This is a genomic window from Methylophaga sulfidovorans (assembly GCF_900114205.1).
In the GTDB taxonomy this organism is placed as follows: Bacteria; Pseudomonadota; Gammaproteobacteria; order Nitrosococcales; family Methylophagaceae; genus Methylophaga; species Methylophaga sulfidovorans.
On record NZ_FOSH01000005.1, the window covers coordinates 1 to 115,343 of the forward strand.

Consider the following 115,343-nt stretch of genomic DNA (forward strand, 5'->3'; position numbering starts at 1 on the left):
GACCTGAGATTGAGAATACGTCTTCAATCGGCATCAGGAAAGCACCGTCAATTGCACGTTCTGGTTGTGGGAAGTAGGTGTCCATCGCTTCTGCTAAACGGATGATTGATGGTGCACCAATTTCACTTGTGTCGCCTTCTAAGGCTTTCAGTGCTGAGCCAACAATGATTGGGGTGTCATCACCTGGGAAGTCATAGCTGTCTAACAACTCACGTACTTCCATTTCGACTAATTCAATCAGTTCTTCGTCATCAACCATATCAGCTTTGTTCAGGTAAACGATGATGTAAGGTACACCTACCTGACGTGATAACAGAATGTGTTCACGTGTTTGTGGCATAGGACCGTCAGCTGCGTTTACAACCAGAATCGCGCCGTCCATTTGCGCTGCACCTGTGATCATGTTTTTAACATAGTCAGCATGGCCTGGGCAGTCTACGTGAGCGTAGTGACGGTTAGCTGTTTCGTATTCGACGTGAGCGGTTGAGATTGTGATACCACGTTCTCTTTCTTCTGGTGCGTTATCAATATCCGCGTAATCTTTGAATTCACCACCACTTAATTCACCCAATACTTTGGTGATCGCCGCTGTCAGCGTAGTTTTACCATGGTCAACGTGACCAATAGTGCCCACGTTGACGTGGGGTTTAGAACGTTCAAATTTTGCTTTAGACATGAGTAGTATCCCCGGCACTAAATTTTATTGAGCCAAAAAATCAAAACAGGCAGGAACACCCTGCCTAAGACAAATTGTGGAGCCCGCAATCAGAATCGAACTGATGACCTCATCCTTACCATGGATGCGCTCTACCGACTGAGCTATGCGGGCCTAAATTCTTCCAATCAAAAATGGAGCGGGTGATGGGAATCGAACCCACGTGATCAGCTTGGAAGGCTGGAGTTCTACCATTGAACTACACCCGCAATTCAGTCATCTTGTATATTTAAATGGTGGAGGGGGAAGGATTCGAACCTTCGAAGGTAGAACCGTCAGATTTACAGTCTGATCCCTTTGGCCGCTCGGGAACCCCTCCACTAAAGACGTGGCATTGTCCGGAAATCTCACACTAATGTCAACACTTAAATCAGTAATTCTCGATTAGCTGATGTCTTCATGATTAGCTTAGCTAAATCTGTCGCGTGATTAACTGAAGTATGAAAGCCGTAATAGTATATTATTAGCATATAAAAATCTGTATCAATTTCTAGAAAACAGGAGATATTTATGGAGCAGTACCGCGGTACGACCATCCTTTCGTATCGCCGTGACGGTCAAGTCGTCATTGGTGGTGATGGGCAAGTCAGTCTTGGCAACACAATAATGAAAGGCAATGCGCGCAAAGTCCGACGCTTATATCACGGTAAAGTTATTGCTGGTTTTGCCGGTGGCACCGCAGATGCTTTCACGTTATTTGAACGTTTTGAAGCAAAACTAGAAAAGCACCAGGGTAACCTGACTCGAAGCGCACTTGAACTTGCTAAAGATTGGCGCACGGACAGAATGATGCGCCGACTGGAAGCCTTACTCGCCGTAGCGGACCAAGAAGCCTCCCTTATTATTTCTGGAAATGGTGACGTGATTGAACCAGAACATGGTCTGATTGCTATTGGATCTGGTGGCCCTTTTGCTCAAGCCGCAGCAACCGCCTTATTGCAAAACACCTCTCTTAGCGCCAAAGAAATTGTAGAAAAAGGCTTGAATATTGCCGCAGACATCTGCATCTATACAAATCACAACCTTACAATCGAAACTCTGGACTCAAACTGATACCTATCATGCAATCATTAACTCCGAAACAAATTGTTAACGAACTCGATAAACGCATCATTGGACAACAGGCAGCTAAAAAAGCCGTAGCCATTGCGCTCCGTAACCGCTGGCGTCGTAAGCAACTTGATGCTGCACTTCAGCATGAAGTGACTCCTAAAAATATTCTTATGATTGGCCCAACCGGCGTTGGTAAAACAGAAATTGCCCGACGACTCGCAGCATTATCCAATGCGCCATTCATTAAAGTTGAAGCAACCAAATTCACTGAAGTGGGTTATGTGGGCCGTGATGTCGAATCAATTATTCGTGATCTTGCGGAAACAGCCATGAAAATGTTGCGTGAAGAAGCGATATCATCGGTAAAAAACAAAGCTGAAGATGCGGCAGAAGAACGTATTCTGAATGCGCTGCTTCGCCCAGCGCGCGATGTTGAAACAGAAGATGAATCAACCACCCGTCAGCGTTTTCGTAAAATGCTACGCGAGGGCAAACTCGATGATCGTGAAATAGAACTGGAACTGAATGCCCCCAACGTCGGTGTTGAAATCATGTCACCGCCAGGTATGGAAGAAATGACCAACCAGTTACAAGAAATGTTTCAAAATATGGGCTCACAGCGTAAGAGTATGCGCAAAATTACGGTGGCTCATGCCATGAGACTGCTGTCTGAAGAGGAAGCACTGAAACTTATCAACGAAGAAGAGTTGAAAGCCAAAGTGTTAGACAGTGTCGAGCAAAATGGCATCGTTTTTCTGGATGAAATCGATAAAATTACTGGTCGCGGTGAAAGCGGTAATAATGCGGATGTATCCCGTGCAGGTGTACAACGAGACCTTTTACCATTGGTAGAAGGAAGTACTGTTTCAACGAAATACGGCATGATCAAAACCGATCATATTTTATTTATCGCTTCGGGCGCATTTCACTTAAGCAAACCATCCGACTTGATACCTGAGCTACAAGGTCGTTTACCCATTCGCGTTGAATTAGATGCCCTCTCTGCTGCAGATTTTGTCCGTATTCTGACTGAGCCCGACGCTTCTCTGACTGAGCAATATATTGCGCTTCTGGCGACAGAAGGTGTTGTGTTGCACTTCACCGATGACGGCATTGAACGCATTGCTGAGCTTGCATGGGAAGTCAATGAAAAGACGGAAAACATTGGTGCCCGTCGTTTACACACTATGCTGGAGAAATTGTTAGAACAGATTTCATATGAGGCTGGTAGCGAGGAACATTTGTCTGTCACCATCGATAAAGACTATGTCAATGAGCAACTTTCCGTTGTTGCTGAAGACGAAGATTTATCACGTTATATCCTATAAGGCATTACTGATGGCAGAAACACCACTACCAACTGAGATCACCTTACATAAACAGTCAAAGTGTTTGTCTCTGAGCTATGGCGACAAGAACTATCGTTTGCCAGCAGAATATCTCCGTGTCCACTCACCTTCAGCAGAGGTTCGCGGGCATGGTCCTGGACAAGAAGTGTTGCAGACACATAAAGAAAACGTTGGTCTCGAAAAAATAGAGCCTGTCGGTCATTATGCACTCAAGTTATTTTTTGATGACGGACATGACAGCGGTCTGTTCACATGGGACTATTTGTACGAACTTGCCATACACCAGGATTCTCTATGGCAAGACTACCTTAACCGACTTCAGAAAGCCGGTTATCAGCGTCAAAATTAATAGGTCAAGTTATGGAAGCCAAAGACACCACCCATTTCGGTTATAAAGAAGTACCCACGGCCGAAAAAGCCAAACATGTCGCCGAGGTTTTTCACTCGGTTGCGGGTAAATATGATTTGATGAACGACTTAATGTCGCTCGGCATTCATCGCTTCTGGAAACGTTTTACCATTATGAATAGTGGCGTACGGCGTGGAGCAACCGTATTAGACATTGCTGGCGGTACAGGGGATCTAACCCGTAAGTTTTCAAAGCTGGTTGGTGACACAGGTAAAGTTGTACTAGCTGATATTAATGCATCTATGCTGAATGTTGGCCGTGATCGTCTGACTGATGATGGGATTGTTGGCAATATTGAATACGTTCAAGCCAATGCGGAATCCCTGCCGTTTCCTGACAATAGCTTTAACTGTATTACCATCGCCTTTGGTTTGCGTAATGTCACAGATAAAGATAAAGCTCTCGCTTCAATGTACCGCGTACTGAAACCAGGTGGTCAACTGATGGTCTTGGAGTTTTCTAAACCTGCTGAGTGGATGGCGCCCGTTTATGATGCTTATTCCTTTAAAATTCTGCCACAACTCGGGAAGATTTTTACTGGCGATGAAGAAAGTTACCGCTATCTGGCTGAATCAATCCGTATGCACCCGGATCAGGAAACCTTAAAACAAATGATGATTGATGTGGGCTTTGAACGTTGTGAATATCACAATATGACGGCCGGCATCGTTTCACTTCATCGCGGTTATAAATTCTAAACTTATGGCCATATTATTACGCCCTATCGAATTGGCTGTTAATCAGGCATTAAAACAGGATCCTGAAACTCGCGAACGCCTTAAGGCTTTTGAAAATCATGTCATCGTGATTCATATTCAGAACTGGCAGCAATATATACATGTATCTTTTCATCAGTCAGTGATCAAGCTGACCCATAATGATGAAGAAAACGCAGATTTATTAATCACCGCCAATGCGATGAGTTTGCTAAAACTTGCCAAACATCCAGAACATTTGTTCTCCAATGAGATTCATATCCACGGAAATGTGCAATTTGCCAAACAACTGCAAGATGTTTTGGATGGTTTTGACTTTGACTGGGAACAACAAATTGCCAATGTTACAGGGGATGTGATTGCTCAACCGCTGAACTATGCCATCAAACAAGGTTTTTCATGGCTGAATGCAACCCAACATTCCTTGTCTATGTCATTTTCTGAATACCTTCGTGAAGAAGCCCATATTTTGCCGGATAAGATTCAAATCGATGATTTCATGAATGATGTCGATAAGATTAAGGCTGATATTGATCGGCTTGAGGCACGTATCAATCGGCTGGAAAAACATCCTTGATTCACTTGAGCACTGACCACAGCTATATCCATGTAAGGAGCCATTAATGAAGGCTAATCAGTTATCCAGACTGATTCAAATCAATCATGTCCTGGCAAAACATCGCCTGGACGAAGTGATCAAAGCGATTCATCTGTTACGTCCACTTCGTTATTTTAGTTTTTTATCACCCCATCGCTGGCGTAATAAACAATCAACACTTCCAAGAGGCGAAAGGTTAAGACTGGCACTACAGGACTTAGGCCCGATTTTTGTCAAATTTGGTCAGGTATTATCAACGCGTCGGGATCTATTACCACCGGATATAGCGAATTCATTAGCAAAATTACAGGATCAGGTCGCTCCCTTCCCCGCCGAACAAGCAAAGCAGCTCATCGATAAAGCGTATGAAGCAGAATCTCTGAATGAATTATTTACCCATATCGAACCAGAGCCCCTAGCTTCAGCTTCTATTGCGCAAGTCCATGCCGCGACTTTAAAAAGCGGTGAACAGGTTGTCATAAAGCTGGTCCGTCCAGGCATAGAACCTATTATTAAACGTGATATTGCCCTGCTGTATACCTTGGCCTCCTTCGCGGAACGTTATTGGTCTGAAGGCAAACGCCTGCGTCCGAGGGAAATCGTTGCTGAGCTTGAAAAGAACCTGTTTGATGAACTCGACATGTTACGCGAAGCATCCTCGGCCTCACAGCTACAACGTAACTTTGAAGGCACCACCTTACTTTACGTTCCGAAAATATACTGGAAACTGACCAAGCCCAATATCCTGGTTCAGGAACGTATCTATGGCACGCCTATTAGCGATACCGAAGGTTTGATAGCAAAAGGCGTGGATATGGCAAAACTAGCTGAAATGGGTGTTGAAATATTTTTCACCCAAGTATTCAAACATAGTTTTTTCCATGCCGATATGCACCCTGGCAATATCATGGTGGATAGTACCGATCCTAAAAATCCCCGTTATGTGGCTGTAGACTTTGGCATTATGGGAACCTTATCACCCGATGATCAACGCTATCTTGCTGAGAACTTTCTTGCCTTTTTTAATCATGATTACCGTCGCGTTGCAGAGTTACACGTGCAATCTGGTTGGGTGCCTGCTGACACTCGGCTGGATGAGTTTGAAGCGGCTATAAGAAGTGTTTGTGAGCCTATTTTCGCCAGACCACTAAAAGAAATTTCATTCGGACAGCTGTTGTTAAGGCTGTTTCAAACAGCACGTCGTTTTAATATGGAAGTTCAGCCACAACTGGTTCTATTGCAAAAAACCTTACTCAATATTGAAGGCCTCGGACGTGATCTCTATCCGGACCTGGACCTCTGGAAAACAGCCAAGCCGATTTTAGAATCATGGATGAAAGAAAAAATGGGCTGGCAGGCAGCTTTAAGAACGTTACAACAAGAAGCGCCTCATTGGGCTGAAACATTACCGGAAATGCCACGTCTCTTATATGACTTGAGTAAACGTGCTCAGGAAGGCCAATTTAACGTAAATTTAGCTTCAGCTGATATCCAGCAGCTACGTAAAGAAATCAAACAAGCCAGCTACCGTAGTGCTGCTGCAACAGCCGGTGCTGCTTTCCTGGTGGGGGCTGCAGTGATTACCGGGCTTGATGGTTATGCGACGACGATGTTTGCCGGCCTCCCTATTCTAAGCTGGGTGTTTGGTTTATGGGGGCTTGGCCTCATTTATTTTAGTATTTCAAAGAAAAGTTAATTGTTATGTTTAAGTGGATAGGCCTGATTTTAGGCTTTTTATTGTTAAGTACTATGAGTGTTGGTTTACTGATTCTCGGCATTTTTGGCGCGTTGATTGGCCTTTTCTTTGGTGGTTTTGCTGATCGTGTACGCGCTTATGGGCTTGGTGGTGCCAACCCTTTTACTAACCAGAATCGTCAAGCCGTTTTCCTGGAAACCGTGTTTGTATTAATGGGCACATTAGCGAAAGCGGATGGTCGTATCAGTCAGGTTGAAATCGATCATGTTGAAGCCTTTATCAAAAAAATGGGCATGTCTGGCGAGCATAGACAAGAAGCGATTCGTCAGTTCAAGCGTGGCGCTGAACCCGACTTTGATATCAACGAAACAGTGACTAAATTTAAACAGCACTGTGGTAACACCTTTAATTTAAAACAAGTCTTACTGGTCTATCTGACGGTGATGGCTCTGGCTGATGGCAAACTCGATCCGCAAGAAAGACAGATTCTGGAGCAGGTTTCAGCACAGCTGGGTTATAGTCGAGCTGAGTTTAATCGTATCCTTGATATGGTGCTAAGCCAGGCTAATTTCTCGAGCGGCTATCAACAACAGTATTCAACAGGCCAACAACGTTCATCAGTCAATGATCTTGCGGAAGCCTATAAAGCACTGGGCGTAACAGAGCAAAGCTCCAATCAGGAAATTAAACGCGCTTATCGTAAATTAATGAGTCAGTATCATCCTGACAAATTAATGGGCCAAGGTGTACCTGAAGATATGATTGCCGTTGCTACTGAGCAAGCTAAAGAAATTCAATTGGCTTATGATTTAATCAAAAAATCTCGCGGATTGAACTGATTTTCTAAGGCAGTGTTTGCCTTTAATTTTATATTATTTTTAAAGTCACACGCGGCAGCGTGTGACTTTAAATCAAGAAACTATCTATTGGGTTCTCCCTTCCCCCAGCCTCGAACCCAATTAGAATAACCCTACTATTGAACCGTTCTCATCAATATCAATCCGCTCTGCTGCAGGATGTTTTGGCAATCCAGGCATTGTCATCACATCACCACAAAGAACAACCAGGAAGCCAGCGCCATGTGAAAGTCGTACATCACGAATTGTCAGTGTGTGGTTCTCTGCTGTTCCACGTAAGCTGGGATCACTGCTAAAGGAATAAGGTGTTTTTGCCATACAAACGGGTATATCACCATGCTGCTGATTGAGCATTGCGATTTTATCCATCACTTTTTTATCAGCAACGACCTGGCCGGTACCGTATAAACGTTTAGCGACTTCATTGATTTTATCCCATAGAGGGAGACTATCCGGGTATAACAACTGGCAAGGTTCGGCATGAGTATCCAGCATCTCAACTACACGTTTTGCCAGAGTTTCAGCGCCCGCACCACCTTCGGCCCAATGGCGAGCAAGGATAGCCTCTGCCCCCATCTCTTTTACCGCCGACTTGATAAGTTCAATCTCGGCATCGCTGTCGTTAATAAAATGATTGATAGCGACAATACAACGCAAACCAAACTCATTTTGTAGATTATTTAAGTGACGTTTCAAATTAGCAAGCCCGTTATTTAAGGCATCCAGATTTTCTTCGCCAAGTTGTTTGAGTTCCAGTCCACCATGATATTTCAAGGCTTTTACTGTGGCGACAACCACTGCCATATCGGGCTTGATTCCGGCTTTACGGCACTTAATATTAATAAACTTCTCAGCACCTAAGTCCGCACCAAACCCGGCTTCAGTGACAACGTAATCACCTAGTTTTAGCGCCATCTTGGTAGAGATGACGGAATTACAGCCATGAGCGATATTGGCAAAAGGCCCACCGTGTACAAAGGCAGGATTATTTTCCAAAGTCTGAACCAGATTTGGCTTAATGGCTTCTTTCAATAATGCAGCCATAGCGCCATGAGCCATAATCTCACGGGCATAACGTGGCGTCCCATCTACCGAATAAGCAATTAAAATATCACCAAGGCGTTGTTTTAATTCTTGTAGTGAGTTCGATAAACAAAAGATCGCCATCACTTCAGAGGCCACCACAATATCAAAACGTTCTTCACGTAAATAACCGTTAGCAGTGCCCCCCATTCCAACCACGATATCCCGTAGCGCGCGATCATTCATGTCCATAACCCGCTGCCAGACGATACGCCTTGCATCTAACTGCAGTGCATTTCCATGATGAATATGGTTATCGATCATCGCTGATAATAAATTATGTGCTGACGCAATAGCGTGTAGATCGCCGGTAAAGTGAAGATTAATATCTTCCATAGGAACAACCTGCGCGTACCCTCCGCCGGCCGCTCCACCTTTCATTCCAAAACATGGGCCCATTGATGGCTCACGTACACAAACAATCGATTTTTTGCCAATTCGGTTCAGTGCATCACTCAAACCAATCGTCGTCGTGGTTTTGCCCTCACCAGCCGGCGTCGGGCTGATAGCCGTCACTAAAATCAACTTGCCATCTGCTTTCGATGCCATCTCATTCATCACATCCAAAGAGACTTTGGCTTTGAAACGTCCATATGGGTCAATATGATGTGAGGCAAGGCCAAGCTTTTTTTCAGCTAGACTAGTGACGTCCTGCATTGAGGCCTGTTGGGCAATTTCAATATCTGACATGGTTTTCCTGAACGGCGTTAAATTTAAACCACATTATACGTGAGTTACGAGGGAATCCCGAATACCATATTAGTCACCCCAGCGTGGCATCAGATCATGTTCTATTTTGGCTTGGTCCAGTATGCGTGCAACAACAAAGTCGACTAATTCATTTAATGATGTGGGATTAAAATAAAAGCCAGGGTTGGGAGGTAAGATACAGACACCGAGTTTAGCAAGCTTCAGCATATTTTCCAGATGAATAACCGAAAAAGGTGCTTCTCTCGGTACTACGATTAACTTACGATCTTCTTTGAGCATCACATCGGCAGCACGGTTTATCAAATTATCACTCTGGCCACAGGCGATAGCCGATAAGGTGCCCATGGTACATGGACAGACAATCATAGTTGGCACACGATGAGATCCGCTTGCCAATGGCGATGACCACTGTTGTTCACCATAAACCAGTAACTGTTCAGGCTGGCAGTTAAATTCTTGAGCTAATTTCGTTTGCACATCACTAGCCCTTGCGGGTAATTTCCAATTAAGCTCATCAGCAAGCACTATTCTGCCTGCAGTGGAAATCATTAAGTGAACAGTTAACCCCTGTTGTAAAAGCACTTCAAGTAAACGCTTTGCATAAGGTGCGCCGGAAGCGCCTGTAATGGCCAGTGCGATCTGCTGCTGATCTAACATAATTAAGCAATCGCCTCTAATATCCGTTGGTGAATACCACCAAAGCCACCATTACTCATCACTAAAATTTCATCACCAGACTGTGCTTCATTGCTGATTGTTTTAACAATAGCATCAACTGAATCAAATACACTGACATGATCGCCTAATGTTTCTGTCACTTGTTTTAATGACCATTTCAAATCAGCATCCTGAAGCAATAATACTCTGTCCGCCTGAATTAAAGACTGAGCTAATGTTTCCTGATGCACACCCATTTTCATGGTATTCGAGCGAGGCTCGAGTACAGCAATCAGTCGACGATTCCCCACTTTTGCTCTCAAACCGGCAATAGTGGTGGCTATAGCAGTTGGATGATGAGCAAAGTCATCATACACACGAATATTATTAATTTCGCCTTTCAGTTCCAGCCGGCGTTTAACACCTGCAAACACCGACAGCGCTTCACAAGCGTGTTCAATCGTAACACCAACATGGTGTGCTGCCGCTATTGCCGCAAGCGCATTACTCACATTATGCTGACCGAGCATATCCCACACGACATGACCGCTAGAGTCACCATAGCTTACTTCAAACTCGCTACCATCATTCTTCAATAATGTTGCTTGCCAATCACCATCAGCTCCCAGGGTTTGCCGTGGTGTCCAACACCCCATATTAAAAACATGCTCAATGGCTTTGTCTTGTGGCGAAAGAATCAAACCTTGCTCAGGCACAGTCCGTACTAAATGATGAAACTGTTTTTGAATAGCTGCCAAATCATCAAAAATATCAGCGTGGTCAAATTCAAGATTATTAATAATCAATGTTCTGGGCATGTAATGGACAAATTTAGAACGCTTATCAAAAAACGCCGTATCGTACTCATCTGCCTCAATCACGAAAAAGGGTGTTTTGCCCAAACGCGCTGTTTCGCCAAAATTATCAGGTACGCCACCAATAAGAAAACCAGGAGCCATATCGGCATGCTCGAGTATCCACGCTAATAAACTGCTTGTGGTGGTTTTTCCGTGTGTTCCTGAAACAGCTAAAACCCACTTGCCTTGCAGTACATGTTCATTCAGCCATTGTGGTCCAGAAACATAAGGAAGCCCTTTGTTTAACACATACTCTACAGCTGGGTTACCACGTGACATGGCATTACCCATCACTACCAAGTCAGGCGCCGGTTCTAAATGTTCAGGTTTATATCCTTCCCTGACATCGATCCCTGCAGCAGCAAGTTGATCACTCATCGGTGGATAAACATTGGCATCTGAACCACTCACCGTCATACCAAGCTCTCTGGCTAAAATGGCAAGTCCACCCATAAATGTGCCACAAATCCCCAGTATATGAATATGCATTACGCAACTCCTGAAATAGTGAGTCCAACCACAATCAGCGTAGCAATGGTGTAAACCGTCGTTATCACCGCTGCCAAACCGGGTCGGATATCAAGTGCATACCTGAAGATATGTGCAACAACAAATAAACTCCAGAAAATAACAATAAGTACCAGCAATAAGATAATACTGGTTATCTGACTATGAGGCTCTACCTGTCGGAATAATAAAAAAACTGGCCAACTAATCATGCCAATTAATGCACCGGTACCTGCCATCGCAGTTACAGTTTGCTCGAAGCGATAAGGTAAACCACGAATCGATAATAAGATTTTTGTCGTGATAATTAGCATTAGCGAATCAGCCAGACTCGCGACTAAACTAATTGTCCAATTGTGATCAATATGGCTAACCAGTACGCCAACGACAAAATAGCTGACAATACTAAAGTTCACTAATATTGAAGATGCCGGAATATCGGCGGGACTTGCTTTAAATAAACAAACCTGGAAAAGTCGCTGAATCACTTTAATCATCACGGCATAATAACGTGTCAACTAAAGGGAACAAAGTATTTAATGACTTTTTTCACAGAGAAATAAAAAACCCGGCAAAAAAGCCGGGTTTTTGTAGTCGATATCAATATTTAGTCATCAACAACAACCCCCCATGGGAATTTGCCCACTTCGATCGTTTTAATTGTTTTGTTTGTTGCTGTATCCACAACTGACACAGTACTACTTACACCATCTGCTGTGTATAAACGTGAACCATCACGCGTCATACCTAAGCCCCATACACGTTTGCCAACTGGCACATTTGCTTTCATTTCCAGTGTTTTTGCATCTAAAACAACGACGGAATTACCACGACCGGTTGTGACATAGATAGTTTTATCATCTGGACTAACGGCAATATCCATCGGCTTGGAGTTAGGTAAATCAATAGAAGCCTGTTTAATAATGGACAACGATTTTGTATCAATAATTGTCACTTCATTACCGACTTCACTGGTTGAGTAAGCCAGCGAGCCGTCACTATTAAATGCGAGACCACGGGGACGGGCAGCCACTAAAATATTTTTTACCACTTTATGTTTAGCCGTATCGATCACATGAACCATATTGGTGGACTCACTAGTCACAAGCGCTAAACTGCCATCAGGTGAAACAGCAACACCTTCGGGTTCTAGGCCAACAGGAATCACTTCAATAATTTTGCCTGTTTTTGGATCGATAACGCTAGCTTGCGCATCATCTTCGTTTGAAATGTATATATTGCCGTTTGGCGCCACATCAAATGTTTCTGGATCCTCTCCAGCATCCAGCTTTTTAACCACTTTCAGGGTATCTAAGTCGACAACTGCGATTGCACCTTCTTCACTAATAGCTACATAAAGTAGCTTTTGATCAGGTGATAAGCCAATCCCTCTTGGACGCTCCCCGATATTAATAGTGTTTGTCACTTCATTGGTTTTTGTATCAATAACACTCACCGTATTATCTTTTTCATTAGTGACAAAAACACGGTGTGATGGCTCAGCCCACACTGCTGTACTGGCCATAATCAATGTTGTTAATAAGATATTTTTTAATTTCATCATGCTTCCTTCTCTCTGATTATTTTTTACAGGTAACCATTCCAAGACTATCTAAACCACCTTTTACACCTCTCAACGGCGCTTCAGCGACAATGTTATCGTCCTTATCTATCAATAATACGATCTGACGCAACTGCCCTGTTTCTCTGAATGTCGCGGTATCCCCTTTTTGCCCGTCAAATGACAAATCATTTTTAAGGTAGTTCAACATATCTGCAGCATCAGTCTTTTGGGTTCTGGCAACAGTATCTGACAACATTTTTACCGCGGCCCAACCAGCCCAGGCATCATCGTCCATTTGTGTCTTATGATTTTTAGTGAATCGATTATTCAATTGCGATGCAGCAAACTTAACAAAGTCATGATGCCATGCATGAGCTGTGACCAACGTATCAGGATTCTTTGCCTGCCATTGTGCTAAAGCATCTGTTTTCATTTGTTTACTCAAAGGTATATTCAATAAGTTAGACAAACATGCCTGACGTAATCCATCCGCATCCGAGCTTAAGTTAAAAACCGGGACATAAGCTAACTTCTTCATTTTTGCAATTTCCAGAATATGTTTAGCATCTGTGCCTACTAAAACGGCTGTTATTTCAGATTGAGGTAATGCGGCAAGCTCTTCTTCTGTAATATTTTTGACTTGATAGTTTTGTCCTAAAAACTGTCCCTGTAAGTTCGCTTCAGACAGCCCTTGCTGTACTCCGGCCCAAACCTGCCCATCTGTTGGGCCAATATAATGAAGAGTGACATTAATCGGGTTGGCAAAAATAATTTGCGGCCAGATAAATAAAACAATTAAACCCAGCTTTTTTAACTTACTCATAATCTCTCCATTTTTATTTTACTTGTTATTTCTAACCATACAGAATCGGGTAGCTGCTGAAATCAGCAAATTCCTCAATCTTGTAGAGCACATCTCATTTAGAAAGTTCGCTTATAGGGGCTATTGTGTCAGTAAAACTGGCCGTTAGACCTTAGGAGTTTTTCCTGTTTTATTGATGACAGCCATTATTGGTTTAAAACAACCACTATATGAAGAAAGCTTTATATTCAAGAAATCCAAAAGAGGGTCGATATCTTGATTATCACAACAGGTTAGTTTTTATGAATAAGCAATATCGTCTTCAGGTTCAACAAACGCAGGAAAGTCTTGAAGAGTTTGTCACCTTCATGAGTTTCCGTAGTGATTGTAGTGGTGTGCGGATATTGTCTATTGAAACCAAAGAGCAAGCCGCAATAAGAGATGAAGCAGAACGGTCAGGAAAAGTGGTGTCTATTCAATCAAGACGGCGTTCTAAACCAGCCACAATAACGATTAGTAAAGAATTACGCTTTAACGACCAAAACATTCACTCATAAAAAAAGCCCGATTTCTCGGGCTTTTTTGTTAGACCTGACTTCCGTCTTCGCCAATTTCCTGGTCACTTTCTTTCACCGGCGGTAGTAAATCCTCTTTACTCACACCCATAAATAGTACCGCGGAACTCGCCACATAGATTGATGAGTAGGTACCAATCATAATGCCTAGCAGTAAAGCTTCAGCAAATGAATGAATAACCTCACCACCCAGAATAAACAGGGCAAATACAACCAATAGCGTTGTGAATGATGTCATCAAGGTTCTGCTCAATGTCTCATTCAGAGAGGTATCAAGTACTTCTTCTGCAGTCGCTTTTCGAATCTTCAAAAAGCCTTCACGCACCCTGTCAAAAACAACAATCGTATCATTCAATGAATAACCAATAATGGCCAAAACGGCAGCCAGTACGGTCAAATCAAATTCGACATGAGTAATCGAGAAAAAGCCCAAGGTAATAATAACGTCATGTACCAGTGCCGCTACTGAAGCAATCGCAAAGCGATATTCAAAACGGAAAGCCACATAAATCAGAATACCAATTAAGGCGTATAAAACAGCTAAGCCGCCTTGTTCAGTCAGATCATCCCCAACCTGAGGCCCAACGAATTCCACACGACGCACATCAATCGGACTACCGGAATCAACTTGTAATAAGGAAACCACATTATTACTAATTTCTGCCATGTTCTTGGTTTCAACGATAGGTAGACGAACAAGAACATCATGAATTGATCCAAAATTCTGCACGACCGCTTCTGGGTAACCACCATTTTGCAGACTTGAACGAATCTTCTCTAGGTTAGCGGGCTCCTGATAACCCAGCTCGATCATCGTGCCACCGGTAAAATCAATACCAAAGGTTAAACCTTGTGTTATCAATGACCCAATAGACACGATCAGTAATGTGCTCGAAAACGCTATGGCAAGCCAGCGTTTGGACATAAATTTGATATGCGTTTGTTTATTAAAAAACTGCATGAAGATGATTCCTAAATTGATAGCTTAGGTTTATTTTTACGGCCATAGAACAAGTTCACTAAAGCGCGTGTTCCCATAATGGCAGTAAACATAGAAGTGATAATACCGAGTGATAATGTCACAGCAAAACCTTTAATCGCCCCTGTGCCAAAGCCAAATAAAACAATGGCGGCAATCAGGGTGGTGATATTGGCATCAGCGATCGTAGAGAACGCTTTATCATAACCAGCACTGATACTGGCTTGAGGGCTATTACCATTTCGCAGCTCTTCACGAATACGTTCGTAAATAAGCACGTTGGCGTCAACGGCCATACCGACAGTAAGTACGATACCGGCAATACCCGGCAAAGTCAGAGTTGCCTGTAATAAGGATAGTAACGCCACGATAAAAATAAGATTCGCGGCTAAAGCGACATTGGCAAATAAACCAAATACACGATACCAGACAAGCATAAATACCAGCACCAGAACAAAGCCGATAATGACTGATTCAAACCCTTGTTCAATATTCTGTTGTCCCATGCTTGGTCCAACAGTACGTTCTTCCACAATTTCAATTGGAGCAGCTAAAGCACCAGCCCGTAAAAGCAGTGACAAATCACGCGCTTCTGTTGTGCTATCCAAACCAGTAATCTGGAATTTTTTACTAAGTTGATCACGAATGGTAGCAACGTTAATGATCTCAGGAACCTGGCGTCTGACAGAAACCAGTTCACCATCAATCTCTTTTGTTTCCATTTTTGACTCAATGAAAACCACAGCCATTGGGTTACCGATATTGTCGCGAGTCACATTGCTGAATGCTCTCGCACCTTTACCATCTAAAGTGACTGAAACTGCTGGCGTACCAGATTGAGGATCTAAAGTTGATGCGGCATTAATGACATGCTCACCAGTCAACATGACGCGTTTATCTAACAGATAAGGTCGTCCATCACGGCTGTAATAAAGTTCTGAGTTGGGAGGAATTCGTCCATTCACCGCATCTTTAACATCATGTTCCGTATCGACCAGTCTGAACTCAAGCGTTGCTGTAGCACCCAGGATTTTCTTCGCCTGTGCGGTATCCTGCACACCAGGAAGCTGAACAACGATTCGGTCATCCCCTTGCTGCTGTACAGTTGGCTCGGCAACACCCAGCTCATTAATACGATTTCTTAATGTTGTGATGTTTTGTTGTAAGGCTAATTGTTTAGTTTCACGAATGCTCTTTTCAGACATACTCATGACCAGCTCAGGATTAGCATCATCACCTGAGACTGATACCTGAAGGTCATTGAAGTTTTTCAGAATCAGCGACTCTGCCTTATCCCTGTCTTCAGTGTTACGTAACACCAAAATCAGTTTCTGACCTTCAACTTTGATTTGTTTATAACGAATTTTTTCATCACGTAGCGATAAACGGATATCACTGCCATAAGTATCAAGGCTTTGCTTCACCGCAGCATCCATATCCACTTGCATAAGGAAATGAACACCACCTCGCAAGTCTAAGCCGAGATTCATCGGCTCAGCGCCTAAAGATGCTAACCAATGCGGTGTAGTAGAAGCCAGGTTCAATGCAATGATGTAGTCGCCGACTAATGCTTTGCTCAAGACATCCTTGGCCTTTAATTGGTTATCTGCTGAGGTCAATCTGATAAGTAATTTATCATCTTCCAGCTGAGCGCCTTTGTAATCAATCCCCGCCGCTTTAAGTGCTTTTTCCGCTTTATCGGCTAAAGCCAAATCCACCGTGGCAGTTCTACCAGCAGAAATCTGCACTGCCGGGTCATCCCCGTATAGATTAGGGAGTGCATATAGTCCAGCGACTAGCAGCACAATAAGAACAAGTAAGTTTTTCCACAGTGGATATCGGTTCATAATTCATTCCTGACTTTTACTTCAAGCCATCTTTAAATAGACGGCAAGACCTTATAGCTTTTTCAATGTACCTTTAGGTAAAACAGCATTGACTGATTCACGACGTACTTTTACTTCAACATTTTCAGCAATTTGAACAGTGATCGCATTATCGGTAATTTCAATAACTTTCCCCATCAAACCACCATCTGTTACAACTTCATCCCCTTTTGATAGGGCAGATTGCATTGCTTTATGTTCTTTTGCACGTTTTTGCTGAGGTCTGATCAGCATGAAATAAAACAGCACTAACAGGATAATTGGAAAAGCAAAATCCATCAGGCCTGGAGAACCAGCTGTTGTAGTTGCTGCATCAGCAGCAGCGGCTGGAGAGATAAAAAAGTCCATCGTTAATCCTCAAAATCAACAAGAAAAAAGAAACCGATTATGCCACAGCTGACAGGGTGTTCGATAGCATTGAACCGTTTTAAACAATTTCAGTTTCTCTGAGAGCGTAAAACTCCTGACGAAATTGCGTAAGTGTATTATTTTCGATTGCCTGTCTCAGGCCATTCATCAATGTCTGGTAGTAATGAAGGTTGTGAATAGTATTCAGTCTTGGCCCCAACATTTCTCCAGTTTTATCTAAATGATGTAAATATGCCCGGCTATAGTTCTGACATGTATAACAATCACAATAGGGATCTAACGGTTTAGTATCCGTCTTAAAGCGACTATTTCGAATCTTAATGACACCCTGATGTACAAACAAGTGACCATTGCGAGCATTACGGGTAGGCATCACACAGTCGAACATATCCACACCGCGCATCACACCTTCCACTAAGTCTTCAGGACGTCCTACACCCATAAGATAGTGTGGTTTATCCTGTGGCATCACCGGCGCCAGAAAATCCAGTATCCGCAGCATATCCTCTTTTGGCTCGCCTACAGATAAACCACCGATGGCATAGCCATCAAACCCAATATCCATTAGTCCGTCTAAGGATATCTGACGCAGTTGTTCATGCATTCCGCCCTGCACAATACCAAATAACGCTGAAGGGTTATCGCCATGGGCTTCTTTACTGCGTTTTGCCCAACGAAGTGATAACTCCATTGAATTTGCGGCAGTATCTACATCAGCAGGGTACGGCGTACATTCATCAAAGATCATGACGATGTCACTACCCAGGGCTCGTTGAACAGCCATTGACTCTTCGGGCCCAAGGAAAACTTTGCTGCCATTCACTGGTGAACTGAAATGCACACCTTGTTCGGTGATTTTGCGGAGCTCGCCCAGGCTGAAAACCTGAAAACCGCCAGAATCCGTCAGGATAGGCCCCTGCCATTGCATAAAGTCATGTAGGTCGCCGTGAGCTGAGATAATCTCCGTCCCTGGGCGCAGCATTAAATGAAATGTATTTCCTAATATTATTTCAGCACCTGTCGCTTTTACCTCTTCGGGTGTCATCGACTTTACCGAACCATAGGTACCAACAGGCATAAACGCAGGGGTTTCGATTGTTCCCCGTTCAAACGTTAATCGTCCGCGACGGGCAAAACCGTCCTGCGCAAGTAAATCAAATTTCATTCATTTAATCTCAGCAAAAAACGCCGGACAGAATAACATTTTCTTGATATTAACGGCGAAACTGACGCAATTGAGGTAGGATCGCGCTCATTATAAGTTATGGAGAAATCAATGTCTGACCCCAGAATTATTGTCGCCCTTGACTACGCTACAGCTAGTGATGCCCTGCAAATGGCCGATAAAATCGATCCAAAGCGTGCACGCGTAAAAGTGGGAAAAGAGTTATTCACCCGCTCTGGTCCAAGCGTGGTCACTAACTTAGTCAGCCGCGGTTTTGATGTATTTCTCGATCTGAAATATCACGACATTCCTCATACTGTTGCCAAAGCCTGTGCAGCTGCTGCGGATCTGGGTGTTTGGATGTTGAATGTTCACACGTTGGGTGGTGCAGCTATGATGGAAGCCGCCAGAGAAGCCGTTGATAACTCATCCACTCAACCAATTCTGATTGGCGTTACCTTGCTTACCAGTATGGATCAAACCACGTTTGAGCAGATTGGCCTCAACGGCAATATGTCTGATACCGTGATTCGTCTGGCAAAAATGGCTAAAAGCAGCGGCTTAGATGGCGTCGTTTGTTCTGCGCAAGAAGCCAGCGCGCTTCGTGAAAATCTAGGCGAATCCTTCCAATTAATCACACCTGGTATCCGTCCTGCTGGCAGTGATGTTGGCGATCAACATCGCATCATGACGCCAAAACAAGCGATAGAAGCCGGCAGCCACTACCTGGTAATTGGCAGACCAATTACTGCGGCAAAAGATCCGATGCAGGCACTGACCGATATTGAAAAAAGTCTTCTCTAATAAAAAAGCCCGGTAAAACCGGGCTTTTTAATCTGTAATATTCGAAAAGCCGTTTATACTTTAAATTTACTGGCTGCTTCTTGTAATTGTGTTGCCAGATTGCTCAATGTTTCTACCGCAACAGAAGACTCTCTCGCCCCCTCTGCTGTATGCTCAGCAACCTGACTGATATTCACAATACCGCGGTTGATATCTTCAGCCACTGAAGACTGCTCATTCGCTGCACTGGAAATTTGTGCACTCATTTCATCCATGGTGGAAATCATCGCAGTGATAGAGTCTAAAGCCGCACCAGCGCTGGATGCTTTTTCAACACTATGTTTTGCTCGCTCGCGACCTTCGTTCATCACTTTCACAGCCACTTGAGCGCCTTGTTGCAGACGTTCAACCATCTCTTCTATTTCATGGGTAGATGATTGTGTTCTGGCAGCCAGTGTGCGAACTTCATCGGCAACCACAGCAAAGCCACGACCATGTTCCCCGGCACGAGCGGCTTCAATAGCAGCATTCAAAGCAAGTAAATTGGTTTGCTCAGTAATGCCGCGAATAACATCAACAATAGCACCAATATTACCAATATCTGATTCCAGGTTACTTAGCTGCTCAGCGGCTTTTTCAACTTCTGTCGCCAATGAGTCAATCGCCTGCATGGTTTCCATTACAACTTGTTTGCCAGCTTTAGCTTCTGTATCAGCATTACGCGCCGCTTCAGCCGCGCTTGAAGCGGTTCTGGCCACTTCTTGTACTGATGCGGTCATTTCATTCATCGCCGTTGCCACCTGTGTGGTTTCTGACTGTTGACGTAATACGCCATCGACGGTTTCTTTGCTAATAGCTTGCATATTTTGACTGGCCGATGTCAGTTGAGTCACCCCACCCACCAGAGTATGAACTAAATTGGCGACATTTTTTCTTGCACTATCTAACTCAAACGCCATCCAACTAAAGTCACTTTTACCGGAAATAGCCACTTTATGTGTCAGATCGCCTTTCTTGATATTTTGAATAGCGCCAACAAGCGTTGTTGCACGTTTATCACCAAACCGACCAATGTGATGAGCTATAGCCACCATTAAAATACTTGCTACCACCACATAAATCGCTGCAATGTACAGCGCCTGAATTTCTTTGATACCAGAGTGATACATATAGCCTTCAAGAAGAAGTAGCCCTAATAAGGCAACTACACCAAGACCACCAATGATATACATGCGTTTTCTCAAAGAGAAATTTTCAAGTTTGAACACGTCCGTCTCTCCCGGATTGAACTTAATTATTATTTTTGCCTCAGACGTATAAACTAAGACCACTATCCTCTATAGCTGAACCTAGTGTTTCCTCGGCCTCACTCATTATATCGTCACTTTGACCATTCGCTTGAGTAAAATTCTGAGAATTCTGCATTTGCTGTGGCTGATCATCTCTTTGCTGCTGATGCTGTTGCTGACCGACCTCAGCATGCGTTAGCTGAATCCCATTTTCTGCAAAACTATCTCGTAATTTTGGTAAAGCCTGCTCCAAGGCCTCCCTTGTTGTCGAGTGCTGAGCTAGAAAAGTTACACTGGCCTGATCGTTTTGTACATGGAGTTTTACCTCAACCGGACCTAAATTAGCCGGATTCATTTTCATCTCTGCCTGCTGGATACCTTCTTTAGCCATCCATACGACACGACTATTCATCACTTGCGACCATGCTGAACTTTGTATATTCGGCTGAACGGGCAGACTTACTGTGGATGCAGCTGCTGTTGATGCCGATGCTGTCTGTGGTGAAGTTGCGCCACTGCTTACAGAGGTCGTAGTAGTCGGTGTGCTGCTTACCAATCGCTCTTGAATCGTTTTATCTGCACGGATACCAAGCAGGTCAACATCTGTTTTATCTTTGTTTTCAGCTTGTGCAGCCATCATATTCCGAACAGAGGTGACCTGTTCACCATCACCTCTTTGGCGTTGTCGTTGAATGGCATCCATGATATCAGCACGAATTTCCGTTGTTTTGCCGTCAGCTTCATTCATTGATTGTAAGGCCTTGGCAAAATTTGGCACTTTTTCACTTGTTGTATTTTGAGTTTGTTTTATAACTGCTTTTTCTGTCTCGGTTACCGTCACTAAACTGGCATCTGCTTGCTTTTTATTAGCCGCATTAACACCAGAGTTGGCATCGGTAGATGAAGTTGATTGAGTTTTTGATTCTGAAGTTTCTGTAACAGCAGGGGCTATGACTGTTTTTTTTGCGGCAGTATGAGCCTTCGCTACAGTCACTTTATCGTTGTTGGTCTTGGCCACTTTTGTGTCTGGTGTTTGAGAAACGACAAAAGTTGTTTGCGGGACTACATTATCAGCAAGCTTTTCAGATTCTGAGGAATCTGATTCCGAATCATCATCGACTTGAGTATCTTTATCACTAACTTTTTCATCAGACGGCAATTTCTTGCCGTCATCGCCGTCGCTTTTTTCCGTCTTAGCATCCGCTTCCGCTGTAACAGATTCATCCTTTTCGGTTTTATCAGTGGCCTTATTATTCTGGTCTTCAACTGATTTGGTTTGCGCCTTATTTGATTCGACGGGCTTCTGCTCTGTATTGATATGCTTATCTAGCGTCTCAGAAAAAGAGTTATCCCTAGATACCTCTTTGGTATGTGTTGGCTTAGTGCTGACAACACTATCAGTTTGTATGGAAACACTTTGTGGCATATCGCCTCTCCCTACTTAAATAGTCTTAAAGACCTGTTCATGTAGTTAAGAGCAAGCAATGTGCCAAACATTATTTAGAATAATTCGATGTCTCCAGCATCAACGCTTTTTTGAGTCACAGATTTGTGACTTGTTTCATTAATTTTTTTATGGAGTTGAGCAATGGTTTCTTTGACTTGCAGAAACTTCTGCTGGTATTCACCTAGATCAGCAGCATCGTCTGCAGAGGATGGAATTTCATTAATCACGTCTATCAAATCAGATACCGTATTTAAGCGTTTATCCATATGTTCATTTAATTGATGACACATATCTTCGAACTGCAGTGACGTAAGAGCCTGATTCACTAAGCTGGATATTTGTTGGCTAATATCACTCGAACCTGTAATCACCGATTCTGTTTTATTATTAATCAACGACATGGTAGAGGTTATTTGAGCCACTTTTGACTTACTGTTCATAACCAGATCAGTATCAGCAGAAACCAACTCTGAAATAATCCCACCCGTTTCATCGATCGTTGCCTTCACTTTCATCGTAATTTTGTTTATCTCATCGCTAAAATCATCAGATTTTTGGGATAGTTTTCTGACTTCATCGGCGACAACAGCAAATCCACGACCAGCGTCGCCAGCTCTTGCTGCTTCTATAGCTGCATTCAATGCTAATAAGTTTGTTTGAGATGCAATATCTTTAACATCATCCAGTAAGGAAATCACACCATCAACACGTTGCTTGATTTCACCTAACTTGCTCATGACCAAGTTACTACCTTCGCTATTTTTGAGCAGGGTTTGAACAAGATAGTTCATCACAGATTCTGTTTCCTGAATGAATTCCGAAAGCCCTTGTTCATCATCTCGCTGATCGACAAGACTAAGCAGCATTTTCGTTTCTTGATCACTTTGTTCACTCAAGCCCTGAAAACTATCGGTTAACGATTGCACAGCATTTGTCAGGATGGTAGAAACTTGTTGATTTTCTGCACGAATATTTTCGATTTGCTGAGAAACATCATGTAAAACATCGCTTTTTAACTTATCAATCTCGGTAGATGAGAGTGACTTATTTCCGTCAGACTTATCAACAACCACTGAGGGTATAGTTCGACACAAAACAAACATTAAAGCAGAGGCAAGAAACACAAAAAATGCCGCTAATACATTTACCAGCCAAAAAGCGATTGCAACAAAACAGATGGACGATAGCCAAGCCAGAATGTGTTTTTTATCAAACTGTTTTTTCATTACATCGTCCTAATTTAAGTCAACAATCTAATAAGGGTTATCGACTCAACTTCATAATCTCTTGAGCAATTTTATCCAATGGCAAGACAAGTTCCGCAGCACCAAGCTTATAAGCGGCGCCGGGCATACCCCAAACTACACTGCTTTTTTCATCCTGAACGATATTCATTGCCCCACTTTCTTTCATTTCCAACATGCCCTTGGCACCATCATCCCCCATCCCCGTCAACATAATCCCAATCGCATTAGCGCCAACATTTTGAGCGACTGAACGGAATAACACATCAACGGAAGGTTTGTGGCGTGAAACCGCCGAGCCATCATTCAAGCGGCAATAATATCTCGCACCGCTTCGTTCCACTAAAAGATGTTTATCGCCTGGTGCAATATAAACATGCCCAGGTAATATTTGTTCGCCATCCATCGCTTGACTCACATGCATAGCTGCCGTTGAGTTTACTCGGGCGGCAAAAGCAGCGCTAAATGTCACCGGGATGTGTTGTGTAATGACAATGCTTGGTGCATTAGCCGGTAATTTACATATGATTTCTTTTATCGCCTCGGTGCCTCCAGTTGAAGAACCTATCGCGACCACTTTTTCCGTTGTTTTCAGAGAAGAACTCGAGTTGGTTTTAGCCAACACGGCATCTGCTGACAATTTTTCTTCTACCTGAAAAGATGCCGATTTAACTAAGGTTTGCGGGTTGGCTGTTGAGGCGGCTTTTATTTTTCCAATAAGTTCATCCGAATAAGCACCCAGCGTATGTGATACGTCAATTTTGGGTTTTTCAACAAAATCAAACGCTCCAAGAGATAAAGCTTCAAGAGTCGTTTCAGCCCCTTTTTCAGTTAAGGTTGAAACCATTACAACAGGCATCGGGCGCAAACGCATTAAATTACGAAGAAATGTAATGCCGTCCATCTTCGGCATTTCTACATCAAGTGTTAATACATCGGGATTAAATTGCTTAATTTTTTCTCTGGCCTGAAAGGGGTCAGCTGCTGTAGCGACCACTTCCAGTTCAGGATCGGCATTAATTATTTCAGTAAGCAGTTTTCTGACTAACGCTGAATCATCTACCACAATAACGGGTATTTTATTCATTGTTGTTTTGTCCTATTCAAAATAGCTCAGCAGTACTAACTTGATATTCAAACTGGAGTCTTTCTTTATACTCAGTTTCCCGTGTAAGAATCGTATCGTTATGTAAGTGTTTGATACGTTTGACAAACAGTTTACCTGTGTATGGGAAGAAGATAACTTTTCGGGGATAAATATCACCTAAATCATAGGATTTGACAGAAATACCTTCAATTTCGGCGAACTTGAGGACAAACTCACTATTTTTTTTACCCACATCATTGCTTATGCCAGAAAGAATTCGGCCACCACCGCAGACTTTCATTTCAAGATCTTTTCTCTCTCCACCCGCTTTGAGTATTTCGTTAATCAGACATTCCATAGCAAAACATCCATATCTTGCAGCCCCTCCCATCCAATAATTATTGGCACTCGGACTAGTGACAGTATTCTCCGGCAACATGAAATGATTCATTCCGCCAATACCTTTTTTTTTATCTCGAATACATGCAGAGATACATGAGCCAAGTGTGGTCGCTATTGCTTCCTCTGCATTCTGACTAATATAAATCTCGCCCGGCAAGATTTTAGCCACCCAAATTTTAGCGTGTTTATCCCAATATCGATTTATATGTCCATACTCTCCTAAAAGAGGAGGTAGTGGCGGAGGCAGTATGGTCATGATGGAAGCTGGTAAATGGTCTTACCTAGTGGCGTGAATTGATCATTCACATTAAAAAGGGTCTCGGAATGGCCAATAAATAGGTATCCCCCTGGCCTCATAATCTCGGCAAACCGTTTAAATAAAACGGCCTGAGTTTCTTTATCAAAATAAATGATCACATTTCTACAAAAAACCACATCAAACGGACCATTCATAGGCCATTGGTGTAATAAATTTAGCCGTTTAAACGCGACTTTTGTTTGAATATCAGTTTTGACTTTTATTAAATTCTGCCTGTCACCTGTACCACGCTTAAACCACATTTTTTTTTCTTTGAGTTCAAGTTGATTTAGGCGTTCAATATCATAAACACCTGATTTTGCAGCTTGCAAAACATTCGCATCCAGATCAGTTGCCAGAACCCGTACATCCCAATCTGGCTTGTCTTTGAAAAACTCATACAAACAAATCGCCAAACTGTAGGCCTCTTCACCAGTTGAGCATCCAGCCGACCATATTCGTATTCGTTTTGTTAGATGATTTTTTTTGTATAGCTCAGGTAAAACAGTGTTACTTAAGAAATCAAAATGATGCCTTTCCCGAAAAAAAGCTGTCAGGTTAGTAGTGATAGCATTAACTAAAATATCCTGGACTTCACTATCACCATTTTCTACTGCATCACAGAAGTCATCAAAATTACCGTTGAACTGTTTACGAATATGCTTTGACAATCTGCCATAGACCATATTTTTCTTAATATCAGGTAAAACAATGCCTGTATGGACTGTGACGAAACGCCTTATCCGAGCAAAATGTTCATCGGAAAAAATAAATTCCCTGTCGCTTGAAGTGAGCTCAGTCATCATAACCACTCTTCAATTAGTCAGAATAATTACACTGCTCAACCTGCCTGACATTAGAATTCTTCCCATTCTTCGCTCGCACCATAGTTTGCTGTTGTCTTAGGTACATTTGCGGATTGTGATGGCTCTGTACTTTTTGCTTTTGCAACAGGGCGACGAGCAGGTGCCTGTTTCGGAGCTTCATCTCTATGAGATGGTTTTGGTGCAGCTGATTGTGTTACCTCAACACCCGTCTTAAAAAAAGCCATCATTTGTTCCAGACTTTTCACCTGCTCATCAAGAGACTGACTCGCCGCAGCCGTTTGCTCTACTAAGGCAGCATTTTGTTGGGTCATTTCATCCATCTGTGTCACGGCTTGATTGACCTGCTCTATGCCAGACGCTTGCTCAGCACCAGCAGCGGCAATTTCAGAAATAATATCGCCAACCTTCTTAGCGCCTTCGACAATTTCTTCCAGGGTTCGGCCTGATTCATTTACCAGCGTCGATCCTTCGCGAACTTTTTCACCACTATCGTTAATAAGCTCTTTGATTTCTTTCGCTGCTGCGGCAGAACGCTGTGCCAGATTACGCACTTCTGAGGCAACCACGGCAAAACCACGGCCTTGCTCACCTGCTCGGGCAGCTTCAACCGCCGCATTTAAAGCCAGTAAGTTGGTTTGAAAAGCAATTTCATCGATAACACCAATGATGTCGGCCACTTTTTTACTGGATGCACTGATAGCAGACATGGCGACGATAGCTTCTTGAATAACCGTGCCGCCTTTCTCAGCTTTCTCACGAGCACCTAAAGCTAACTGGTTTGCCTGGCGGGCATTATCAGAGTTTTGTTTTACTGTACTGGTTAACTCTTCCATGCTGGCAGCGGTTTCCTGCAATGATGAAGCTTGTTCTTCAGTACGCTGACTCAGATCTAAAGTCCCTTCTGAGATTTCACTTGCTGCTGTAGAAATGGTTATCGTCGCGTTTTCTACTTCAAACTGTAATTGTTTTTGTTTGGTAATATCAGCAGCGTACTTAACAACCTTATAGGGCTTACCATTTAAATCAAGAATCGGGTTATAACTGGCCTGTAACCAGACATCATCCCCACTTTTACTGATCCGCTGATACTGATCAGAGTCAAACTCACCTCTGTTTAGCTTGGCCCAGAACTCGTTATAAGCCGCACTTTGAGCCATTTGAGGTGGGACGAATATCCGGTGATGCTTTCCTATGACTTCATCTTTTGAATAGCCGACAACAGACAAGAAATTATCATTGACGTCAATGATAGTGCCATCCATATCGAAGCTGATAACACCCATCGATTTATCAATTGCATTGAGCTGGCCTTCGGAATCAGCTTTTTCTAACTTACTTGTCGTGATATCTGTTGCATATTTAATCACTTTGATGACTTTGCCGCTGTCATCAAAAATTGGGTTATAGCTTGCTTGCAACCATATTTCTCGTCCTGATTTGCCTACACGCTTATATTCACCACTATCAAACTCACCACGATTAAGTTTTGCCCAGAAATCGGCATATGCTTGACTCTGCGAATCTTGCGGCGACACAAACATACGATGATGTTTGCCTACGACTTCATCATAAGCGTATCCGACCACCTGTAGAAAATTATCGTTTACATCAATAATTATTCCAGAAGGTTCGAGAGTAATAACACCCATAACCCGGTTAATGGCATTTAATTCATTTTGAACATCAACCGCGTTATTGTTTTTAAGATCAGCCATTTCTCTTTCCTCCACAGGAGAAGCTCCTGTCGTCATTTTTGTAATAACGTTATCAAGTGTCTCGTTCCACGCTGTGGCAACAGGTTCTGACCACATTGATTCAGCATATTTTTCTAATACGTTTAATAAGCACCTTTTAACAACGTAGTAATCTGCTTCTTTTACTCCATAGTTAATGTGGCGTTTTCCTAACTCTGTTAAATAACTATCCAGTAATGCGGGGTGACGCAGGTTTTGTACCAATAAAACCAGTGCCGCCAAGAATTTTTTCTGCTGCCCTTGTTCTGATACACCTTCAAATAGCTTTTTAAGTTGTGGTTGTTGCTGAAAAAGTCCGGTATAAAAGTCAGCGACAAGGTATTCCCCTCGGGCTGCAATGGGAGTGAAACTTTCTTCCACCAACTCGATTGATGTTTTAGGGGCTAGCTTTGTTTCTACTGTCTGTTCAGGTTCTTCCTGATGCTGTTCTGTTGAGTCGATAACACGGGCTGCTGGTTGATCGTTTGTGGTCAACCACGCTAAGGGATCATTTCCCAGCACGTTTTTACTCTTGGCCATCAGCCGCTCTCCTGTTTAATACATCACTAGCCAAGGAGAAATAATCCTCTGCACCCGAACTCTTTTTTCGATAGTCAAAAATTGTTTTACCAAAACTCGGGCATTCCGCTAACGCCACATTTTCACGTATAGGTGTAAACAAGACTCTGCCAGGAAAATATTTAAGCACGCGTTTTCGTACTTCGGCTGTCAGTTTTCGGCGTAACTGCATTCGCGTTGATACCAGCCAGAGCTTAATACGGTGGCCTGATATTTCTTCTGAACGCTTAAGAATTTGCATCATTCGAGATAAGCCCTGTAAAGACAGATAATCTCCGGAAACAGGCACAATCAACTCGCTGGAAGCAAACATGGCATTCACCCCCAGTAAGCCAGACGATGGTGGGCAATCTATCAAAATAAAATCATAGTCAGACAGTGAGGATGCCTCGATCGCTTTTCGTAAGCGATGTCCACGTTCAACGCCTCCTTCATTAATGTGTTCGAACTCATTTAAACGTGGACCTGCGGGCACTAAATCTAAACGATCGCGGGCGTGTAGCTTTACAGTGTCAATCGCATCACCCTCTAATAAAACAACATCAATACCCATCTGCTGATTGTCAATCCCCAAACTCGTTGCAACTTGTCCTTGAGGATCCATATCAATCACCGCGACCTGCTTACCTTGTAAAGCAAGTGCATGACCAAGATTCACCGTGGTGGTGGTTTTTCCAACTCCACCTTTCTGATTCATAATGGCAATAATCCGTACTTGGCCAGAGGTCATTATTAACCTACCTGTTCTACACTGAGTAACTTGTCGACATCCAGCAGCATCAACATACAATCATCGATATTAGCGATACCTTTGATGAAGCTGGTATCAACCACACTTCCCAGGTCTGGCGCTACGGATATCATTTCCGGCCGGACATTTTGTGCATCTGACACGGCATCAACCACGATGCCGACAATACGATCGGTTATCCCTTCCACTTTTAAAACAACCACTACCGTTGTTTTTGTGTAAGGATTGAAAGGCATATCGAAGAGCAACCTTAAATCAACAATCGGGACAATCAAGCCACGAAGATTTAATACACCACACACATGCTCAGGCGTATTAGGGATCGGGGTCACATTGTCCCAACCTTTAATTTCCTGGACACGAAGGATTTCTACACCGTAATGTTCATCTTCTAATTCGAATGTCAGATATTGCTGAGCGCCATCATCAACACCATCAGTAATATTAATGATATCGAGTATTTCATTTTCTGCATTCATGTCAGACATACCCTTAAGCCACTCTCGCTGTCGAGATCTTTTTCACCAAAGTGGGTTCTTTATGCATGGTCATTAAACCGGGGATATCCAGAATTAATGCCACCGTGCCATCGCCAAGAATTGTTGCTCCAGCAACACCTTTCACTTTACGGAAATTCGTTTCCAGGCTTTTGATAACGACTTGCTGTTGTGCTAATAACTCATCAACAAATAAACCGACTTTATAATCTTCACAATCAACGATAACGAGCAAACCATCTTCTAAATTATCAATCCCACCCTCAAGATTGAATACTTTTGTAAGCCGAATCAGCGGAACATATTCATCACGGATTTTGTACAGTTCACCTTTACCCGTCACTTTATTGACTTTACTTAAATCGACCTCAACAGATTCAATAATTGAAATCAAAGGAATGATGTAACGCTGATTAGCAACCTGAATAATCTGGCCGTCCATAATCGCAAGAGTTAGCGGTAGACGAATAGTGAAAGTAGAGCCAATACCAGGGGAAGACTTGACCTCAACAACACCGCCAAGACTGTTAATATTTTTTCTGACCACATCCATGCCCACACCACGGCCTGATAAGTCACTGACCTGATCGGCAGTAGAAAAACCGGGCAAGAAAATGAGTTCATGAATTTTGTCAGGGGATAACGATTCATTTGGATCCACTAAGCCTTTTTCAATGGCCTTACGTAGAATTTTCTCTTCGTTTAACCCCGCACCATCATCGCTGATTTCAATAACAATATTGCCGCCCTGATGATAAGCATTGAGCTTTAACATTCCCGTTTCGGGTTTATTCGCCGCCAGGCGTTTTTCAGGCGTTTCTAAACCATGATCCAGTGAATTACGAACAAGATGAACAAGAGGATCACCTATTTTTTCCATCACTGTTTTATCAAGTTCAGTTTGCTCACCAGTGAGTACTAACTCAACTTGTTTGCCTAATTTGCTGGTCATGTCATGCACCAGCCGCGGGAAACGGTTAAAGACGAAACTGATTGGCAACATACGAATTCGCATAATGCTTTCTTGTAGCTCACGCGTATTACGCTCTAATTGCTCAAGTCCATCAATCAATTGCGGCAACATACTCACATCGAAATTATCACCAATCTGTCCGAGCATTGACTGAGTAATGACCAACTCACCAACCAGATTAACCAGCGAGTCGACTTTATCGGTACCAACACGAATAGAAGCATCCGGAGTAACCGCTTTCTTTTTAGGCGCAGCTTCAGTTTTTGCCTGTGTGGGAGGAGTAACCTCAGTTGAAGTAGCTGCTGGAGCTTCAGTTGCGGTTGGGACTTCGGTTGTAGTTGGTGCTTCAATTGCGTCAGGTACTTCTTCAGTTACGTTAGGAGCTTCGGCTGTTTCAGCCTCCATCAATGAACTGTCAGGAACCACAGGTTCATCAATATCTGCCTGTTCTGTTTCTGGCTCTGGTTCAGCTGTCGTAATAGCTTGTTCGTCATCAGCCTCATATTGTTCAAGCCGCTCAATACTTAACTCGCAGTCGCCATCGACCCATTCAAACACTTCATTTATCGCTGCTTCATCAACATCACCCGATAAAGTCAGCTCCCAGCTCAGGTAACAACTTTCCGGATCAAGATCGGTAAATGGAGGTAATTCCTCCTCATTCACCTCAACAGATAAATCACCCAGCTCGGCTAATTCATGAAACATCCGAATAGGCTCATTCCCTGTCTGGAGCAAATGAGGTAACGGTTTGAACTTAATTAACCAGGTTTGAGCTTGGGTTTGAGTTTCAGGTTGTACTCCACTGTCAGCTGTTTCAACCTCAATACTTTCAGCAGCAGGCGGCAGCTCCTCTTCTGTTGTGGCTGACTCTGCTGCAGAACCGTGTAATATCTGCTCAAGTGCATTAGAGACTTGTTCAGCTTTTTCCGTATCAATGTCTGAACCATCCTGAACAGCCGTCAGCATTTCACGTAATGTATCTACGGCTGAGAGTAAGGTCTCGATCACATCGTGACTTGCTTCCCGTTGACCATTACGGATTTGATCAAGCAGTGTTTCTAAGCCATGTGTGAACTCGGAAATATTATTGAAGCCAAAGGTACCAGCCCCACCTTTAATCGAGTGTGCTGCACGAAAAATACCATTGACTGTGTCATCATCGGTTTCGCCCTGTGACATGCTAAGCAAGCCACTTTCCATAATATCGAGACCTTCGAAGCTTTCTTCGAAAAACACACTATGAAATTGTGAGACATCGATACTCATCTGACTAACCCAAGACTTTTTTCACCGTCGCTAACAACTGCTCCGGATTAAAGGGTTTAATCAACCAACCTGTTGCCCCTGCAGCACGACCTTCTTGTTTCTTTTCAGGTCCCGCTTCGGTAGTAAGGACAAGAATAGGGGTAAATTTAAAACTAGCTAACTGGCGTAATTGTCGGGTGAGTGTTAACCCATCCATTACCGGCATATTGACATCGGTTATCACTAAATCAAAAGATTGTCTTTGAGCAATATCCAGCGCTTGCTTTCCATCATCTGCGACTGTGACTTTGTGCCCGGCACCTTGAAGAGTAAAGGTAACCATCTGTCGCATTGAAGCAGAGTCATCGACTGCAAGAATATTCGCCATAACAAAAAGCTCCTTGTCTCAAAATGAATTTTTATTGTGCATAAAATGCTTTGATACCTAAATTATCGACAGCATCAGAAAAAAGTTGACTGGGACTTGACCAAATAACAACTAGTCCTTGAACTTGAGCATCTCGATGGAATGCATAAAAAAGCTGGATAACAGCCGTATCAATACGTTCAATTTGACTTAGATTAATTTGAATAGCCTGACCTTCAGCCATCGCCATTAACAATTGCGCGTATAAATCTGCCGCTTGTGCAATGGTGACGGATTCCGCACAGTCGACTTCGATAATTGTCTCAGCCATATTTCTGCCTCTGTTAATAAAAACGGGGATGAATACGCATCGTTAGCAACCCTAACGCCTACGTCAAACCGTTGTTATTCATATCTTTCAAATGATATCGGCCGGCTTCTCAAAAAAATTATCCTAATTTTGTCTGATTTTCTAAATCGAGTGCTTTTATTTCTTTCGGTTTCTCAGCCATACACCATTTGTATGCTCATCCGTTTCAGCTTGTTCTCTTTTTAATTGTTTCTTGAGTTCTGTTGCTTCATATCTCGCCATCAAAGCATCGATCGCTTGTTCTTTATTTCGGGCCTGCAACCAAAGCTGTTGTTGCTGTACCACTTTTTGATTGGCTGATTTGACCTGGGATTCCTGGCTGAGAATAGCTTGATCTAGTTTGGCTAAAAAGCTTCTCAGATCAAGGGCTTTTTTGGCAGTCATGACCATCGGGTCATCTTGTCGAAATCGGGCTAAATACTCGGCCCGATATTGAAGGAGATCATCCAGCTGGAATTGCTCCTGCTGGAGTAAGGCATTTTGTTGGCCAAGTTTTTGTAACTCGGACTCTGTCGCTTTCCGAGCCATTTCGATAACAGGATCAAGTTTTCGACTACGACTCATTTATCAACTCCACCTTGAGCAATAATATTAAAAACGTCGGGTATTACTATCCATCAACATCGGTGTCTGTGCCACATTCTGCTGTTGGTTTTGTAATTGATTTCTTAACTCAAGCACTTGCTTCAAACGCTGATCACTTTGTTGCCAGTTGACCGCTTCATTCATGCCTTGTCTCAATAATTGTCGCAGGGCAGGAAACATAGCTATGGATTCATCAATAGCAGGGTCACTCCCCTTACTATAAGCCCCTACACTAATAAGATCTTGGTTTTGTCTATAAGTAGAGTAAATCTGCTTGAATTGCTGCGCTTGTTTTAAGTGTTCTTCATCTACAATATGAGGCATAACACGACTTATTGAGGCTTCTACATCAATCGCCGGATAGTGTCCCGACTCGGCCAGTTGTCTTGATAAAACAATATGCCCATCCAATATTGCCCGAGCCGCATCTGCCACTGGATCCTGCTGATCATCACCTTCAGTTAATACAGTATAAATAGCCGTAATAGCACCACCATCAACAGCCCCATTACCAGCTCGTTCAACCAATTGCGGTAATAAGGAGAAAACTGAAGGCGGATAACCCTTCGTTGCCGGTGGTTCACCAATCGCCAAAGCAATTTCACGCTGTGCCTGAGCAAAGCGTGTCAAGGAATCCATTAATAATAGAACCTGCTGGCCTTTATCCCGAAAATATTCGGCAATGCTGGTTGCCAGCATAGCACCATGCAATCGCATTAATGGTGAATGATCGGCAGGAGACGCTACCACCACGGATCGTGCCATGCCTTCTTCACCCAGAATATCTTCAATAAACTCTTTTACTTCTCGACCACGCTCACCAATCAAACCTACCACGATGACATCGGCTTCAGTAAATCGCGTCATCATGCCTAACAACACACTTTTACCAACACCACTACCGGCAAACAGACCCATACGCTGACCGCGACCAATACTCAGCAAGGCATTAATACTCTGTACCCCAACATCAAGATGTTGACGAATAGGCGAGCGCGCCAGGGGATTCACAGGTTCGCCGTGCAAAGGCACTTTGTCATGGACTCTTAAAGGACCTTTACCATCCAGTGGTTTGCCTGCCCCATCCACCACCCGACCCAGCATGGCTTCACCTACAGGTACTTGAGAATCACTTCGTATCGGCCGGACTTTAGCATTTGGCACTAATCCACGCATATCGCCTGTGGGCATCAGGAATGTGGTTTCACCTGAGAAGCCCACCACTTCCGCTTCGATGGGCTTTTGGCCTTTGCCAATAATCTCACAGCGACTTCCCATGGGCACCTGAAAACCAACCGCTTCCAGTGTTAACCCGACCATCCTGGTCAATCGTCCTTCAATCAACACACTCTGCTCATCATCCGTATCCAATCGCTGCTGATATTGCATCAGCTTATTTTGTAATTTGGATTGGCGTTCAATATTACTCATCGTTAGCGTCTCTTTCATCACCAAGCACTTTATTGATGATGCTATTCAATCTGGACTCGACTGTAGCATCGACGCTGGTATCAGACGTTTCTAATCGCAGGCCACCACGAGTAAGTAAAGGATCTTCTATCCATTGGTACTTACCTGAATCGTGTTCTAAAGACAAACCTTTTTGGATAATGTGCAGGTCGTCAGGGTGAACATAAATTTTGAGTTGACGATCACTGATAGGCAAGGCTTCTAAAGCCGCCCGCATAGCGCCAATAACGTGTTCAGGTTGATGTTTTAGCTCTCGACGTACTAACTGGCGCGTCATGGTAATAGCCAGATTAACTAAATCTTTTTCCAGAATCTCATCTAGTTCTGTCAGCGGTTGCTGTAAAGTATTGAGCATCTGCTGAAGCTTTTCGACCTGCAACTGAATATCTTTCAGCCCTGCTTCCTGGCCATCGGCAAAACCAGCCTGGTGGCCTTCTTCATAGCCAACTTTGTAGCCTTCTTCCTGAGCTTGTTGTTGTAACGCTTCAATGGCTTTGACATCAAGAACTTGTGGAGCATCCTTATCATCCACATCCGTCACTGCGACCATTCTTGGCGCTTCCCAACGTTTTATGGCATCAGCAATTTCATCGGCAGATAAAACATCGGCTTGTTTGGTAACAAGCGTGTCATCAGACGAAGTCATCACCTGCACCTCCGCCTAGCATGATTTCGCCCTTATCAGACAAGCTTCGTGCTGTAGCAAGAATGGCTTTTTGCGCTGCCTCTACATCGCTCAAACGAACAGGTCCCATTGCTTCTAAATCATCACGCATCATTTCACCGGCACGTTGTGACATATTACGCAGGAATTTCTCTTTCAATGCGTCATCAGCACCTTTTAAAGCCAGCTGCAATTGATCTGTTTGAATTTCACGCATCAAGGTCTGCATGCCACGATCATCCACATCGATAAGGTTTTCAAAGACAAACATAAGATCTTCGATATTCTGTCCAAGATCGGGCTCGCTCTCTTTGATTTTTTCCATAATCGCCGCTTCAGAAGTACCATCAACAAAGTTGAGAATGTCAGCCGCTGTTTTCAGACCACCCACCATGGTTGACTGTGCACCCGCTGCTCCACTGAATTGTTTTTCCAGAATTTCGTTAAGTTCTGTCAAAGCAGAAGGTTGAACACCATCGAGTGTCGCAATCCGTAAGATAATATTTGCCTGATCCCTTGATGGGAATTGTGACAAAACACCTGCCGCCTGATCTGCATCCAGGAAGGAACAGACAATGGCAATGATCTGTGGATGCTCAAGACGAATAATTTCATAAATGCCTCTGGCATCCATCCATTTGAGCTGTTCCAGACCATTAGTATTACTGCCAGATAAAATACGATCTAATAAGCTACCAGCACGATCTTCACCTAATGCGCCCACCAGCATTTTACGAACATAATCGTGAGAGCCGATACCCAGTCCAGTTTCCTGTTCCACAGTAATCACAAAACTGTTTAATACTGATTGGACTTCTTCGCGCGTGACATTCTGTAAAGTCGCCATCGCCTGACCGACTTTCTGGACCTCTTTAGGTCCCATATGTTTTAAAATGGCTGCCGCTTCTTCCTCTCCGATTGAGCGTAAAAAAACAGCCGCCTTTTCAGTGCCTGTCAGTTTTCTGAGTTCTTCTGCCATTAGGCATCACCCGCCGTCCAATTCTTGACCACTTGCGCCACCAGCGCAGGGTCCTGTTGCACTAAACTTCGGACATTAGACAGTTGTTCTTCCATCTTTTCCGAACCAGTGGTCAGTTTAGCAATCTCTTCACCACTAGCGCTACTTCTGGCTAAAACTGCTTCAGGCGATAAATTTTCATCATCATTGTCAGAGACAGGCACTTTCGTCATATCTCTGAACGCTGGACGAATCACACCAAAGATAAGGAATAGAACCACAAGTGCACCGCCAACTTGTTTCGCTAAGTTCCAAACCCAAGGCTCTTCCCAGATGGGTTTTTCTGGCAAAGCTTCAACCGCTTCTGGCGCCATAAATGGGGCATTAACCACATTCAAACTGTCGCCACGTGCTTTGCTAAATCCAATCGCATCCATCACCAACGCATTTATCCGTGTCATTTCTGACTCTGATAGAGGTTGGGATGTGACATTCCCTTCCGCATCGACATTACGTTTTTCATCAACAAGTACAGCCACGCTTAACTTTCTAACATTGCCTGGCGCCATGCGGGTATGACTGATCGTACGGTCTAATTCAAAGTTACGAGTCGTACTTTTTCTGCTTGACTCCGGTGTTGTCGTTTTCGTTTCGGCGTCTGTTCCATCTGCAGCATTATCTGGAGCTGTTTGTTCAGGAGCAACACCACCACCAGGCGGTTGATTGCTCAGTGCGCCGGGCACACCAAATGGACCACCACTGCCGACACGCTCTTCTTCCTGAAGCTGTTCGCTTCTGACTGCCGTCATGTCTGGATTATAACTTTCATGTGTTTGTTCAGACATTGTAAAGTCGATATCTGCGACAACTTGAGCACGGACGCCATTCATACCGACAATCGGTGACAGGATATTCTCAATACGGTCGATATAGATCTGCTCAACTTTACGTGTGTATTCAAGTTGAGTATCACTCATCGCCACGCCGGCAGCACGTTCAGGCTGTGTTAACAAATTACCACGCTGATCAACAATCGTTACATCGGCATTTTTCATATCTGGCACACTGGATGCCACCATATGAGTGATGGCAGCAACCTGAGATTCATCCAATGTTCTGCCTGCATATAGATGTACAACAACCGAGGCGGTGGGGTCTTTACGATCACGTACAAAAACAGACTGTTTCGGAATAGCCAAATGCACACGAGCACTTCTGACATTATTAAGTTCGGCTATGGAACGCGATAATTCTTCTTCCATCGCACGTTGATAACGGGCCCGCTCAATAAACTGACTGGTTCCAAAACCTTGATCTTTATTCAGCATTTCCATGCCTAAAGCTGCACTTCTGGGCAAGCCCTCTGCAGCTAATTTCATACGCAATGTTTGCAAGTCACCTGCCGGAACCAACACGGCACCGGTAGTCGGATCTAATTTGTAATCCACATTCATTTGCTGCAAAACATCGACGACTTCAGAAGACTCCGCCGGTGCCATATTGCCAAAAAGTACCTGATAAGACGGCGTTTGTGACCACATCAGTACATAACCACCGACAGCGATACTGGCAGCAATAGCTAATAAAAATAGAACCTGCTTAACCACAGGTTGTCGTGAAATATTAGCTTGCATGGCGCCCAGGGCCGTCGTTGGCCGGGCTGCTGACATATTTGCTTGTGGGCCGGTAGTAGCAGGTGCGTTTTCCATATATTGTCTCTACTCAGAAATGTTCGTCGACTAAATCGACATACGCATAACTTCTTGATATGCCTCAATCAGCTTGTTTCTGACTTGTAAGGTGGCTTCAAAGGCAACACCGGCTTTTTCTGATGCAATCATGACGTCTGCCAGATTGACATTGGGATCGCCAAGTTCAAACGAGGTTTTTAAGTCACCTGATGTTTTTTGCAAATTATTGACTTCACCTATCGCTTGTTTCATCACGTTTCCAAAATCAACCCGACCGTTGTTTTCGGCATTATCGGCCGATAGTGGTTGTGTTGCAGGTGATGCTTGGGCTTGCAAAGCTCGCATTTGGGTAAGTAGTTGATTCGGATCGATAGCTTTGATCATGATTCTCTGAACTCCGCTTAAAAAATGACGCTGTTAGTTGCTCTATGCAGACTTCTTGCCAAGTTTTTCAGGGATCTCCACCCCCTGCTCACGGAATTTGGCGATCTTATAACGTAAGGTCCGCTCACTTATTCCCAACTCTTTAGCCGTAAGTCTCCGACTACCCTGATATTTTTCCAACATGTCGAGAATATGACGCTGCTCCTGTGAACGTAAATCATAACCTTCCACCATGGGTTTATTATCTTCCTGAACGGGCGAAATATCTGACTTGGCTTCAGCGATATCCAACTCCTGACCAGAGACTGCCTCAAAAATAATATCCTTAGCCGAAATTGAGTGACCGGATTGCAGTATCAAAGCTCGCTGTAACACATTATCCAGTTCACGCACATTGCCAGGCCATGAGTGAGACAGCAATCGAGACTGTGCTGCCTCGTCCAATAACGGCGCTACACGTCGACTGTGTCTTGCATGGCGGCTCAGTAATCGATTGGATAATGGCAAAATGTCGTCGCTACGTTTGCTAAGTGGTGAAATTTCAAGTGGAAACACGTTCAGACGATAAAATAAATCTTCACGAAAACGACCGGCTTTTACCTCGTCCCGTAATGTTCTGTTGGTCGTCGCTAGCACGCGAACATCAAGTGGGATGACTTTTCTACCACCAATCCGCTCAACTTCACGTTCTTGTAACACACGTAACAATTTCGCTTGCAGTGATAAATCCATTTCTGAGATTTCATCTAACAAAATCGTGCCATGATTGGCTTGCTCAAACTTACCGGCATAGGCTTGACTCGCACCGGTAAAGGCCCCTTTCTCATAACCAAATAAAGTGGCTTCCAGCATATTTTCAGGAATAGCAGCGCAGTTAATCGCTACAAACGGAGCAGAAGCTCTTGGTGAATGTATATGGAGATAACGAGCCAGGACTTCTTTACCCGTGCCACTTTCGCCATTAATTAACACAGTAGCATCACTGTCCGCGACGCGTTTGGCGATAGCTTGAAGCTCTTTAGATGCCTGAGCATGCGCCACCATATCACCTTCTTCTGTGCCGAGATCACTAACATAGAGTTGTACTCGCTGTAATAATTCATCGGCTTCGAATGGCTTTAATAAGTAGTCAGAAGCACCTTGATGCATAGCATCTACTGCACTTTGCACCGTACCATAGGCTGTCATCATGACCACGGGTAAATCCGGCATCATCGCTTTTGCCCGCTTTAATAAGGTATGGCCATCCATGGGTGACATTTGTAAATCACTCAATAATAAACCGACAGGTTCGCTGGCAATTTTATCCAATGCTGACTGCCCATGCTCCATTCCGGTCACACGGTATCCAGCTAACTCAAGTGTGTCGCATAAGGCTCTACGAAGATTCGCGTCGTCCTCAACCACTAAAATATTAGATGGGTTCATAAAGCGACCTCCTGCGTAACTTCTTCTGATGATGAACTTGATGATGTATAAAGAGGAAAGAACAAAGTGACGGAGCTGCCTTTTTTTGGCTCGCTTTCAATTGTTAAGTTACCTCTATGTGCTTTCACTATTGACTGAACAACTGCCAGCCCCAGACCTGTACCATTTGAACGAGTGGTATAAAAGGGAGTGAGCACTTTGTTCAACACTGAAGCAGACATACCTTCCCCATTATCATTAACGCTAATGCTGATACATTGCTCATTTTCTTCGTTGATGGTGTACTCTGCTTTTACTTCAACATGTCCCCTGTTCTCACACGCCTGACGTGCATTATTAAGAAGATTAGTAATTGCACTGATTAATGCAGACTGACTGCCATAGATATAGCCATCATTGACTTCATTTGTGACGGTCAATGTAACATTACTGTTGTCCACATCATTTTGTGCAGAAAATTGCTGCTCAAGCTGGCTTAATAGATCTTCCAGAGCAACTGGTGAGGGTGCAGCCATATTTCCGCGTGAGAAAGATAAGAGGTCACGGATCAATTGCTCCATATGAGAAAGACTTTCCTTTACCCGTGATGCAAAACGCTGCTTAACTTGTTCATCAGCCCCCTCTTTCAGTAAAGGTGAAAGATATAGCATGGCGGATGACAGGGGGGTTCTGATTTGATGAGCCAGTCTTGCTGTAACTTCACCGATGGTCGATAAACGTTGCAAATGGGAAACTTTGCTTTGCAGTGCTCGAGTATCCGTTACATCCTGTAATAAGATAATTTGTCCCGGTTCATGGCCAAGTGGATTCGTTGAGATGTGGACCAGGCGACCATCTTTTAAGGAAACATCATGACCATCACTGGGCTTGGGATCAAAAGCCCGTTCAATGACATTTACCCAACGCTCACCTGACAAAGGTTCACCCAATAGCGATATCGCTGCCTCATTGGCTTCCTGAATAAAGCCGGAACCATCAATCACCACCACGCCTGCGGGTAGCACAGCCAATAAACGACTATGACGATTGGCGAGTTGGTCCGCATCGGTATTAGTGGATTGTTGAATATGTTCAGCTGAGATATGGCTGACATTTGAAATAGTGCTGAGATCGATGTCTCGTGAAAAGGGTTGCGACTGATAATTCGATTGTTGAAAATCGTCACCCAGTGATAATTTCAGATTCATGTTTCTTGCTCCTACATGCACTATTGCATTGTATTAGAGCCTGAGCAATTACCATGCCCAAAACATAAACTATTATTTATCAAAAACTTAAATAGAAAACGTCAAAAGATCGACGTTGCTTCTTCGATTATTCAGTATCGCGTTGAATCCCGTATTTACGCATTTTCTCTACTAGCGTTGTTCTACGCATTTTCAGTTTATTCGCTGCATGAGCAACCACGCCCTCAGCATCATCTATCGCTTGTTTTATCAATAGATATTCAAGATTGGCAAGATGTTCTTTCAGATCAATACCCTCTTCTGGCAACACCATATCTTCTGGGCTAGAGGTTGAATTAACTGGATCAGAGGATGTTTCTGGCAAGGGTTTAATCTCTGGCGATGCCTCAGGTAGATTCCTTGAAGCTTCTTGCTGTGGGCCAGCGGCAATGATGCTGGTAATTTCTTCAGGTAATTCATCACCTTCTAGCTGATACTTTTCTGGAAGATCATCAAAATCGACCGTGCCGTATGGATAAAGAATCACTAATCGTTCGACCACATTCGCTAATTCACGTACATTTCCAGGCCATGGGTAACGGCATAATGAGGTAATCGCTGCTGGGGTGAGTCGAATAGTGCCTCTGTTTTCATGCTCAATACGTTTAATCAATTCATGAATCAGCAGCGGAATATCTTCTGGTCTGTCCCTTAATGCTGGCATTTCAATAGGAAAGACATTCAGTCGGTAAAATAAATCTTCACGGAACCGACCATCAGCAATATGTTCTTCAAGGTTACGATGCGTGGCGGCAATCACACGAACATTGGCTGTTTGTGTTTTATTACTGCCTACTTTTTCATAGGTTCTTTCTTGGAGTACACGTAACAGTTTGACCTGCATTGGCAGTGGCATATCGCCTATTTCATCCAGAAATAATGTGCCACCTTCAGCCATTTCAAAACGTCCTTTTCTGGCCGTTATCGCCCCGGTAAAAGCACCTTTTTCGTGACCAAATAACTCACTTTCCAGTAACTCTCCTGGAATGGCCCCACAATTGACTGGCACAAAGGGTTTATCTCTTCTGGATGAAAAGTGGTGTAAGTTACGAGCAACGACTTCTTTACCAGTTCCTGACTCGCCCAGAATGAGCACATTGGCTTCTGAGTCAGAGACCTGATCAATCATCCGCTGCACATTCTTAATGAGCCGACTATTTCCTACCAGTGACCGAAATAAGTTATTGGGTGTGCTGGGTTCAGCCGTCATCCCCCGATAGATGGTCGCCTGCTGTAATGCATTACTGAGTTGAGGGTACTTGATGGGGTAACGAATAGAACCAATGGTGCCTGGAAAGTCTAATGCTTCGCCAGATGGAGATTCAAGAACAAAGACGGGAACCCGTGAGTCGTGATTAACCAGTTCTCGAAGTAACTGCTTAGTTTGATTTTGTCCGCCGCAGTCACCCACAATGGCCATCACCACGTCATCAAGGTTTTCAACATGCTCAAACCAAAGGTCTGATTCTGAAATCACCACCGGCTGACAATTTATAAACTCAATGAGTGTGCTTAACATCTCGCATCGGTCAATATCACTTTCCACGACCAATACATTATTTACACTCATACTCACTCCATCTCTTCACTGGGTTTTGAACTGGCGATAAGCCTTGAATAACTGGAGTTAAGCATTTTCTGGCAGACATTGTCAAAATTATGACGGGTTAAATTTAAGCAAGATGTGACGTACTAGTTAGATTGGTAGGCTGCTGCCACTTTTTTGTTTTTATTAAACTGGCCTAACTCGGTTTGGATCGTTTGTCTTGCATCACGACAACGTTGTTCAACATTTTGATTTAACGTCACAATTTGTTCTATTAATGGACGCGCTTCTGACTGGTCAACATGACTATCAAGAGGAAAGATACTTTCCATTAAATCTGCTCGTAGCTTTGTCAAAGTGGAGACATCACTCCATTTGCCAGCATTGACTGCAGAACTCATGTCCTCAGTTAATCTTAATACCTGTTTTAAACGTGTTATCTCAGACACAACTAGTGAAACTCAGGGGGAATCCCATCCCACCCAGCTTTTATTTCTTCAAGAAGTTTAGTGACTTCGTCTAATATAGCGACATCGTTACTCACATTCGCTTCGAGTAAGCGGCGAGTAATATAGTCATATAATGAATCCAGGTTCTCGGCAATTTCGCCACCTTTCTCAGCATCCAAACTGGTTTTTAAACCATCTATGATACGGATACACCAAGAAATTTGATGACCTTTTTCAGCAATTTCATTACGGGCAATACAGCCTTTTGCAGTGGCGACGCGAGCAAGCGCACCTTCCATCAGCATCTGAATAATTCGATAGGGAGAGGCATAATTGACTTCTGACTCTATGGCACCACGGCCATACCCTTCCATCGCTTTTTTATTCACCATTACCTGCATACTCCAATCCTTAATATAGGGATCATTCTACTTAATTTGAGTTCATCGCGGATAGTTGCGAAATCAAATAATTGCCCTGTGATTGTAAACTGCTCACCAAGGTATCCATGGCTGCATACTGAGCTCGTAAACGTGTTTCCGTCATTTCAAGACGTGATTCCATTTGCTCTTTTTGCGAATCCATTCTTTTTAAACGCGAATTGAGCCCTTCTTCTCTTGAGTCAATCAGTCCATCTGTTTGTAACCAAGTATCAGCTAGAGACTCTAAACGGTTAGCGAAGCCTTCACCTTCAGCTGAAAACAGATTCGCAAATGAGTTAAAGTCAGAACTTAACACCTCATTGACTTTATCTTCATTAACCGTCATCACGCCATTTTTATCAAAAGAAATGCCTGCTTCAACTAAATAACTAAAACTCGAGCCGGTGATACTGGCTCCCGAGTTGAAGACATCTCTGACTTGGCGTTCAATAGTGAGCAGCGTGCTATCCGCTTCTAACTGGCCTTTACGCTGAGAGTTAATTTCTGTCATCAGCGCATTATAGGCTGATGCAAACTCATTAACAGACTCTAAGATAGCCTCATCGTTACGAGTAATTTCTAACGTCGAACTGCCCACATCTTTTACGTTTAATGTCACCCCATCGATAGCGTTAGCTATGGAGTTTGAACTACTGGTAGTCGTGAAGCCATCAATATTAACAATCGCATCTTTTGCGGTAGAGATGGACGATAAGTTTTGTGTACCACCAGAGCTATAAACAAAGGATGATAAACCTGATGTATCGGTATTATTACCATCACTATCACCACTCACAGACACACTGATGGCGTTTTCAGTGCCAGTTTCGTTTGATGTGAGAACCAATCTGGCACCACTATCATCTGTAATGATTGATGCCGTTACGCCAGTGTTATCAGAAGCATTATTGATGGCGGTACGAATTCCTGCGAGGGAGCTATTACTGGAGTCTATCGCGACATCAAAGCTCTCGCTTCCCACACTGATACTCAGTGTGCCTTCACCAACTACTGAGTTGTAATCGGTAAATGCAGATGACGCTAACTTATCTCGACTGGCAACTTGGGTGACATCAATATTGTAGGAACCAGCCGATGCTGAACTGGTCGATGTCGCCGTGAATAAGTCTTCATCTTGTGAATTAGCTTGGAACACCTTAAAACTGGATGCACTCGCTAAGGACGCCATGGCCGTTTGAAAAGAATCAAGTTTGCTTTTGAACGAACCATAAGCACTGATCTGTGCATTGATGAGGCTTTCTTTGCTTTTGAGCCTATTTAACGGTTGACGTTCTATATCCATCAAGCCTGTAACAATGCCCTCTAGATCGAGTCCCGTTCCTACGCCTAATGATGAAATTGTCGCCATGTCAATTCTCCGCCTAAACTTAATTGCAAAATTGCAGCAAGTTTTGAGCCAATCAAGCCTTTGTTTCTAGCAATATACCGCGATACTTTTCAGCAGCATGTCTTGCTTCAAGTATCTCTTCTGAAGGGATCTGCCTGACCACTTCTTCAGTTTCTGCGTCAATTACTTTAATCACCGTATCCCCACTGGTATCATCGACACTAAATTGCAGGTTACGGTTCATATTCTGCATATAATCGTTAAGTTGAGCCACCTTATCACGCAAATCGTCTGCACGTTGTTGCTGCTGGCTATTCTGTTTCTCAGCTTCTTTCTGAAGAGCTTGAGATTGAACAGATAATTCAGTAACAGTCTCAGTCTGAACAGATTGAGTAACCGGTTTAGACTGACTAGTAACATTGTTTTGCACTGATTGAAGGGCAGATTGCACTAACAGATCATTATTAGCCATTGTCTTCCTCCTAATCTTATATAAACGGCATAAAGCCTGGAGAGTAGTTTACCCACCAGGCCCATGCGTTTCATCCTTTTGTTATTATCCCAACAGTGATAATGCTGACTGAGGAATAACGTTCGCTTGCGATACGATGGATACACCAGCCTGTTGCAGAATTTGCGCTTTGGTTAAAGCAGCAGTTTCAGCAGCGAAGTCAGCATCAATGATACGGCTACGAGCAGCTGTAGTATTTTCACTGAAGCTTGCTAGGTTTGAAATAACCGCTTCGAAACGGTTTTGGATCGCACCGAATGTGGCACGTAAAGTACTCACTGTATTGATATCAGTGTCTAATGATGTCAACGCAGAGTTTGCACCAGTTGAAGTACTTACCACCGCTGTTGTGATAGACAGTGCGCTCGCACTTACAGCTACTGTATCACCGTTATCTTGTCCCACTTGAATAGTAGTAGACAAACCACTCAGTACAGCAGTGCCGTTAAATTTTGTGCTCGAAATGATACGAGTATTCTCTGCTTCAAGCTGTGTAACCTCAGCTTGCAGACCAGTACGGTCAGTTACAGTACCGTTAGCAGACTGTACTGCGATTTCACGAATACGTTGCAAGTTGTTACTGATTTCAGCTAATGCACCCTCTGCTACCTGCGCAAGTGAAATACCATCCGCAGCGTTACGTTGTGCTTGGTTTGCACCACGAATGTCTGCTGTCATTTGCTGTGCAGTGTAAAGACCCGCCGCATCATCTTTTGCGCTGTTTACACGAAGACCTGAAGATAAACGCTGTAACGAAGTATTCAACATACTTTGTGATTTGTTTAAGTTACGTTGTGCGTTTAATGATGCAATGTTTGTGTTGACTACTAATGCCATGAGATTTACTCCCTCATAGGGTCGAGCTATGCTCGCTTTATACATGGCGGACAAACTATGAATTGTCTAGTTTTTACCGCCTCCGAAAACATTAGCGGCAGGGAGTGAGATTTTCTTTAAGACAATTTACAAAAAAAAAGGCCAGACTTTGCAAAAGTCTGACCCAGTTCACATTTTACTTTTTTCAGCTTAGCCCTGAAGAAGCGATAAAGCGTTCTGTGGCAAGGTGTTAGCCTGAGCAAGAATAGATGTACCAGCTTGCTGTAAAATCTGAGCGCGTGTTAATTTCGCCGTTTCTTCAGCAAAATCCGCATCCATAATTCGGCTACGTGCAGCACTGGTGTTTTCAGCTAAACTTTGCAGGTTAGAAATTACTGCTTCAAAACGGTTTTGAATAGAACCGAAGGTCGCACGCAGTTGGCTTAGGTTATTGATATCAGTATCTAATGTTCCCAGTGCCGTTGAAGCGCCTGTAGAGGTGGAAACGTTAGCGGTGGTTGTGGTAGCAGCAGTAGCAGCCACTGTGACAGTATCCCCAGCATCAGCCCCAACCTGGAATGTCAAAGAGACGCCACCCAAGACCTGAGTACCGTTAAACTGGGTACTTGCAATAATACGGGCATTTTCTGATTCAAGCTGCGTTACCTCGGCTTGCAGACCATTTCTATCTGTGACTGTGCCGTTAGCTGACTGTACCGCTATTTCACGAATACGTTGAAGGTTGTTAGTGATTTCAGCCAAGGCCCCTTCTGCGACCTGAGCAAATGAGATGCCGTCAGCAGCATTTCTTGCCGCTTGATTAGCACCACGAATATCCGCAGTCATTTGCTCAGCTGTATATAAACCAGCAGCATCATCTTTAGCGCTATTGACACGAAGACCAGAAGATAAACGTTGTAATGCAGTGTTCAAATCACCTTGCGATTTTGTTAAGTTCCGCTGCGCATTAAGCGACGCAAGGTTAGTATTTACGATTAATGGCATTTGAATTCTCCCATTTCAAATATTATTTGCCTGTAGCCACAAAGGGTTACCAGACTCGATGGGAGTTAAGCAGTTTGCGTACCAGTTTTTTTGCCGGCCACCGCAAAAACCATTAACTATTTGTTTTTATTAGACTTAAACACTTTCAACCACTCCTGCAAGTGATCTTCAAGGATAAATTTTTGACGTACCCAGTTTTGAAGCTGCCGACCTTGAGCGGCAATTTTCTCCGGTTCGGCTAAAGCGGCAAGGATCGTTTCTATCCACACAGCCTTATCATTTGGAATTAATGTCACAGGAGCGCTATCTTGCTGGTATGGATAGATGTCACTGGCAATCACAGGCCAGCCCATGACGCCATATTCAAGTAGACGTAAATTACTTTTTGCTTCGTTAAAAGGGTGTTCCTCTAGAGGTGCGAGAGCCAAATCTAAATCAAGCCCGGCTAAAGCCTGGGGATATTGATTAAACGACACAAATTGATGGAACTCTTTGACATAAGGCCTGAGTTCAAGCGGACACATCCCCATAAAAACCCAATCTACTCTATCTGCCAATGATTCAACAACATGAGCCATTAAAGCCAGATCGCCCGCATGCTGATTTGCCCCCGCCCAACCCACTCGCGGTTTTGGGTGTGCTTTTTTCTGTGGTGAGGATAGATTTAACCACCGTTGTGACTCCAACCTATTAGGAATAACCGTCACATTATCAGTATATTGACGACATAACTCGGCTAATGGCTCGGTAGAGACGATTGTATGGTCACATAAGACGAGTGTTTTTCTGAGCCTTGAACGCATATCCCGGAAAACCAGTTTTTTTCTCTCGCTCATCTTTGGTAGGTTGGTGACCAAGTCGTCTAAGGAAAAGACAATTTTGATTTGTGTTTGCTGCTTGACCTGTTTTAAAAATTCATAGGTCACGTCACTCAACATTTGTTGCACATAAAGCACATCTGGCTCTAGCCGCATTAGTTCGTGTAATGTCGGTAATAATGGTTGCTCTTTAAACTCATGAAATGGCATCCATGTTAATTCAACATTACCTTGCTCAGCTAAAGCCTTCATTGGTGCAATCATTCGGTAGATACCCGAACCTGAACCATTGATAGGAAATACAACTACACGTGTTTTATCATGAAATCGTGGGTCCCACTGCCGTTGAATATCTACCTCAGGTGCAAAAAAACGGGAACGTAAACTCAGGTTGTCATTATAGAAAGGATCGTGTGTAAACAAATCAGACCACTTTTCGACGAGGTATTCTTCTCTGGGAAGATTGTAATTGGCCACACCATTTGACTGCTCCGCCAGCTTTTTGTCCTGAAACAAGGTGACATAGGGTGACCATATAACGTTTTTACCTTGCTGCTGGATATTGAGACATAAATCCATCACGGCATAACGCGTATCTGAAAATGTGTTTTCACACAAACCACCAACCTTGATGAATGTCTGTTTTTCAACCCCGAAACAAGCTGATGACACTGAGGAATATGGCTGAATACAGTGCGCTCGCTCCATATAGCCCGGTTCAGTAATATCGAGCCCTTGGAATAGACCACTGACATCATCCGTGATACCGAAAACGCCTCCAGCATGAATAATCTTGTTGTCATCATCGAGGATACGGGCCCCCACAATCTCCACATCCTCTCTGGCCAACAATGGCATCATCTCATTTAGCCAATTGCCGTTCACAGCCATAGCAAAACAGGACATAACAACAATATAATCACCACTAGCGATGTTCACACCATGGTTAATAGCTGCGGAGTAGTTTTTCTGTTCAAAACGTGTTGAAACGAAACGTTCCGCCCACATTTCTGACGCCTCAGCATACACATCCTCGAGATCTTCAACATCACTCATGACATCTACAACGACCACTTCGTAGTTAATATAGGTCGTGTTGAGCTCTAATTCTTCCAAACATCGGGCAAGGTAGGAAACATAGTTATGATGAGCAACGATAATAGAGACTTTGGGCTGATTTTTCGTACTGTAGACCGTCTGGAATCGCGGCTTGTTTTTGGGGTTCGATATTGTGGCAGAAATACCGGACCTGTTTAGATGCGCATGGCGGGTCAACCATTCATTTTCGGCCAATAGCTCTTTATTGATGTCTAATGGAGTTGAGGTGAGCAAGACATCAGGGATATGAGAAAAAGCTGATTGCTGATACTGCTCATACACCTTAAATGCCATATCTGTGGCATGAACGTAAGCAAGATTCGAATACCCACCAACCTGTTCAAAGGCTTCTCTAATGACAATAAATGAACGCCCTAAATATGAATAAGCCCTTAAATAATCAAGGCTAAACTCCGGTTTGAACCAGATATCAGCTTTTGACTCATCGACTAATTCATCACTATAGATAAACTGTGCATTTGTCTCTAAGTTAATCGTATCAGCAAAGCTCAATAAGGCATGTGGGGCTAATTTATCTCCAGGGATTAATTGCATAATCCAGTCAAGCTGAGCGGCTGTGACAACTTGCTCAATGTCTTGATTGATATTTTCCCCTGATATCTGAACCCATTCAATATTCTCTGGCACAGCGGAAAAAGCATCAGGGGCCGGGATATTACTCAGGATAGTCAAACCCCAAGCTTGATAAAGCTGTTGCTCAAGTGACTCAATCGTGTTGGAAAGGGCTTCCAATTCTGAAGCGTTAACCAAGATAAGCAAATGGAAGCTAGGATTGACTGTCCAAGTAGATACCATCCTTGTCGCTATTCGCGAAACAGTATCTTCGTTAACGGCGTTGTTGACTAACCATCGATTGTTAAAGCTTATTTGAGTCTGAGGTGGCGAGATGTTCATCGTGCTTCGCAAAGATGAACGGTAAAGAAAACTCAAAACCTGCTCTACCCACTGACGACTGCCATTATCTTGTTCTCGTTCCTGAAAGAGTTCGTGTGTATGGTTAATGAAGGTGTCAATAAACTGCCAACAAGATTCAGTGTACTCAGTATATTCATCAGCAAAAGCCGTTAATTCAGCTTTTGCCGCCTTAACTTCGGTTGCTGAAGCTTTTGACGAAACAATACCCAGTCCCTGCACTGATGCATCATATTTTTCTGTAAGAAAATCAGATTCAATCATCACGACAGTGCAACCGCATAAACGAGCTTCAGTAATGATCGCGGAGGGTTCGTAACAGTAGAGTATTTCTGATTGCCTTAATGTCTCAGCAATTTGCTCAGGTGTTAAAGAAACATCCTGACACAAGCTGACGGCATCTTTAGGGTGTTGATTGGCTTGACCACCACTTAATAGATATTTGTTGGCGTAATAACAACTCTGATTTCGTTTTTTATCAACAGGATTATTCCTGTTATTGAATATTGCTTGATTGACTGAGGGAATATGCAATATGTAAAGAGTCAAACCTTCGGGAATAAAATCCGAAGAATAGGCAAACATGACCTCTCCCGGATTAAAGGACTCATCACCACCAACAGCACCAGGCTTATTAAGCAGCCATCTGGCGACAAATGGCATATTCATAGGGTTTCCATGAACCACTTCTGGATAAACCATAATCGGGGTTAATCCCAATTGCTGATGCCTTAATACATCCTTTGGTGTGAGAAGAGGTGTTCTTAACGCATCTGTCTGAAGCCACTCCTCCATCACATAGGCCTCCATGCCTGATACATTTAAAGCATGGCATAAGGAGCGCAAAGCCCTGATCCCGGCAGACTTGGTCGAAGTTTTACCCGTGTAGATATAAAAAGGGCGAGAAGTGCTCGAAAAGAAACTGCGCTCAGTCATAAATCACCTATTACGCAAACTGAGGAATTTGAATAAGCCTAGCATTGGTTTGCTCTGATATTGATGAGTTCGAGTAAAGCTTGAGGTGTTTCAGCTTTATCATATTCAGCATTGGGGTCAGAGTCATATCCCCACATTACCATTAAAAAGTCGATAGCGTTTGTAGTAGCAGCTCTCATGTCTGCCTCAGTATCACCGATGTAGATGGTATTGCGTTTATCCATGTCATGATGAGAAATTACATAGTTGATTAGTTGGGCTTTATTTTTCATGCCAGACACGCCATCTAATGCATACACAGCACGGAAATAACGTTCCCAATTGAGATAGTCAATAATTTTCTCAGTTGGCTTTAAACGCTTGTTCGTCAAGATATATAGGCTATGCCCTGCAGACATTAACGTCGACAACATATCGTCTATTTGCTCAAAAACACGGCTTTCTTTGTAGCCATAGGTGTCATATTTCTGTTTGAAAGCTTCAGTTATGTCTGAGATCTTTGCTTGCTCACTTTCCGGTATGAGAATTTTTAACAACTCATTGAGTGGTGGTCCAATTAATTGAGTGGTTAGGGGCTGATTGAGTTTTATAGCGTACTCCTCAAGCGCCATAGATAAGGCAGATAAGATACTTTCTGAGGAGTCGATGAGAGTGCCATCCAGGTCAAAAATAATATTCATAATGTTGCGTACAATACTGTCTCAGTACAAAAGGAAGTGTAGTTTCTCAAATAAAAGCGATACCCTAAATCCAAGCTAACAAGATAAAGAGGAATTTGCCAAACATGTTCCGGAGAATGATATACACAAATCGCTAAATCAGGGCTGTGGGTTGCAATCAATCGTTCAGCACCTTTCAATGCTTCCGGCTCAGCTCCTTCTATGTCCATGCTGATCATTGTTGGAGCAAGGTTTGGTAGTACATGATCCAAAGAAATGGCTTGTACTTTTAAGCTTCCATGTTCTGATATTCTTGAACCAAGACCTGTTGCAGAGGTGTAATTAACGACTCGTTCATTACTATAAGCCGCACAAGGTAATGCAACAACATTGCGTGCCAGAAGACCAGAAGCAGATTCAAGGTAAGTGTGAAGTCTCTTGAAGATATCAGGATCGGCTTCTAAACAAACAATCTCATCGACTTTACCTTTGTTAGCATGCAATGAACGGACAACATCACCGTCATATGATCCAATATTAACGAATGATCGATATCCCTTATTTAGCACAATATCACTTGGAAAATACTGTTCATGCTCTGGTCTGGAAGGGACAATTTCAGGCTTCCTGAGCATATGTGTCGATAGATAAGCTAAAAAAACCTCTTGGCTCATTGGGTCTTCCATGAGTTCAAATGCCAATAAAATGTCTCGTTTTCTCTTTAGAAAAAAATCAATTCCCTCATCAAAGGCATAATCAGGTTGAGAAAACGGGTTATGTATTGGATAGATATCTCTTAGATGGATAATGTCTGTGTATCCCAGCTTGGTAGCAACATGCGTCATTTCACCAGCAACCACAGGATTACCATGACATATCACAACCACACTTTGTTTGGCTTCAGTGTCATCTACGTTAAACTCATCAGGGCTTCTAGCCGGAACATCGTGAAACAATGACGGTGTCTCAAAGCGCTTATCTAAGACAAGTGAAGGCGCATAGCCGAATATATCTTTTATAATTTCAAAAAACCAAATACTGCTTACGCCCGCTCCATACAGAACAATGTTCTTCCCGTAAAATGTGTCCTGAAGATTAAAGCTGTCAGGTGGATACTGCTTGTATTCAAAAAGCGCTTCTAGCTCAGCCCGATAGTCGCGTTTGTTTTTTTCCGGCATAAGTTAAGGAGTCGATACGATAGCAATTTTATCCAATAAGTGGGCAAAGCGATCATCTTTTGCCTGTACTCCCGATTTAGCAACAGGCGCGCCACCATCGCTACATCGAGCACAACTCTCATAGTAGAGTCTATTGTGCAGTGCTGTTATTTCATGTCGTAAATTTGGGCTATCTAACGAAATATAGTCACTTGGATAATCATCAGCATGGAGCTCATGCACGGCAAGGCTGGTACTGCAAGGATAAAGTCGACCATTCAATAATGCTTGGCAGGTCTTTGTCGAATTACAAGACGCTTTCATAGATGCCAATTGCTCTGTCGGGATAGTTTTTTCCATCAATGATGGTGTAGTGGCCCAGACAGGCTCACCTGTTGTGTAATGAATACCATTAGTTTTTATTTTTTCAACATTCTGCTGAAATAATTGTTTTTGCTTAGAAGTTAATGACCGTGTGTAATCGGAAAAGATAACGCGAGTCCTATTATTTTTTAGTACTTGAATCGCTTCATCAGATATTTTGCAAATACCACTTGTTGTGATGCCGAGTACACCAAAATTCGTTTTTTCCAATATGTCAGCAATTATCTGGGGAAAATCAGGATGAAGAAAAGGCTCACCACCAATTACAGAAACGAAAGCGACGGTATCAATCACATCAAAAAAAGCATCAATATCGTGTTTAATTTGTTGGTAAGGCACATGCGTATCTAAACCTTTATCCGCATAAACATTCATGTATGCACCACAATCTTTACATCCGAGAGTGCACTTGAAACTTAAAAATACGTCCATTACCTGAAAAGACAGTTTTTGCGATGATTGCTGTAGCTTAGGATTGCCTCGATCTCTTTCAGAAAACGCCAATAAACGTTCACAGTTTGTCCAGTTGCATGCTGTGGTATTCAAGCAATTTTTAGGGTCAAACCCCACCTCAGCTCTCATGTCACAAAAAGCCGACTCGAATAAGGCCATGCCATCAATAACATTTGTGTACCCTTTATCATGAAGCTCTCTCATGATGGTGGTACCAGACAAACTACCATTAGGAATGCAGTGAATAATTAAAACATCATCACACTGTAATTCTTCAGAAAATGGATATGACACTCTAATGCCATTCAATGATTTTAAATCATCCGCTCTTACATCCCAGTAGAGAATGTTATCCGTTGCAAAGCCTCGTTCAATCAGGGCTTGTCCAATTTCTTTTCCAAATCCTCCTGCGCCTCTTAAAACAATTTGCTTGAAAGACCGCAACATTTGAAAGAAAGAGCTATCGACAGTGTCTGTATATCGAACGCTTTCCAGAGCTTGATTAATTGATTGAACATTCATAAGTTTATTTCCACTTAATATTGTTACGCCCTACCTGCTTTTCGACAACGTTTAAAAGCATACTTACAAGCGTCATCAAGAGTCATGCCAACATAGTCTTCGGCAGAAAACCATTGACCTTGAACATAATCATCCAGTAAAAGCGGCATCAATGCACCAGGCATTATTGAATCCAAACCATTAGGCGCAGCTTCTCCACCCATATCCGTTCTCACCCAGCCCGGATCAAAACAAGACATCAATACCCCACTATTTTGCAGCTCATGAGCCATGTCAAATACATATTTATCGAGAGCGGCTTTACTGCATGCATAAGCCATTTCAGCCGGACGATGACGTATATTTGAACTGATATTAATGACTCGTCCAAATCCTCGCTTCATCATATTAGGAATGATATGAGAAGATAAAAGGACAGGAGCGATGGTATTAACCTGATAGGCCGATAAATAGTCAGCTTGTTGCTGATTCCAGATATTCGATAATCCCTTAGGGGCTACCCCAGCGCTGTTCACCAAAATATCAATCTCCACGTCGGCAACCTCTTCCTCAAGAAAGACCTTTAAAGCCTGACTATCCATGAGATCTACACCGTATGGCTGGATATCCACTGGGTAGGAAGAACAGACCTCAATCAGCTTTTCACAATGCTGTTTAGCGCGAGCAATAGCAATTATATTTACACCATAAAAGGCTAGTGTTTTAGCGATAGTAAAACCAATACCTCTGGATGCCCCAGTGATAAGTGCATACTTTCCCTTTAACCTATTTGTTGAGGCGGATTTCTCATATGCGACATTTTCAGAAAAACTAATATCAACTGATTTAATTTGGCTGATCACATCGTATGCTCTATCAAAAAAGAGCGTATAGATCGATTGAGGCTTGATGCCTAAATGTAAAAGCTGTTCAACAATGTGAGAATATCGTTTCACCATAATTACAACACTAGGATTCTTCATTGTTGTAATAAATTCAGGGGAACGACATTCAATTCCCAAGAAATGTTTACCCCATTTTGTTTCGTCATTGTCTATGACATAAACAGGTAAGCGACCAAAAACTAACAAAATCTGGTTTAGGCAACTTTCAAACATAGCCCCCGTCCCAAAGATGACCAGCTCGCTGTTTACCGAAACCGTCGCCATGTTTCTTAACCGATCATGACCAGACCACTAGACCAATATTCAGCCACCTGCCCCAAATGCACACGACGATTGAAAGTCAGATCATAACCATAGGCTTCAAAGTGATAAGCTACATTCTGTTCTGTAGAAACCAACCCCGATAACCACAACAATGGCGGGTAACCTTCTTTTCTGAAAAGTAAGTCGGGCATGCTGACAAATGCTGCAGAGGTATCAAAACCACCAGCAAGGGAAAACTGTTCAGGTAACGTCGCCATCCTCTCAATGGCAGCTGGCACTGAGTACTCTGATAAACATGGGAAATACACCCCCACTACGACTTCATTAGCCATCTGGTCCAGTACCTGCTGATGCCGAGAGCCTGGAGCCACTGATAACTGACCATTTAAAGATCTAGGAGAATGATTTTTAAAATCATAGTCAGGAAAAAAAGAATTAAACGCCGATTGAACAGCGGGTAAAAAAGTCGACTCCATTGCCTGCCCTATATCATCATATACCGCTTTAGGCAGGATGAATGGCGCCATGGCTCCATTCAGAATTGGCTTCATCAACTTATTGTCAGCAATTTCAGCCAATATTGATGTTACTCGAGATTCATACTGTTCTTGAGAGATTGCATCACTGATTGAAAAAGCCTGATTTAAACGCTCATAACTCGCTGAATAATTTATATCCGGTTTATCAATCAGGAAGTAACGGCGTGTTTTCTGATGGGCTGGGGCATTGATTCCGGTTGGTAAACAACGGCCAAACTCATCAAATAATGGGCTTGTCTCGGGCATTTCATTTTCCTGTGATTTTATTTTTACTTCTAGGCTCATCAGTTATTCTTTTATTGCATTAATCAGTGAGAGAGTCATTGTCAGAGAACCCCTCACCCCATGGTAGAGGAAGATGAGTGGCACCAGCTGTTTTCTCAGTATGGATTTTGATGAATTTAGGATCTTCACCAATCAGGCAATCGGGGCGATGAGGACCAAGCCATGGATTACGCATACCGCGATCAAGCACTTCTTTAAGTGATGTTTCAAACAGATTGCCAATAGAAAAGTCGATATATGGACATGGTGTGACTTCACCCGTAGATGTCACCGTGATAATGCCTTTTACTGTGATACACCCTTTATGAGAACCATATGAAGGCGTCATATGCGTAAACACGTTGTAGTCTTTTTCTAACTGACGCAGTACATCCGCATCTTCTTTTTCAATAACAAACTCCGGGTGTTCAGTACATGAACCGGTTGGTTTCGCATAAGAAACATACAATCCGACGTTTTTATCGGTGCAGTACTGACACATTTCTAGAAACTCTTCGGTTTTGGCCCGACCTTTGACAAGGACTGTAGATAAAATCAGATTTAATCCTGCATCTAGGGCTGCATCAATAGCACGCATAACACGTTTGTACGAGCCTTTTTTATTACGGAAATTATCATGGTCTTCTTCTATAAAGCTATCAAGGGATAACTGTATCTTTTCAACGCCAATCTCTTTCAGATGTTTAGCTTTTTCATCATCGAGAAACCAGCCATTGGTATCCAAAATAACGTAATGCTTTTCCGGATCAATTGCTGCCACAACCTCATCTAGGTCACGCATCACTAACGGTTCACCGCCAGTGATAACAAATCGGGCTAACCCAAGCTCGTCTGCTTCTTTTGATAACTTACGAATGTCATCCAAATCAATTTTTTTACGCTCATCTTTCACATGCAGTACTTTTTCCATGTGACGATCCATGTAGTATTCAGCAGAGCAATGAGTACATTGAAAGTTACATAAATAACTTTTTTCCAAGCGAATAATTGGACTGATTTCACCACGCCCTTCCATAGCATGAATATTGGCAAGCTTCTCAGCCACATAAGGCTTTCTGGCCCTGAGTCCCTCACGTTTTGCCAGTTCATCGGCTGAGAGCACACTATCACTTTGTTCTACAGCTAGATTTAACATAGCTTTATCCTCTTCGTTTGTTCGCTTATTCAGTTCACACTAAAAGTGGAGCTGCTTTGCATCTAAAATATCTTTATTCTTCTGATACCACATCAACATATTCCTTAAGGAATCGTCTAAAGATGTGAAATGACAGTCAGGTAACTCTTGAAGTAATCGAGCGTTATTACCGCTATAACGTTTATTGATATCTGAATGGTTAACGACCAAATCCACGTTAACATTAGCCATCGCCTGTACTCGCTCAGCTAAATCAATAAACTCATAAGCTCTGCCACGACAGACGTTATAGACCTGATGTGCAGGCTGATTATCAATAAACCAGCTGACAATTTGGGCTAAATCATCTGCATAGAGAAAATCCATAAGACTATTTTGATGTACATGTATCGGTAAGCCTAACACGGCGTGAGCACAGATATTTGAGATAAAACGATAACGCCAATTATCGAACTCGCCAAAAACACCAAATAAGCGAAGATTAAAAACGTTATCGGTGTGCATTGCATACTGGGTCATCAGGTATTTTGAATAGCCATATTGATCGGTCGGGACAGAGCGGTCATACCATGACTCATCCATATTTTCTGACCAATTCTCTCTTCCAAACTCAGCCCCTGAGCCAAAATAGAGCATTTTGCCAAAGCAGTGTCGACAACGGGCCAGGTTAAAAAACATGCGCAGGTTATTTTCTAGCACCTTTTCTGGATTATTAAGCGTATCTCTCGGGGCTGCATCATATGTAGCAGTATGAATGATGACATCGTAAGAATCTTGCTTTAAAAAAGTCTCAACATCGTGGGTATTTAGCAGGTTGAGTTGAGATTTATTACAGATTGTTAGCCGATAAACAGTTTTGGGCTGAAGAAACTTAGCAAAGCTTTTTGCTAAAAAACTATCTCCCCCTGTTATCAATATACGCTTAGACTCAACACTCATTTTGGTATAGCAAACACATCAGTTTCACCCATGCTCCAGGACAAGTGCCGAAGATAGATGTTGTATTTATCAGGGAATAGACTATCTATCTGGTTTGCCATCATGTAAATGGCTTCAAAATTATGGTAAGCGGGAAAAATTAAGACCGGTCTATGCTTGTTGATGGTATTTTGTGCGCCAACCAACACTTTTGAAGCTACTTCTTTTCCTGACGGATCTGCTTTTATAATCGTAACATTTTCTAAGTTGAGGTCATCGATGCTAATCGCTTTTACTTGTATATCACCGTCCTGATTTATCAAGGAAGAGCTTTTTAATGGTGAAAAGTCAGAAGATCTGAAGTTAAGTGTTCTACTGTCTGACCAAACAGCGAGTTGATTGACTTCAACATGCTCAACAGTCCTGAATCGCTCAGAAAGTAAAATGAAATTATTAGGGTCAGGCTCAAAAGCCACTGATTTAAACCTGCTAAGCCCCATCGACTCAGCTTTATCAATAAATGCGGCACTAGAACAACCATCAAATGCGCCAATGTCCAACAACACATCACCCTCTTTTAATGAGTACAAATCATTATCAAAATAGCAATGAGACTCAGGGTAGCTAAATAATGCAATATTTCCCCATTTAGACACAGGCTCACTATAGTCTCTTAGAAAACCGGCCAAAAGCTTAATATTTTCATAATCGACCATACTCACAATCAATGAAATATAAAGATCTCGTGATTTTTGATCTGCTAATCTTTTATAAACTGACTCAACAATATCAGCATCATGGGTTAGCTGTTTTAAGAGCCCATGACTACCTATTTGTTTGAAACCAGATAACATTAGTAAGGTAGGGTTAGCGATATTTGCTGAAATATCAAGATCTAGATTAAGTCTCTTTATATGATTATTTTTTTTTAAATTTTTTTCAGTAAGCAGTGTTTCAATTTCATCGTACTTACCATGAACAGCAATGATGATGTATGCATCACAGATAGGCTGAGATTGATCTATATGCTTTACCTCAATTCCACAATGAATTGTATTATGTTTTTTTAGATCTGAGTCTATAAATCCCTGAGGAGTTATATTCTCTAGACGTAAACGTTCAGCGAGCTCCCCACCCAAAATACCTGCACCATATATAAATACTTTTTTAGCTCTATCAAACGACTCACCAAACAACCTTTGGATAATCGTCAATTGATTCTTTTTCGCTTCCACGCGTTTTTTCGCAATCAAGCCCATTGCTGTTGTCATTTATTACCCCTCAGAAGATCCGGCGTTGCCTTCCACATAGTTAGATTGCTGAAGCCTTTACTTTCAATGTCCGGTAACCTTCAGGTGGATCATAAGAGACTGTTCTGGAGACTAAGTTATCTGTCTCAGTTAATGCTTTCAGAATACGAGGCTTTTCGTCACCTGTTGCTGTCCAGTATGAATTAATTTGCTTGAATAGTTCTGAATTAGTGGTGTCAGGCGATAAGGCTGCAGATAGATAAAAATATCTTTTTGCTAATAATTCATCATCCGCTAACAAGTATCGCGTGCAATATCTGAGCGCCAATGAAGACAACTTATCAATGGATGGCAGAAGTCGTTGGTAAACTTTATCCATGCCACGCTCTTTACCCACTTCCGCAAACTCAATGTTCATCACATAAGGCCCGAGCACTTCCAGCAGGTGCTTTTCTGTAAACGTGGAATCATTCTTGCCATGTATCCGATGAGAAAGTAACGGTTCATCAATATATGCCATAGGATATTTTGAACAAAGATGAAAATCCTGGATTCGCGGGTAGTACCACTTGCTGGCCGTAGAGCCAATACTGACCTGTGTCGTGTAGAGTCGCTCTTTATGATACATAACCTGGGAGACACTGGGATTGACAGCAGCCATCATATAAACAGCGGCCTGCTCTTCTCCTGGAATAATGCAGGATTGATTGTAAAAGGGCACTTCAGTACTTGAGTGACTATTTTCGTCAATAATATCTCTATGAACCATGACAAAACCAAGCATCGTCTCCTGTCGAAAGGCGTCAATGCACTTCTCAATATAAGTCGGTTTTAATACATCATCTGAGCAGAGTATCAAAACATACTCGCCTCTGGCATTGAACATACAGTTCTCGAGATTTGCACCAGGACCAAAGTTAGTCCTATTTCGCGTCATGGTCATCAAGCCAGGATATTTTTTAGAAAAGTCTGAAGCAATTTGCCAAGAGTCGTCAGTAGATGAATTATCTGAAAAAATAATTTCAATATTGCCATAAGTTTGCGAGACAACACTCTCCAGGCATTCTTCTAGATATTGGCCATAGTTATAGTTGTATAAGGCGATACTCACAAGTGGATTCGAGATATCCCCTACGACAGGAGAAAATGGCCTACCGACTTGACTTTCCAGATGATTTTCCACAGACCTCACTGTTTTCCCTCAAACATTTTTTTGACACAAAGCCCTAAAGACCAATATCTCAGCAAAATATAAGCCATGATTATTTACTTTTTTAAATACTCAGTTATATACACAATATAAAACCAATCCATGTTATCTGCTAATCGGCCTTGCTCCTTGTGGAGGAGGATAGGAGTAGTTTCGTTTAATATTGTCACTATAGAGAGAACGAATAATGTTGAGATATTCTTCACGCTCAGCTTCTGTTTTTAGAAGCCAATAACGACTAATTTGTATCACCATATCGTCATCATTCAATGAGGTATCAATTGCCAAGGCGAGATGATAATAACGGTTAGCTAAAGTGATATTTCCCATAAACAACTGCTTTAGACAATAACGTAAACTCAATTTCCCCAGTTTATTCAAGGCAGCGGGCAATCGTGCTTGTGCTTTTTCCATGCCTGGATAAATAGAAGCAATATCCGCCAATTGATGGACTAAGACGTACTCCCCCAAACACTGTAATAAATTCTCCTCAATACGCTGACTATCACTTTGCTGATGGATTCTCTGAACTAAAAAAGGTTCTTTAATATAAACGATGGGATAACTACAACAAATATGAAAGTCCATCAGTCTGTCACCGAACCATCTTTCATTAAGCGCTGCAGGTAACCTTTTATCCGACAACACCTCTGTCCGATAAAAAACTTGAGATACCGAAGGGTTAACAGATGACATCATATAAACAGCGGCTTGTTCATCACCTGAAATAAAGCATGAACTATCGTAGAAGGGGGCTTCCTGCTGATATATTCCTTCTTCATTGATTGTTGCCCTGTGAACCATTGCAAATGCGGCCTCAGGCTCAGACATTAACGCTTTTACACAGGCCTCTATATAGCCTGGTTTAATGACATCATCAGAGCACAACTTGAGAACAAACTGACCTTGCACATTGAGAAAACTACTCCATAGATTATGGTAAGCCCCAAAGTTTTCCCTGCTTCTGGTCAGATTAAAGGTTTGTGGATAGTTATCAGCATAATGATTGATGATATCCCAAGAGTCATCAGTGGAAGCATTGTCCGAGAAACAGATTTCTATATTTTCATATGTCTGAGCTAAAACACTGTCAAGACACTCTCTGAGGTATCGACCGTAGTTATAATTGTATATACAGATGCTAACCAAAGGACTCTCAGCTCCATGAACTGGACTCGTAATTGGGGAAAACTCCGTTGGTAAATAACTTATATTCTTTAGTCGACCGATATGGTTATGTTTGAGCGTCTCACCTGATTCTAATTGGTGAATATCGTGTTTAATGAGTGAGAGAACAAATGGAAATTCTGATGTCAGTTCAACAAAAAATGGCGCCTTTGCAATCTTCAGTGCCTTTTGCCTATTTTTTTCATACCCCATTGGATGATGGTTCCGACATAGAGTGACGACACCCTGATTCTGCTTTGCAATTCGTCTAGCCAAACCCCATCCACCATCATCCGAGGCATCATCACAAATGATCACCTCAAAATCTATTAACTCAGCCTGAGTAAAAATGGCTTCTAGTGATTGCTTTAAAGTCTGTTCCTTCATGCTATGAAGAATAAAGCTGATATAGGGTTTATCCACGACTGACTCGCTTGCAGTTGAATGTTATAAACAACGATAGAGGGTTAATCATTGAATAACCACTAGGTCATTACCTTCCAATACCGCTATGCAGAACTGCTCACCATATTGCTTCCTGATAACCTCAACAACTTCTTTAGAGTAACTCGCTGCCATCACGACGATAGCAGAGACTGACTCTGTTTCAAGAGCATCAGGAGAGACAATTGGAATATGTGTGGCTGGTGTGTACTTATTTTGCTTAAAAGGTGCTGAGTCAATGACGAACTTTATTTTATCTCCTAACCCAGACAGCGACATGACGGCTAATGCTTGGTGCCCAGCCCCCCAGATAGCAACTGACCTTTCAGGAAATTGACTAATATAACAATTCAATATATCGGTTAACGACGACTGGTACGCTGAAAAATCAGATAGGTCCGTTATTTTACGCTTCTTAACCACGGCAGATAAACTGTACTCGTGCCACGTTTCATCACACTCCAGAATATCAAAACCATTTCTGTTTAGCGCTGACATAAAGGTCTCTCGAGTAAAATAAAAAAGATGATCACTGATAAACTCGGAAAACATGTTTTCCCTCAGAATCATGTCAAAGTTCGGTACTTCTATTAATCCTATCGCCCCCTGTGCCAAGTTATTAGAAATACCATTTAAGAATGTATTCGGATCAGGTATGTGCTCAAGAAAATTCAACATCACAAAAGCATCAAACGGACTATTCTTTAGTACAGAATCAGCGTTCTCGATATAGTCTCTCTCTACGTTGAGTTTCTTTTGCTTACAAACGGCAACCGACTTTTCGCCGAACTCAATACCGTATGCATCAATATCCAGCTTATCTAATATTGCTAGATACTCGCCTTGTCCACAACCGACTTCTAAAACACGTTTGTGTCTCAAGTTATATCGATTTACCCAGTCTGAGAACTGCTTCTGTCGAAATGTTCTCATTTCATTTGAAATGCCAGCTGCTCGAACCACTTCACGATAATAATCGACAGGAGGATTACTAAGTTGAACCAAACCACAACCTTGACATTGGTTGACGATAAGGTCGCTACCCTTTTCTTTAGATAACTCATCTTTGATAGGAAAAAACTGTGCCGACTTCGGCATGTTCTCGTACACCAGTAATGGTGTCGGATAAAAGTCTTGATGACAAACGCGACAAGTTTCTCTTAACATAATTATTCGAACTCTTTCATTGTGGTAGCAGATGAACTTATTTGAGGCTATTTCTTTTCTCGATCAATCCGTCGAAAACCCTGAAACGGGACTTCCATTAGAAGTATTTCATCTCATCAGCCGACTCACGCCTCTCGTCAATGTAGATTTATTGATCAAAGATAACAACAATCGCACCCTGCTTGCATGGAGAGATGATCAATTCGCAGGACAGGGCTGGCATATCCCTGGAGGAATTGTTCGTTACAAAGAAACGCTGGAGCAGCGTATCGAACAAGTTGCTCTTACAGAAATTGGCCAAAAAGTTGATTTTTCTCCCGCCCCAGTCACGATGAATGAAATCATTCGGCCACATGCAACACGCGGTCATTTTATTTCTTTTCTTTATGCCTGCTCAGCTAAAAGTGACTTTGAACCTGACAACAAGCAATTACTGCCCAATGATGCTGGTTATCTGGCATGGCATTCCACCTGCCCGGACAATCTTATTCCTGTCCATGAAATGTATCGTCCGTTTATTGAAGAACATAAACTACTGACGAGCTTGTTTGGACGCCTCTGAAACACCAACCAGCATTTCTCTCTCTAGAATCTCCAAATCTAATAAAGGCGACATATCCTCCAATGGCATCGATATCATCGAACCATTCGCTTGAGGAATAGCTGACACTTTTGGCCATAACGCTTCGTCTTTAATGATAGTGACATCACAAAGAATTGGGCCTGGATGATTGAGAACATATTGGATTTTTTCATCCAACTCACTGGCGTCATTTATACGAACAGCATCAAGGCCAATCGCTTCTGCGAGTTTGACTAAATCCGGAATCAGTAAGCCGGCTTCTTGCCCTGTTGCCACATAGCGTTCATCAAAATAATTTCGTTGTGTGTTGCGAATGGAGGCATAGCCATTATTGTTCATAATGAACATGCGTATAGGTAAATTGAGGGATTTTAAGGTACTCAGTTCTTGTAAATTAAGTTGTAAGCTTCCATCACCCTCTACCGAAACGACGGGCTTTCTGCCTGAGGCCAGACAGCCACCAATCGCAGCTGGCAAACCATAGCCCATAGAACCTAAACCAGAGGTAAGAAAAACACGCTGTCCGGTTTTGTTCACAAAGGTGGAATAAAACACTTCCACAGCTAAGCCCGAACTGCCGGTGATAATCAGTTCATTCTCAGCTGTATGAGCTGATAGTCGATCAATAAAATGATAATGGCTGATTTCACCTTGCTCAGGAAACGTTTCACCATCACAACGTGGGTAACGCTGTTTCCAGTCTGTAATTTTATGTATCCAGTCAGCATAGTCAGCAGGTGCGTCATTCACCTCAGCCATAAGCTGTTCAATAAAGGTTTTGGCATTCGTCTGAATTAAACGGGCTTTGGGTAGCTGATGTTTTTTCAGTTCAGAGGCGTCAATATCGACAATCACTTTATCGGCATATTGAGCAAAGTTCTGTGGATTATGGGCGGTGACCACATTATCCAGACGTGCGCCAATACTGATCAATAAATCACAATTCTGGGCGGCAAAGTTTGCCGGTCTGAGTGCCACTGAACCTGGGCGACCTGCACATAATGGATGTTCATATGGAATCAGATCCAAAGAATTCCATGTTGTTAATACCGGAATACCCGTTTTTTCATAAAGTTGTTTGAATGTGTCAGCTGCACCTGATAGACGGATACCATGACCTGCCAAAATAATGGGACGCTCTGCCTGCTGAATTAATTGGATAACTTCATCCAGCTGAAGTGAGCAGTCTGATTCAGCACCCGAACAGGACTCTTCTCTCTCCAATTGTTCTGGTTCGATTAGGCTAGCCTGCACATCCAAAGGGACATCCAGCCATACGGGGCCTTTTCGTCCACTCATGGCCTCATGTAAAGCCTTATCAATATAACGTCCAATATTTTCTGGCTCATCAACCGTGACCGCGTATTTGGTAATAGGTTTAACCATCGATACGATATCGACTTCCTGTGGGCCCATTTGCCGTACACCAGTATCGGCTTTCATATCAGCCCGTTTCACCTGACCGGAAATAATCAGCAGTGGTACAGACTCAATCCAAGCGCCCGCTACCGCAGTTAAAGCATTGGTTGCACCTGGCCCTGTTGTGACCAGCGCCACACCGAGTGTTTCATTCACGCGAGAGTAGGCTTCAGCAGCAATCGCTGCAGCTTGTTCGTGATGAGTCGGTATGAAAGTGATATCAGGACTCTGCCCCAACGCATCCACCAGATGCATGGCCCCACCACCAGGAAGTAAGAAAACCTCTTTAACGCCTAATTCAGCCACTCGGGCAAAGATATAGTCAGCAACGCGTTGTTGGCTCATGCCCACTCCGATGTTAGCCAGTCAGCACGAAATATCAGATTTGTCTTGCGGCGGCTGTTTTGATTAATGGTTTTATCGTCGTAATATGAGTCATCGGTAAAGTGTGTCGTCGACAACTCTTCAAATATCGCCCCAGTTTCACTGCTGAAAGCATGTTTAACACCGCGCTCAACGGTCACCATTTCACCGGCTTTTATGGTTTTTAATTCATCACCCAATTGCAAGTGCATTTCACCCGCCAGCACATTAAAGGTTTCTTCTTTTTTATGATGAGCGTGCACCGGATGATTTTGTCCTGGCAATAACACCAGAATCTTTTTACAGTACTCACGATTGACCACATCAATAATGGTCGCGCCTGTTTCTTCGAACTTCTCAATGCCATAGTGATGCGATAACTGGCAGTTCACCCCATCGGCAATAGCAATGCCGGCTTCACGTAATAAAGCACAGACTTTGGATAATGAAGCGGAAACCATGTCACGGGTATCGGTAATTTCTAACTGCTCAAGTAATAAAGGTCCATTAGCCTTTACTGCCGCTTTTAACTCAAACTGTTTGTACTTGGATAAGTCGTTCGCTAATAGTTGACCTGGCTGACTTGGAATCGCCAAGTAAAAATCTTCTGTTTGCAGTGCTTTGCCTGCAGCGAGATCTTGTTTAGCAAACACCGCTCGGCGTAATGAATTCAGTGTGGTTAACTCTGTCTCGGTCACCGCCACACGCTCGCCCTCTAGGCCAAGCATGGCGTATGCTTCTTGTGCTGAGAGTAACCATTGTCTGACTTGCTCAGGATTCGCCGAGTATGCATTGAGCTCACCTACCCCAACATGCTTTTCAAACAGCTGCGCGCCCATGGCGACGGCCATCTTCACCGCTTCCGTCTCATTAGGATCCTCATGGGTTGAATAGCCCACCGTCACCTCAGGAAACCGTTGTTTTAATAGAGCAATTTGACCCAACTGTAGATTTTGTCTTGGCGTTGGATACTCACCAACACAGTGCATCACGGCTAATTGTTTGTGGCGATGTAAGAAAAACTGAACGACATTGTCAATCTCTTCCATCGTGGCACCGGCGGTAGACATCACCAGCGGCAAAGAGGATTGAGCGATACGTTCTAATAGTGGCCAATCGGTAAGTGAACAGGAGGCAATTTTTAAGATGTCAAAATCATGTTGTTCAATCCAGTCAACAGAGGCTTCATCAAACGGCGTACACATGGAAATAAAGCCTGCTTCATCAATGGCTTTTTTTAATTCCAGTAGTTGCGTTTCTTCCAGCTCTGTATCGCGAAACCGTTTAACGTATTTGATATCTTGTCTGTCGCGATAATCAGGGTGAATAAAGGTTTTCAGGTTCCGGTACTGCAGTTTAAAGGCAAACTGGAAAGGAAAGTCGTCACAAACCTGTTTCATCTGCTGAATAACCTGCTTGCCATGAGCAATATCACCTTGGTGATTATTGGCCATTTCCAGCACAAATAACTTTTGATACATCGATGTTTTGTCAGTCATCACTCACACTTTGAAATAAGATTGGATAGTATCGACCATATAATCAATCATCTCATCAGATAGCCCTGGAAAAACGCCGATCCACAACGAATCATTCATGACCTGATCGGTGACGGTTAATTCGCCAACACGACGATAGCTTTGCTGTTCAAAATAAGGCTGTTTGATGAGATTACCGCCAAAAACCAGTCGATTGGCTATCTTGTGTTGTTCAAGATACTGAATAAAGTCAGCTCGATTACCTTGTTTTAAGGTAATAGCAAAACCAAACCAGGACGGTTCAGCATTATTCTCTGCCTCCGGCAGTAACAAATAATCTTGTAGAGAAGCTAAGCCAGCATACAGACGTTGGAAGTTAGCTTTTCTCTTCTCAATAAAGCCCGTGACTTTATCCAATTGAGACAAGCCCACAGCAGCCTGCATATCAGAAATTTTCAGATTATAACCAAGATGAGAATAGGTATATTTATGGTCATAGCCGCAGGGCAGCTGTCCCAGCTGATAACTGAAGCGTTTATTACAGGTATTATCTTTACCTGGCTCACAGAAACAATCTCTGCCCCAGTCACGGAATGATTCCAGAATCAATTTCAGTTGGCCATTATTGGTATAAACTGCTCCACCTTCACCCATCGTAATATGATGAGCTGGATAAAAACTTAAGGTCGCGATATCACCAAATGTGCCAACATGCCGAGGCTGATTTAAGGCGATGGGCTGTCCACGATAATCGGTTAATTCAACAGAAGGAGAATAGCTGGTCCCCAGAGCATCACAACAATCTTCGATTAACCACAGATTATGTTGACGGGCAAAACTCACAACAGCATCAATATTGAATGTATTACCTAATGTATGCGCCATCATAATGGCTCGCGTTTTATCTGATAATGCGGCCTCAAGCTGACTGACGTCGATATTGTAGGATGGCAGGGTAATATCAACAAAAACCGGTACTAAACCGTTTTGTAAAATGGGGTTCACCGTAGTCGGAAAACCTGCTGCGACGGTGATGACTTCATCGCCTTTTTGAAGGGCACGCTCACCAAGCTTAGCTGAGGTCAGAGCTGTCAATGCTAATAGATTTGCCGACGAGCCAGAATTCACTGTCAGTACATGTTTAACACCAATAAATTCAGCAAGCGCCTGTTCAAACTGAGCATTAAACCGCCCCGTAGTCAGCCAGCCATCAAGTGATGCATCAACTAGATGCTGAATATCATTGCCATCCAAGACTTTCCCTGACACCGCGACATTATTCTGCCCTGGTTGGAAATCCATTGTCTGAAATTTATGCTGACTATAACGTTTTACCTGACGTTGAACCAAAGCCCGTAAAAGTCTTTCAAGGTTTAATGTTGAAATTTTTCCTTGCTGACTTGCCACATCAAGCGGGCCGGCAAAGACTGGAAAACGTAAGTCCAAATACAGATTAGTACCAATATTGTCATCATCAAAAACAAACAGTTCGAGTTCTGTTTCAGTATCCGTTAGTGCCAATATTTCATAACATTCAATTGTGGCAGATTCTATAGCTACGACAACACACAGTGTCGGTGACGTTGCCGCTTTATTAACCACACAGATACTGCCAACCGATAAAGAAATCGTTGAAGGTTCAGTGTGAGGTGTATGTAATGGATTCATGCTGTTATTGAATATCGTTTTGTCGCCTGAACAAATTGCTGAATCTGTTGCAAACTGAATTCACGCATATTGTTACCGGAATAAAAAGCATCATACCAATCAAACGTTTTTGATAAAGCCTCATCTATACGCCAGATGGGTTGCCACCCCAGTTTTTGTCTTGCTTTAGAACAATCCAGCATGAGTATATTGGCTTCATGATGTTCATTCTGTGATGGACTATACCATTCAAAGTTTGACCACTTTTTCTGTGCTTGTTCAACAAGATAATGTACAGGTTTTATATCGTCTTGCACTGGGCCAAAGTTCCAGGCTTCTGCCACCTCATCTCCTCGTTCAAACAACTTCTGGGCTAGTTGGAGGTATCCGGATAATGACTCTAAAACATGTTGCCAAGGTCGAATGGCAGCAGGATGGCGGATTTCTAATGCTTGTGTCGTTTGGGTTGCCCTTATTAAATCTGGTAGCAAGCGATAATCAGACCAGTCACCACCACCAATCACATTACCTGCTCTTGCAGTAGCAACGGCCGTTTCATTATCAGCAAAAAAGGATTTACGGTATGAGTCGGTGACAAGCTCTGCACAGCTTTTGCTATTGCTGTACGGGTCATGCCCTCCCAGTCGATCATTTTCACGATAAGGCCACGACCATTCATGATTTTCATAACATTTATCGGAGGTCACAACGACGACGGCTTTAACACTGGGACAATGTCTGACGGCCTCTAGAACATTCACCGTGCCCATCACATTAATTTGATAAGTGCCTACTGGATCAAGATAACTGGGTTTGACCAGTGATTGTGCAGCCAGATGAAATACGACTTCCGGCTGTGTTTGCTGCATGACTTCAGACAATCTGGCTAAATTACTGATATCTGCAGTCACCGAGTCAACAATCGTCTCTAACTCGATAGCCTGATACATTGAAGGCTGAGTATTTGGAGCAAGCGCATACCCACTTACTTTCGCTCCAAGTTCAGTCAGCCACAGACTAAGCCAGCTACCTTTAAAACCGGTATGACCGGTAATCAGAACAGATTTTTCTTGCCAAAAATGGGTATCAATCACCAGACTTTCCACGGCGCATTGCCTGACTGCCAGAGTTGCTCGAGATGTTGCTTATCACGGAGAGTATCCATGGGTTGCCAGAAGCCTTCATGCCGAAAGACTCGCAACTGCTGTTCAGTTACTAACTTCTGCAGTGGATAACCTTCCCAACTTGTCTTGTCATCGCTGATGTAATCAATGACTTTGGGAGATAAAACGAAAAAGCCGCCACTGACCATACCGTTATCACCTTTGGGCTTTTCCTGGAAGTTAACAACACGATCACCTTGAATATCTAAAGCACCGAATTTCGCTTGAGGATAAGCCGCTGTCACAGTAGCCAAACTTCCATGTTGCTGATGAAACTCAATACTAGTGCGAATATCGATATTGCCTACACCATCACCATAAGTCAGACAAAAGGCTTCATCATCTTTGACATAATCCCTAACACGACGGATACGACCACCGGTCATACTATCATCACCGGTATCGACCAGAGTTACTTTCCAAGGCTCTGCATGGGCTTCATGTACATGCATTTTATTATTTTGCATATCAAAGGTAACGTCCGACATATGCAAAAAATAATTCGCGAAATACTCTTTGATGAGATAGCCCTTGTAACCACAACAGATAATAAAATCATTCACACCATGATGTGAATAGATTTTCATAATGTGCCATAGGATTGGCTTGCCACCGATTTGAATAAGCGGTTTTGGCTTATTTATAGACTCTTCACTGATACGGGTGCCCAAGCCACCTGCCAGAATCACTGCTTTCATATTTTATAAATGACAACGGTTAGAAAGTTGTCAGTGTTTCATAAAAAGTTAAACAGGGACAGCCCCTGTACTTTGACATAGGCTTGTTGAGCCGCTTGTAAGCCTGTCGTTTGAGAATTCAGACGTGAAATGGCTTCAGCATAGTCCAAATCTTTTAGTTTAGTCAGACTGGTTTCAAGGCTGGTCAGGCTATCTTCATTAATACTGCGCTGTTGGTCAATAGAATTAATACGAGCACCGACTGTCGTTCTGGCAGTTGTTAATAAGTCAATGGCAGTCGACATATTATCGAGAAACTCACCATTGTTTGGCGCAGTACCAACTGTATTGGCTTTGAGCGCAGTAGAAAACTGATCAATTGTCTGAAAAATAGCTTGTGTCGACGTATCAGCATTGGTGATAACAAATACGTCATCTCCCGGAAAAGTCGCTTCCACTGAGTAATCACTACCGACGCGCATACTACGTTGGCCACCATCGCCACCATAAGCAAATGTAGTGGTATCAAACGCTTGAGTGAAAGACTGATAGCCTGAGAATAAAAATTCGCCGTTAGCATCCGTCGTGTTAGCCAGACTCACTAAAGATTTGTTCAACTCATCAATTTCTTCAGCAATACCAGTGCGAGCATTAGCGTCATTGGTTCCGTTCAAGGCCTGTACGGCGAGTTCGCGAATTCGTTGAACAAGATTTGTAGCACTTGTAAGTGCGTTTTCAGCCGAGTTGAGTTTATTATTCGCTACATCAGCATTGGCCAGATATTGTTCATTAATACTGACTTCACGCTCGTAATTAAGCGACTTAACCGCAGCCACCGGATCATCTGAAGGTCGTAAAATTCGCTGACCGGTAGAGACTTGTAATTGGGTATCAGCCAACTGTTTCTGCTGGGCCAGCATAGTATCAACACTTTGCTGTTGAATATAGGATGTAGATATTCTCATGATAATCTCCTAAACAGCATTAATCAGTGAATCAAAAATGGTATTGGAGACGATGATAATCTGAGATGCCGCCTGATAAGCCTGCTGAAACTTGATAAGCTGTGCCGCTTCCTCATCCAGATTAACGCCACCAACAGCATCAAACCGTTGTTCAGTTTGTTGTAATAAGGCAAGCTGTGTTTCCTGACTAGCTTCCGCTTGCTGTGTACGTGTAGCCACATCAGAAACCAGCACGGCATAACCTTCTGATAAGGAACGAGTCACCCCTGGTGCGATAGTCACTAATGTTTTGTCTGTTTCCAGGTTAGCCAGTGCTAATGCGTTTTCATTATTACCTGAACCAGAAACATTAACGAGGCCAGTTGCAGCATCAAATTTTGATGAAGCGGCAATGGCACGGGGATCGGTTATTGCCACCGAAATAGTGGCAGCGGTAATATTTGCCGGGTCAAAAAAGTCGCCGCCATCATTACCATCTAAATCAACTGAGCCTTGTCCACCATTGGCAATATTCGTTGTATTGTTATGGACAGCATTAAAACCTTCTACGACTGACTTTGCCAACACATCAAGCTCAGCTCTGACATCATCAATAATCGTGTCACGAAACTCCAAAGCCCCACCTAATGTGCCACCGGATAACTGACTAGTGATGTTGGTACTACTGTCACCATAACCAATACCTAATCTTGGTGGCGTGGTGGATGTGTCCGTCACTGTCGTTAAAGTCATACTTTTTGTGCCAGCGACTAAGGCTTGTCCATTGCCAATCAGAATATTTGTTGTGCCATTCGACTGCTCGATAACATTCACTGAAACAATCTCTGAAAGATCATTAATCAGTTTGTCACGCTTATCCATCAGATCATTTGGCGTGCCACCAGCACCACTAGCAGCCGTAATCGCGGCGTTTAGCTCAGCAATGCTTTTGGATAAATTATTGATGTCATCAACCGCCACGGTAATATCGTAGTCGATTTGTTCATCCAGTTGGGTCAGCTTAGAATCCATGGTATTAAAGCGGTTAGCTAACAACTCTCCCTGAGTCAGCATTAACTGTCTGGCAGCAATAGACGTTGGATCGTTTGCCAGCTCATTAACCGCATTAAAAAATTTGTTTAAACCACCGCTCAAACCTAAGTCTTCAGAGCCAAGCACATCATCAACTTGTTGAGAGTAACTAAGATAACTTCTCTGTGCCGCTTCTTGTGCAGTGTAGGTTCTGACCTGACTCGCCAAAAACGTATCATAAACACGTTCAACGGAGGTTATCTGTACACCTGTACCAAAATAGATATCACCTTTGTAATCAGGTGTTCGTGTCGCTTGGTCCGCACGCTGTCGTGTGTAGCCCTCAGTATTAACATTACTGATGTTATGACTGGTCGTCGATAAATTACCTTGGGCCGTTAATAATGCCGATGTCCCAATCCCTAGCAGACTCATGGCATGCTCCTTAACTCGTCAGCGTGATTATGCATGGTCTGACTCCAGCGAAATTCGTGCCAGAATGTCACTATTCATAATACGTTTAATTTTGTCGGAATAATTAGGGTCGGTTGCAAAGCCGGCTTTTTGCAATTGTTCAACAAAGGCATCGGCATTACCCGTGTGTTTTAATGCGTCACGGTAGCGAGGTTGCGTTTGCAGAAACTCAATATAGTCATTGAAACTATCCTGATATGAGTCATACGAACGGAACCGAGAAGCTTCGTTATAAGCCTGACCATCACGATATTCGAGTGCCACTTTACTGACGCTATCACCAGTCCAGCTTTTATCCGCCTTGATATTAAACAAGTTGAAACTCGTTTCTCCTGCCTCATCATTGAGAACAAACTTACCCCAGCCCGTTTCTAAAGCGGCTTGAGATAAAATCACTTCCGGTGCAACACCTATTTTATCTGCCGCTTGCTGAGCATAAGGCCAGAGTGTTTTTACAAAATCTTGAGGAGAATCAAACACAACTTGTCCGAGATTTTCTAATTCCGTGCTTGATTCATTTTTGATGTTTTCAGCATGAATATCACGTATCTGTTTTAACATCAGATCGTTTACTTTTTTAGCCAGTGCAGGCCTTATGGTAACCGTGTCATAACTATAGCTTTGATCGGTTTTGGCTGGCTGGGCTGACTGTAATTGATAACTACCCAACTGCTGAATAATCGCTTCCTGTAGTCCAAGCCCACCACGCGTAGATAGATCAGAAGCCAGTTGTTGGTCCGCCATATCCTGATACATTTTGCTTTGTGATGAGTCAAATATCCCGTCACCTAAACTTGCCTGACGCATCGATTTCAGCATCATATTGATAAACAATGACTCAAACTGACCAGCCACCTGCTTCAATGTTTGCTGACTATCAACATCCTTAACCGCTTGTTCACGTAATTGATTCAAACCATGAAAATCAACCGCTGATCGGGCAATATTCGACTCGTAAGCCATAACTAAATAACCACTAAGTCAGCCTTAAGTGCGCCGGCCTGCTTTAGTGCTTCAAGGATAGCAACTAAGTCACCAGGCGCCGCGCCGACTTGATTCACTGCACGTACAATTTCATCCAGCGATACACCCGGATTAAAGACAAACATCCGGCTATTTTCTTCAGTAATATTAATATTGTAGTTAGGTGTCACGACAGTCTGTCCTTGCGAAAAAGGTTCTGGCTGACTGACTTCAGGATTAGCCGAGATAGTGACCGATAAATTACCATGCGTCACGGCAGCAGGGCTCACCCGCACATGCTGTCCAATCACAATAGTGCCACTGCGTGAGTTAACCACGACTCTGGCAGGTGCTTCACCAGGATTAAGTTCTAGATTCTCAATTAAGGACATAAATGGAACACGCTGATTAGGATCGCGCGGCGCATTCACTTTGACTGAAGAAGCATCCATTGAGAATGCGGTATTCTTGCCTAAGGTATGGTTGATGGCATCGCTTAAGCGACTGGCGGTTGTGAAGTCCGGGCTATGTAGATTCAGAATAATAGAATCTCCCACATTTAAGGCATTTCTGACTGCTCGCTCAACCGTGGCACCGTTCGGCACTCGCCCGGCACTTGGAATATTAACTGTTAATCGTGAACCATCGGCAGCATCAGCACCAAAGCCACCAACAATCAGATTACCTTGTGCCATGGCATAGATTTGTCCATCCGCCCCTTTTAATGGAGTCATTAATAAACTACCACCGCGCAGGCTCTTGGCATCGCCAAGTGATGAGACGGTAATATCAATGGTTTGACCGGGCTTCACAAAAGGTGGTAAATCAGCATGAACTGAAACTGCCGCCACGTTTTTACTTTTAGGATCGGTTCCAGGTGGGATATTAATGCCCATCTCCACCAGCATATTCCGTAAACTTTGCCCGGTAAATTTCGTTTTATCGCCCGTACCATTAAGGCCTACGACCAAACCATAACCAATTAATTGGTTACTACGCACACCTGCAATAGACGCTAAATCTTTAACCCGTTCAGCACAGGCGAGGCCTGAACTCACTAATAATGCAAATATAATAAATACTCTGAACTTCATAACTTTTACCCTTTAAAAAGGCATCAATGCACTGACAAAGAATCGACTTAACCAGCCCATCACATTGGCATCATTAGTCGGGCCATCCCCCACATAAGAAATCTGAGCATCAGCAATCCGAATAGACGAAATAGAATTATCTGCCTCGATATCTCTTGGGCTTATCATCCCTGACAAACGTATGTATTCGTTTCCTTGGTTAATAGTGACCACCCGTTCTCCACGAATCACCATATTACCGTTCGGTAAAACCTCAACTACCGACACACTAATATTGCCGGTCAACTCATTTTTCTGATCACTATCGCCCTGTCCCTTGAAGTTAGAATTTGATCCCAGACCGAATGCCAGGTTATTGTCCTTTGTACTTGCCAAAGGAAGCTGACCAGGTAAGTTAAATTGAGGTGTTGTTCCAAACAGTGTTGGATTATCAATCGAGTTATTATTGGATTTATTAATTTTCGTCTCTGTTTCTTTTTTCGCGTCGGTCTGCTCTTCCAACTTCACTGTCAAAATGTCGCCTACACGTCTCGCACGATAATCCTCAAATAATGAAATATTATTGCGAGCGTCAAAAATAGCGCCATCATAATTATCCTGTGGCTCTATCGGCTCGGGGCGAACGGCAGCAAAAGCGGGATCGCGCTTAACCTCATTGCTATAGCAACCAGATAACATTGCCACAGCAAGAAATACTAAAAATGGGGCAACTGTTTTCATTTTGACACTCCGAAAAAATACGCACTTCACCTAAAAGTTGAAGCAGAGTTCGTGCCAAAATTATGAAAAAGGACAGGAAGGTAAAAAAGAAAAGGGCTACTTGGTGGGGGACAACAAGTAGCCCAAAGCTATGACTAAAGATTCTGACTAGCGTACTGCAGCATTTGATCGGACGTAGAGATCGCTTTTGAGTTCATCTCATAAGCACGTTGAGTTTCAATCATATTAATCAGCTCAGTCACCACATTAACATTCGATGTTTCCAGTGCTCCACCAACGGTCTGACCAAAACCATCTAAGCCAGGCGTGCCGGTAATTGGCGTACCACTTGCTCCTGTTTCCTGAAACAAGTTTTCACCAATAGGCTGCAAACCTGTCGGATTAACAAAGTCGGCTAATTCAATATTACCCACAATTGTTGGTGTCGCCGTACCTGGCTGAGTCACACTCACCGTGCCATCGGAGCCCACGGTGATACTTTGAACATCCGCAGGAATCGTTATCGATGGCTCTAATGGATTACCATTTGACATTACAATCTGTCCATCTGAATCAAGCTGAAACGTACCATCTCTGGTGTAAGACAATGTGCCATCCGGCATCAGAATTTGAAAAAAGCCACGACCGTTAACGGCAATATCGAGTGCCTGTTCAGTTTGGATAATATTACCTTGCGTGTGTAACTTTTCTGTCGCTACAGTCCTGACACCTGTACCTATCATCAACCCCGAAGGCAATTGTGTACTTGTAGAAGATTGCGCGCCTGGCTGTCTTATTGTCTGATATAACAAATCCTCAAACACCGCCCTATCTTGCTTAAATCCTGTTGTGTTGACGTTAGCCAAGTTATTGGAAATAACTGACATACGTGTTTGCTGGGCATCTAGGCCAGTTTTGGCAATCCACAAAGCCTGATTCATAATCGTCTCCTGAAGTCCTATGCAACCGTCGTATTAGCGTTAATTGCTTAAGTACTTATCTGCATTAAACGTGCCGATGCTGCACTATTTTCTTGTGTTGTATCCATCATTTTGACTTGCATTTCATATTGCCTCTGCAACTCGATCATATTGACCAGAGCACCTACCGCATTAACATTACTACCCTCTAAGGTACCGGAGGCAACTGTAACCGTCGCATCTAATGGTGCTTCTGAGCCATCCTGCATTCTCATGAGACCATCAGAGTCTTTGAATACTTGCTGTAAATCTGGTTTAACTAATTTAATCCGATCTAATACGGCAAGGGCATTTGCCGCTTCACCAATGGGGCGGATAGATATCGTCCCATCATTACCGATATCAATTGTTTGCGCTGGAGGAATAGCAATAGGACCACCCTCACCCATCACGGCAAGTCCGGTACCTGTCACCAACTGCCCAGCTTCAGTCACATGAAGATCACCAGCACGCGTGTAACCCTCACGGCCGTCTTTACCTTGCACAGCAATGAAACCTTCACCTTGAACAGAAATATCCAGATCACGGCCAGTAGATTGAATAGAACCTGTTTGGTAATCCGTTTGTGGTCGCTCCAGCATCGAGTAAACACGGCTGGGTAAACCTTCGCCAAATACCGGCATACTCCTGAATTGTTCAAAATCCGCACGAAAACCCGTGGTATTCACATTTGCCAAATTATTGGCGTTAGCGGCTTGGGCCAACATAGTCTGTTGAGCCCCGTTCATGGCGATATATAAACTACGGTCCATTATTTCTACCCTCAATACGCTGCCAGAGGCAGCGTACTTTTAAAGAAAAACGTTATCGCAGGTTAATAATGGTCTGAGTTATGGCGTTATTTGTCTCAATCGCTTTTGAGTTAGCCTGGAAGTTACGTTGTGCCGTAATCAATCCTACTAGCTCAGCCGTCAAATCGACATTGGATGTTTCTAATGCACCCGCCTGAATTTGACCAAAACTACCTGTTGCAGCTTCACCTGCAATGACCGGGCCAGAATCAGTGGTTTCTTTCCAGGCAGTACTACCAATTTTGTTCAGTGCCTGGGGATTAGCAAAGTTACCCATGGCAATTTTTCCGATAGGAATAGCTTGCCCATTACTATAGTTTGCTCTGATTAAGCCTTCTTCACTCACGTCTACCCCAGTTAAACGACCTGTCGGGAAACCATTTACAGTGAGAGCACCAACATTAAAACTACCAGAGTTCTGGGTTGAGCCGGTAAGTGCTAGTGTAATTGTTTGTGTTTCTGCACCACTCATCCACTCAGTTGCCCCGCCATCAGTAAAAGATAAGTTGATAGGATCGATACCTGCAGTACTTGGATCAGCATCAACCTGATTCAAAGTACCATCAGCATTAAAACTGATACGAGCATCTGTTTCTAAAGCGAAGGGGACCCCGGCAGTACCTCCTTTGACTTCACCACCATCAACGTAAGCAGCCATTTGCCATTGGTTATCACCCACAGGGACACCGCCATCTAATGCCGCCTCGTCAATATGTTGATAATAGGTAGTCACGATATGTTCATTACCCAAAGAATCATAAATTGTTGCTGAGGTTGTATAACTGTAGGTTGTATCGTCGGTTGGGTCGATGGCCAAAATACCCCCTGTACCACTATCAATAATGCCATCGGATGTAGAAGGTAAATTAGTGGCGATTTTCAACTCTGTTGTCGCTTCAGGTGCACCAACTGATGCAGGTAATTGAATGGGTGATGTCGCATTCATACTAGTTGCCGAAATGTTACCTTGCGCATCCACAGGGAAAGTTCTTAGGTACCAGCCTTCATTTGAAACAATGTATCCATCTTTATCAACACCGAATTCACCTGCTCGTGAGTATATGACTTCCCCGCTATCTAACTCTGGTGCTAAAGCAAAAAAGCCTTGTCCACTTATCGCCAAATCCAAGGAATTATCTGTGAACTCAAGATTACCCTGATTAAATTGCTGAGCCACATTTTGTAATACGGCACCACTACCGATAGCGGTTTGATTGGTTGAGCCGAAGGCTGAAACGGCAAAAACGTCACCAAATTCTGCACGAGACATCTTAAAGCCAGTCGTGTTGACGTTAGCAATATTGTTTGATTTGACGTTTAGATCGGCTGTTGCCGCATTCAAACCACTTAAAGCTGTGCTAAATGACATAAGATATTCTCCTAAAGAATTTCAACAACTTCACTAAATGACGCAGAACCAATTCCGGCCAAATTCACTATTAATCCATCGGTCGAACTGATTGAAACACTCGACACCTGAGCCAAAACGCCGGTAGCAAAAGCCGTATTAGAACCATCAACCGTACCTGAGGCTTTAAACTGATAAACACCTTCTGGTAAGGCTTCACCATTATCATCAAACCCATCCCAGGTGAAATCGGTATAACCTGAGGCTGCCCCCATGTCGATGGTGCGAACGACGACACCCGCCTCGTCATAAATTTTCACTTTTAAATCCGTGACTGGATCGGCAACATTTATCCGACCAGATAAACCATCTGTTGCCGTTAAGTTACCAATCGATGATGGGATTAACACTGTTCTTCCAACTAATGAGGATCCCTGCAATGCTTGGTTGGATTGCATAGAGTTGGCAAAAGTAGAAAAAGAATCCTGCAGGTCTGATAAACCTGTCACCTGAGCAAAAGACGCTATTTGTCCAAGAAAATCCCCATTCTCCATTGGGTTCATTGGATCCTGATACTTCAACTGTGTTGTCATCAGGGACATAAAATCTTCCATTCCCAATGTACCCGGGTCTTTTTTGCTATCTTCTTTTGAACGATTTGAGTTCAAGAATGCATATGGGTTGTTATCATTAATTCCGCTCACAGCCATCTCTCACCCCTCCTTATTGCCCTAACTGTAATGTTCTTAACAGCAATTGTTTTGAGGTATTCGCGATTTCAACGTTGTTTTGATAGGAACGTGACGCGGACATCATATTTGCCATTTCGGTAATCGGATCCACATTTGAGTGGAAAATATAGCCATCCTCATTTGCCATTGGATGGCTCGGGTTATATTCCTGTCTGACAGGTGCCTGACTTTCAACAATACCCTGAACTTGAACAGCACCCTGCTTATAACCTTCCTGAGCATTATCCAGCACGGTAGCAAACACGGGTTGTCTGGCTTTATAGGTCTGATTGATACTACTGCTAACACTATCCACATTAGCCAGATTACTTGCCGTTGTATTCAGACGCAGAGACTGAGCACTCATGCCGCTTCCGGCAATATCAAAAATATTAAATAACGACATTGTGCCTATTCTCCTTTCAGTGCTCGAGTCAGCGAGTTAAACTTACCACCCAAAAATTGCAGGCTGGCCTGATACTGAACAGCATTCTGCATAAACTGTGCCTGCTCTACTTCTTCATCAACACTATTGCCATCTAAAGAGTCTTGTGTGGCCACCCGGTATTGGATAGGTGCCATCAGTCCATTTGATTCCGGGTTTGTTGAATAATGTTTTTGGTTAGTTGTGTTTAATTGACTAGACGATGATCCTGTCATCGCATTATTCAAAGCTTCCCTGAAATCAATATCTTGAGCTTTATAATTGGGCGTATCGGCATTGGCCATATTGGTGGCAAGCAACTCTGCACGCTGTGAACGCACACGTAATGCGTCAGCATGAATTCCAATTGCACTATCAAAATTAATCGGCATCTATACGCCTCCATCCTCATTTACAATTGTCATTCAGCATTTAACGTGCCAACTAAACTAACTGTCTGAATTGCCGATAAGTAGCCATAAGTTCGGCAATATAGAGGTCAAACATAGCGGCAAAGATTTCCCCCTATTGCCGCCTTGTTGGTACACTAAAAACGACGATATGACTGATTTTCACAGTTATTTTTCAAATATGAGACAAGCCCCACAAAGTCCATTGATTGAAGCTTGACTGAGAAAATAAATAAGGCTAAAACCGACCACATGGAGAGGACTAGATGACGTGGTAAAAGACAAAATTAATCAAGGATTTACTTTAGTTGAATTGATGGTGACGCTTGCTGTAGCCGCCATCATATTAGCTATTGCCGCGCCGAGTTTTTCTCAGATGATTAGAGATCATCGACTTATCACAACAGCGAATGATTTTATGGGTACGATGCAATTGGCCAGGAGTGAAGCGATCAGGCGTGGTGTTCAAGTAACGATGCTGCCAGTCATCGATGGTGACTGGAGTCGTGGCTGGAATGTATTCACTGACTGGAATACAAATGAGTCGCTTGGAGATGTAGGCAATGTCTGTGAGGAAAATAAGGATTGCTTTCTTGCTCAACAAAATTCACTCAGCACTAACATTAGCTCAAATAGTAACGGTAGTCTTGGGAAAGGATTCCGTTTTATGCCAACAGGAGAGATATTGACTATTGATGGATTAGTCAACGGTACGATCACCTTTTGTTCAAGTCAGAGCTATAGTAGAACAATCACTATTAGCAGTTCAGGTAGTTCAAGAGTAGGCATTGGAGACACAAAATGCCCATGAAAAAACAACAACGTGGTTTTACACTCTTAGAAGTCATGGTGGCGGTATTTGTACTTGCACTTGGTTTACTCGGCATGGCGCACCTTCAAGTCACAACACTTAAAAGCAACCAAACCGCAGGATTAGAATCTCAAGCCAACATCTTAGCTTCCGATATATTGGACAGGATGCGTTCAAATAAAAAAGCCGCATACACAGGCGCATACAATTACACCTCAACAACCGATGTTTCTGGTACTAGTATCTCAGCAAAAGATTTGGCGAACTGGTCAGCTCTAATGAAAAATAACCTGCCTTCAGGATCAGGTGAAATAACATGTCCAGCATACGACTCGAGCAAAGTATTTATATGCAAAATAACAATCTCTTGGTCAGATAAGCAATTAGGCGATGAAAATACTAACTACGGTGATTATGATACATCAGCTCTGTTATTAGAGAGTGCAATATGAAAAAAAACAAAGGCTTTTCTTTAGTTGAGCTCATGGTAGCGCTAGTCATAGGTCTTTTATTAATAGCTGGGGTAATTGAATTATTTGTCAGCAGTCGACAAATGTATCGCGTGCAAGACATGAAAGCCCGAATGCAGGAAGATGGACGTTATGCCGTTTTCCGTATATCCAAATTACTCAGCAGAACTGGTTATTTAGGCTGTAATTCCCTACAGAATAGTGATGGCTCCGAGATTACTAATACACTGAATAATGCAGATTCTTATTTTTGGGACTTTGATGTCCCGCTGACAGGCCATAAGTCAAATGGCGATGGCTCATGGAGTCCAGCCTTAACTGATATACCCAGTGTTGACAAAAACAGTGACGTACTGACATTACGCACAGTAGATGAAGTATATATTCAAATAGATGAACATGATGTCGGTGGCACTGATGACGCTAATGTTGAAAATTATTCAGCACCACTGAAAATTCCTGCGACAAACGGGTTAACTCCGTGTTCAACAGACAAGGACAATCCTAAATACAAGGCAACCTGCTCAAATATTGTCATGGTAAGTGACTGTGAAAATACAGCTATTTTTCAAGTAACAAATGATCCATCAGCAGATGGGACATTGGAGCATACTGTAGGGGGAGATGCTAGCCCCGGTAACAGCACACCTAATCTTGGAGCCACATTCAGACGAGGCTGGCTAAATACCATCGCATCTCACTCTTTCTATGTTTCTGCACAAAGCGGCACACCTTCACTTTATGAAAAAGTTGGTAGCAATAGTGCTGAAGTCGTAGTAGATGGGGTAGAGACCATGAAAGTCGAATATGGCATTGATGATGATAATGATCTCAACGTTGATAAGTATGTTAATGCTTCAGGAGTAACTGATTGGTCTAAAATTATTAGTGTCAGAATTTCTCTGGTGATGATTAACATTGATGTTAATCAAAATACTAATGTCGCAGTCTCAAACAGTACTTATCTCCTAAATGGAGTTCAATATCCTTCAAATGATGGTCGTTTACGTCAAGTCTTTACCAAAACCATTGCCCTAAGGAATCGTGCCTTATGACTAAAAGAAATGAAGCTGGGGCAGCTCTAATTGTAAGCTTAGTTATGCTGCTATTAATGACAATGATAGGTATTTTTGCAATGCGAACTAGCATTATGGAAGAAAAAATGGCTGCAAATCAAATTGACCGTGATATTGCTTTTGAAGCTGCAGAAATAGCACTTAGAGAAGCTGAGTTGCAAATTCTATCATGGTCAGACTTTCCTCTAGCCACAGATGACGGTTCTTATAACGGTGTATGGACCCGTGATTCGATGGATCCAGTAACTAATAATGCTACCCCTTGGTGGATAGAGACTGATGAGGCATGGTGGAAAAATAATAATAACTCTATGGTTGCTAACAAACCTAGTGAAGCTATTGATGCACCAAGATATGTTATTGAAGAAGTCTATAAGGACCGTGGTGACCTTGAAAGCGAGCCCAATGAAGGAACGAAAAAGTTTTATCGAGTAACGGCTAGAGGTATAGGTGCCTCAGCTCAAGCAAGAGTTCTTTTGCAAAGCACTGTCGTATTGAGGTTTTAACTATGAAAATATCAGCTCGAATTATCTCGATTGTCAGCCTCTTTACATACTCAGCATTAGCAACGGCCGGAAGCTTGAATATAAGTAAAACCCCACTCTACATCGGTGGCTCCGTCGAAGCTAATATTATGTTTACCCTTGATGACTCAGGCTCAATGCAATTTGAACTCATGCCTGGTAACATAAATGACTATGCATACTATTTGTTCCCTAGACCAGACAATGTATATAACGGCGGTATGTATAAAAATCAAATTCCCAACTTTGATGATGATAACGTACATAATTTTTATTATCGTTCAGCAGCAAACAATGCCGTATTTTACAATCCAGATATTACTTATTTACCTTGGAAGGACTATAACGGAAATAGCATGGGCAATGCTGATCCATCAGCTACTTTATATAACCCGACCGCACCTAATAGAGGAAGTATAAATTTAAAAGCTAAGCAGACACAAAACGTATGCTGGTTTAAACATGCTAGTAGTCTGAGCAGTGCTTATGGAGCTCCGTGTTATGGTGACTATAGTTATTGGCCCATCACTTACTATAAATACAACGGAAGCGTCTCTGACTCCGATGCATTAAGATTAGATCGCTCACGCTATACAAGAGTCAGAATTACTAACTCAACCTCAGCTGGCGCAACTTTTACCAGTCCAAACGGTACGACTCGAACCCGTGATGAAGAAATTCAGAATTTTGCTAATTGGTTTCAATATTATCGCTCAAGAATATTAACTGCTCGAGCAGGGATAGGTCGTGCATTTTCTGCTCAACCTGATAATATTCGAGTTGGTTTTGGAGCCATCAATCAAGGACAAAAAACAATTGATGGCATAACAAGTCAAAGCTCACTGATTAAAGGCTTGAGAAAGTTTTCAGGAACGGAACGTGAAGACTTTTTTAATAAGCTTTACACACATACAATCGGTCCTAACGGCACACCTCTGAGATCCGCGGCAAAAAGTGTTGGCCAATATTTCGAGAGAAAAGACAACAAAGGCCCTTGGGGAGAAACCCCCGGCACTGAAGATTCTGCAGATCAACTAACCTGTCGCCAAAGCTACCATATTTTAATGACTGATGGATATTGGTCTAGTGAAGATAATCTAAACATTGGAAATGCCGATGGCACAAACGGTACAAAGATTACCGGGCCAGACAATGATGATTATCAATATATTGCCGAACTGCCATACTACGATGATAAGAACAATACATTAGCTGATATAGCAATGCATTATTGGAAACGAGACTTACGTACTGATCTGGAAAATAAAGTCCCCACAAATAGTGATGACAAGGCATTCTGGCAGCACTTGGTCACCTTTACAGTTGGCTTAGGTGTAACAGGAAGTATAGATCCTGACACTGATCCTAAGGATATAATAAGTTGGTCAGATCCTTATCAGAGTGACGTCGCAAAAATTGATGATATGTTGCATGCAGCCATTAATAGTAGAGGCCAGTTCTTTAGTGCATCCAATCCCGAAATCTTTGCTGAATCTCTGACGAATATACTGAACAATATTTCAGATAGAAATTCATCATCAGCATCAGTAGCGATTGATGCTGGCTCATTAAAGACAGATACTCAAACTTATCAAGCCACATACAACAGTGGTGATTGGAGTGGCAAGCTCCTTGCCTATGGTTTTGATGAAAATGGAAAAGTAATTGATATACCAATTTGGGATGCATCTAAAAAGGTTCCGAATGCACCTCAACGAATAATATTTACTTATGATGGCACTAGTGGTCAACCCTTCAGGCTAAATAACCTTTCAGAATCGCAACAGGCTATTCTAAACCAAGACAAAAGTGCTCCATCAGATTATAACGATAGGCTGCTCAACTATCTCCGTGGTGACAGATCATTTGAAAAAGCGAATGGTGGAACATACCGAGACAGGAAAGCTACACTAAACAATAACTCTTCAGCACCTCCAACATTAGGGGATATTGTTAATTCATCTCCAATTTTAGTTGCCAAACCCAATGCAGACTATTATGACGACTGGGGAGACAGAGGTAATGATCAACCTGAAGATGCCTATCCCTATTCTTCTTTTGTTCGAGCCAATCTTGAACGTACAAACATGCTATACGTTGGAGCAAATGATGGAATGCTACATGCGATACAAGCTAATGGTAGTAATGCTGGGGCTGAGCGCTTTGCATATGTACCCGCCGAAATTTATCCAAATCTTAGTGAGTTAGCTAACCCTAATTACTCTCATCAATTTTATGTTGATGCGACCCCAATTGCCTTCGATGCCTTTTATGATGATGCATGGCATACCATACTGATTTCAGGTCTAGGAGCTGGCGGTCAAGGCTTCTTTGCTATAGATGTAACAGATCCTGATAGTTTTTCCAGTGAAGTAAAAGCAGCGAAAAATGTTTTATGGGAATTTACAGATAAATATGACTCTGAAAAAAACATCGGTGATCCTAACCTAGGCTTCACGATGGGACAGGCTAGTATTATCAGACTAAATAATGGTAAGTGGGCTGCCCTTTTTGGAAATGGGTATAACAACACAGTTGACAATGGTAATGATAAATCTACAGCCAATGATAGTGTCAGCGGGAACGGATTTATTTATCTTGTTGATATAAAAACAGGATCAATTATTCGTAAATTTGATACAAAAGTAGGGATGGCTCAAGACCCAACAGGAAGTGGTAGGCCGAATGGTATTGCTACCCCATCAGCAGTTGATATTAATAAAGATGGAACAACTGATGCTATTTATGCAGGAGATTTATTTGGGAATGTATGGAGTATAGATCTAACTGGAAATGATACGAGCACGTGGGATTTTACATATAAGGTTGAAGATGTGCCAGTTCCAATATTCACTTCTTGTGCAGCGAATACTTGCACTAATATGAATATACAACCGATCACTACCAGGATCATACCTAAGAAACATCCGACTAAAGATGGCTACCTTCTTTTATTTGGTACAGGTAAATATTTCGAAGTAGGAGATCACAACAGAAATAGCGAAACCACACAGACATTTTATGGCATTTGGGATCCTCGTACCTCTGTACTCAACTCATTCAACAGATCGCAATTACTTCAACAGAATATTCTCTCAGAAATAATGAACGATGAGGGGGAGCGATATAGGATATCCTCAGATTACAATATAAACTGGGGACTAAATAGCAGTAATGGAGAAAAAAGAGGCTACTATATTGACCTTATTAATCTTGCATCTAATGGTAGTAATGATGGTGAGCGAATGGTCAGCCGCCCAATTCTTAGAGATGACAAAATTATTTTCACTACGTTAATACCATCTGATGATGCATGCTTAGGTGGCGGTACTAGTTGGATAATGGAATTCAATTATTTAACTGGTGGAAGGCTTGAATATTCTCCTTTTGATTATAATGGTGACGGAGTAATCGATGCAAATGACTTTATAGAAGTGCAGATTGGCACAGATGAAAATGGAGACCCTGTTAAAATAAAAGTACCTGCTTCTGGCAGAGGCTTTGATAGTATTGTCTCAACGCCGGCGATATCGAAACCTGCTGGTTCATCCAACATTGAAATTAAAATAATGAGCAATGCTGATGGTGGTCTAACGATTATAAAAGAAGCAGCTCCTTTAGATGCAGTCGGTAGAGCTTCATGGATACAACTCAACTATTAGTCTCAACCAGGATTGAAAGATGATACACAGATATTTATCGATTTTTTTTGCATTATTTTTTTCCTCTATTGTTGTTGCTGATACATATTCACAGTCTGGTGTAATCACTGAAAAAGCTAATCAAACAGGGACCTTAATCATATCCGGTAAAGTTTATAAAGTTGATAATCAAACATTTATTCATGGACTATTGCCCGTGGGCGAAGTGGGCCCCAGCATTCCTGTTGGATACGCAATTGGTTTTAACACATCCAGAGCTAAGACTGACGATAAAAACAATGATCTCCCTTATATAAGTGAGATATGGCCACTCTCAAAATAGTTGATTTTTATGTATAAGAATAATGGTTTTACACTGATTGAGTTGATGATTGTTGTAGTCATCATTGGTATTCTTGCTGCAATTGCCTATCCGTCATATCAGGAGCAAGTCAGGCAAACCAGACGGGCAAATGCTCAGGCAGATTTAATGGAACTGGCGAGCTATATGGGACGTTTTTACACAGAAAACTTTACATATGTTGGTACCAAAAATGCTCTGCCTTTTGCCCAATCACCAAAGACAGGGACAGCTTATTATACTATTGCAGTCGATCCAACTCCAACAGCCACAAGTTATCGATTGGTCGCTACAGCCCAAGGTTCACAGGCTGATGATACTAACTGCACATCTATGACTATCACTCAGACAGGAGCCACTACCCCTGCCGGTTGTTGGTAATAATTAATTCAATATTCAAATAAAAAAGCCGACGTTAGTCGGCTTTTTTATTCTTATCGAGTCTTTACTTAACTATGATCCACTTGGATCTGACCGCTATTTATCAGAGAGTTGATAATATCCGCATTAGACATACCTGAGGCATCACTACCAACTAGTTGGTCAATACTCGTATTTTGTAAGGTGATTGTTTGCGTCATATCTCCAGCATCACCATCAGGTGTTAGCGAAAGCACAGCATTATCACCCTGCTCGGCAACAGAAATATAGTCGGTAATATCATTGCTCTCTTCTCCTTGGAGAATATCAGAGAGATCTAATACATCACCTTCACTGCCATTAAAATCAGTGACGATATCATTAGCAGGTGTAGCTGCTGTTCCTTGGTCACCATTGTGCCAAACAAATAAATCAGCCCCCTCACCACCAGTTAAGATGTCATTTCCACCACCACCAACAAGGGTATCATTGCCTTCTCCGCCGAGAAGAATATGTTCACCATCGCCACCAACGAGGATATCATCACCGGCCCCGCCATTTAATGTTTCAGTGACAATAGGGTGGTCTTCAACAGTGGCAGAACTACCACCATTCGTAGTATCAGGCTGATATGTACTATCGAGACTTGTTCCATCACTGAAAGAGACTGTGAAAGGTACTTCCTGTTTGCCAAAATCCTCCCCAGTATTCATAGTACGACCATCAGTATCAATGCCAAAGCTGAGAGTATCACCATCTGTGAAAGTACCAGGTTCGAACCGGATAACTAATTCATTAGTATCGCCATCAGTAACCATTTGAATATCATCACTTGATATAGATGAACCATCACCTAAAGTGAATGTATAACTATCCGTACCAGCTTGATCAAAAAAGGCATTGTAATCAGCAAGAGAGATGCGAATTTCTGTCACATATAATGCTGCTGCCGCTGCTGCTAAAACAAACGAAAATTGATTATCGTTACCAGCAATACCAGTCTGTCCTGAAGCGACACTTGCTGTAACCTGTCTATAACCCGCATCAAAGGAACCGCCAACGCCACCAATCAGGACATCATTTCCAGCACCGCCGGAAATAAAATCAACATCATTGCCACCAATCAGAATTTCGTCCCTAAATGAACCTTCAAGAACACTGCCATTGACGTGTGTGACAGAGACATTAGCGGAATCTGTCTGGGTACCAGCTTGGTTCTGATAGTTAAAGCTACCGCCATTACTGTCTGTATCATCGAAATTAACACTACTTCCACTCACGGAGACAGTATCTGTAGTTGATGTAGCGTCTGTCAGGGTATACGTTTGACCATCAGCACCGCTGTCATTGGCGAATAATGCCCAGTCAGGGATGTCAACAGAGTCCTGATTAGTGATAACTAAATTATCACTCACCACCAATGTTGATAACTCAACATCAACATCGACTGTAAATGTATTACTAGCAGTATCACCATCACCATCTGTAACGGTATAGTTGATCTCTTCTGTGAAGGTACCACTAGCTGAATCACCAACATTATATGAATATTCACCACTGTCCATATCTACTGTTAAGATACCGCCATTAGCAGTGGCAATCGTCCAGACATGAGTTGTGGTATCAAAGCTTGCTAAAGCACTACCAGCTGAAGCTGTATTCGTTTGCTGATTGAATGTATAGTTCACACCATCAATAGAGATCTGACTTATCCAACCACCATCCGCTCCGGCACTTGCAGGAAAACCGCCATCAAGAAGGTCGCCCGAGACGCTATTGCCAGTTACAGTCTTCACCAATGTATCTGCAAGCTGAGAGAAATCGGTGACCGTAATGACAGGAATATCCGCTTCCTTAACACCATCGTAAGCAATGGGTGCGAGTTCATCAGCTACTGCATCAGCTCCCATACCTAAGGCATGGGCGGTTATGTCATTATCAGCTAAAAACTGTTCCCATGCTTGTTGCTCACTACCATCAATTCCAACACCGATATAATTACCATCGGCATCAGTTTGGTTGCTCTCATTGGGCGCACCATCAGACATAAAATAGGCGACATTCTGAGCACCATCTATCTTACCTGGGTCATTAAAAGCATCAACTGCTTCCGCTAAGGCCGCATCATAGTTGGTTTCTCCACTCGCAGAAAGTGAGTTAATGATATCTTTTGCCTTAGCTGTATCGACCCAGACATCTGTTGGGTTCTCAGAACCACTATTAAAAGTCACTAGGTTCACCATGACATCACCCAGCGCTTCATACTGTTCAATTAAGTTTAGGCTAGACTTGATCATGACTTCCAGTTTTGTCATACCCTGAAAATCAGTGGTCTCATTCATACTGTTTGAGACGTCAAGAACTAAAAGAAGGTTAGTATTAACAGCATCACCGACAGATATAGACTCCTGAGCTGGATTAGCAACAGGCGTATCATCCTGGATAGTTACATCAAAACTTGCAGAAGAGGACTCTCCGGCATTATTACTCACATCGACATTAACATTAATGTTTTCAGTAACACCGGCCACATCACGAACGGGTTGAAGTAGTTCTACCGTATATGAAGCTTGGCTATTTGAGATATCACCTAATGTCACTGTAAAAATCTGATTAGCAGCATTGGCAGAGTCTGTACCACTGATGTAACCAATCAATGTACCAGTAGAGCTATCCCATGCAGTATCAATGGATTGACCATCCAGAGTTAATAAAGATGTTGTATTTCCGTTTGTTGACAACGAAATACTACTTAAATCACTCCCCCCCAGATCCAGGCTGATCGTTTCAGTTGATGATGCGGAGCCACCAGATTGTCCTCCAAGCAAACCGCCCTCTGACACTAAGCTGGATGGCGCTTCTATAGCAATCTCACCAGGTGGAGGTGTGACAGGAGGTGGTATATCTGATGGTTCGGGATCGCCATTATCAACAAAAAGTAAATCTGACTCAGGGAAGTCAAAAGTATTACTTACCCCAGTAGTGTCAAAGCCAGCTTCCGGAATTAATTCCGGATTTAGATAATCCACAAACACTGCATCATGGCCTTCATTACCATTAGCAGTACCCGCACCGGCAGCAGTCTCCTGACCAGCTTGAGTAGGATCTTGTCCTTCTAAAATCGCTTGCTGTATAGCATCAACATCGTCAGTAACCGCTTGTTGATTATCTGCAATATCCGTATTTGTTGGATCGAATACTTCAGCATCTAACAGTGCTTGAGAGCTACGTCCCAGATCCATTACGCTACCATCAGCAAATTCAATCTCAATAGCACCTTCGGCGCCTGTTGAAATTAAATCATTGGCATAAACCACGTCACCCACTTGTAATGTTCTCACAGAACCATCCGTGGAGGTGACTGTTACAGCGCCAATAAGCGCTTTTACAACACCAATTTCTGTAGCCATATCTATTCCCCTAATCGCTGAACTGGAAACACCAGAACGCGTAAATTATTCATCATGGCGTAATATTGCCGTGAGAGCCTCATTTGATCTACTGTACTTTGGTACTAACACACACGTAAATGTGAATGAGTTCACATTTTTGTGATACTTATTTCCTCAGTGAGTTCCTTACAAAGCAAATTTAGTACCACGATCTAGGGAAAATGAAGAATCAGTTCTTCATCAGATTATGTTGTTTTTCTTCTTTAGCTAGTTTATCGAGCACATCTGTCACTAATTTCCTGGGAATCCAGGCTTCACCATCATGGACCACTCTTACTGCTCTGACGATCGCATGTCGTTGCTCGAATGCAACAAACCCACGGCATGTAAAGCCTGATAGCTTTAATTGCTCATAAGTGGCAGGTTTATCAGTAATAATAATGGTCTTTGTTTTCGTTGAACGTAAGCTGACGTAAAAACATAACTCATCGGCTGAAAGCTGATGAGTCTGATCAGAAATCACCAATACATCTGGCTTTAATTTCTCAATAGCATCGAGTAAGGCTTCAAAGGAAGCTTCGTAAAGTGCATTCGTAGTAATGTTATGCTGGCTCTGCAATAGAGCAAGTTCTTTCTTTATATCAGAACCAACCAGACAAACATTTATCATGCATAAACCTCGAGCATTTTTGTTAATAACTGCCACTTTTGTTCCCAGCCAATGAGAGGCGATTGTCTGTAGCTGCTTCTTACAAACTGTTGCATTTGACCTTCTACAACAGCAAGTAATAAATTCGCTGTTTCGTTGACAGGTCTCCCTCCAGCCTGTGTCAAAGTGAGTTCACGTTCTCTCAAAATTTGTCTGAATTGCGTTTCCAGACGGTCAAAAAATTGACTCACGCGTTGTCTTAAGCGTTCTGTCTCACCAGTTAAGGCCGCCCCCATCAGAACGCTGGTAATACCTGGATTTTTTGTAGAAAACCCAAGCATAAGCGTCATGATTTTTTCAATACGATTTAACGCATTTTGTTCATCTTGTAAAATTCGTTGAATCAGACCAAAAACCGTTTCCTCAGCAAAACCAATCAAGCCTTCAAACATTCTCGCCTTACTGGGGAAATGTCTGTACAAAGCGGCTTCTGATACGCCTAAGCTTGCAGCAAGTTTGGCGGTAGTGATCCGTTCTCCCGGTCTTTGTTCTAACTCTGAAGCCAGTGCTTCAAGAATATCCTGACGACGTGAACGTTTCGTTTCAGCTCTACTGCTTTGTATAACATCAGTCATCGGCCACCTCCACGAATCAACGTACCCACTCCTTCGTCAGTGAACATTTCCAGCAATACTGCATGTTGAACACGCCCATCAATAATATGAGCGGTTGTTACACCAGATTGAACAGCATCCAAAGCACAGCCTATTTTTGGCAACATACCACCATATATCACGCCATCATCGATTAACTCATTTACTTGCTTAGCATTTAAGCCAGTTAATAGCTGACCATCCGCATCCAACAGTCCAGCAGTATTGGTTAACAAAATCAGTTTCTCTGCTTGCAGCACTTCAGCAATTTTACCTGCTACTAAATCAGCATTGATGTTATATGATTCGCCATCTTTCCCAACACCAACCGGTGCAATCACAGGAATAAAATCACTGTGGATCAACATATCAATCACACTGGTATCAATGCTGGCCACTTTGCCGACATGACCTAAATCAATCAACTCTGATGGATTGATGTCAGCAGATCCTGACATCTGTAATTTTTCAGCAAAAATCAGGCTGCCATCCTTGCCAGTTAAGCCAACTGCTCTGCCACCGTGATTATTGATCAAATTAACAATACTTTTGTTTACTTGACCGCCTAACACCATTTCAACAATATCCATTGTTTCACGATCTGTGACACGCATACCGTTGACAAATTCACTTTGCTTGCCGACACGTTGTAGCAGTTCACCTATTTGTGGGCCACCACCATGAACAATAACAGGGTTAATCCCCACCGCCTTGAGTAAAACTACATCCCTGGCAAAACTATTTTTCAATGTCTCATCTACCATGGCATTACCACCATACTTGATGACCAATGTTTTGCCAGAAAAACGTTGAATATAGGGCAATGCTTCGGTTAATACCTGAGCAATGTGGGTAGCACGTTGTGTGTTTAAACTCATTCTATCCGTCTTAAATTATAGTTTTAATGTCAGGGTCGGTTTCACTTGCTGCATTTGTTCAATGAACAACTGCTTAATTCTTTCCAGTTCAATGTCATTGGTGGCTTCAAACCTTAAGGTTAAAGCAGGTAATGTATTTGAGATCCGCACTAATCCCCAACCATCAGCATAATCTACGCGGATACCATCCACAGTAGAAATTTCACCACCGTCTGCATTGAAATTACTGATAAGTGTGGTCATGAAGCGTTTCGCTTCAGGATATGGCATATTCACCATGATTTCTGGAGTAGAAACACGTTGACTAATCTCAGCAAACAGTTGAGTCGGCGTTCTAGACATAGGATCTGCCGATAATAACTCAACCAGTCTTGCAGCCGCATAGGTCGCATCATCAAAGCCATACCAGCGGTCATTGAAGAAGAAATGTCCACTCATCTCAGCAGCCAGCGCGGCATTATACTGCTGCATTTTGTTTTTGATAACAGAATGTCCGGATGGCACCATCATTGGTTCACCACCAGCAAAGCGTATCACGCCCTCAAGCAAACTCGTACTTTTTACATCATAAAGGACTGTGGCACCAGGTGATTTCTCCAGAACAGCTCGTGAAAACAATATCATTAACTGATCCGGCCAGATAATATTTCCTTCTGTATCCACCACGCCCAGACGATCACCATCTCCATCTACAGCAATACCAAGTTCGGCCCCTGTAGACTTCACTTCTGAGATCAAGGATTTAAGGTTTTCGGGCTCCCCCGGGTTTGGATGATGATTTGGGAAACGACCATCGACTTCACAAAACAACTCTATAACATTACAGCCAATTTCTTTTAATACTTTTGGTAATACTTTACCGGCGACACCATTACCGCAATCCACTACAACTTTGAGTTTACGTTCAAGTTTAATATCAGACTTGATCCTTTGAACATAGGCTTCCGTCACATCACTCGCACTAATATTACCGCGACCTGTCTCGAAAGCTCCCTGTTTGATACGGCGATATAATGCGTGGACCTCATCACCTTCCAATGTCTTACCTGCAATGACTAATTTAATGCCATTGTAATTGGCGGGGTTATGACTACCGGTAATCATCGCTCCCGAACGTGTTTTTAAATGCTCACAAGCAAAATAAACAACTGGAGTCGGAACCTGACCGAGGTCAATAACGTTACAGCCGGTATTAGTTACTCCTCGCATAAATGCTTTTGCCAGAGGCTGGCTACTTAGCCGACCATCATGGCCAACCACAAGCTCTGTGACACCTTGAGCGATCATTTGACTACCAACAGAACGGCCAATCAGTGTCATCACCGGTACTGTCAACTGCTCACCGACAATCCCTCTGATGTCATAAGCCCGGAAGATAGCTTCATCTGGCAGGTTTTGTGCAGATGGCGGATTCAATTCCAGTTTCTTTTCTGTGGCAGGGGGACTTTGCTGAGTATCTTCATGGAAGATTTCTTTTGTTTCATCCTCAGACGCAGAACTCAGATCGGCCTCAGCTTCAAGTGACAGTTTTTCTGTTTCAGAAAATTCAGGTTCGATAAAGACTGAAGACTCAGGCTCATCATTTTGCGTGTCCTCATCAGTCAGCTTAAGCTCAAGTAAATCTGAACTATTCGCTACGGTTTCATCCAGACTTAAACTCGAAGCGTACTGTTGGTCATGAACGACCTCCTCATCTGGCACCGAATCTTCAGTATCATCCATAACAGCTTGCTCATATGGGCGGTCATAATCAATCACATCGTCATTGTATGACTCGTTACCTGTCTGGGCTTCGTCTGTTGTTTCAACAGATGCGTCACTTTGTTCCTGCATTTCAGGTTCATCAATGACAAATGTATTAAGTGATTCTTCGACAGGTACGGCCCGTTTCCTCTCTGGTATAGCCAGTTGTTGTATCTGCTCTCTCACACCATATAACTCACTGAAAACTAATGGGTACTTTGTTTTCAACTTAACTTCTTGCAGGTCTCTTAGCTGCTCTTCTAATGTATTGGCATCCGAGTGTAATAATTTCCTTTGCCACCAATCTCTGAGCAGCCATATCAGCACAGTCAAAACCATAACAGGAGCGAAAACTAACCATAGCGATGTTCCGGCACTTGTGGATACAGACCATAGTTTCACTTGCCAATAGGTGTTTGGTATAGGCTGAGAGATGATTGGTTCAGCTTTTTTATATTGACTATTACCTATAGTAGTAAGAAGACCCGTTGGTAAATCTCCCTGGGTGATCTCAATATATGTGTCAGGCAACAGCCCTGGGTTAATCAACTGAATATCACTTGGTTTTAGCGCAATCGCAACAGCTGCATATTGTTGTTTATCATCAAGAGGCACTCTCGCTGCCAACAAAATATGATCGGCTTTCCCATCTTGCATAATCATCGCGACATCCGATTGTGTCTGCGCTGTCAGCTGTCTTAAACTTTTCAGTGATACATAAGTAATCGGCAAACAACCTTCATTTGTTGGTGCATCATATTGTCTGGTAATTAAACAAATCGCTTTAGCCGATGGGAAAAAGGTATTGGCAAGATTTTTCCAATTCTCTACATCATAAATATTCTTGGTGTTTGCAAGCTGCTTTGTCTCGTTTAATTCAGCCAAACTGACCGCTCTTTGCTGCCATTCCTTAATTTGTTGCTGATAACTAGCTATAACCGCATTGACTATTTGTTGGCTCTTTTCACGCTCATTATTTTGCTGGGTAGTATTTGACTGCGTATTGATAAAAATAACTGCAGCACTGAGTACTACAAGCATAACCAATAGCAAAAGAATACTAATAAACTTGCTTCCCAGCTTTTCCATCATGGCCATGCCAATCCCCTTTGACTACTACTGACGTCCAGTATGTCCAAACCCACCTGAACCACGCTCCGATGAGGTGAATTCATCGACCTTCTCAAAACCTACCTGAACCACGGGTACAAAAACCATTTGTGCAATCCGCTCTCCTACACTGATTTCAAAATTATCTGTACCGCGGTTCCAACATGAGACAAACACCTGACCTTGGTAGTCGCTGTCAATCAATCCGACTAGGTTACCCAACACGATTCCATGCTTATGGCCTAATCCTGATCGAGGTAGCAGCACAGCAGCCAGGCTGGCGTCATCAATGTGAATGGCAAGGCCAGTAGGAATTAAAACTGTTTCTCCAGGAGCGAGTGTGACGGGTTCATCAAGGCATGCTCGTAAATCTAAACCCGCTGAACCTGAGGTGGCATAATCCGGAAGAGCGATACTGTCACCCAGTCTGGGATCAAGAATTTTTAATTGAATTTTTTGCATAGAATCTTTTTATTATTAATGTCATTAGTTCTCTTGCCAGCTGCGTTTTAGGCATCAGTGGCAATGTTTGCTCGCCGTCAGTCCAGATAATATGCAGCGCATTATCATCAACAGCAAACCCCTGATTTTCTCCAACCAAATTAGCCGCGATCATATCGAGTTTCTTTCGCTCTAACTTGGATTTAGCATATTCCGTTAAATTGTGTGTTTCTGCTGCAAATCCTACGACAAACGACGGCCTATTGTGTCGATTTGTCACAGTAGACACAATGTCTGTCGTCGGTTCAAGCTCTATATTTATCGGCTGCTGTGACGTTTTTTTAATTTTTTCTTGTTCAAGCTGTGTAGGCCGATAGTCAGAAACAGCCGCACAACTGATAAAAATATCACACGCTTCAATACTATCTTCAACAGCTAACGCCATCTGTTCTGTAGTTTCTACATTGAGGCGTTTAACAGCTGAAGGCGTGGCCAATTGAACAGGCCCGGCGATAATGGTCACCTTCGCTCCAGCTTCTTTAGCCGCCTGTGCGATAGCAAAACCCATTTTCCCAGAACTACGATTACCAATAAATCTCACAGGATCAATCGGCTCATAAGTTGGCCCGGCAGTAATGACTACCTGTTTTCCTGCTAAAAGTCCTGGCACCATTAAACGGTCTAACTCATAGACAATGTCCAATGGTTCCAACAACCGACCTTCCCCTTGTTCACCACAAGCTTGATCGCCGCTGGCAGGGCCAATCACACTGACACCGCGTTGTTTTAATAATGCTAAATTGGACTGCGTTGCTACGTTTGACCACATTTTATTATTCATTGCCGGCGCGACAGCAATCGGTGCTTCCGTTGCCAGACAAACCGCTGCCAGAATGTCATCAGCACGACCTGAAACAAGTCTGGAGAGACAATCAGCCGTTGCCGGAGCAATCAGAATCCAATCTGCCCAGCGGGCCAGTGCAATATGTCCCATTGCCGACTCTTCATCAGCATCTAATAATGTCATTGCCACAGGGTGACCACTTAAGGTCTGTAATGTCAGCGGGGTGATAAATTCGGCAGCGCCAGTTGTCATCATGACACGAACCTCAGCACCATATTCTTTCAGGCGTCGAATTAAATCCGCTCCTTTATATGCAGCGATACTACCTGTTACACCAATAACAATCTTTTTACCATTTAATGCTGAGACGTCGCTCATTCGCCCTCTTTCCTTATAGCAAGCTCACGCAGAGTTAAATCACCTAAAACCTCAGTCTGAGCATCACCAATATCTTTCAATAACTTGTTTACATCTTTATCCAGCACACCTTTAACATGATATGCACTATTTTCTTCGGCTGTGCGTAAACAATGTAATAAAGCCGCTACTTTGATGGTAGCAACATCAGATGCAGGGACATAACGTGTTTCATCACCAGCCACTTCCACAAGAAAGCCTCCTTTTTCAAGACTGCTGAGTAAGTCCTGCACCGCATTATTGGTCAGTCCGGTTTGCTCTTCCAAATGCTGGATGCTGATCGGAGCCTCGTTTTGACAGAACCGTCTTGCAATCACTGTCATCAGCCACAAACCTTCACGCTCCCGCAATCGCGGGCTTAACGTTAATGGTTTACCTGCTAATCTCACTAACTTGGGATGTTGAAGGTAAAACGCGACCTGCGAACCGGTTAATAAAATAAACCAAGCCAGATACAACCAAATCATGAAGAAGAACAAAATAGCAAAGCTGGAATAGATGGCCGTGTAGTTGGATGAAGAAGCCACAAATTTTGCAAATACCGTACCCACGCCAATCCATAATGCACCAGCAACCGAGGCCCCAATTAATGCCGGGCTGAATTTTACCTTTGTATTTGGAATAAATTTATATAAAAACGTAAATGCCGTAATGATCATTAAGTAAGGTAATAACTTCGTTCCAATGACCAACAAAGTGCCAAATGGCTCGATACTGCTTAATTGTTTTACAAATTCATGATTAACAACGGTTGCTACCAGTCCAAGTGCAGAAAAAATCAGCACCGGACCTATCATCACTACGCTGAGATAGTCAGTAAACCGCCTGGCTAATGATCGTGAACGCTTTACGCGCCAGACAAAATTAAACGCATTCTCAATTTTCTGAACCAGTGCGATGATTGTATAGAACAACATGGCCACACCAATAGAGCCCAGCACACCGACTTTCACATTCTGGACAAAGCCAATAATATTTTCGGTGATTTCCGGACCACGATCTCCCAGTGGTTCCAGCAGACTTAACAACATAGGTTCCATTTGGTTATGGACACCAAAGGCTTTTAAAACAGAGAAGGCAACGGCAATTAAAGGCACCAAAGAAAGAATGGTCGTAAACACCAGACTCATCGCCCGCAAATTCAACTCACCTGTCGCTAATTCGCGAACCATAATATAAGTCACACGAATGGCATTCACCCAAAAACGCCATAAAGGTGAAGCATCGTCTGGAATGTCTTGCCATAAAGTAATATCAAAAAAGCGTTGAACTCGAATACGCTGTTTCTTATAAAAATTAAGTATGGACTTCAACATAAGAATCTAAACCGGGTTATCTATATCAATAAAATGATGAACGATATCAAACTGCTCCGCCATCATTTCCCCTAAGGCTTTCACACCATAACGTTCTGTCGCGTGATGGCCAGCAGCCATATAGTTAATACCTAATTCACGCGCTATATGCACAGTTGGTTCCGAAATCTCGCCGCTAATGTAGATGTCCAATCCCAGTTCAGCCGCATATTGTAGATATCCCTGAGCTGCGCCGGTACACCAGCCAACGGTAGTTATTGGTCGGTCATGTCCCTGTATCACTAAAGGATCACGTTTTAATTTTTGGCGGACATGACTACTAAAAGCGGATAACGATAAGGGTTCCGGCAAACTACCACATAAGCCTATGGCTGGTTCTCCCATGCCAGAAATTCGGCCATCAACTTCGATGCCTAGTAGCTCAGCGAGTTGCGCATTATTACCCAGTGTCGGATGAGCATCCAATGGCAGGTGATAGGCAATTAAATTAATGTCATTTTCCAGTAGTAATCTTAATCTGCGCTGCTTCATACCAATTATGCGAGCATCTTCTCCCCGCCAGAAATAACCATGATGAACTAAGATCGCATCAGCATTTAACTCAATAGCTTCTTCAAGCAAAGCTTCTGATGCTGTTACTCCGGTAACCAGCGTCGTAATATCTTCACTTCCTTCCACCTGAAGACCATTTGGGCAGTAATCATTAAAACGTTCAGGTTCTAAAACGTGGTTGATATAGGCGAGAAATTCAGTTCGGGTTATCATCAACTCAAATCCCTATGGCTTAAGTAAGTCATCACTATAACAAAATGGAGAGCAATCAATGGAAGCAGTCAATATTATTGCACTCAGTATGGGAGCAGCATGGGCTAGCGGTATCAATCTCTATGCGACCATTTTTATGCTTGGCTATATGGGCATGACAGGCAATATTGTATTACCTGATGAACTCCAAATCCTCACCGATCCTATGGTAATGGCGGCAGCAGGTTTTATGTACTGTGTTGAATTTTTCGCCGATAAAATCCCGGGCGTCGACTCCGGCTGGGATACCATGCATACCTTTATTAGAATTCCTGCCGGCGCGATGTTAGCTGCTGGCGCTGTTGGCGATGTCAGCCCGGCAGTGGAATTAACTGCGGCATTGTTAGGTGGCACACTAGCGGCGGGTAGCCATGCGACTAAGGCAGGCAGCCGCTTATTAATCAACACATCTCCAGAACCTGTCACAAACTGGGGAGCCTCTATCAGCGAAGACTTATTAGTAATTGCTGGTTTATGGACGGCGCTTCACCACCCGGTATTATTTTTGATTGCTCTTGGCGTATTTATTGTACTGATGATTTGGCTTTTACCAAGGTTATGGCGCCTACTGAAAGCAATCTTTCAGAAAGTCGGTGCATGGTTGGGGCTGATAAAACCGACAGAGACTAATCCTGCGACTTCAAGCCCGGCCGAACCAACACCGCCAGTGAAGAAAATTGAACACGATCCGCACTAATCTTTTTTGCGATAAACCGTGCTGTGAGGAGTGCGAACAAGATCAAAGGCATCGGTATAACCACTGATCGTTTCTGATGCACCCAGAAACAGATACCCGCCCTTGTTTAGTGATTGTGCCATTCTTTGCAGAATATCTTTTTTACGATCAGCGGAAAAATAAATCAGCACATTACGACAAAAAATAATATCGAACTTACCCAATGTGCCAAAGCTTTGCAGAAGATTCTGAGGTCTAAAACTGACACGTTGTCTAACCTCATCCATTACACGCCAACGGTCTCCCTGTTTAGTAAAAAACTGTTGGCGGCGCTGATCGGATAAACCACGACCAACAGCCACATCCTCATATTCTGCTTTTTTCGCCTGAACCAACATCGAACTTGAAATATCAGTAGCGACAATTTGACTGGAAGCAATTCTGTTTGAGGGAGACTTACGGCAATATTCACTCAGCATCATACTAATAGTGTAGGGTTCCTGACCTGAGGAGCAAGCAGCGGACCAGATTCTGAGAGAGCTCCCCCGAAGCTTGTCCAACTCTGGAAAAATGACCTGTCCGAGTGTCTCAAAAGGCTGTACATCGCGAAACCAGGAGGTTTCGTTTGTTGTCATCGCATCAATAACGGCATCACGCAAATGGTGAGGCTGACCACGCTCAACCGCAGTTATCAACTCTGACAGGCTCGCTATATTTTCATCGCGAAGCAGGCGCGTCAATCTACTCACAATAAGGTATTGCTTGCCATCCCCAAGCAGAATGCCACAGGCATCCTCTAAAAAACGCCTAAAGCGCTGGTAGTCGATATCCGTTATTTCTTGCGTCTGCATAGTGTCTCAGGGTTAAGTATCAATGGAACATATAGCATATCGGACAATATACTTAAACATTTACCGAAACATCAGATAAAGTGACAAATAGTTTAGAGGAAGATAAGAAATCGAATGAAAACATGTCTGATTACAGGTTGCTCAAGTGGTATTGGTTTATGTGCAGCAAAAACACTACACTCGCGTGGCTATAAAGTTGTTGCTACTGTCCGTAACCACAAAGATAAAGTAGAGCTGGAACAACATGGTATTCATACCATTATTCTGGACTTGGCTGACGAAAACAGTGTCAATACTGGTTTTCAACAAGCATTGAATTATCTTGATAATCAACTGGATGGCTTATTTAATAATGCCGCCTTTGGGCAACCTGGCGCAGTTGAAGACTTGTCACGTACCGCTCTGAAAGAGCAGTTTGACACAAATGTGTTTGGCACACAGCAACTGACAAATCTTGCCATAGCGCAGATGCGTAAGCAGGGTCATGGGCGAATTATTTACAACAGCTCTATTCTGGGACTTATTGCTTTGGCCTACCGGGGAGCTTACAACGCCAGTAAATATGCGATAGAAGGTCTGGCCGATACCTTACGCATCGAACTCTACGGTAGCAATATTCATATCAGTCTGATTGAACCGGGACCTATCACCAGTCGGTTTCGAGAGAATGCCTATAAAAAATACCTACAGCATATAGATAAAGCACATAGCCCTCATCGTGAAACATATGAGGCAATGGAAGTAAGACTTAAGAAACAAGGTCCTGCAACGCCGTTCACACTGCCAGCCGATGCAGTGGTGGAAAAATGTATTCATGCATTGGAAGCGAAAAAACCTAAAAGACGTTACTACGTCACTTTTCCTACCTATCTTTTTGCATATAGTAAAAAACTGCTACCTATGGGTATATTAGACTGGATGTGCAGAAAAGTATCAGATAGCTAACTGTATAGGGATATATATCATGGACAAGTGGTTATTATGAGTGATACCAGACGTTCAACTACCGTGACACAGACAACAAGCCGAATACTGACATACAGTTTACTGTCTGCGGTTATTGCCATTGGCGTATTTTTTTCAATACTCTACAGCTTCCAATCAGTCTCAAATATCGCCTGGATCGCAGCACTTTCCAGCATTGTCAGCTATGTACTTCTTACCTTATTTTTATCACGTTATATCACCCAGCCAATTCAATCGGTCATCGATGATTTAGGTCAGCTCACACTCTCTGTTCCTCTGGTCGCCAGTAAAAAATACACTGAGGCCCGAGAACAATGTGAATCCGTCAATGAAACTAATTCAGACCAAGCCGTCGTCAACCTGAAACAAGAGTTATGTGATCTGACAACGATGCAAGAACAGCTGGAAGATAAGATTTCACAACGCAATAAAGCAGTATTTAAGGCACATCAGGCATTAAAAACCGAACGGGATTTCATTACACAGCTAGTTGATACAGCTCAGATGATTGTGATGACTTCTGATAATAACCGTGCGATTCATTTATTCAATCATTACGGTGAAAAACTAACTGGCTTCAGCCGCGATGAAGTAGAGGGGTCAGATGTTGCCCGCTTTTTTCCTCCTGGTAACTGGTCTGAAACGGATAATATTCTCAAAGAACTGCTTATCGGTAATATTCAGATAGCTCAGCAAGAGGCTGAGCTTGTTGATAAAACAGGTAACTTAAAACAAATTTCCTGGTTCCATTCTCGCGTAGAAAAAAATGATGAAAATACCCTAATTCTATCGGTTGGATTGGATACCACAGAAACCCGAGCAGCAGAGAAACGTATCGTCTGGATGGCTGAACATGATCCGTTGACTAATTTGTGCAATAGAAGGAAGTTTACTGAAGAATTTGAAAAATCGCTGCAAACAGCCATTCGCTATAAACATAACAGCACACTTTTATTATTAGATTTAGATCGCTTTAAAGATATCAATGACACCAGTGGTCACAGAGCCGGTGATGAAGCCCTGAAACTGGTCGCTAAAACGTTACAAAGAGTCACACGTTTTACCGATTTTGTTGCCAGATTGAGTGGTGATGAATTTGCGGTGATCATGCCGGAAAGCGACGAAGCTGGTGCTATCACGGTTTCAGAAAAAATACTGGCTGAACTCTCAGCGATTCATCTTAATTACGAGATGGTCCGTCATACGATTTCAGCCAGTATTGGTATCGTCAATTATCCTTTACAAGACGCCACCACCAATGAACTTATTGGTTTTGCCGATCTAGCTATGTATCGAGCCAAGGCCAATGGGAAAGGTCGATATCATGTCTTTTCACTGGATGATCGTAGCCGTGAACAACTTCAAAAGCGGGTTTACTGGAAGTAAAAAATAGAAGAAGCATTGGAGAATCATCTATTTGTTTTATATTTTCAGCCCATCCTCAATCTAAGTAATCATGAAATTCAACATTATGAAGTGCTGATCATAATGCGTGATCCCAAGACCAATGAAGTCACCTTACCCGGCAAATTTATTGAAATTGCAGAGGAAGTGGGCTTAATTCAAAGCATTGATCATTATGTGCTGCACCATAGCATCAAAAAATTAGCTGAACTTCAGAAACAAGGCTCTAAAATTAAATTCGCCATCAACCTCTCCGGTGCGGTAGTTGATACGCCTGTTTTACTGCCCTATCTGAAAAAACTCATTAAACGTTTCGATGTTGATCCTACTGCCTTAATTTTTGAAGTGACTGAAACCGTTGCTGTCTCAAATCTGTATCAGGCAAAACTGATGATGACAGCGATAAAAGCGCTCGGCTGCCGTTTCTCACTGGACGACTTTGGGGTTGGTTTTGCTTCCTTCAATTATATGCGTGAATTACCCATCGATATCATCAAAATTGATGGCATTTTTATTAAAAACCTGGATATCAATGCTGATGATCAGCTTTTTGTTAAAGCATTGATAGATGTCGCCAAAGGCTTAGGACGTAAGACCATTGCTGAATTTGTTGAAAATGAAGCTATCCTCAATATTTTGCAAGAATATGGTGTCGATTTTGCCCAAGGATTTTATATAGGCAAACCTCAACAAAATTTACCTGTCGAGACTCATTAACCATCATTTATTATCTGCAGCAAGCAGAATCAAAACATTCAAGAAAAGTTTGGCGATGGCATCATCAGCGCCATTGATTTTAATATGACCGTAGAACGAGAACACGACCCCAAAGGTGATCGTGTGGTCGTGACAATGAATGGTAAGTTTTTGCCCTATAAAGCCTGGTAGGTTTCCCCATGATGAAGGGAGATAAACCACGGTTTTCTCCCTTCTTTTTTTACCTCTGTTTTAGTGAAGTTTCAGCTCTTTGAACACTAGCTTATCCGCTTCAACTTCAATATTGACCGTATCACCAGCTGAAAACTTACCTGACAATAAATCCTGCGCCAGAGGATTTTCAATCTCGTGTTGAATCACCCGTTTAAGTGGTCTTGCACCATACACAGGATCGAAACCTTCAGAAGCAATCAAATCCAAGGCTTCATCGGATAACATCAATTTCATATCACGCTCAGCCAATCTTGCACGTAGATGAGATAACTGAATCTCAGCAATTGCACGGATTTGCGCTTGTTGTAATGGATGGAACACCACCACATCATCAACACGATTGATAAATTCCGGGCGGAAATGTTGTGACACAATCTCCATCACTGCCGCTTTCATTGCGTCATAGTTTTCTTCACCCGCCATCTCCTGAATAACACTGGAGCCCAGATTAGACGTCATCACAATAACAGTATTGCGGAAATCCACTGTGCGTCCCTGCCCATCGGTCAAACGGCCATCATCCAGAACCTGAAGCAGAATATTAAAGACATCCGGATGGGCTTTTTCCACTTCATCCAACAAAATGACTGAATAAGGTTTGCGTCTGACCGCTTCCGTCAGATAGCCACCTTCTTCATAACCGACATAGCCAGGAGGTGCACCAACCAGACGAGCAACAGAGTGTTTTTCCATAAACTCAGACATATCTATTCGAACCATCGCATCCTGTGTATCAAACAGGAAGTTAGCCAACGATTTACATAACTCGGTTTTACCAACACCGGTTGGTCCTAAAAACAGGAAAGAACCATTCGGACGGTGGGGATCAGATAAGCCTGCCCGACTACGACGAATCGCATTAGCCACTGAACTCACTGCCTCATCCTGACCAATCACGGTTTCGTGTAAGGCATCATCCATTTTCAGCAGTTTGTCGCGTTCACCTTCCAGCATTTTTGACACAGGAATGCCCGTCCATTTGGACACAACTTCAGCAATTTCCTCTTCACCGACCTTGTTACGCAACAAGGTAAACTCCTGCATCTCAGCTTCTGTCGCCAGTTTCAGCTGTTTTTCCAGCTCTGGAATACGTCCATATTGTAGTTTCGCCATTTTTTCATAATCGGCATTACGATTAGCAGCATCCAGTTCCAGACGTGCTTTTTCCAACTCTTCTTTTACATGCTGACTACCATGTAGCGACGCTTTCTCAGACTTCCAGACTTCTTCCAGATCGGTATATTCTCTGGCCAGTTTTTTCATCTCCGTCTCAAGCGTTTCCAGACGTTTTTTAGAGGCATCATCACTTTGTTTTTTCAGCGCCATACGTTCAATTTTTAATTGAATCAAACGCCGTTCAAGACGATCCAGCACCTCTGGCTTAGAGTCAATTTCCATGCGAATACGGCTGGCTGCCTCATCAATAAGGTCAATCGCTTTATCCGGTAGCTTACGGTCGGTAATGTACCGGTTCGACAAAGTCGCTGCCGCCACAATCGCCGGATCAGTAATATCCACGCCATGATGCACTTCATAACGCTCTGCCAGACCACGTAAGATCGCAATGGTCGATTCAACGCTAGGTTCGCCGACAATCACTTTCTGGAAACGACGTTCCAACGCAGCATCTTTTTCTACATATTGACGATACTCATTTAACGTTGTGGCACCGATACAGTGAAGCTCACCGCGTGCCAGTGCAGGTTTGAGCATATTTCCCGCATCCATTGCGCCTTCAGCCTTACCAGCACCGACCATGGTATGAATTTCATCGATAAACAGAATGATCTGACCTTCTTGTTTCGATAGATCATTCAACACCGCTTTCAGGCGTTCTTCAAACTCACCACGGAATTTAGCTCCGGCAATCAAAGAGCCCATATCCAGAGCTAGAACCCGTTTGTTTTTCATACCATCAGGCACTTCACCATTGACGATACGTTGGGCCAAACCTTCAACAATCGCGGTTTTACCTACACCGGGTTCACCGATAAGCACAGGATTATTTTTGGTACGGCGCTGCAAGACCTGAATGGTGCGACGAATTTCATCGTCACGACCAATTACCGGATCTAATTTGCCGGCTTCCGCTCTTGCTGTCAGATCAATGGTGTATTTTTCCAAAGCCTGACGTTGTTCTTCTGCATTAGGATCAGTCACTCGCTCCCCTCCACGAATTTTATCGATAGCAGTATTAATCGCTGTTTTGTTACCACCATGCTTACGGAGTAATTCACCATGTTGGTTTTTATCTTCCACCAATGCCAGCACAAACAGTTCACTGGAAATATATTGATCCTGACGTTGTTGTGCCAGCTTATCCGTTTGATTCAGTAATCGACTTAAATCTTGTGATACATGGATATCACCATTACCACCTTCAACCTGAGCCAGTCGTGATAACTGCTGCTCTAAATCTGTTTGATAAGCGGCAACATTGACACCACTCTGAGCCAGAATCGGTTTTACACTGCCGTTTTGTTGCTGCAACAAGGCAAGCATTAAATGCACAGGTTCAATAAACTGATGATCCTGCCCTACGGCCATACTCTGGGCAGCCGCTAATGCTTCCTGAAATTTACTGGTTAATTTATCTATTTGCATACGAGGTATTTCCCCTGAAAAAGTAAGTTAATACAGAAATGGGGGAAGCCTCGATAAAAATCAAGAGAGCTAATGCGGATGTTTTTGCATCGTTTCGATATGGCTTGTTAATTCAGCTTTAAGCTCATCGATTTCCTGCAAAGGCTGTAAAGGTTTGCCAACACAGATCTGAACATGGCTGGGAACAAAAGGCGCCAGTAACACCTGTCCCTGTGCTGTCACCCCATCCAGGCGCACCGGATAAATCGGTGTTTTTGTCCATATTGCTAAACGAACAACACCTGCCTTTATCGGCCTCGGCGGATCGCTATCTAAATGAATTTTGCCGTGAGGAAATAAGGCGACTACCTCTCCCTGTTCGAGGGCGCGTCTTGCAGCTCGCAGTGCTTGTTCTGCTCGCCCTTGGCGGTCAACAGGAATACAACCGGCTGCTTTGAAAATCCAGTGCAAAACAGGGCGATTATATTCTTCAGATGCAATAAGAAAGCGTAATGGCCGACGGCTGGCTGCGATTAATAATAAGGGATCGAGCCCGGAAATATGATTGGCGGCAACTATCGCAGGGCCCTGTTCAGGCAAAGGTAATACCAGACCGGGATGACGATGTAACACTTTGCAGAGAATACGGGTTAGGCCATCCAGCCAGTTCACATGTATGCCACCCCAGTCTGCGCGTGACTGAGATAGACAGACAGCGAAAAAGACCAATAAGAGGATTAGCGTTATCCACATACGCTTAACTCTCGAATGGCGTAGTATCTCCCATGCCATGTCGGGTGACTTCAGGTAAGTCATCAACAAATTCAACTACCGTGGTGGGCTCTGCACCACAAGCGCCGCCATCGATGATTAAATCAACATGTTTGCCAATGGCATCGACAATATCATCGGCATCTGTCATTGGCATCTCATCGCCAGGCAAAATCAGCGTTGAACTCATTAACGGTTCATTAAGTTCTTCCAGCAATGCCAGTGCTATCGTATGTTCCGGGATACGTAAACCAATGGTTTTACGCTTAGGATGCTGTAATTTCCGTGGCACTTCTTTGGTCGCCGGTAAAACAAATGTGTACGGTCCCGGGGTATAGGCTTTTAATAAACGAAATACTGCATTATTAAATTTCGCATAGGTCGATAGTTCTGATAAATCACGGCACACCAGAGTGAAGTTATGGTCCGCATCTAACTGGCGGATTCGACGCAGGCGTTCCATCGCATCGTTATCACCGATTTGACACCCCAATGCATAGCCGGAATCGGTGGGATAAACAATCAAACCACCGCGGCGGATGATTTCGCATGCTTGCTTGATCAGTCTTACCTGAGGATTATCCGGATGTATTTGAAAAAACTGGCTCATATAAAATCACACTTATAAAAGTTAAGGGCTTAATTCGTCCATGTAGACCAAATGGGTGTTACGTTTGGTGGCAATGTCGTCATTTTACCTAATTCAGTATAGCTATTATCCGGACCATGAAAGTCTGAACCTGCTGAAGCTAATAATTCAAACTCGGTTGCCAGCCTTGCCATTGTTCTGACTTCTTCTGGATGCTGTGCACCAGAAGCGACCTCAATAGCGGAGCCACCCAGATCTTTAAACTCAGCGACTAATTTTCGCCGCTTTGTCGCGGTCATTTTATAACGTGCCGGATGAGCAATTACAGCCTGGCCACCTGCACCATTAATCCAGTTGACGGTATCTTCAAGGCTGGCCCAATGCCCTGTGACATAACCAGGTTTATTGCGAACCAGAAAACGCTTAAAGACGTCCTTCATATCTTTTGCATAGCCTTTTTCGACTAAAAAGCGGGCAAAATGCACTCGTCCCAGCATAGTTTCAGAGGCATATTGACTAGCACCGTCATACGCACCCGGAATACCCGCTTTATCTAAACGTGTTGCAATATCTAGCGCGCGTTGACGACGATAATCACGTAATTCTGATAGTCCTTGTTGTAACGTTGAATTATCGATATCTATCTGTAATCCCACGATATGGACCGTAGCACCATTCCAACTGACCGATATTTCCACCCCAGGGATCAAAACCACATCCTGCTTCTGAGCTTCTGCCATGGCCTGCCTGATACCTTCCGTGCCATCATGGTCAGTCAATGCAAGGTGAGTGACACCCTGTTGTTTGGCGCGAGCAACTAACGCTTCGGGCGACAGTGAGCCATCAGAGGCAGTGGAATGAGTATGTAAGTCAAACTGAGTCATAGGCACTATTTTACGATAGAATGCAGGCATCCTGCTTGAAGTGAAAAAATGAAATGAAATTATTCTTCGATTTCCTACCTATTGTATTGTTTTTTGTCGCTTATAAGCTTGGCGGCGGAGACTACACTTTTAATGGTGTTACCTATCATTTAGAAGGCATTTATGTCGCCACCGCAGTCATGATTGTGGTCAGTGTATTGCAGGTATCCATCACCTGGTTGCTGTATCGAAAAGTCGAACGTGCGCATTTAATTACCCTCGCTTTGGTTCTGGTGTTAGGCGGGTTGACACTCTGGTTACATAATCCGGACTTTATCAAGTGGAAACCAACTGCGGTGAACTGGTTATTCGCCATTGTGTTTATTGGGGCTTATATGTTTACCGATAAATCACTATTAGAACGAATGATGGCAGATCATATTCAACTCCCCGCTAAAATATGGGCTCGCCTCAATCTGGCTTGGGTGGCCTTTTTCGTATTATCCGGTTTGGTTAACCTGTATGTGGCTTTTAATTTTGATGAAGCTACCTGGGTCAACTTCAAATTATTCGGCATGTTGGGACTGACCGTTGTCTTTGTTATTGCACAGTCTATTTACCTGGCAAAACATGCTGTAGAAGTCAAAAAAGAGGAATAATAAAACGATGCTATACGCCATTATTAGCGAAGATCATCCCGACAGTCTGAGCAAACGTCTTGCCGCCAGACCGGCGCATTTAGAACGTCTTCATACACTACAGAATCAAGGGCGTTTAGTTCTGGCCGGTCCTCACCCTGCCGTGGATAGTGAAGCTCCAGGAGATGCTGGCTTTAGCGGCAGTCTGGTTGTCGCTGAGTTTGATAGCCTTGAACAAGCACAATCATGGGCTGCAGACGATCCTTATATGGACGCTGAAGTCTACGCTAAGGTCACCGTTAAACCCTTTAAAAAAGTTTTACCATGAGCACCATTGATGAAATAAAAACTGCATTACAATCCTTGTCACCAGAGTTGATCGATATTGAAGATGACAGCGATAAACATGCTGGACATGCTGGCAATACTGGCGGTGGCCACTACAACTTACTGATTGTCAGTGAAGCTTTCTCAGGCTTAACACTTATCAAACGTCACCGTCTGGTTTTTGAGCAGGTCGAACCGCTGATGAAGTCGAAAATTCATGCCTTAAGCATCCAGGCAAAAACCCCCTCCGAATACCAGCCTCAATAATATCGCCATGGCTGAAAGTGCTGATCTTAAGCAAAAAAACCAAGCCTTTTTGCAAGGATTAGAGAAACAACGCCTTAATAAAGATTGCCTGCGAATTATTGATTTGCGAGGTAAAGTCAGTGGTGAATGTCAGGCCTATGAGTTTGGCGGTCGCCGCCACTATCTTGATGACAGAGCATATTTACTTGTTAAACAACTGATGAATCGTACTCAGGGCCGCTACACCGTAGCAGTCTATGAGGCGGTGCTGAAAACCATCAAACAATTAGAGCAAACTAATACACTTGAAGAATCGTCAGAATCGGAACAGCCAGCCATTCAACGTTTGATACTGGATGAAAGTTTCTCCCGCACAGAACAACGACTGAATTATAGTACGCCGGTAAAACTACGAATCGCCGATGTGTTATACAGCGGCCATACCGTCAATATCTCCTTAACCGCCATACGAGTCACTATAAAACGCAGTTATACACTGCACACAGGTGACTCAGTGATGGTTGAGTTTAGCGAGCTGTCAGAAAAACACCGGCAGTCGTTCTTGTCAGTTCAGCGTTACCAGATATTAAAACTGGAACACGATGAGGCCTATTCAACACTGATTCTTACCCAAGAAAATACCGATGCGGAATTTGTTCAGTGGATGTCTGACTTTATTGAGCAACAAGCAAAGCAGCGTCATATTGATACCGAGTATGAGTTACTCAATTTACAAAAAGCTTTTTATCACCGCCTTTGGGTAAATCATCTTGCTTACCCGGTATTGTGGCAAGTGCAACACGCTGACTATCCGGATTATCAGGCTATTTTCTGTAGTGTAGAAGCGGAATGGCAGACGCAACACTGGCAAACCAGCCTGACCTCGCTGATTGAAAGCCTGCCGGTACCCGAGCAAAAACAACAAGAGAAATTATTAATACTGATAGGTAACAAGCAGGTTTGTTTTTCGCCATTAAAGTCAGATAAGCAAGTCAGCGCATTGCTCAACCATGCCGCAATGAACCACCAGCATTTGTTTCTGATGCTGAGAAGCCAGATTCAGATTGATGACAGCTTATCTGCGACCTCAATAAGTGCTCTAAAAGAATTGATGCCTGGCTATGGTCAACAGTTAGAAAACAATCTGAATTGTCCACAGTACGCCATTCGTCTGATTGATTTGCAACAATCCCTAACGCCTTCACTTTCTGATGCTAATAAGGGAATGCCGAATCAACCGGAATGCTATGACATCCCCCTCTGGGAGTTAAATGACCTGCCGACACCTTATGCCTTAAGTCATATCATTAAACGCCAGGTTCAGCGCTATCAAATTCACACACCCGTCATTGTTCATATCAATGAGCAACAATATGAAACTACCAGTGTGGATGTTTCAAGTCATGGTTTATCTGTTGGCTTGCCACTTAGTATTGAAGTGACTCTGGATAAAGTTGTTTATGTGGACTTCCCTCGCTGGCAAAGCCAGACTAAAAAAGTCAGCTTGCAACGCATCCCCTATCAACTAAAGAATAAAAAACGCTGGAAAAATCAGTATCAACTCGGTTTTGAACGTATTCATGAGCACTGCTCCTCAAGTCAGGATCAGTTTTTTAACCACGTTATTGCCAGCAATCAACAGCAATTAAAGCAAAATCAGGATGATGTCATTCAGCGTCATGAAAGTCGTTTGTTCCTCCCTGCTCTGCTCGACACAGCTGAATCGATTCCTTTATTTCTCGGTGTTGATGAATCGGGTCAAAGACGTATCTCAATTGTGGGCTGCACTGAACTCAATAATGCCAGTCAGAAGTCAGATAACTTTTGGTTATCAATAGAAGTTCATCTGGCGGAACTTCATGAACAAGTCAAAGGCTTTCAAGCAAAAGAAGGGGAATCACTCAATACCGCTTTATATGGGTTTGAAAGTAGCCAGGATCAGTGGCAATGGATGTTTGATCATCAATTTATCGCGCAGCGCGATAAAGATCGCTTTCTACAGCGCGCACTGGCAGCTAAACAATTTTATGCCTTTCAATGTTATATCAGCCCAATCAGTCGCCGGGAAGCCGATAAACAAACCGATCTATTACCGCAACTGAATCAGCAACGTAGCAAACAAGCTCACCGCATAAAACATATTCGTCGGCAGCTCAGTGAATTGTTCGCTATAGCAGAACTGACTGATATTACACAGTTAATTCAGCTGATGTATGCGAACTCATCAGTTGCGGAGCGCATCCCATAAATAGTCTGGGCTGAGCGCTGCAATAGAGTGACACCCCAGCTGCGCCATCGTCATTTCTAACTCGGCGCGATATAAATGTAATAGATGGGCCACACCCAGACTACCCGCGACAGCCAGCGCATATAGTTGTGGACGACCTAAAAATACCGCATCCGCCCCTAATGCCAGGGCTTTAGCAATATCATTCCCAGAGCGAATGCCACTGTCGACAATCAGTGGCAGAGCATCATCAGCTAATGCCTTTTTAATGTCTGGTAAAACACTCAGAGGTGAGACCGTATCTGACAATACACGACTACCATGGTTTGAAATCACCACCGCATCAGCGCCTTTTTGTTGAGCCGTTAAAACATCAAGCGGGGCTAAAAGTCCCTTAACGATCACTGGCAGTGAGGTCTGTTGTTTTATCCAGTCCAGTGTTGCCCAATCTGTTTCTTGTTGAGCCAGAGTGGATTGAAACACAATATCTTTATCCAGCACATGACTGGTGTATTTTTCCTGAGATTGTGCTGCTAAATTAACAGCCGTAACGCCCTCTGGTAATTCAAATTCTGAACGCTTGTATTGAGCGTCTACTGTCCAGACGATAGCTTGATAGCCAGCCTTAACAGCACGTTCGATCAATTGCTTATTTTGCTCAATATCGGCTTGCCAATACAGCTGAAACCATAACGGTGCGGCGGCAATTTGCATTTCTGCAGCAGTGGCATAAAACGTCTCAGCAATATCCTCTAATCGCCTACTGGCTAAAGAGCTAACCACCAAGCCTGTCTGTAAAGCGGCTGCGGCTTGTGCCATTGCCAACTCGCCCTGTGGATGAACTAAACCATGATAAGCAATGGGCGCAAGCAACATCGGGTAGGCATGCAACTGACCCAATAAATGACTTTTAGCACTGCCTTGATGAATACGCTGTAATCGGCGAGGTAACCAATGCCAGCGGTCAAATGCCTGTCGGTTTATTTGTTGCTGGCTGGGTTTATCAGCACCTTCCTGAATATAAGCCCAAATATCATCGGCAATAAACTCTCTTGCCAAAGTTTCATAATCAGCAGCACGTCTAATGCTTGTTGGAATAGCTGATAAAGCGGCTTGCAGAATATGCTTAGTTTGTTGATCCATGGGTGATTATTCCCTTCAACTTTATGTCTGTGACCAGTGACGTAACAGATTATGATAAAGGTGCGTTAACGACGCGATGGACTCACTTTCAGGATTCTCCATGATTAGCGTCTGAATACTTTGATCAAGTTCATACAGCATTTGTCTCTGTTCACTGCTTGCGACTAAACTTTGTGACCAGAAAAAAGCCGCCAGCCGCACGCCCTCTGTGACAGGTTCCACCCGGTGCAAACTATTTGCCGGATAGACAATAGCATCCCCTGCTGCCAGCTTAACGCGCTCCTCACCATAACTATGTTGAATAACCAGTTCTCCACCTTCGTATTCCTCGGCGTCAGATAAGAAGACGGTGGTAGAAACATCACTGCGTAATTTAATGCTTGAATTAGGTAGTGTTAATAATGCGTTATCAACATGGTTACCATAGGCGCCACCGCCTTCGTAGCGATTAAATAATGGCGGCAATACCTTTGATGGTAATACGGCAGACATAAATTGTGGGTGTGCACCCAAGCGGTCAAGAATCAAATCACCAATCTGTTGACCTACCTGACTCTCCCGACTTAACTGCAAATTAGTTTTCGCATTGATAGCAACATGCCCAGCGGTCTGTCGTCCATCCTTCCACGTCTCTTGCATCAGCGCCTGCCGACATTTTTCAGCTTCCTCTGAACTCAACAGACCCTTAATAGGAATAAGCATAATGAGTGACACCCTTATAGCAAAAAAGCTTTGCCATCATAATGATGGCAAAGCTAAACAGAGTATAACTAAATGTCACCTTTAGAAATCGAGTTTCAATGTGGCCACGGCGGAGCGACCTGCTGCCATCGTTGCATAATGTGACGTATATGAAGAAGAGTAATACTCTTTATCAAGCAGGTTATACACATTTAATTGTGCTTCCAGCTTGTCACTGATGGCATAGTTCACCATGCCGTCAAAACGTGTATAACCTGGCACCGCTCTGGTAATCAGCGCATCATCATTGAAAGTATAGCCACCAACCATTTCACTTTGACTGATCATGCCCACGCCTGACGTCAGCTTAGGTGTAACTTTATAACTCGTCCATAAAGTGAAACTGTGGCGTGGTGTGTTAGGAAAAGCTTTACCCGTTCCAGCAGCGGGCACGCCATCGCTCAAGCCCAGATCTTTTTGTTCACTTTCCATATAGGTATAACCAGCAAATACATCCCATTTACGTGTTAATTGACCTGTCGCTGACAGCTCCAGACCATTAACCACTT

108 protein-coding genes, 3 tRNA genes and 1 pseudogene (1 of these 112 running past the window's edge) are annotated in these 115,343 nt (G+C 43.0%); 26 read left to right on the top strand and 86 right to left on the bottom strand.

The window, feature by feature from the left end; translation table 11 throughout:
* The 4 genes from BM232_RS04985 to BM232_RS05000 all read right to left on the bottom strand — a co-directional run.
* Positions 1-676 (bottom strand): GTP-binding protein (locus BM232_RS04985; RefSeq protein ID WP_143092260.1); only part of this gene is annotated, 676 nt, incomplete at its 3' end.
* Between the two features lie 77 nt (positions 677-753).
* Positions 754-829 (bottom strand) — tRNA-Thr (locus BM232_RS04990).
* A gap of 21 nt (positions 830-850) precedes the next feature.
* Positions 851-924, bottom strand: a tRNA-Gly gene (locus BM232_RS04995).
* A gap of 25 nt (positions 925-949) precedes the next feature.
* Positions 950-1,034 (bottom strand) — tRNA-Tyr (locus tag BM232_RS05000).
* Positions 1,035-1,225: 191 nt separating this feature from the next.
* Here BM232_RS05000 and hslV point away from each other — a divergent pair.
* The 7 genes from hslV to djlA are packed head-to-tail and all read left to right on the top strand — an operon-like array spanning position 1,226 to position 7,375.
* Positions 1,226-1,768 (top strand): ATP-dependent protease subunit HslV, encoded by a 543-nt coding sequence (gene hslV, locus BM232_RS05005; protein WP_091712084.1) that lies wholly within the window; start codon positions 1,226-1,228, stop codon positions 1,766-1,768.
* Positions 1,769-1,776: 8 nt separating this feature from the next.
* Positions 1,777-3,096: an ATP-dependent protease ATPase subunit HslU gene (gene hslU, locus BM232_RS05010; RefSeq protein WP_091712085.1), complete on the top strand. Its 1,320-nt coding sequence runs from the start codon at positions 1,777-1,779 to the stop codon at positions 3,094-3,096.
* A 10-nt stretch (positions 3,097-3,106) separates the two neighbouring features.
* Complete coding sequence (locus BM232_RS05015) at positions 3,107-3,466, top strand: gamma-butyrobetaine hydroxylase family protein (protein ID WP_091712086.1); 360 nt, start codon at positions 3,107-3,109, stop codon at positions 3,464-3,466.
* Positions 3,467-3,477: 11 nt separating this feature from the next.
* Entirely contained in the window at positions 3,478-4,224 is a 747-nt protein-coding gene (gene ubiE / locus BM232_RS05020; RefSeq protein WP_091712087.1) for a bifunctional demethylmenaquinone methyltransferase/2-methoxy-6-polyprenyl-1,4-benzoquinol methylase UbiE, read from the top strand.
* Positions 4,225-4,228: 4 nt separating this feature from the next.
* Positions 4,229-4,819 (top strand): ubiquinone biosynthesis accessory factor UbiJ, encoded by a 591-nt coding sequence (locus BM232_RS05025; RefSeq protein ID WP_091712088.1) that lies wholly within the window; start codon positions 4,229-4,231, stop codon positions 4,817-4,819.
* Positions 4,820-4,865: 46 nt separating this feature from the next.
* Positions 4,866-6,536 (top strand): ubiquinone biosynthesis regulatory protein kinase UbiB, encoded by a 1,671-nt coding sequence (gene ubiB, locus BM232_RS05030; protein WP_091712089.1) that lies wholly within the window; start codon positions 4,866-4,868, stop codon positions 6,534-6,536.
* A gap of 5 nt (positions 6,537-6,541) precedes the next feature.
* On the top strand, positions 6,542-7,375 hold the full coding sequence (gene djlA / locus BM232_RS05035; RefSeq protein ID WP_091712090.1) for a co-chaperone DjlA: 834 nt from the start codon (positions 6,542-6,544) through the stop codon (positions 7,373-7,375).
* Between the two features lie 120 nt (positions 7,376-7,495).
* Here the strand turns inward: djlA and BM232_RS05040 are convergent, their stop codons facing one another.
* From BM232_RS05040 to BM232_RS05065, 6 genes are all read right to left on the bottom strand, one after another.
* A complete protein-coding gene (locus tag BM232_RS05040) occupies positions 7,496-9,166 on the bottom strand; it encodes a formate--tetrahydrofolate ligase (protein ID WP_091712091.1) in 1,671 nt (556 codons plus the stop codon).
* Positions 9,167-9,235: 69 nt separating this feature from the next.
* Positions 9,236-9,844 carry a UbiX family flavin prenyltransferase gene (locus tag BM232_RS05045; protein ID WP_091712092.1) on the bottom strand — a complete coding sequence of 203 codons (609 nt, stop codon included), beginning with the start codon at positions 9,842-9,844 and terminating at the stop codon, positions 9,236-9,238.
* A gap of 2 nt (positions 9,845-9,846) precedes the next feature.
* Positions 9,847-11,190, bottom strand: coding sequence for a UDP-N-acetylmuramate:L-alanyl-gamma-D-glutamyl-meso-diaminopimelate ligase (mpl, locus tag BM232_RS05050; protein ID WP_091712093.1), 1,344 nt, complete (start codon positions 11,188-11,190; stop codon positions 9,847-9,849).
* Positions 11,190-11,726, bottom strand: a complete 537-nt coding sequence (locus BM232_RS05055; RefSeq protein WP_143092261.1) for a hypothetical protein — start codon at positions 11,724-11,726, stop codon at positions 11,190-11,192. Before BM232_RS05055 ends, mpl begins: the two co-directional genes overlap by 1 nt.
* 89 nt (positions 11,727-11,815) lie before the next feature.
* Entirely contained in the window at positions 11,816-12,772 is a 957-nt protein-coding gene (locus BM232_RS05060) for a glutaminyl-peptide cyclotransferase (protein ID WP_245752818.1), read from the bottom strand.
* A 16-nt stretch (positions 12,773-12,788) separates the two neighbouring features.
* Positions 12,789-13,595, bottom strand: a complete 807-nt coding sequence (locus BM232_RS05065; RefSeq protein WP_091712096.1) for an ABC transporter substrate-binding protein — start codon at positions 13,593-13,595, stop codon at positions 12,789-12,791.
* A 281-nt stretch (positions 13,596-13,876) separates the two neighbouring features.
* Between BM232_RS05065 and BM232_RS05070 the strand changes: the two genes are divergently transcribed.
* Positions 13,877-14,131: a hypothetical protein gene (locus tag BM232_RS05070; RefSeq protein WP_091712097.1), complete on the top strand. Its 255-nt coding sequence runs from the start codon at positions 13,877-13,879 to the stop codon at positions 14,129-14,131.
* Positions 14,132-14,159: 28 nt separating this feature from the next.
* Here BM232_RS05070 and secF read toward each other — a convergent pair whose 3' ends face one another.
* From secF to tgt, 4 genes are all read right to left on the bottom strand, one after another.
* Positions 14,160-15,110 (bottom strand): protein translocase subunit SecF, encoded by a 951-nt coding sequence (gene secF, locus BM232_RS05075; RefSeq protein WP_091712098.1) that lies wholly within the window; start codon positions 15,108-15,110, stop codon positions 14,160-14,162.
* An 11-nt stretch (positions 15,111-15,121) separates the two neighbouring features.
* A complete protein-coding gene (gene secD, locus BM232_RS05080; RefSeq protein ID WP_091712099.1) occupies positions 15,122-16,975 on the bottom strand; it encodes a protein translocase subunit SecD in 1,854 nt (617 codons plus the stop codon).
* A 51-nt stretch (positions 16,976-17,026) separates the two neighbouring features.
* Positions 17,027-17,362, bottom strand: coding sequence for a preprotein translocase subunit YajC (yajC, locus tag BM232_RS05085; protein ID WP_091712100.1), 336 nt, complete (start codon positions 17,360-17,362; stop codon positions 17,027-17,029).
* Positions 17,363-17,441: 79 nt separating this feature from the next.
* Entirely contained in the window at positions 17,442-18,548 is a 1,107-nt protein-coding gene (tgt, locus tag BM232_RS05090) for a tRNA guanosine(34) transglycosylase Tgt (protein WP_091712101.1), read from the bottom strand.
* A gap of 111 nt (positions 18,549-18,659) precedes the next feature.
* Between tgt and pyrF the strand changes: the two genes are divergently transcribed.
* Positions 18,660-19,352 (top strand): orotidine-5'-phosphate decarboxylase, encoded by a 693-nt coding sequence (gene pyrF / locus BM232_RS05095; protein ID WP_091712102.1) that lies wholly within the window; start codon positions 18,660-18,662, stop codon positions 19,350-19,352.
* Between the two features lie 53 nt (positions 19,353-19,405).
* Here pyrF and BM232_RS05100 read toward each other — a convergent pair whose 3' ends face one another.
* The 39 genes from BM232_RS05100 to BM232_RS05290 form a co-directional block, all read right to left on the bottom strand.
* Positions 19,406-20,599 carry a methyl-accepting chemotaxis protein gene (locus BM232_RS05100; protein WP_245752819.1) on the bottom strand — a complete coding sequence of 398 codons (1,194 nt, stop codon included), beginning with the start codon at positions 20,597-20,599 and terminating at the stop codon, positions 19,406-19,408.
* A gap of 40 nt (positions 20,600-20,639) precedes the next feature.
* Positions 20,640-22,046, bottom strand: coding sequence for a flagellar hook-length control protein FliK (locus BM232_RS05105; RefSeq protein WP_091712104.1), 1,407 nt, complete (start codon positions 22,044-22,046; stop codon positions 20,640-20,642).
* Positions 22,047-22,120: 74 nt separating this feature from the next.
* A complete protein-coding gene (locus BM232_RS05110) occupies positions 22,121-23,293 on the bottom strand; it encodes a methyl-accepting chemotaxis protein (RefSeq protein WP_091712105.1) in 1,173 nt (390 codons plus the stop codon).
* A gap of 37 nt (positions 23,294-23,330) precedes the next feature.
* Positions 23,331-24,398 (bottom strand): protein-glutamate methylesterase/protein-glutamine glutaminase, encoded by a 1,068-nt coding sequence (locus BM232_RS05115; RefSeq protein ID WP_091712106.1) that lies wholly within the window; start codon positions 24,396-24,398, stop codon positions 23,331-23,333.
* Positions 24,399-24,414: 16 nt separating this feature from the next.
* On the bottom strand, positions 24,415-25,056 hold the full coding sequence (gene cheD / locus BM232_RS05120; protein WP_091712107.1) for a chemoreceptor glutamine deamidase CheD: 642 nt from the start codon (positions 25,054-25,056) through the stop codon (positions 24,415-24,417).
* Positions 25,053-25,904: a CheR family methyltransferase gene (locus BM232_RS05125; protein WP_091712108.1), complete on the bottom strand. Its 852-nt coding sequence runs from the start codon at positions 25,902-25,904 to the stop codon at positions 25,053-25,055. The genes cheD and BM232_RS05125 overlap by 4 nt, the downstream gene beginning before the upstream one ends.
* Positions 25,905-25,954: 50 nt before the next feature.
* Positions 25,955-28,198, bottom strand: a complete 2,244-nt coding sequence (locus tag BM232_RS15195) for a methyl-accepting chemotaxis protein (protein WP_091712109.1) — start codon at positions 28,196-28,198, stop codon at positions 25,955-25,957.
* Positions 28,185-28,967, bottom strand: a complete 783-nt coding sequence (locus tag BM232_RS05135) for a ParA family protein (protein WP_091712110.1) — start codon at positions 28,965-28,967, stop codon at positions 28,185-28,187. Before BM232_RS05135 ends, BM232_RS15195 begins: the two co-directional genes overlap by 14 nt.
* A gap of 2 nt (positions 28,968-28,969) precedes the next feature.
* Entirely contained in the window at positions 28,970-29,476 is a 507-nt protein-coding gene (locus BM232_RS05140; RefSeq protein WP_091712111.1) for a chemotaxis protein CheW, read from the bottom strand.
* A 4-nt stretch (positions 29,477-29,480) separates the two neighbouring features.
* Positions 29,481-31,727, bottom strand: a complete 2,247-nt coding sequence (locus tag BM232_RS05145; protein WP_091712112.1) for a chemotaxis protein CheA — start codon at positions 31,725-31,727, stop codon at positions 29,481-29,483.
* 4 nt (positions 31,728-31,731) lie between these two features.
* Positions 31,732-32,094 (bottom strand): response regulator, encoded by a 363-nt coding sequence (locus tag BM232_RS05150; RefSeq protein WP_091712113.1) that lies wholly within the window; start codon positions 32,092-32,094, stop codon positions 31,732-31,734.
* Positions 32,095-32,125: 31 nt separating this feature from the next.
* Entirely contained in the window at positions 32,126-32,404 is a 279-nt protein-coding gene (locus tag BM232_RS05155; protein ID WP_091712114.1) for an STAS domain-containing protein, read from the bottom strand.
* 156 nt (positions 32,405-32,560) lie between these two features.
* On the bottom strand, positions 32,561-33,007 hold the full coding sequence (fliJ, locus tag BM232_RS05160) for a flagellar export protein FliJ (RefSeq protein ID WP_091712115.1): 447 nt from the start codon (positions 33,005-33,007) through the stop codon (positions 32,561-32,563).
* 27 nt (positions 33,008-33,034) lie between these two features.
* Positions 33,035-34,459: a flagellar protein export ATPase FliI gene (gene fliI / locus BM232_RS05165; RefSeq protein WP_091712116.1), complete on the bottom strand. Its 1,425-nt coding sequence runs from the start codon at positions 34,457-34,459 to the stop codon at positions 33,035-33,037.
* The gene (locus BM232_RS05170; RefSeq protein WP_091712117.1) at positions 34,452-35,144 is read right to left on the bottom strand and encodes a flagellar assembly protein FliH; all 693 of its coding nucleotides are present in this window, start codon (positions 35,142-35,144) and stop codon (positions 34,452-34,454) included. The genes fliI and BM232_RS05170 overlap by 8 nt, the downstream gene beginning before the upstream one ends.
* A complete protein-coding gene (gene fliG, locus BM232_RS05175) occupies positions 35,131-36,141 on the bottom strand; it encodes a flagellar motor switch protein FliG (RefSeq protein ID WP_091712118.1) in 1,011 nt (336 codons plus the stop codon). Before fliG ends, BM232_RS05170 begins: the two co-directional genes overlap by 14 nt.
* Positions 36,141-37,829 carry a flagellar basal-body MS-ring/collar protein FliF gene (gene fliF, locus BM232_RS05180; protein ID WP_091712119.1) on the bottom strand — a complete coding sequence of 563 codons (1,689 nt, stop codon included), beginning with the start codon at positions 37,827-37,829 and terminating at the stop codon, positions 36,141-36,143. Before fliF ends, fliG begins: the two co-directional genes overlap by 1 nt.
* 30 nt (positions 37,830-37,859) lie before the next feature.
* Complete coding sequence (gene fliE / locus BM232_RS05185) at positions 37,860-38,195, bottom strand: flagellar hook-basal body complex protein FliE (RefSeq protein WP_091712120.1); 336 nt, start codon at positions 38,193-38,195, stop codon at positions 37,860-37,862.
* 42 nt (positions 38,196-38,237) lie between these two features.
* Positions 38,238-39,623: a sigma-54-dependent transcriptional regulator gene (locus BM232_RS05190; RefSeq protein WP_091712121.1), complete on the bottom strand. Its 1,386-nt coding sequence runs from the start codon at positions 39,621-39,623 to the stop codon at positions 38,238-38,240.
* A complete protein-coding gene (locus BM232_RS05195; RefSeq protein WP_091712122.1) occupies positions 39,620-40,810 on the bottom strand; it encodes a sensor histidine kinase in 1,191 nt (396 codons plus the stop codon). The genes BM232_RS05190 and BM232_RS05195 overlap by 4 nt, the downstream gene beginning before the upstream one ends.
* Before the next feature lie 127 nt (positions 40,811-40,937).
* Positions 40,938-42,419 carry a sigma-54 dependent transcriptional regulator gene (locus tag BM232_RS05200; protein ID WP_091712123.1) on the bottom strand — a complete coding sequence of 494 codons (1,482 nt, stop codon included), beginning with the start codon at positions 42,417-42,419 and terminating at the stop codon, positions 40,938-40,940.
* Between the two features lie 122 nt (positions 42,420-42,541).
* A complete protein-coding gene (locus BM232_RS05205; RefSeq protein WP_091712124.1) occupies positions 42,542-42,844 on the bottom strand; it encodes a flagellar protein FliT in 303 nt (100 codons plus the stop codon).
* A 2-nt stretch (positions 42,845-42,846) separates the two neighbouring features.
* Positions 42,847-43,245 (bottom strand): flagellar export chaperone FliS, encoded by a 399-nt coding sequence (gene fliS, locus BM232_RS05210; protein WP_091712126.1) that lies wholly within the window; start codon positions 43,243-43,245, stop codon positions 42,847-42,849.
* Positions 43,246-43,276: 31 nt separating this feature from the next.
* Positions 43,277-44,635 (bottom strand): flagellar filament capping protein FliD, encoded by a 1,359-nt coding sequence (gene fliD / locus BM232_RS05215; protein WP_091712127.1) that lies wholly within the window; start codon positions 44,633-44,635, stop codon positions 43,277-43,279.
* A gap of 52 nt (positions 44,636-44,687) precedes the next feature.
* Positions 44,688-45,086 carry a flagellar protein FlaG gene (locus BM232_RS05220; protein WP_091712129.1) on the bottom strand — a complete coding sequence of 133 codons (399 nt, stop codon included), beginning with the start codon at positions 45,084-45,086 and terminating at the stop codon, positions 44,688-44,690.
* An 84-nt stretch (positions 45,087-45,170) separates the two neighbouring features.
* Complete coding sequence (locus tag BM232_RS05225) at positions 45,171-45,962, bottom strand: flagellin N-terminal helical domain-containing protein (protein ID WP_091712130.1); 792 nt, start codon at positions 45,960-45,962, stop codon at positions 45,171-45,173.
* Positions 45,963-46,151: 189 nt separating this feature from the next.
* Positions 46,152-46,946 carry a flagellin N-terminal helical domain-containing protein gene (locus tag BM232_RS05230; RefSeq protein ID WP_091712132.1) on the bottom strand — a complete coding sequence of 265 codons (795 nt, stop codon included), beginning with the start codon at positions 46,944-46,946 and terminating at the stop codon, positions 46,152-46,154.
* Positions 46,947-47,062: 116 nt separating this feature from the next.
* A complete protein-coding gene (locus BM232_RS05235; protein WP_091712133.1) occupies positions 47,063-50,731 on the bottom strand; it encodes a glycosyltransferase in 3,669 nt (1,222 codons plus the stop codon).
* Positions 50,732-50,769: 38 nt separating this feature from the next.
* On the bottom strand, positions 50,770-51,411 hold the full coding sequence (locus BM232_RS05240) for an HAD family hydrolase (protein WP_091712135.1): 642 nt from the start codon (positions 51,409-51,411) through the stop codon (positions 50,770-50,772).
* On the bottom strand, positions 51,408-52,568 hold the full coding sequence (locus BM232_RS05245; RefSeq protein WP_091712137.1) for an FkbM family methyltransferase: 1,161 nt from the start codon (positions 52,566-52,568) through the stop codon (positions 51,408-51,410). Before BM232_RS05245 ends, BM232_RS05240 begins: the two co-directional genes overlap by 4 nt.
* A 3-nt stretch (positions 52,569-52,571) precedes the next feature.
* Complete coding sequence (locus tag BM232_RS05250) at positions 52,572-53,906, bottom strand: radical SAM family protein (RefSeq protein ID WP_091712139.1); 1,335 nt, start codon at positions 53,904-53,906, stop codon at positions 52,572-52,574.
* 23 nt (positions 53,907-53,929) lie between these two features.
* Positions 53,930-55,054: an SDR family NAD(P)-dependent oxidoreductase gene (locus BM232_RS05255; RefSeq protein WP_091712140.1), complete on the bottom strand. Its 1,125-nt coding sequence runs from the start codon at positions 55,052-55,054 to the stop codon at positions 53,930-53,932.
* Between the two features lie 5 nt (positions 55,055-55,059).
* A complete protein-coding gene (locus BM232_RS05260; protein WP_091712141.1) occupies positions 55,060-55,878 on the bottom strand; it encodes a hypothetical protein in 819 nt (272 codons plus the stop codon).
* 19 nt (positions 55,879-55,897) lie between these two features.
* The gene (locus BM232_RS05265; protein ID WP_091712143.1) at positions 55,898-57,013 is read right to left on the bottom strand and encodes a radical SAM/SPASM domain-containing protein; all 1,116 of its coding nucleotides are present in this window, start codon (positions 57,011-57,013) and stop codon (positions 55,898-55,900) included.
* A 39-nt stretch (positions 57,014-57,052) separates the two neighbouring features.
* Positions 57,053-57,952 (bottom strand): NAD-dependent epimerase/dehydratase family protein, encoded by a 900-nt coding sequence (locus BM232_RS05270; protein ID WP_091712146.1) that lies wholly within the window; start codon positions 57,950-57,952, stop codon positions 57,053-57,055.
* A complete protein-coding gene (locus tag BM232_RS05275; protein ID WP_091712147.1) occupies positions 57,949-59,202 on the bottom strand; it encodes an FkbM family methyltransferase in 1,254 nt (417 codons plus the stop codon). The genes BM232_RS05270 and BM232_RS05275 overlap by 4 nt, the downstream gene beginning before the upstream one ends.
* A 40-nt stretch (positions 59,203-59,242) precedes the next feature.
* The gene (locus BM232_RS05280; RefSeq protein WP_091712149.1) at positions 59,243-60,373 is read right to left on the bottom strand and encodes a glycosyltransferase family 2 protein; all 1,131 of its coding nucleotides are present in this window, start codon (positions 60,371-60,373) and stop codon (positions 59,243-59,245) included.
* A 123-nt stretch (positions 60,374-60,496) separates the two neighbouring features.
* Positions 60,497-61,981 carry a glycosyltransferase family 2 protein gene (locus BM232_RS05285; protein ID WP_091712151.1) on the bottom strand — a complete coding sequence of 495 codons (1,485 nt, stop codon included), beginning with the start codon at positions 61,979-61,981 and terminating at the stop codon, positions 60,497-60,499.
* 48 nt (positions 61,982-62,029) lie between these two features.
* Entirely contained in the window at positions 62,030-63,169 is a 1,140-nt protein-coding gene (locus BM232_RS05290; RefSeq protein ID WP_091712153.1) for a class I SAM-dependent methyltransferase, read from the bottom strand.
* A gap of 31 nt (positions 63,170-63,200) precedes the next feature.
* Between BM232_RS05290 and BM232_RS05295 the strand changes: the two genes are divergently transcribed.
* Positions 63,201-63,731, top strand: a complete 531-nt coding sequence (locus BM232_RS05295; protein ID WP_091712155.1) for an NUDIX hydrolase — start codon at positions 63,201-63,203, stop codon at positions 63,729-63,731.
* On the opposite strand, the gene BM232_RS05300 is transcribed toward BM232_RS05295, so the two are convergent.
* From BM232_RS05300 to flgB, 16 genes are all read right to left on the bottom strand, one after another.
* Positions 63,702-65,516 (bottom strand): thiamine pyrophosphate-binding protein, encoded by a 1,815-nt coding sequence (locus BM232_RS05300; RefSeq protein WP_091712158.1) that lies wholly within the window; start codon positions 65,514-65,516, stop codon positions 63,702-63,704. The genes BM232_RS05295 and BM232_RS05300 overlap by 30 nt on opposite strands.
* On the bottom strand, positions 65,513-67,033 hold the full coding sequence (locus tag BM232_RS05305) for an N-acetylneuraminate synthase family protein (RefSeq protein WP_091712160.1): 1,521 nt from the start codon (positions 67,031-67,033) through the stop codon (positions 65,513-65,515). Before BM232_RS05305 ends, BM232_RS05300 begins: the two co-directional genes overlap by 4 nt.
* A gap of 3 nt (positions 67,034-67,036) precedes the next feature.
* On the bottom strand, positions 67,037-68,680 hold the full coding sequence (rfbH, locus tag BM232_RS05310) for a lipopolysaccharide biosynthesis protein RfbH (protein WP_091712162.1): 1,644 nt from the start codon (positions 68,678-68,680) through the stop codon (positions 67,037-67,039).
* A complete protein-coding gene (gene rfbG / locus BM232_RS05315; protein WP_177207258.1) occupies positions 68,677-69,765 on the bottom strand; it encodes a CDP-glucose 4,6-dehydratase in 1,089 nt (362 codons plus the stop codon). The genes rfbH and rfbG overlap by 4 nt, the downstream gene beginning before the upstream one ends.
* Complete coding sequence (gene rfbF, locus BM232_RS05320) at positions 69,750-70,520, bottom strand: glucose-1-phosphate cytidylyltransferase (RefSeq protein ID WP_091712164.1); 771 nt, start codon at positions 70,518-70,520, stop codon at positions 69,750-69,752. Before rfbF ends, rfbG begins: the two co-directional genes overlap by 16 nt.
* A gap of 38 nt (positions 70,521-70,558) precedes the next feature.
* Entirely contained in the window at positions 70,559-71,464 is a 906-nt protein-coding gene (gene flgL, locus BM232_RS05325; protein ID WP_091712167.1) for a flagellar hook-associated protein FlgL, read from the bottom strand.
* A 9-nt stretch (positions 71,465-71,473) separates the two neighbouring features.
* Positions 71,474-72,910: a flagellar hook-associated protein FlgK gene (gene flgK, locus BM232_RS05330; RefSeq protein ID WP_091712169.1), complete on the bottom strand. Its 1,437-nt coding sequence runs from the start codon at positions 72,908-72,910 to the stop codon at positions 71,474-71,476.
* A 27-nt stretch (positions 72,911-72,937) separates the two neighbouring features.
* The gene (gene flgJ / locus BM232_RS05335; protein ID WP_091712171.1) at positions 72,938-73,912 is read right to left on the bottom strand and encodes a flagellar assembly peptidoglycan hydrolase FlgJ; all 975 of its coding nucleotides are present in this window, start codon (positions 73,910-73,912) and stop codon (positions 72,938-72,940) included.
* 2 nt (positions 73,913-73,914) lie between these two features.
* Positions 73,915-75,006, bottom strand: coding sequence for a flagellar basal body P-ring protein FlgI (locus tag BM232_RS05340; RefSeq protein ID WP_091712172.1), 1,092 nt, complete (start codon positions 75,004-75,006; stop codon positions 73,915-73,917).
* A 12-nt stretch (positions 75,007-75,018) separates the two neighbouring features.
* Positions 75,019-75,726, bottom strand: a complete 708-nt coding sequence (locus tag BM232_RS05345) for a flagellar basal body L-ring protein FlgH (protein WP_091712174.1) — start codon at positions 75,724-75,726, stop codon at positions 75,019-75,021.
* 134 nt (positions 75,727-75,860) lie between these two features.
* Positions 75,861-76,646 (bottom strand): flagellar basal-body rod protein FlgG, encoded by a 786-nt coding sequence (flgG, locus tag BM232_RS05350; protein ID WP_091712177.1) that lies wholly within the window; start codon positions 76,644-76,646, stop codon positions 75,861-75,863.
* Positions 76,647-76,693: 47 nt separating this feature from the next.
* The gene (gene flgF / locus BM232_RS05355; RefSeq protein ID WP_091712180.1) at positions 76,694-77,437 is read right to left on the bottom strand and encodes a flagellar basal-body rod protein FlgF; all 744 of its coding nucleotides are present in this window, start codon (positions 77,435-77,437) and stop codon (positions 76,694-76,696) included.
* A 52-nt stretch (positions 77,438-77,489) separates the two neighbouring features.
* Positions 77,490-78,845, bottom strand: coding sequence for a flagellar hook protein FlgE (flgE, locus tag BM232_RS05360; RefSeq protein ID WP_091712182.1), 1,356 nt, complete (start codon positions 78,843-78,845; stop codon positions 77,490-77,492).
* An 11-nt stretch (positions 78,846-78,856) separates the two neighbouring features.
* Positions 78,857-79,534, bottom strand: coding sequence for a flagellar hook assembly protein FlgD (locus BM232_RS05365; protein WP_091712184.1), 678 nt, complete (start codon positions 79,532-79,534; stop codon positions 78,857-78,859).
* A gap of 13 nt (positions 79,535-79,547) precedes the next feature.
* A complete protein-coding gene (gene flgC, locus BM232_RS05370; RefSeq protein WP_007144587.1) occupies positions 79,548-79,961 on the bottom strand; it encodes a flagellar basal body rod protein FlgC in 414 nt (137 codons plus the stop codon).
* Positions 79,962-79,966: 5 nt separating this feature from the next.
* Positions 79,967-80,371: a flagellar basal body rod protein FlgB gene (gene flgB, locus BM232_RS05375; RefSeq protein ID WP_091712187.1), complete on the bottom strand. Its 405-nt coding sequence runs from the start codon at positions 80,369-80,371 to the stop codon at positions 79,967-79,969.
* A 289-nt stretch (positions 80,372-80,660) separates the two neighbouring features.
* Between flgB and BM232_RS05380 the strand changes: the two genes are divergently transcribed.
* The 7 genes from BM232_RS05380 to BM232_RS05410 are packed head-to-tail and all read left to right on the top strand — an operon-like array spanning position 80,661 to position 87,653.
* A complete protein-coding gene (locus tag BM232_RS05380) occupies positions 80,661-81,200 on the top strand; it encodes a GspH/FimT family pseudopilin (RefSeq protein ID WP_091712188.1) in 540 nt (179 codons plus the stop codon).
* Positions 81,197-81,652 (top strand): type IV pilus modification protein PilV, encoded by a 456-nt coding sequence (pilV, locus tag BM232_RS05385; RefSeq protein ID WP_177207259.1) that lies wholly within the window; start codon positions 81,197-81,199, stop codon positions 81,650-81,652. The genes BM232_RS05380 and pilV overlap by 4 nt, the downstream gene beginning before the upstream one ends.
* Positions 81,649-82,725 carry a PilW family protein gene (locus BM232_RS05390; protein ID WP_091712393.1) on the top strand — a complete coding sequence of 359 codons (1,077 nt, stop codon included), beginning with the start codon at positions 81,649-81,651 and terminating at the stop codon, positions 82,723-82,725. Before pilV ends, BM232_RS05390 begins: the two co-directional genes overlap by 4 nt.
* Complete coding sequence (locus tag BM232_RS05395) at positions 82,722-83,252, top strand: pilus assembly PilX family protein (RefSeq protein WP_091712190.1); 531 nt, start codon at positions 82,722-82,724, stop codon at positions 83,250-83,252. The genes BM232_RS05390 and BM232_RS05395 overlap by 4 nt, the downstream gene beginning before the upstream one ends.
* A 2-nt stretch (positions 83,253-83,254) precedes the next feature.
* Positions 83,255-86,932 carry a pilus assembly protein gene (locus BM232_RS05400; protein WP_091712191.1) on the top strand — a complete coding sequence of 1,226 codons (3,678 nt, stop codon included), beginning with the start codon at positions 83,255-83,257 and terminating at the stop codon, positions 86,930-86,932.
* Positions 86,933-86,951: 19 nt separating this feature from the next.
* Positions 86,952-87,254 (top strand): hypothetical protein, encoded by a 303-nt coding sequence (locus BM232_RS05405; RefSeq protein ID WP_091712192.1) that lies wholly within the window; start codon positions 86,952-86,954, stop codon positions 87,252-87,254.
* A 9-nt stretch (positions 87,255-87,263) separates the two neighbouring features.
* Complete coding sequence (locus BM232_RS05410; protein ID WP_091712193.1) at positions 87,264-87,653, top strand: type IV pilin protein; 390 nt, start codon at positions 87,264-87,266, stop codon at positions 87,651-87,653.
* 68 nt (positions 87,654-87,721) lie between these two features.
* Here BM232_RS05410 and BM232_RS05415 read toward each other — a convergent pair whose 3' ends face one another.
* The 9 genes from BM232_RS05415 to BM232_RS05455 form a co-directional block, all read right to left on the bottom strand.
* Positions 87,722-91,042 carry a retention module-containing protein gene (locus BM232_RS05415; RefSeq protein WP_091712194.1) on the bottom strand — a complete coding sequence of 1,107 codons (3,321 nt, stop codon included), beginning with the start codon at positions 91,040-91,042 and terminating at the stop codon, positions 87,722-87,724.
* A gap of 211 nt (positions 91,043-91,253) precedes the next feature.
* Positions 91,254-91,694, bottom strand: a complete 441-nt coding sequence (locus BM232_RS05420) for a hypothetical protein (protein ID WP_091712195.1) — start codon at positions 91,692-91,694, stop codon at positions 91,254-91,256.
* Positions 91,691-92,308: a nucleoid occlusion factor SlmA gene (gene slmA / locus BM232_RS05425; protein WP_091712196.1), complete on the bottom strand. Its 618-nt coding sequence runs from the start codon at positions 92,306-92,308 to the stop codon at positions 91,691-91,693. The genes BM232_RS05420 and slmA overlap by 4 nt, the downstream gene beginning before the upstream one ends.
* Entirely contained in the window at positions 92,305-93,204 is a 900-nt protein-coding gene (gene argB / locus BM232_RS05430) for an acetylglutamate kinase (protein WP_091712197.1), read from the bottom strand. The genes slmA and argB overlap by 4 nt, the downstream gene beginning before the upstream one ends.
* A 15-nt stretch (positions 93,205-93,219) precedes the next feature.
* Positions 93,220-96,045 carry a phosphomannomutase/phosphoglucomutase gene (locus BM232_RS15055; RefSeq protein WP_091712198.1) on the bottom strand — a complete coding sequence of 942 codons (2,826 nt, stop codon included), beginning with the start codon at positions 96,043-96,045 and terminating at the stop codon, positions 93,220-93,222.
* 18 nt (positions 96,046-96,063) lie between these two features.
* Complete coding sequence (gene dut / locus BM232_RS05440; protein ID WP_091712199.1) at positions 96,064-96,519, bottom strand: dUTP diphosphatase; 456 nt, start codon at positions 96,517-96,519, stop codon at positions 96,064-96,066.
* Positions 96,491-97,720, bottom strand: a complete 1,230-nt coding sequence (gene coaBC / locus BM232_RS05445; protein ID WP_091712200.1) for a bifunctional phosphopantothenoylcysteine decarboxylase/phosphopantothenate--cysteine ligase CoaBC — start codon at positions 97,718-97,720, stop codon at positions 96,491-96,493. Before coaBC ends, dut begins: the two co-directional genes overlap by 29 nt.
* Complete coding sequence (locus BM232_RS05450; protein ID WP_091712201.1) at positions 97,717-99,075, bottom strand: YihY/virulence factor BrkB family protein; 1,359 nt, start codon at positions 99,073-99,075, stop codon at positions 97,717-97,719. Before BM232_RS05450 ends, coaBC begins: the two co-directional genes overlap by 4 nt.
* Before the next feature lie 6 nt (positions 99,076-99,081).
* The gene (locus BM232_RS05455; protein WP_091712202.1) at positions 99,082-99,840 is read right to left on the bottom strand and encodes a Nif3-like dinuclear metal center hexameric protein; all 759 of its coding nucleotides are present in this window, start codon (positions 99,838-99,840) and stop codon (positions 99,082-99,084) included.
* 58 nt (positions 99,841-99,898) lie between these two features.
* Between BM232_RS05455 and BM232_RS05460 the strand changes: the two genes are divergently transcribed.
* The gene (locus BM232_RS05460) at positions 99,899-100,576 is read left to right on the top strand and encodes a DUF4126 domain-containing protein (RefSeq protein ID WP_091712203.1); all 678 of its coding nucleotides are present in this window, start codon (positions 99,899-99,901) and stop codon (positions 100,574-100,576) included.
* Here BM232_RS05460 and BM232_RS05465 read toward each other — a convergent pair.
* Positions 100,573-101,406: a CheR family methyltransferase gene (locus BM232_RS05465; protein ID WP_091712204.1), complete on the bottom strand. Its 834-nt coding sequence runs from the start codon at positions 101,404-101,406 to the stop codon at positions 100,573-100,575. The genes BM232_RS05460 and BM232_RS05465 overlap by 4 nt on opposite strands.
* Positions 101,407-101,520: 114 nt before the next feature.
* On the opposite strand from BM232_RS05465, the gene BM232_RS05470 reads away from it, so the two are divergent.
* From BM232_RS05470 to BM232_RS05480, 4 genes and pseudogenes are all read left to right on the top strand, one after another.
* On the top strand, positions 101,521-102,351 hold the full coding sequence (locus tag BM232_RS05470) for an SDR family NAD(P)-dependent oxidoreductase (protein WP_091712205.1): 831 nt from the start codon (positions 101,521-101,523) through the stop codon (positions 102,349-102,351).
* Positions 102,352-102,387: 36 nt separating this feature from the next.
* Positions 102,388-103,758, top strand: a complete 1,371-nt coding sequence (locus tag BM232_RS05475) for a sensor domain-containing diguanylate cyclase (protein ID WP_245752820.1) — start codon at positions 102,388-102,390, stop codon at positions 103,756-103,758.
* A gap of 15 nt (positions 103,759-103,773) precedes the next feature.
* A complete protein-coding gene (locus BM232_RS15060) occupies positions 103,774-104,493 on the top strand; it encodes an EAL domain-containing protein (protein WP_245752821.1) in 720 nt (239 codons plus the stop codon).
* Positions 104,494-104,529: 36 nt separating this feature from the next.
* Positions 104,530-104,664 (top strand): annotated as a pseudogene (locus BM232_RS05480) (cyanase); the annotation flags it as partial.
* A 60-nt stretch (positions 104,665-104,724) separates the two neighbouring features.
* Here the strand turns inward: BM232_RS05480 and clpB are convergent.
* The 4 genes from clpB to BM232_RS05500 form a co-directional block, all read right to left on the bottom strand.
* Positions 104,725-107,310: an ATP-dependent chaperone ClpB gene (clpB, locus tag BM232_RS05485; protein WP_091712206.1), complete on the bottom strand. Its 2,586-nt coding sequence runs from the start codon at positions 107,308-107,310 to the stop codon at positions 104,725-104,727.
* A 69-nt stretch (positions 107,311-107,379) separates the two neighbouring features.
* Complete coding sequence (locus BM232_RS05490) at positions 107,380-108,042, bottom strand: lysophospholipid acyltransferase family protein (protein ID WP_091712207.1); 663 nt, start codon at positions 108,040-108,042, stop codon at positions 107,380-107,382.
* Between the two features lie 4 nt (positions 108,043-108,046).
* Complete coding sequence (locus tag BM232_RS05495; RefSeq protein WP_091712208.1) at positions 108,047-108,670, bottom strand: L-threonylcarbamoyladenylate synthase; 624 nt, start codon at positions 108,668-108,670, stop codon at positions 108,047-108,049.
* Positions 108,671-108,699: 29 nt separating this feature from the next.
* Entirely contained in the window at positions 108,700-109,533 is an 834-nt protein-coding gene (locus tag BM232_RS05500) for a PHP domain-containing protein (protein ID WP_091712395.1), read from the bottom strand.
* A 53-nt stretch (positions 109,534-109,586) separates the two neighbouring features.
* Here BM232_RS05500 and BM232_RS05505 point away from each other — a divergent pair, with 53 nt between their 5' ends.
* The 4 genes from BM232_RS05505 to BM232_RS05520 are packed head-to-tail and all read left to right on the top strand — an operon-like array spanning position 109,587 to position 112,971.
* Positions 109,587-110,171, top strand: a complete 585-nt coding sequence (locus BM232_RS05505; RefSeq protein WP_091712209.1) for a septation protein A — start codon at positions 109,587-109,589, stop codon at positions 110,169-110,171.
* A gap of 7 nt (positions 110,172-110,178) precedes the next feature.
* On the top strand, positions 110,179-110,478 hold the full coding sequence (locus BM232_RS05510) for a YciI family protein (protein ID WP_091712210.1): 300 nt from the start codon (positions 110,179-110,181) through the stop codon (positions 110,476-110,478).
* Positions 110,475-110,744 (top strand): BolA family protein, encoded by a 270-nt coding sequence (locus BM232_RS05515; protein ID WP_091712211.1) that lies wholly within the window; start codon positions 110,475-110,477, stop codon positions 110,742-110,744. The genes BM232_RS05510 and BM232_RS05515 overlap by 4 nt, the downstream gene beginning before the upstream one ends.
* Before the next feature lie 7 nt (positions 110,745-110,751).
* Positions 110,752-112,971, top strand: coding sequence for a PilZ domain-containing protein (locus BM232_RS05520; protein ID WP_091712212.1), 2,220 nt, complete (start codon positions 110,752-110,754; stop codon positions 112,969-112,971).
* Here BM232_RS05520 and BM232_RS05525 read toward each other — a convergent pair.
* The 3 genes from BM232_RS05525 to BM232_RS05535 all read right to left on the bottom strand — a co-directional run.
* Positions 112,948-114,093, bottom strand: a complete 1,146-nt coding sequence (locus BM232_RS05525; RefSeq protein ID WP_091712213.1) for an alpha-hydroxy acid oxidase — start codon at positions 114,091-114,093, stop codon at positions 112,948-112,950. The two genes, BM232_RS05520 and BM232_RS05525, sit on opposite strands and share 24 nt — an antisense overlap.
* Positions 114,094-114,114: 21 nt before the next feature.
* Positions 114,115-114,795 carry a Fe2+-dependent dioxygenase gene (locus tag BM232_RS05530; protein ID WP_091712214.1) on the bottom strand — a complete coding sequence of 227 codons (681 nt, stop codon included), beginning with the start codon at positions 114,793-114,795 and terminating at the stop codon, positions 114,115-114,117.
* An 81-nt stretch (positions 114,796-114,876) separates the two neighbouring features.
* Positions 114,877-115,343, bottom strand: the 3' portion of a protein-coding gene (locus BM232_RS05535; protein WP_091712215.1) for a TonB-dependent receptor. 1,813 nt of this gene lie beyond the right edge of the window; the window shows 467 of its 2,280 coding nt (coding positions 1,814-2,280); its start codon lies beyond the right edge, outside the window; it ends in the stop codon at positions 114,877-114,879.

Coding starts and splice junctions, on each gene's coding strand:
- hslV (WP_091712084.1), top strand. CDS start 1,226: ATGGAGCAGTACCGCGGTACGACCATCCTTTCGTATCGCCGTGACGGT.
- hslU (WP_091712085.1), top strand. CDS start 1,777: ATGCAATCATTAACTCCGAAACAAATTGTTAACGAACTCGATAAACGC.
- BM232_RS05015 (WP_091712086.1), top strand. CDS start 3,107: ATGGCAGAAACACCACTACCAACTGAGATCACCTTACATAAACAGTCA.
- ubiE (WP_091712087.1), top strand. CDS start 3,478: ATGGAAGCCAAAGACACCACCCATTTCGGTTATAAAGAAGTACCCACG.
- BM232_RS05025 (WP_091712088.1), top strand. CDS start 4,229: ATGGCCATATTATTACGCCCTATCGAATTGGCTGTTAATCAGGCATTA.
- ubiB (WP_091712089.1), top strand. CDS start 4,866: ATGAAGGCTAATCAGTTATCCAGACTGATTCAAATCAATCATGTCCTG.
- djlA (WP_091712090.1), top strand. CDS start 6,542: ATGTTTAAGTGGATAGGCCTGATTTTAGGCTTTTTATTGTTAAGTACT.
- BM232_RS05040 (WP_091712091.1), bottom strand. CDS start 9,166: ATGTCAGATATTGAAATTGCCCAACAGGCCTCAATGCAGGACGTCACT.
- BM232_RS05045 (WP_091712092.1), bottom strand. CDS start 9,844: ATGTTAGATCAGCAGCAGATCGCACTGGCCATTACAGGCGCTTCCGGC.
- mpl (WP_091712093.1), bottom strand. CDS start 11,190: ATGCATATTCATATACTGGGGATTTGTGGCACATTTATGGGTGGACTT.
- BM232_RS05060 (WP_245752818.1), bottom strand. CDS start 12,772: ATGATGAAATTAAAAAATATCTTATTAACAACATTGATTATGGCCAGT.
- BM232_RS05065 (WP_091712096.1), bottom strand. CDS start 13,595: ATGAGTAAGTTAAAAAAGCTGGGTTTAATTGTTTTATTTATCTGGCCG.
- BM232_RS05070 (WP_091712097.1), top strand. CDS start 13,877: ATGAATAAGCAATATCGTCTTCAGGTTCAACAAACGCAGGAAAGTCTT.
- secF (WP_091712098.1), bottom strand. CDS start 15,110: ATGCAGTTTTTTAATAAACAAACGCATATCAAATTTATGTCCAAACGC.
- secD (WP_091712099.1), bottom strand. CDS start 16,975: ATGAACCGATATCCACTGTGGAAAAACTTACTTGTTCTTATTGTGCTG.
- yajC (WP_091712100.1), bottom strand. CDS start 17,362: ATGGACTTTTTTATCTCTCCAGCCGCTGCTGCTGATGCAGCAACTACA.
- tgt (WP_091712101.1), bottom strand. CDS start 18,548: ATGAAATTTGATTTACTTGCGCAGGACGGTTTTGCCCGTCGCGGACGA.
- pyrF (WP_091712102.1), top strand. CDS start 18,660: ATGTCTGACCCCAGAATTATTGTCGCCCTTGACTACGCTACAGCTAGT.
- BM232_RS05105 (WP_091712104.1), bottom strand. CDS start 22,046: ATGCCACAAAGTGTTTCCATACAAACTGATAGTGTTGTCAGCACTAAG.
- BM232_RS05110 (WP_091712105.1), bottom strand. CDS start 23,293: ATGAAAAAACAGTTTGATAAAAAACACATTCTGGCTTGGCTATCGTCC.
- BM232_RS05115 (WP_091712106.1), bottom strand. CDS start 24,398: ATGAATAAAATACCCGTTATTGTGGTAGATGATTCAGCGTTAGTCAGA.
- cheD (WP_091712107.1), bottom strand. CDS start 25,056: ATGACCATACTGCCTCCGCCACTACCTCCTCTTTTAGGAGAGTATGGA.
- BM232_RS05125 (WP_091712108.1), bottom strand. CDS start 25,904: ATGATGACTGAGCTCACTTCAAGCGACAGGGAATTTATTTTTTCCGAT.
- BM232_RS15195 (WP_091712109.1), bottom strand. CDS start 28,198: ATGGCCAAGAGTAAAAACGTGCTGGGAAATGATCCCTTAGCGTGGTTG.
- BM232_RS05135 (WP_091712110.1), bottom strand. CDS start 28,967: ATGACCTCTGGCCAAGTACGGATTATTGCCATTATGAATCAGAAAGGT.
- BM232_RS05140 (WP_091712111.1), bottom strand. CDS start 29,476: ATGTCTGACATGAATGCAGAAAATGAAATACTCGATATCATTAATATT.
- BM232_RS05145 (WP_091712112.1), bottom strand. CDS start 31,727: ATGAGTATCGATGTCTCACAATTTCATAGTGTGTTTTTCGAAGAAAGC.
- BM232_RS05150 (WP_091712113.1), bottom strand. CDS start 32,094: ATGGCGAATATTCTTGCAGTCGATGACTCTGCTTCAATGCGACAGATG.
- BM232_RS05155 (WP_091712114.1), bottom strand. CDS start 32,404: ATGGCTGAGACAATTATCGAAGTCGACTGTGCGGAATCCGTCACCATT.
- fliJ (WP_091712115.1), bottom strand. CDS start 33,007: ATGAGTCGTAGTCGAAAACTTGATCCTGTTATCGAAATGGCTCGGAAA.
- fliI (WP_091712116.1), bottom strand. CDS start 34,459: ATGAGTAATATTGAACGCCAATCCAAATTACAAAATAAGCTGATGCAA.
- BM232_RS05170 (WP_091712117.1), bottom strand. CDS start 35,144: ATGACTTCGTCTGATGACACGCTTGTTACCAAACAAGCCGATGTTTTA.
- fliG (WP_091712118.1), bottom strand. CDS start 36,141: ATGGCAGAAGAACTCAGAAAACTGACAGGCACTGAAAAGGCGGCTGTT.
- fliF (WP_091712119.1), bottom strand. CDS start 37,829: ATGGAAAACGCACCTGCTACTACCGGCCCACAAGCAAATATGTCAGCA.
- fliE (WP_091712120.1), bottom strand. CDS start 38,195: ATGATCAAAGCTATCGATCCGAATCAACTACTTACCCAAATGCGAGCT.
- BM232_RS05190 (WP_091712121.1), bottom strand. CDS start 39,623: ATGAACCCATCTAATATTTTAGTGGTTGAGGACGACGCGAATCTTCGT.
- BM232_RS05195 (WP_091712122.1), bottom strand. CDS start 40,810: ATGAATCTGAAATTATCACTGGGTGACGATTTTCAACAATCGAATTAT.
- BM232_RS05200 (WP_091712123.1), bottom strand. CDS start 42,419: ATGAGTGTAAATAATGTATTGGTCGTGGAAAGTGATATTGACCGATGC.
- fliS (WP_091712126.1), bottom strand. CDS start 43,245: ATGCAGGTAATGGTGAATAAAAAAGCGATGGAAGGGTATGGCCGTGGT.
- fliD (WP_091712127.1), bottom strand. CDS start 44,635: ATGGCGACAATTTCATCATTAGGCGTAGGAACGGGACTCGATCTAGAG.
- BM232_RS05220 (WP_091712129.1), bottom strand. CDS start 45,086: ATGGCTAATAATGATCTGTTAGTGCAATCTGCCCTTCAATCAGTGCAA.
- BM232_RS05225 (WP_091712130.1), bottom strand. CDS start 45,962: ATGGCATTAGTAGTCAACACAAACATTGCATCATTAAACGCACAACGT.
- BM232_RS05230 (WP_091712132.1), bottom strand. CDS start 46,946: ATGCCATTAATCGTAAATACTAACCTTGCGTCGCTTAATGCGCAGCGG.
- BM232_RS05235 (WP_091712133.1), bottom strand. CDS start 50,731: ATGACTGAGCGCAGTTTCTTTTCGAGCACTTCTCGCCCTTTTTATATC.
- BM232_RS05240 (WP_091712135.1), bottom strand. CDS start 51,411: ATGAATATTATTTTTGACCTGGATGGCACTCTCATCGACTCCTCAGAA.
- BM232_RS05245 (WP_091712137.1), bottom strand. CDS start 52,568: ATGCCGGAAAAAAACAAACGCGACTATCGGGCTGAGCTAGAAGCGCTT.
- BM232_RS05250 (WP_091712139.1), bottom strand. CDS start 53,906: ATGAATGTTCAATCAATTAATCAAGCTCTGGAAAGCGTTCGATATACA.
- BM232_RS05255 (WP_091712140.1), bottom strand. CDS start 55,054: ATGGCGACGGTTTCGGTAAACAGCGAGCTGGTCATCTTTGGGACGGGG.
- BM232_RS05260 (WP_091712141.1), bottom strand. CDS start 55,878: ATGAGCCTAGAAGTAAAAATAAAATCACAGGAAAATGAAATGCCCGAG.
- BM232_RS05265 (WP_091712143.1), bottom strand. CDS start 57,013: ATGTTAAATCTAGCTGTAGAACAAAGTGATAGTGTGCTCTCAGCCGAT.
- BM232_RS05270 (WP_091712146.1), bottom strand. CDS start 57,952: ATGAGTGTTGAGTCTAAGCGTATATTGATAACAGGGGGAGATAGTTTT.
- BM232_RS05275 (WP_091712147.1), bottom strand. CDS start 59,202: ATGACAACAGCAATGGGCTTGATTGCGAAAAAACGCGTGGAAGCGAAA.
- BM232_RS05290 (WP_091712153.1), bottom strand. CDS start 63,169: ATGTTAAGAGAAACTTGTCGCGTTTGTCATCAAGACTTTTATCCGACA.
- BM232_RS05295 (WP_091712155.1), top strand. CDS start 63,201: ATGAACTTATTTGAGGCTATTTCTTTTCTCGATCAATCCGTCGAAAAC.
- BM232_RS05300 (WP_091712158.1), bottom strand. CDS start 65,516: ATGAGCCAACAACGCGTTGCTGACTATATCTTTGCCCGAGTGGCTGAA.
- BM232_RS05305 (WP_091712160.1), bottom strand. CDS start 67,033: ATGACTGACAAAACATCGATGTATCAAAAGTTATTTGTGCTGGAAATG.
- rfbH (WP_091712162.1), bottom strand. CDS start 68,680: ATGAATCCATTACATACACCTCACACTGAACCTTCAACGATTTCTTTA.
- rfbF (WP_091712164.1), bottom strand. CDS start 70,520: ATGAAAGCAGTGATTCTGGCAGGTGGCTTGGGCACCCGTATCAGTGAA.
- flgL (WP_091712167.1), bottom strand. CDS start 71,464: ATGAGAATATCTACATCCTATATTCAACAGCAAAGTGTTGATACTATG.
- flgK (WP_091712169.1), bottom strand. CDS start 72,910: ATGAGTCTGCTAGGGATTGGGACATCGGCATTATTAACGGCCCAAGGT.
- flgJ (WP_091712171.1), bottom strand. CDS start 73,912: ATGGCTTACGAGTCGAATATTGCCCGATCAGCGGTTGATTTTCATGGT.
- BM232_RS05340 (WP_091712172.1), bottom strand. CDS start 75,006: ATGAAGTTCAGAGTATTTATTATATTTGCATTATTAGTGAGTTCAGGC.
- BM232_RS05345 (WP_091712174.1), bottom strand. CDS start 75,726: ATGAAAACAGTTGCCCCATTTTTAGTATTTCTTGCTGTGGCAATGTTA.
- flgG (WP_091712177.1), bottom strand. CDS start 76,646: ATGAATCAGGCTTTGTGGATTGCCAAAACTGGCCTAGATGCCCAGCAA.
- flgF (WP_091712180.1), bottom strand. CDS start 77,437: ATGGACCGTAGTTTATATATCGCCATGAACGGGGCTCAACAGACTATG.
- flgE (WP_091712182.1), bottom strand. CDS start 78,845: ATGTCATTTAGCACAGCTTTAAGTGGTTTGAATGCGGCAACAGCCGAT.
- BM232_RS05365 (WP_091712184.1), bottom strand. CDS start 79,534: ATGGCTGTGAGCGGAATTAATGATAACAACCCATATGCATTCTTGAAC.
- flgC (WP_007144587.1), bottom strand. CDS start 79,961: ATGTCGTTATTTAATATTTTTGATATTGCCGGAAGCGGCATGAGTGCT.
- flgB (WP_091712187.1), bottom strand. CDS start 80,371: ATGCCGATTAATTTTGATAGTGCAATTGGAATTCATGCTGACGCATTA.
- pilV (WP_177207259.1), top strand. CDS start 81,197: ATGAAAAAACAACAACGTGGTTTTACACTCTTAGAAGTCATGGTGGCG.
- BM232_RS05390 (WP_091712393.1), top strand. CDS start 81,649: ATGAAAAAAAACAAAGGCTTTTCTTTAGTTGAGCTCATGGTAGCGCTA.
- BM232_RS05395 (WP_091712190.1), top strand. CDS start 82,722: ATGACTAAAAGAAATGAAGCTGGGGCAGCTCTAATTGTAAGCTTAGTT.
- BM232_RS05400 (WP_091712191.1), top strand. CDS start 83,255: ATGAAAATATCAGCTCGAATTATCTCGATTGTCAGCCTCTTTACATAC.
- BM232_RS05405 (WP_091712192.1), top strand. CDS start 86,952: ATGATACACAGATATTTATCGATTTTTTTTGCATTATTTTTTTCCTCT.
- BM232_RS05410 (WP_091712193.1), top strand. CDS start 87,264: ATGTATAAGAATAATGGTTTTACACTGATTGAGTTGATGATTGTTGTA.
- BM232_RS05415 (WP_091712194.1), bottom strand. CDS start 91,042: ATGGCTACAGAAATTGGTGTTGTAAAAGCGCTTATTGGCGCTGTAACA.
- BM232_RS05420 (WP_091712195.1), bottom strand. CDS start 91,694: ATGATAAATGTTTGTCTGGTTGGTTCTGATATAAAGAAAGAACTTGCT.
- slmA (WP_091712196.1), bottom strand. CDS start 92,308: ATGACTGATGTTATACAAAGCAGTAGAGCTGAAACGAAACGTTCACGT.
- argB (WP_091712197.1), bottom strand. CDS start 93,204: ATGAGTTTAAACACACAACGTGCTACCCACATTGCTCAGGTATTAACC.
- BM232_RS15055 (WP_091712198.1), bottom strand. CDS start 96,045: ATGGCCATGATGGAAAAGCTGGGAAGCAAGTTTATTAGTATTCTTTTG.
- dut (WP_091712199.1), bottom strand. CDS start 96,519: ATGCAAAAAATTCAATTAAAAATTCTTGATCCCAGACTGGGTGACAGT.
- coaBC (WP_091712200.1), bottom strand. CDS start 97,720: ATGAGCGACGTCTCAGCATTAAATGGTAAAAAGATTGTTATTGGTGTA.
- BM232_RS05450 (WP_091712201.1), bottom strand. CDS start 99,075: ATGTTGAAGTCCATACTTAATTTTTATAAGAAACAGCGTATTCGAGTT.
- BM232_RS05455 (WP_091712202.1), bottom strand. CDS start 99,840: ATGATAACCCGAACTGAATTTCTCGCCTATATCAACCACGTTTTAGAA.
- BM232_RS05460 (WP_091712203.1), top strand. CDS start 99,899: ATGGAAGCAGTCAATATTATTGCACTCAGTATGGGAGCAGCATGGGCT.
- BM232_RS05465 (WP_091712204.1), bottom strand. CDS start 101,406: ATGCAGACGCAAGAAATAACGGATATCGACTACCAGCGCTTTAGGCGT.
- BM232_RS05470 (WP_091712205.1), top strand. CDS start 101,521: ATGAAAACATGTCTGATTACAGGTTGCTCAAGTGGTATTGGTTTATGT.
- BM232_RS05475 (WP_245752820.1), top strand. CDS start 102,388: ATGAGTGATACCAGACGTTCAACTACCGTGACACAGACAACAAGCCGA.
- clpB (WP_091712206.1), bottom strand. CDS start 107,310: ATGCAAATAGATAAATTAACCAGTAAATTTCAGGAAGCATTAGCGGCT.
- BM232_RS05490 (WP_091712207.1), bottom strand. CDS start 108,042: ATGTGGATAACGCTAATCCTCTTATTGGTCTTTTTCGCTGTCTGTCTA.
- BM232_RS05495 (WP_091712208.1), bottom strand. CDS start 108,670: ATGAGCCAGTTTTTTCAAATACATCCGGATAATCCTCAGGTAAGACTG.
- BM232_RS05500 (WP_091712395.1), bottom strand. CDS start 109,533: ATGACTCAGTTTGACTTACATACTCATTCCACTGCCTCTGATGGCTCA.
- BM232_RS05505 (WP_091712209.1), top strand. CDS start 109,587: ATGAAATTATTCTTCGATTTCCTACCTATTGTATTGTTTTTTGTCGCT.
- BM232_RS05510 (WP_091712210.1), top strand. CDS start 110,179: ATGCTATACGCCATTATTAGCGAAGATCATCCCGACAGTCTGAGCAAA.
- BM232_RS05515 (WP_091712211.1), top strand. CDS start 110,475: ATGAGCACCATTGATGAAATAAAAACTGCATTACAATCCTTGTCACCA.
- BM232_RS05520 (WP_091712212.1), top strand. CDS start 110,752: ATGGCTGAAAGTGCTGATCTTAAGCAAAAAAACCAAGCCTTTTTGCAA.
- BM232_RS05525 (WP_091712213.1), bottom strand. CDS start 114,093: ATGGATCAACAAACTAAGCATATTCTGCAAGCCGCTTTATCAGCTATT.
- BM232_RS05530 (WP_091712214.1), bottom strand. CDS start 114,795: ATGCTTATTCCTATTAAGGGTCTGTTGAGTTCAGAGGAAGCTGAAAAA.